This window comes from Carboxydocella sp. JDF658 (assembly GCF_002049395.1).
In the GTDB taxonomy this organism is placed as follows: domain Bacteria; phylum Bacillota.
In genome coordinates, this window is the sequence record NZ_BDLR01000005.1 from 1 (window position 1) to 98,184 (window position 98,184).

93 protein-coding genes, 1 pseudogene and 1 riboswitch are annotated in these 98,184 nt (G+C 52.8%); of the genes and pseudogenes, 80 read left to right on the top strand and 14 right to left on the bottom strand.

The genetic code is table 11. The annotated features are described in order from the left end of the window. On the top strand, window positions 1-526 hold a 526-nt coding region (locus JDF658_RS01365; protein ID WP_278307343.1), incomplete at its 5' end, for a S16 family serine protease. Here JDF658_RS01365 and JDF658_RS01370 read toward each other — a convergent pair. The 4 genes from JDF658_RS01370 to JDF658_RS01385 are packed head-to-tail and all read right to left on the bottom strand — an operon-like array spanning window position 518 to window position 5,744. Continuing rightward, a complete protein-coding gene (locus JDF658_RS01370; protein ID WP_079906238.1) occupies window positions 518-1,894 on the bottom strand; it encodes a PIG-L deacetylase family protein in 1,377 nt (458 codons plus the stop codon). The two genes, JDF658_RS01365 and JDF658_RS01370, sit on opposite strands and share 9 nt — an antisense overlap. A gap of 30 nt (window positions 1,895-1,924) precedes the next feature. After that, window positions 1,925-2,164, bottom strand: coding sequence for a hypothetical protein (locus JDF658_RS01375; protein ID WP_079906239.1), 240 nt, complete (start codon window positions 2,162-2,164; stop codon window positions 1,925-1,927). Continuing rightward, entirely contained in the window at window positions 2,161-4,335 is a 2,175-nt protein-coding gene (locus tag JDF658_RS01380) for a Ger(x)C family spore germination protein (protein WP_079906240.1), read from the bottom strand. The genes JDF658_RS01375 and JDF658_RS01380 overlap by 4 nt, the downstream gene beginning before the upstream one ends. Next, a complete protein-coding gene (locus JDF658_RS01385) occupies window positions 4,332-5,744 on the bottom strand; it encodes a spore germination protein (RefSeq protein WP_159446522.1) in 1,413 nt (470 codons plus the stop codon). Before JDF658_RS01385 ends, JDF658_RS01380 begins: the two co-directional genes overlap by 4 nt. Window positions 5,745-5,845: 101 nt before the next feature. On the opposite strand from JDF658_RS01385, the gene lon reads away from it, so the two are divergent. From lon to JDF658_RS01400, 3 genes are read left to right on the top strand one after another with little or no spacing between them, the layout of a single operon-like run. After that, a complete protein-coding gene (gene lon / locus JDF658_RS01390; protein ID WP_079906241.1) occupies window positions 5,846-8,218 on the top strand; it encodes an endopeptidase La in 2,373 nt (790 codons plus the stop codon). Beyond that, window positions 8,205-8,810: a ribosome biogenesis GTP-binding protein YihA/YsxC gene (gene yihA / locus JDF658_RS01395; protein ID WP_078664302.1), complete on the top strand. Its 606-nt coding sequence runs from the start codon at window positions 8,205-8,207 to the stop codon at window positions 8,808-8,810. The genes lon and yihA overlap by 14 nt, the downstream gene beginning before the upstream one ends. Before the next feature lie 3 nt (window positions 8,811-8,813). Continuing rightward, a complete protein-coding gene (locus tag JDF658_RS01400; RefSeq protein WP_079906242.1) occupies window positions 8,814-9,815 on the top strand; it encodes a sodium:calcium antiporter in 1,002 nt (333 codons plus the stop codon). A gap of 186 nt (window positions 9,816-10,001) precedes the next feature. Here JDF658_RS01400 and JDF658_RS01405 read toward each other — a convergent pair whose 3' ends face one another. Then, window positions 10,002-10,871 carry an NAD(P)/FAD-dependent oxidoreductase gene (locus tag JDF658_RS01405; RefSeq protein WP_079906243.1) on the bottom strand — a complete coding sequence of 290 codons (870 nt, stop codon included), beginning with the start codon at window positions 10,869-10,871 and terminating at the stop codon, window positions 10,002-10,004. Window positions 10,872-10,994: 123 nt separating this feature from the next. Here JDF658_RS01405 and JDF658_RS01410 point away from each other — a divergent pair, with 123 nt between their 5' ends. Beyond that, window positions 10,995-11,666 carry a Crp/Fnr family transcriptional regulator gene (locus JDF658_RS01410; protein ID WP_143311760.1) on the top strand — a complete coding sequence of 224 codons (672 nt, stop codon included), beginning with the start codon at window positions 10,995-10,997 and terminating at the stop codon, window positions 11,664-11,666. 3 nt (window positions 11,667-11,669) lie between these two features. Here JDF658_RS01410 and JDF658_RS01415 read toward each other — a convergent pair whose 3' ends face one another. Continuing rightward, on the bottom strand, window positions 11,670-12,689 hold the full coding sequence (locus JDF658_RS01415; protein WP_079906244.1) for an ABC transporter substrate-binding protein: 1,020 nt from the start codon (window positions 12,687-12,689) through the stop codon (window positions 11,670-11,672). Window positions 12,690-12,786: 97 nt separating this feature from the next. Here JDF658_RS01415 and JDF658_RS01420 point away from each other — a divergent pair, with 97 nt between their 5' ends. Next, window positions 12,787-14,064 carry an ArsB/NhaD family transporter gene (locus JDF658_RS01420; protein ID WP_079906245.1) on the top strand — a complete coding sequence of 426 codons (1,278 nt, stop codon included), beginning with the start codon at window positions 12,787-12,789 and terminating at the stop codon, window positions 14,062-14,064. Between the two features lie 44 nt (window positions 14,065-14,108). Here the strand turns inward: JDF658_RS01420 and JDF658_RS01425 are convergent, their stop codons facing one another. After that, on the bottom strand, window positions 14,109-14,747 hold the full coding sequence (locus JDF658_RS01425; protein WP_079906246.1) for a CBS domain-containing protein: 639 nt from the start codon (window positions 14,745-14,747) through the stop codon (window positions 14,109-14,111). A gap of 86 nt (window positions 14,748-14,833) precedes the next feature. On the opposite strand from JDF658_RS01425, the gene JDF658_RS01430 reads away from it, so the two are divergent. From JDF658_RS01430 to JDF658_RS01470, 9 genes are all read left to right on the top strand, one after another. Next, window positions 14,834-15,823 (top strand): glycosyltransferase family 4 protein, encoded by a 990-nt coding sequence (locus tag JDF658_RS01430; RefSeq protein WP_079906247.1) that lies wholly within the window; start codon window positions 14,834-14,836, stop codon window positions 15,821-15,823. Between the two features lies 1 nt (window position 15,824). Further along, entirely contained in the window at window positions 15,825-16,676 is an 852-nt protein-coding gene (locus JDF658_RS01435) for an LCP family protein (RefSeq protein ID WP_079906248.1), read from the top strand. A gap of 78 nt (window positions 16,677-16,754) precedes the next feature. Continuing rightward, window positions 16,755-17,600, top strand: a complete 846-nt coding sequence (locus JDF658_RS01440) for a TIM barrel protein (RefSeq protein ID WP_078664293.1) — start codon at window positions 16,755-16,757, stop codon at window positions 17,598-17,600. Between the two features lie 23 nt (window positions 17,601-17,623). Next, window positions 17,624-18,889, top strand: coding sequence for an HD-GYP domain-containing protein (locus tag JDF658_RS01445; RefSeq protein ID WP_159446523.1), 1,266 nt, complete (start codon window positions 17,624-17,626; stop codon window positions 18,887-18,889). A gap of 15 nt (window positions 18,890-18,904) precedes the next feature. Then, window positions 18,905-19,594, top strand: coding sequence for a Crp/Fnr family transcriptional regulator (locus JDF658_RS01450; RefSeq protein WP_242946580.1), 690 nt, complete (start codon window positions 18,905-18,907; stop codon window positions 19,592-19,594). A gap of 100 nt (window positions 19,595-19,694) precedes the next feature. Continuing rightward, window positions 19,695-21,644 (top strand): anaerobic carbon-monoxide dehydrogenase catalytic subunit, encoded by a 1,950-nt coding sequence (gene cooS, locus JDF658_RS01455; RefSeq protein WP_079906250.1) that lies wholly within the window; start codon window positions 19,695-19,697, stop codon window positions 21,642-21,644. Window positions 21,645-21,732: 88 nt separating this feature from the next. Next, the gene (locus JDF658_RS01460; RefSeq protein WP_079906251.1) at window positions 21,733-22,626 is read left to right on the top strand and encodes a MoxR family ATPase; all 894 of its coding nucleotides are present in this window, start codon (window positions 21,733-21,735) and stop codon (window positions 22,624-22,626) included. Continuing rightward, window positions 22,626-23,990, top strand: coding sequence for a VWA domain-containing protein (locus tag JDF658_RS01465; protein WP_079906252.1), 1,365 nt, complete (start codon window positions 22,626-22,628; stop codon window positions 23,988-23,990). Before JDF658_RS01460 ends, JDF658_RS01465 begins: the two co-directional genes overlap by 1 nt. Window positions 23,991-24,055: 65 nt before the next feature. After that, window positions 24,056-24,454 carry a transcriptional repressor gene (locus JDF658_RS01470; RefSeq protein WP_242946581.1) on the top strand — a complete coding sequence of 133 codons (399 nt, stop codon included), beginning with the start codon at window positions 24,056-24,058 and terminating at the stop codon, window positions 24,452-24,454. Between the two features lie 56 nt (window positions 24,455-24,510). Here JDF658_RS01470 and JDF658_RS01475 read toward each other — a convergent pair whose 3' ends face one another. After that, complete coding sequence (locus JDF658_RS01475; protein WP_078664289.1) at window positions 24,511-25,764, bottom strand: HD-GYP domain-containing protein; 1,254 nt, start codon at window positions 25,762-25,764, stop codon at window positions 24,511-24,513. Window positions 25,765-26,093: 329 nt separating this feature from the next. Here JDF658_RS01475 and sucC point away from each other — a divergent pair, with 329 nt between their 5' ends. From sucC to JDF658_RS01515, 8 genes and pseudogenes are all read left to right on the top strand, one after another. Beyond that, window positions 26,094-27,209 carry an ADP-forming succinate--CoA ligase subunit beta gene (sucC, locus tag JDF658_RS01480; RefSeq protein WP_078664288.1) on the top strand — a complete coding sequence of 372 codons (1,116 nt, stop codon included), beginning with the start codon at window positions 26,094-26,096 and terminating at the stop codon, window positions 27,207-27,209. A gap of 14 nt (window positions 27,210-27,223) precedes the next feature. Continuing rightward, window positions 27,224-28,093, top strand: coding sequence for a succinate--CoA ligase subunit alpha (gene sucD / locus JDF658_RS01485; RefSeq protein ID WP_078664287.1), 870 nt, complete (start codon window positions 27,224-27,226; stop codon window positions 28,091-28,093). A gap of 15 nt (window positions 28,094-28,108) precedes the next feature. Then, entirely contained in the window at window positions 28,109-29,761 is a 1,653-nt protein-coding gene (locus JDF658_RS01490) for a methylmalonyl-CoA mutase (protein ID WP_079906253.1), read from the top strand. Between the two features lie 28 nt (window positions 29,762-29,789). Further along, window positions 29,790-30,206: a cobalamin B12-binding domain-containing protein gene (locus tag JDF658_RS01495; protein WP_078664285.1), complete on the top strand. Its 417-nt coding sequence runs from the start codon at window positions 29,790-29,792 to the stop codon at window positions 30,204-30,206. Further along, window positions 30,190-30,600 carry a methylmalonyl-CoA epimerase gene (gene mce / locus JDF658_RS01500; RefSeq protein ID WP_078664284.1) on the top strand — a complete coding sequence of 137 codons (411 nt, stop codon included), beginning with the start codon at window positions 30,190-30,192 and terminating at the stop codon, window positions 30,598-30,600. The genes JDF658_RS01495 and mce overlap by 17 nt, the downstream gene beginning before the upstream one ends. Beyond that, window positions 30,600-32,147, top strand: coding sequence for an acyl-CoA carboxylase subunit beta (locus tag JDF658_RS01505; protein WP_079906254.1), 1,548 nt, complete (start codon window positions 30,600-30,602; stop codon window positions 32,145-32,147). The genes mce and JDF658_RS01505 overlap by 1 nt, the downstream gene beginning before the upstream one ends. A 13-nt stretch (window positions 32,148-32,160) precedes the next feature. Continuing rightward, a pseudogene (gene accC, locus JDF658_RS01510) lies at window positions 32,161-33,486 on the top strand (acetyl-CoA carboxylase biotin carboxylase subunit); the annotation flags it as partial. 321 nt (window positions 33,487-33,807) lie between these two features. Then, window positions 33,808-34,188, top strand: coding sequence for a biotin/lipoyl-containing protein (locus JDF658_RS01515; protein ID WP_079906256.1), 381 nt, complete (start codon window positions 33,808-33,810; stop codon window positions 34,186-34,188). 22 nt (window positions 34,189-34,210) lie between these two features. On the opposite strand, the gene JDF658_RS01520 is transcribed toward JDF658_RS01515, so the two are convergent. Both JDF658_RS01520 and JDF658_RS01525 read right to left on the bottom strand, forming a co-directional pair. After that, window positions 34,211-35,026, bottom strand: coding sequence for an S-layer homology domain-containing protein (locus JDF658_RS01520; protein ID WP_079906257.1), 816 nt, complete (start codon window positions 35,024-35,026; stop codon window positions 34,211-34,213). Window positions 35,027-35,148: 122 nt separating this feature from the next. Next, window positions 35,149-35,835, bottom strand: a complete 687-nt coding sequence (locus tag JDF658_RS01525; protein ID WP_079906258.1) for a metal-dependent hydrolase — start codon at window positions 35,833-35,835, stop codon at window positions 35,149-35,151. A gap of 102 nt (window positions 35,836-35,937) precedes the next feature. On the opposite strand from JDF658_RS01525, the gene JDF658_RS01530 reads away from it, so the two are divergent. The 15 genes from JDF658_RS01530 to JDF658_RS01600 all read left to right on the top strand — a co-directional run bounded on the left by JDF658_RS01530 (window position 35,938) and on the right by JDF658_RS01600 (window position 52,519). Next, a complete protein-coding gene (locus JDF658_RS01530; protein WP_079906259.1) occupies window positions 35,938-36,840 on the top strand; it encodes a DMT family transporter in 903 nt (300 codons plus the stop codon). A gap of 89 nt (window positions 36,841-36,929) precedes the next feature. Continuing rightward, window positions 36,930-38,237 (top strand): DRTGG domain-containing protein, encoded by a 1,308-nt coding sequence (locus JDF658_RS01535; protein ID WP_078664335.1) that lies wholly within the window; start codon window positions 36,930-36,932, stop codon window positions 38,235-38,237. Window positions 38,238-38,242: 5 nt separating this feature from the next. Further along, window positions 38,243-38,893 (top strand): phosphatase PAP2 family protein, encoded by a 651-nt coding sequence (locus tag JDF658_RS01540; RefSeq protein WP_079906260.1) that lies wholly within the window; start codon window positions 38,243-38,245, stop codon window positions 38,891-38,893. A gap of 15 nt (window positions 38,894-38,908) precedes the next feature. Continuing rightward, window positions 38,909-39,073, top strand: a riboswitch (M-box (ykoK) riboswitch). 124 nt (window positions 39,074-39,197) lie between these two features. Further along, complete coding sequence (locus JDF658_RS01545; RefSeq protein ID WP_079906261.1) at window positions 39,198-40,127, top strand: magnesium transporter CorA family protein; 930 nt, start codon at window positions 39,198-39,200, stop codon at window positions 40,125-40,127. Between the two features lie 14 nt (window positions 40,128-40,141). Continuing rightward, complete coding sequence (locus JDF658_RS01550; protein ID WP_079906262.1) at window positions 40,142-43,645, top strand: DNA polymerase III subunit alpha; 3,504 nt, start codon at window positions 40,142-40,144, stop codon at window positions 43,643-43,645. Beyond that, window positions 43,620-45,212, top strand: coding sequence for a phosphodiester glycosidase family protein (locus JDF658_RS01555; protein WP_159446524.1), 1,593 nt, complete (start codon window positions 43,620-43,622; stop codon window positions 45,210-45,212). The genes JDF658_RS01550 and JDF658_RS01555 overlap by 26 nt, the downstream gene beginning before the upstream one ends. 14 nt (window positions 45,213-45,226) lie before the next feature. Then, the gene (locus JDF658_RS01560; RefSeq protein WP_079906264.1) at window positions 45,227-45,790 is read left to right on the top strand and encodes a Uma2 family endonuclease; all 564 of its coding nucleotides are present in this window, start codon (window positions 45,227-45,229) and stop codon (window positions 45,788-45,790) included. Window positions 45,791-45,856: 66 nt separating this feature from the next. Then, window positions 45,857-46,330 carry a phosphatidylglycerophosphatase A gene (locus tag JDF658_RS01565; protein ID WP_079906265.1) on the top strand — a complete coding sequence of 158 codons (474 nt, stop codon included), beginning with the start codon at window positions 45,857-45,859 and terminating at the stop codon, window positions 46,328-46,330. 52 nt (window positions 46,331-46,382) lie between these two features. Beyond that, window positions 46,383-46,613 (top strand): trp RNA-binding attenuation protein MtrB, encoded by a 231-nt coding sequence (gene mtrB / locus JDF658_RS01570; protein ID WP_078664271.1) that lies wholly within the window; start codon window positions 46,383-46,385, stop codon window positions 46,611-46,613. A 45-nt stretch (window positions 46,614-46,658) separates the two neighbouring features. Then, window positions 46,659-46,868, top strand: a complete 210-nt coding sequence (locus JDF658_RS01575) for a hypothetical protein (protein WP_078664270.1) — start codon at window positions 46,659-46,661, stop codon at window positions 46,866-46,868. A gap of 25 nt (window positions 46,869-46,893) precedes the next feature. Beyond that, window positions 46,894-47,775, top strand: a complete 882-nt coding sequence (accD, locus tag JDF658_RS01580; protein WP_079906266.1) for an acetyl-CoA carboxylase, carboxyltransferase subunit beta — start codon at window positions 46,894-46,896, stop codon at window positions 47,773-47,775. Then, a complete protein-coding gene (locus JDF658_RS01585) occupies window positions 47,775-48,734 on the top strand; it encodes an acetyl-CoA carboxylase carboxyltransferase subunit alpha (protein WP_079906267.1) in 960 nt (319 codons plus the stop codon). The genes accD and JDF658_RS01585 overlap by 1 nt, the downstream gene beginning before the upstream one ends. Before the next feature lie 98 nt (window positions 48,735-48,832). Beyond that, the gene (gene pfkA, locus JDF658_RS01590; RefSeq protein ID WP_078664267.1) at window positions 48,833-49,795 is read left to right on the top strand and encodes a 6-phosphofructokinase; all 963 of its coding nucleotides are present in this window, start codon (window positions 48,833-48,835) and stop codon (window positions 49,793-49,795) included. 18 nt (window positions 49,796-49,813) lie between these two features. Further along, window positions 49,814-51,562, top strand: coding sequence for a pyruvate kinase (gene pyk / locus JDF658_RS01595; RefSeq protein ID WP_079906268.1), 1,749 nt, complete (start codon window positions 49,814-49,816; stop codon window positions 51,560-51,562). A 54-nt stretch (window positions 51,563-51,616) separates the two neighbouring features. After that, window positions 51,617-52,519 (top strand): DMT family transporter, encoded by a 903-nt coding sequence (locus JDF658_RS01600; protein ID WP_079906269.1) that lies wholly within the window; start codon window positions 51,617-51,619, stop codon window positions 52,517-52,519. Here JDF658_RS01600 and JDF658_RS01605 read toward each other — a convergent pair. Then, window positions 52,512-53,489, bottom strand: coding sequence for a hypothetical protein (locus JDF658_RS01605; RefSeq protein ID WP_143311925.1), 978 nt, complete (start codon window positions 53,487-53,489; stop codon window positions 52,512-52,514). The genes JDF658_RS01600 and JDF658_RS01605 overlap by 8 nt on opposite strands. A 224-nt stretch (window positions 53,490-53,713) precedes the next feature. Between JDF658_RS01605 and JDF658_RS01610 the strand changes: the two genes are divergently transcribed. From JDF658_RS01610 to JDF658_RS01675, 14 genes are all read left to right on the top strand, one after another. Then, complete coding sequence (locus JDF658_RS01610) at window positions 53,714-54,904, top strand: MFS transporter (RefSeq protein ID WP_200805625.1); 1,191 nt, start codon at window positions 53,714-53,716, stop codon at window positions 54,902-54,904. A 73-nt stretch (window positions 54,905-54,977) separates the two neighbouring features. Next, on the top strand, window positions 54,978-55,508 hold the full coding sequence (locus tag JDF658_RS01615; RefSeq protein WP_079906271.1) for an RNA polymerase sigma factor: 531 nt from the start codon (window positions 54,978-54,980) through the stop codon (window positions 55,506-55,508). Further along, window positions 55,505-56,650: a DUF4349 domain-containing protein gene (locus JDF658_RS01620; protein ID WP_079906305.1), complete on the top strand. Its 1,146-nt coding sequence runs from the start codon at window positions 55,505-55,507 to the stop codon at window positions 56,648-56,650. Before JDF658_RS01615 ends, JDF658_RS01620 begins: the two co-directional genes overlap by 4 nt. A 70-nt stretch (window positions 56,651-56,720) precedes the next feature. Beyond that, window positions 56,721-59,249, top strand: a complete 2,529-nt coding sequence (polA, locus tag JDF658_RS01625; protein ID WP_079906272.1) for a DNA polymerase I — start codon at window positions 56,721-56,723, stop codon at window positions 59,247-59,249. A 2-nt stretch (window positions 59,250-59,251) separates the two neighbouring features. Further along, window positions 59,252-60,079 (top strand): bifunctional DNA-formamidopyrimidine glycosylase/DNA-(apurinic or apyrimidinic site) lyase, encoded by an 828-nt coding sequence (mutM, locus tag JDF658_RS01630; protein WP_079906273.1) that lies wholly within the window; start codon window positions 59,252-59,254, stop codon window positions 60,077-60,079. Window positions 60,080-60,139: 60 nt separating this feature from the next. Next, the gene (ytaF, locus tag JDF658_RS01635) at window positions 60,140-60,772 is read left to right on the top strand and encodes a sporulation membrane protein YtaF (RefSeq protein ID WP_159446525.1); all 633 of its coding nucleotides are present in this window, start codon (window positions 60,140-60,142) and stop codon (window positions 60,770-60,772) included. Window positions 60,773-60,881: 109 nt separating this feature from the next. Beyond that, the gene (gene coaE / locus JDF658_RS01640; RefSeq protein ID WP_078664257.1) at window positions 60,882-61,475 is read left to right on the top strand and encodes a dephospho-CoA kinase; all 594 of its coding nucleotides are present in this window, start codon (window positions 60,882-60,884) and stop codon (window positions 61,473-61,475) included. Window positions 61,476-61,548: 73 nt separating this feature from the next. Beyond that, a complete protein-coding gene (locus tag JDF658_RS01645; protein WP_242946582.1) occupies window positions 61,549-62,070 on the top strand; it encodes a lytic transglycosylase domain-containing protein in 522 nt (173 codons plus the stop codon). Between the two features lie 121 nt (window positions 62,071-62,191). After that, window positions 62,192-62,647, top strand: coding sequence for an Lrp/AsnC family transcriptional regulator (locus tag JDF658_RS01650; protein ID WP_078664255.1), 456 nt, complete (start codon window positions 62,192-62,194; stop codon window positions 62,645-62,647). Between the two features lie 29 nt (window positions 62,648-62,676). After that, window positions 62,677-64,332, top strand: a complete 1,656-nt coding sequence (locus JDF658_RS01655) for a peptide ABC transporter substrate-binding protein (protein WP_079906275.1) — start codon at window positions 62,677-62,679, stop codon at window positions 64,330-64,332. A gap of 118 nt (window positions 64,333-64,450) precedes the next feature. Further along, on the top strand, window positions 64,451-65,380 hold the full coding sequence (locus tag JDF658_RS01660) for an ABC transporter permease (protein ID WP_079906276.1): 930 nt from the start codon (window positions 64,451-64,453) through the stop codon (window positions 65,378-65,380). A gap of 23 nt (window positions 65,381-65,403) precedes the next feature. Further along, window positions 65,404-66,300 (top strand): ABC transporter permease, encoded by an 897-nt coding sequence (locus tag JDF658_RS01665; protein ID WP_143311928.1) that lies wholly within the window; start codon window positions 65,404-65,406, stop codon window positions 66,298-66,300. A 12-nt stretch (window positions 66,301-66,312) separates the two neighbouring features. After that, window positions 66,313-67,332, top strand: coding sequence for an ABC transporter ATP-binding protein (locus JDF658_RS01670; RefSeq protein ID WP_078664252.1), 1,020 nt, complete (start codon window positions 66,313-66,315; stop codon window positions 67,330-67,332). Continuing rightward, window positions 67,333-68,304, top strand: coding sequence for an ABC transporter ATP-binding protein (locus tag JDF658_RS01675; RefSeq protein ID WP_079906277.1), 972 nt, complete (start codon window positions 67,333-67,335; stop codon window positions 68,302-68,304). Between the two features lie 52 nt (window positions 68,305-68,356). On the opposite strand, the gene JDF658_RS01680 is transcribed toward JDF658_RS01675, so the two are convergent. Next, window positions 68,357-68,923: a hemerythrin domain-containing protein gene (locus JDF658_RS01680; RefSeq protein ID WP_078664250.1), complete on the bottom strand. Its 567-nt coding sequence runs from the start codon at window positions 68,921-68,923 to the stop codon at window positions 68,357-68,359. Window positions 68,924-68,936: 13 nt separating this feature from the next. After that, window positions 68,937-69,599: a DUF134 domain-containing protein gene (locus JDF658_RS01685; protein ID WP_079906278.1), complete on the bottom strand. Its 663-nt coding sequence runs from the start codon at window positions 69,597-69,599 to the stop codon at window positions 68,937-68,939. A gap of 132 nt (window positions 69,600-69,731) precedes the next feature. Between JDF658_RS01685 and JDF658_RS01690 the strand changes: the two genes are divergently transcribed. The 17 genes from JDF658_RS01690 (at window position 69,732) to JDF658_RS01770 (ending at window position 84,347) form a co-directional block, all read left to right on the top strand. Then, window positions 69,732-69,923, top strand: coding sequence for a spore coat protein (locus JDF658_RS01690; protein ID WP_078664248.1), 192 nt, complete (start codon window positions 69,732-69,734; stop codon window positions 69,921-69,923). Between the two features lie 13 nt (window positions 69,924-69,936). Further along, a complete protein-coding gene (locus JDF658_RS01695; protein WP_078664247.1) occupies window positions 69,937-70,482 on the top strand; it encodes a spore coat protein in 546 nt (181 codons plus the stop codon). Between the two features lie 179 nt (window positions 70,483-70,661). After that, window positions 70,662-71,387 carry an epoxyqueuosine reductase gene (locus JDF658_RS01700; RefSeq protein ID WP_078664246.1) on the top strand — a complete coding sequence of 242 codons (726 nt, stop codon included), beginning with the start codon at window positions 70,662-70,664 and terminating at the stop codon, window positions 71,385-71,387. Between the two features lie 3 nt (window positions 71,388-71,390). Beyond that, window positions 71,391-72,086, top strand: coding sequence for a response regulator transcription factor (locus JDF658_RS01705; RefSeq protein ID WP_079906279.1), 696 nt, complete (start codon window positions 71,391-71,393; stop codon window positions 72,084-72,086). Then, a complete protein-coding gene (locus JDF658_RS01710) occupies window positions 72,083-73,564 on the top strand; it encodes a cell wall metabolism sensor histidine kinase WalK (RefSeq protein ID WP_079906280.1) in 1,482 nt (493 codons plus the stop codon). The genes JDF658_RS01705 and JDF658_RS01710 overlap by 4 nt, the downstream gene beginning before the upstream one ends. Before the next feature lie 67 nt (window positions 73,565-73,631). After that, complete coding sequence (locus tag JDF658_RS01715; RefSeq protein WP_159446526.1) at window positions 73,632-74,675, top strand: CotS family spore coat protein; 1,044 nt, start codon at window positions 73,632-73,634, stop codon at window positions 74,673-74,675. Then, a complete protein-coding gene (locus JDF658_RS01720) occupies window positions 74,675-75,766 on the top strand; it encodes a CotS family spore coat protein (protein ID WP_079906282.1) in 1,092 nt (363 codons plus the stop codon). Before JDF658_RS01715 ends, JDF658_RS01720 begins: the two co-directional genes overlap by 1 nt. Beyond that, the gene (locus JDF658_RS01725) at window positions 75,744-76,340 is read left to right on the top strand and encodes a metallophosphoesterase family protein (protein ID WP_159071812.1); all 597 of its coding nucleotides are present in this window, start codon (window positions 75,744-75,746) and stop codon (window positions 76,338-76,340) included. The genes JDF658_RS01720 and JDF658_RS01725 overlap by 23 nt, the downstream gene beginning before the upstream one ends. 75 nt (window positions 76,341-76,415) lie before the next feature. Beyond that, window positions 76,416-77,243 (top strand): polyamine aminopropyltransferase, encoded by an 828-nt coding sequence (gene speE, locus JDF658_RS01730; RefSeq protein ID WP_079906283.1) that lies wholly within the window; start codon window positions 76,416-76,418, stop codon window positions 77,241-77,243. 9 nt (window positions 77,244-77,252) lie between these two features. Next, window positions 77,253-78,116 (top strand): agmatinase, encoded by an 864-nt coding sequence (speB, locus tag JDF658_RS01735; RefSeq protein ID WP_079906284.1) that lies wholly within the window; start codon window positions 77,253-77,255, stop codon window positions 78,114-78,116. A 185-nt stretch (window positions 78,117-78,301) separates the two neighbouring features. Continuing rightward, on the top strand, window positions 78,302-78,484 hold the full coding sequence (locus tag JDF658_RS01740) for a hypothetical protein (protein ID WP_078664238.1): 183 nt from the start codon (window positions 78,302-78,304) through the stop codon (window positions 78,482-78,484). Window positions 78,485-78,486: 2 nt separating this feature from the next. After that, window positions 78,487-78,765 (top strand): hypothetical protein, encoded by a 279-nt coding sequence (locus tag JDF658_RS14740; protein ID WP_242946583.1) that lies wholly within the window; start codon window positions 78,487-78,489, stop codon window positions 78,763-78,765. Window positions 78,766-79,124: 359 nt separating this feature from the next. Continuing rightward, window positions 79,125-80,180: an ACR3 family arsenite efflux transporter gene (gene arsB / locus JDF658_RS01750; RefSeq protein ID WP_079906285.1), complete on the top strand. Its 1,056-nt coding sequence runs from the start codon at window positions 79,125-79,127 to the stop codon at window positions 80,178-80,180. Window positions 80,181-80,193: 13 nt separating this feature from the next. Beyond that, window positions 80,194-80,508 (top strand): metalloregulator ArsR/SmtB family transcription factor, encoded by a 315-nt coding sequence (locus JDF658_RS01755; protein WP_079906286.1) that lies wholly within the window; start codon window positions 80,194-80,196, stop codon window positions 80,506-80,508. Window positions 80,509-80,514: 6 nt separating this feature from the next. Then, complete coding sequence (locus JDF658_RS01760) at window positions 80,515-82,602, top strand: molybdopterin-dependent oxidoreductase (protein ID WP_079906287.1); 2,088 nt, start codon at window positions 80,515-80,517, stop codon at window positions 82,600-82,602. 200 nt (window positions 82,603-82,802) lie between these two features. Further along, a complete protein-coding gene (locus JDF658_RS01765) occupies window positions 82,803-83,780 on the top strand; it encodes a sodium:calcium antiporter (RefSeq protein ID WP_079906288.1) in 978 nt (325 codons plus the stop codon). Between the two features lie 21 nt (window positions 83,781-83,801). After that, entirely contained in the window at window positions 83,802-84,347 is a 546-nt protein-coding gene (locus tag JDF658_RS01770) for a carbonic anhydrase (RefSeq protein WP_078664233.1), read from the top strand. A 32-nt stretch (window positions 84,348-84,379) separates the two neighbouring features. On the opposite strand, the gene JDF658_RS01775 is transcribed toward JDF658_RS01770, so the two are convergent. Then, on the bottom strand, window positions 84,380-84,532 hold the full coding sequence (locus JDF658_RS01775; protein WP_078664232.1) for a DUF1540 domain-containing protein: 153 nt from the start codon (window positions 84,530-84,532) through the stop codon (window positions 84,380-84,382). 93 nt (window positions 84,533-84,625) lie between these two features. Here JDF658_RS01775 and JDF658_RS01780 point away from each other — a divergent pair, with 93 nt between their 5' ends. The 11 genes from JDF658_RS01780 to JDF658_RS14745 form a co-directional block, all read left to right on the top strand. Continuing rightward, a complete protein-coding gene (locus JDF658_RS01780) occupies window positions 84,626-85,993 on the top strand; it encodes an MFS transporter (RefSeq protein ID WP_078664231.1) in 1,368 nt (455 codons plus the stop codon). A 711-nt stretch (window positions 85,994-86,704) separates the two neighbouring features. Continuing rightward, window positions 86,705-87,604 carry a branched-chain-amino-acid transaminase gene (ilvE, locus tag JDF658_RS01785; RefSeq protein ID WP_078664230.1) on the top strand — a complete coding sequence of 300 codons (900 nt, stop codon included), beginning with the start codon at window positions 86,705-86,707 and terminating at the stop codon, window positions 87,602-87,604. 22 nt (window positions 87,605-87,626) lie between these two features. Continuing rightward, entirely contained in the window at window positions 87,627-89,288 is a 1,662-nt protein-coding gene (gene ilvD, locus JDF658_RS01790) for a dihydroxy-acid dehydratase (RefSeq protein WP_079906307.1), read from the top strand. A 7-nt stretch (window positions 89,289-89,295) separates the two neighbouring features. Further along, complete coding sequence (gene ilvB, locus JDF658_RS01795) at window positions 89,296-90,966, top strand: biosynthetic-type acetolactate synthase large subunit (protein ID WP_078664229.1); 1,671 nt, start codon at window positions 89,296-89,298, stop codon at window positions 90,964-90,966. 5 nt (window positions 90,967-90,971) lie between these two features. Then, on the top strand, window positions 90,972-91,484 hold the full coding sequence (gene ilvN / locus JDF658_RS01800) for an acetolactate synthase small subunit (protein ID WP_078664228.1): 513 nt from the start codon (window positions 90,972-90,974) through the stop codon (window positions 91,482-91,484). A gap of 2 nt (window positions 91,485-91,486) precedes the next feature. Beyond that, a complete protein-coding gene (gene ilvC, locus JDF658_RS01805; RefSeq protein WP_078664227.1) occupies window positions 91,487-92,479 on the top strand; it encodes a ketol-acid reductoisomerase in 993 nt (330 codons plus the stop codon). Between the two features lie 39 nt (window positions 92,480-92,518). Beyond that, on the top strand, window positions 92,519-94,219 hold the full coding sequence (ilvB, locus tag JDF658_RS01810) for a biosynthetic-type acetolactate synthase large subunit (RefSeq protein WP_079906289.1): 1,701 nt from the start codon (window positions 92,519-92,521) through the stop codon (window positions 94,217-94,219). Beyond that, window positions 94,216-95,772 (top strand): 2-isopropylmalate synthase, encoded by a 1,557-nt coding sequence (locus JDF658_RS01815; protein WP_242946584.1) that lies wholly within the window; start codon window positions 94,216-94,218, stop codon window positions 95,770-95,772. The genes ilvB (JDF658_RS01810) and JDF658_RS01815 overlap by 4 nt, the downstream gene beginning before the upstream one ends. 3 nt (window positions 95,773-95,775) lie before the next feature. Continuing rightward, window positions 95,776-97,038 carry a 3-isopropylmalate dehydratase large subunit gene (gene leuC, locus JDF658_RS01820; protein ID WP_079906290.1) on the top strand — a complete coding sequence of 421 codons (1,263 nt, stop codon included), beginning with the start codon at window positions 95,776-95,778 and terminating at the stop codon, window positions 97,036-97,038. A 1-nt stretch (window position 97,039) separates the two neighbouring features. After that, on the top strand, window positions 97,040-97,540 hold the full coding sequence (leuD, locus tag JDF658_RS01825) for a 3-isopropylmalate dehydratase small subunit (protein WP_079906291.1): 501 nt from the start codon (window positions 97,040-97,042) through the stop codon (window positions 97,538-97,540). A gap of 4 nt (window positions 97,541-97,544) precedes the next feature. Then, window positions 97,545-98,184, top strand: a 640-nt coding sequence (locus JDF658_RS14745; RefSeq protein WP_242946585.1) for an isocitrate/isopropylmalate family dehydrogenase, incomplete at its 3' end; no start/stop codon positions are given.

Below are 98,184 nucleotides of genomic sequence, written 5' to 3' on the forward strand. Positions count from 1 at the left end.
CACTCCGGGGACGGGGCGGGTGCTGATGACCGGTCTGGTGGAAGAAGAAGAACTGGGGGGCGGGGGCAAGACCCTGCGCCGCAAATCCATGGCCCGGGCTTCGGTGGATAATGTCCTTACTGTTCTTCGCCGTTACCTGGGGATTGAGGCCCTGGATTATGACATTCACCTCAATTTCCCCGGGGGCACTCCTATCGATGGACCTTCAGCCGGAATCAGTATCCTGACCGCCATTTATTCGGCAGTGCGCAATTTACCGGTAGACAACCGGGTAGCCATGACCGGAGAAGTCTCGTTAAGAGGCCTGGTGCGGCCAGTAGGTGGAATTGTGGCCAAAGTGGAAGCGGCCCGTCAGGCCGGGGCAGAAAAAGTGCTGATTCCCCAGGATAACTATCAACAGCTGCTGGCGGAAATCAAAGATATTGAAGTAATTCCCGTTAAACACATTTCCGAGGTCATCCGGCATGCTATCCTGGTGCGAGAAGAAAAAAGCCAGGGTCAAACCCTGGCGGCCATGTCATTGTAGTTTTACCCAGTACCAGCCGGTTTTGTCCGCAATTTGCTTGCCGTTGCTGCCAGTCATGCCGGCCAGCAACACCCGGTTGGCCTGGCCTAATAGTTCGGAAGGTATTTGCCATTCCAGTCCCTTTTCCTGCCAGTGAAAGGGGACTTTTTTTGTTGCCAGGTCGTACGCAGCAGTTGCCCAGAGGACCTTTGCAGTATCCCTTTCCAGCAGCAGATGGGCCAGAGGATGTTGATTTCGGTAAAGCCAGAGGTATAAACGATAGGAACTACTGCGTTCAGGGGTTCCATAGAGCTGTAAGTTAGCAGTCCAACCTGAGGCTGTGGGCTGGATGGCAAGGGCTTTGATATCCTGGCCCGGCTTTAACCGCATCCGGACATGATCCAGTTCACCATCGGGCATGCTAAAGGGCAACTGGTATTTGGACCAGGCCAAAAAGATTTCTGATGCCCGCAAGAATCCTTTTAAATATGGTCCCATCACCTGCAACTGGGAGCGGTGGGCGGACAGAGCCTGTTCCTTGGCGGTTTTGGCTTCATCATTTAACAGCAGCCTTTCCCAGTTGAATTCCGGTCCGACCAGGCGTGGAGGCGGTTCTGCCTCCCGGTTTGGTTCTGCTGCCCACAATGCCGGCCAGGCCACATGGTGGACCAGGTAGGTATGGCGCCTGACGGGCAGCTGTAATTCCTGCAGGGCTATTTCGGTAAAGGTGCCTACCGCCCAGTGGTCGGGATGCTCATCAGCCGGAGTCGGATAGAAGATATCCGTAGGTTGAAAAGCCCGAATTTCTGCCTGCAGGGACTGGAGCAGATTTTCTCCTGTATAACTCAGACCGGGCTGTCTGGCCTGGGGATAGGGGACTTTATCGGTACGCACTCCGCCGCTGAGCCGGGGTTTTTGCCAGGATTGTTCCCAGAGGAAACGCAGGCCTCCATCAGGAAAACCCAGGTAGACGGCTTGCTGGTCAGGTTTAAGACCCAGGCGGGTCAGTCCTTGCCTGCTTTCCTGCCACCTCTGCAGGCCGAGACGGAAAAAATCAGCTGCAGTCGGTTCTATTTTACCGCTGCTGTGTTCACAGGCCAGTTTAAAACTGTCGCCCATAGTTACCACGATTACTTTGACGGGCAGGCCCTGGGCGTGAGCCATCGCCAGCAAACCCCCGGTGGCCAGCACCTCATCATCAGGATGAGGGGCGATCACCAGCAGGCGCTGGTTTGGATTAAGCTGCAGAGGCGTATAACCGACCTGTTCTGATTTGAACACAGCAGCAGCGGTGAAAATAACCTGGGGTTGCCACCACCAGAGCAGGCTGCTGACAGCAGTAGCCAGTAGAAAAAGCAAGAGGGGATATTTCAAGCGGTAATTGACCATGGTTAGCCCTCCCTTACAAGGGCTATTATATCATATCAGGCCGATTTTGTGGGCAAGAGGCTGAAAGAGTCTGGTGACAAATTGATCCAGATTAGGTAAAGTTAGTGCCAGAGCTGCCAGCATTAATAAGCCAATTCCGCTTAACCAGAGCAGGCTGAGCAGGATTTTTGCGGTACGGGAACTTTCCTGTTGCCAGAAACGAAAAACTGCAGGTAAGCTGGCAGCCAGAATCGCCAAAAAACTGAACCAGAGCAGTCCACTGGGGGTCATCTCGTTTCCTCCCTTGTAAAGGATTGACTGGTAAGGCCGATATTTTCCAGATTGACATTGACCTGAATCAGGATCTGGCTGCTGGCAATCAGGTCAGGCCAGTTCTTTTCATATTGATGCCAGAGGTGATGCTGCTGGCGATGGAAGGTTTTGCCCAGGCCCAGCGGGTCAACCTGCCAGTGTTTGAATTTGTTAATGGTGCTGTTGAGGCGGATGGTCAAATCCCGGGCCAATAATTTTTCCACTTTTTTATAAGCTTCAGGGTCAGCTAAATTGATATGGGTTTGTTGTTCGGTTAAATTGGCTTTTAGTCTGATCTTAAGTTTAAAGGTTAAGGGCCGGGATTTGACCAGTTCCTTGCTGCATTCGGCCAGGCGAATCTGTACTGTTAATTTCTTATTGTTTCTCAGGTCAATGGTGATTGCCCCGTTTTTGATTTCATTGTTCAACCACATATAAGCCCGCATTTCATTGACCGATAAAAACCCTTTCAGTCGAGAATTGTCAAAAACAGCCAGTCCCCCGAAAACAGGATTCTGTCCTTTCAATTCCAGTAAACCCAGGACCGGAGTTATTTCCGGATCGATCCATTGATTAATGAACTGATATAGTCTGAGGCTATAGCCACCGGAAGTGGTAGCCAGAAACCCGATTTGCTGGGCCATGGAAGTTTCAAATTGCGGTCTGGCAGCCAGAAATCTGGCTGCTGAACCTTTAGTAACAAAAAGCCAGACATTTTCCCGGATTTCCGGGTAACGGGTGAAAAAATCCAGCAGTTTGCCCGGATTTTCTCTGGCCAGATCTTCGTTAATCAAAACCGCAATAACATGCCCCCAGTAGAGTTCCCGGGATACCGAGAGGGATAAATTGCGGGCCGCAGCAAAAATCGTTTCCCCACTGCTGGAAACCAGGATCCGGCGCTGGGTTGGGGCTACTTCCCCGGCACTTTGTTCAGGTTTTATTACTTCTGCCGTCAGGCGCAGGGTGTTACCGGGGCCGGGGTCGATGGCCAGGCCCAGTGCTACTGCGCGGCGGTTTAATTCTTTAATACTCCAGCAGCCGCTATTAAGAAGCAGCAGAAAAATCAGGAGGGGAAAGAGCAGTTTACGGCCTGCCAGCCATAACAGCAAACAAAAGGGAATGACAAAACCAAAGGTCAGCAGGGTATAGACTGGCCAGATGCCACCCAGAAAGGCAACCAGCTGGGAAATATTATCATAGAGAAAATAATTGGATGCGACCATTAGAGGTAATAGCAGCAAACCAATAGTTACTTCCCGGCTTTTGAGATTAAAAATATCCTTGATAGCAAAACAGGTCAACCAGTACCAGATTGCCAGTTTAACGAATACTGTAAGAATCCAGAAGGAAAGAAAAAGGGATTCCAGTCTTTCCAGAAAATTAAAAAGGGAAATTACCCTGGCTCCACTCAAAGTTGGGAAAACCAGTTTACGGACATATAAGGGGCCGAAAATGGAAACAATCCCGATAACATTTATGGTAAACAAAAATCCACAGATGGCTATGATTCCATAGCCAATTTTTCGCCCCCGTCTTTGGGTTTGTTGATTACCATGATAGATGAGAAAAGATAGACAGACTATTTCCGCAAACCAGCTGGCAGGAGTAACTGCACCTTTCAGCACCGGCAAAAAGCCCCGGTCCAGAAAGGGAAGCAGGTTATCAAACTGATAATTAGGTAAAGCCAGGAGAGCTAAAATTACGAAAAATATAAAAGAAACAGGCAGAAAAATTTCTGCAGTCCGGGCCAGGGTCTGAATTCCCAGGTTCAGGCAGTAGAGAATGGGAACCAGAATGGTCAGGAAAAAAATCATTTTAGGCGTTTCCGGCATAAAGACCGCCACCAGGATGGTAGTAAATTCCTGAAAGACTTCAATGGTAACATGGAAGAACCAGAAAGCATAGCCAAGACCAATAAGCCAGCCCAGTTTGCCCCATGTCTGGCGCAGGATGCTCAGTAAATGTTGACCGGGATAATAAGATTGGAGTCTGACCTGGATTTCGGCCAGCAAGAAGCTGGCCAGAGTAGCCAGTACAGCAGATAACCAGCTGTCATTCAGGGCATGATGGGTGGTAATAGCCGGTACGAATAGAATAGATGTGGAAAAGATAGCGGAAACGCCCAGCAGAATCGCTTGCCAGGGAGTCATGTTTTTTGCCTCCTGTTAAACCAGATGGGTACCCGCAGAATAAAATCCTTCAGACCTTGAATATTAAGGGGAGCGATCGGTGACATATAGGGCTGTCCGAAAGAATGCAGGCTGGTAACATGCAGCACTATCATTATTACCCCAAGCATAATGCCATAAAGGCCAAGGATAGCTGCTAAAGCTAACATGGGGAAGCGCAAAAGCCGCATAGCGATAGCCAGGGGGTAATTGCCGGCAGCAAAGGATGCAATACCGGTAACTGCCACCATGATTACCATGGCAGGAGCTACCAGGCCAGCCTTGACCGCTGCTTCACCGATAACCAGAGCCCCGACAATACTGACAGCCTGACCCACGGCCCGGGGTAAGCGCACCCCGGCTTCCCGCAGGGCTTCGAAAGAAACTTCCATGATCAATGCCTGGACAAAGATGGGAAAAGGGACGCCTTCCCGTTGTTGCATAAAATTCAGGAGTAAAACAGTAGGCAGCATTTCCGGATGAAAGCTGATTACCGCCACAAAAAGGGAAGGCAACAGCAAGGACAAAAGCAAGGAAGCCAGACGAATAGTACGAATCAGTGAAGCAATGGGATAGCGTTCATAATAATCCTCATTGGCCTGCCAGAACTGGTTAAAGGTAGTGGGGATAATCAGCACAAAAGGAGTGCCGTCACATAAGATGGCCACCCTGCCCTCCAGCAAATTGGCTACCACCCGGTCAGGCCGTTCAGTATGGGCGATTTGGGGAAAGACACTGTATTTGTTATCTTCAATAAACTCCTCCAGATAACCTGACTCCAGGACGGTAGGCAATTTGATGGCCTGCAGGCGTTTTTTTACTTCCAGGACCAGATCGGTGCGGGTGGTGCTGGTCAGATAGATAACAGCGACTTTGGTCGGTGCCAGGTCACCGATTTCCATTAATTCCACTTTCAGGTCGACAGTATTGAGCCGGCGCCGAATCAGGCTGATATTGGTCAACAGATTTTCCACAAAACCTTCCCGGGGACCACGGACTACTGTTTCCGATTCCGGTTCAGTTACCTGACGCTCAGGATAGCCTTTAACTTCCAGGCCATAACAGGAACGCTGGTTTTGCAATAAAAGCAAACAGCTACCATTGAGTAGGGCCGGAATGGCTTCCTGCCAGCTATCGTATTTTTCCAGAGCATGGATGGTCAGGAGGGATTCATAATTAATCATTTCCAGTTTGGGTAGATGCAGAAGAAGGGGAGCAAGAACCTGATCACTGACGGTCTTTTTAGTGACCAGGGACTCAAAAAACACCAGGGCCCCTTTACCATGGCGGGTATGAAAGGATCGGATTTGCAAATCGGAGCTGAGGCTGAAAAGATTTTCAAGGAATTTGATATTTTTTTCTAATAGAGTGGAAATTGTGGGATTTGCCATATCCTGCTCACCTCCCCCATTATTATGTACTGTTTGTTTGATGAAAAATCTTATGATAGAATATACTAACGATAGTGTCATAGGGGTTTGGAGGTGAAAATATGGCAGCTGCTGCCAGTAAAGAAAACAAGACACTACCATTGCTGCCTCTGCGCGGTATTCTGGTCTTTCCTCACATGGTCATTCATCTCGATGTGGGACGGGAAAAATCCATCAGAGCCATCGATGAGGCCATGACTCAGGAGCGCTTGATTTTCCTGACCACTCAAAAAGAAGCACAAAATGATAATCCCGGTCCGGAAGATGTTTATGCTATTGGAACCATTGCGGAAGTCAAGCAATTGCTCAAATTACCGGGAGGTACCATTCGGGTGCTGGTGGAAGGTCTGGCCCGGGCACGGATTCGAAAGTACATAGCGGAAGAACCATTCTTCCAGGTTGAAGTCGAAGAACATATGGATGAAGAAAGAAAAACCCCGGAAACTGAAGCCCTGATGCGTACTTTGCTCAACCAGTTTGAGCAATACGTTAAGATCAGTAAAAAAATTCCTCCGGAAACTCTGGCCGGACTGATCAATCTGGACGAACCTGGGCGTCTGGCGGATATCATTGCTTCCCACCTGAGTCTGAAGGTAGAAGAAAAGCAGGCTATCCTGGAAGCATTCTCCGTGGCAGAACGGCTGGAAAAACTCTGTGAAATCGTCGGCAAGGAACTGGAAATCGTGGAGCTGGAACGGCGCATCAATATCCGCGTCCGCAAACAGATGGAAAAGTCCCAGCGGGAGTACTATTTGCGGGAGCAAATCAAGGCCATCCAGAAGGAGCTGGGAGAAAAGGACGAACGGGTAGCAGAAAGTGAGGAATACCGGGAAAAGATCAAGGCCGCCAAAATGCCGAAAGAAGTAGAGGAAAAAGCCTTGAAAGAGGTAGAGCGGCTGGAAAAAATGCCTCCCATGGTGGCAGAGACCGCTGTGATTCGTACATATCTGGACTGGCTCCTGGCTATGCCCTGGGCCAAAGAAACCAGAGATCGCATTGACATCAAACGGGCAGAACAGATTCTGGATGAGGACCATTACGGCCTGGAAAAGGTCAAGGAGCGCATCCTTGAATATCTGGCTATTCGCAAACTGGCCAAGAAGATGAAAGGTCCTATTCTCTGTCTGGTAGGCCCGCCGGGGGTGGGCAAAACCTCCCTGGTCAAATCCATAGCCCGGGCGTTAGAGCGCAAATATATTCGCATGTCCCTGGGTGGGGTACGGGATGAAGCGGAAATCCGCGGCCATCGCCGCACCTATGTAGGCGCATTGCCTGGCCGCATCATTCAGGGTATCAAACAGGCAGGGTCCAAAAACCCAGTTTTCTGTCTGGACGAAATCGATAAAATGTCCATGGACTTTCGGGGAGACCCGTCGGCGGCTCTGCTGGAAGTGCTGGACCCGGAACAAAATGCTAATTTTGTCGATCACTACCTGGAAGTGCCCTTTGATTTATCCAAGGTGATGTTTATCACTACTGCCAACAATCTGTATAGCATTCCGCGGCCTTTGCTGGACCGGATGGAAGTAATTCATGTCAGCGGTTATACCGAGGAGGAAAAAGTACAAATCGCCCTGCGTTATCTTTTGCCCAAGCAGGTCAAGGAACATGGGCTGAAACCGGAACAATTGCAGGTTTCGGAAAATGTTATCCGCCGCATCATCCGGCAGTATACCAAGGAGAGCGGGGTTCGCAACCTGGAACGGCAAGTGGCTGCTCTCTGCCGGAAAGCGGCCCGTCAGATTGTACAGGAAGAGGCAGAAACCGTCAAGGTCACGGTGCAGAATCTGGAGCAATACCTTGGTATTCCCCGTTTCCGCTATGGTACAGCGGAAAAGGCCAATGAAGTGGGAGTAGCTACCGGTCTGGCCTGGACGGAAGTAGGGGGAGACACCCTGGCCATTGAGGTTTCCCTGATGAAAGGAAAGGGCAAGCTCACCCTGACAGGCAAGCTGGGGGATGTCATGAAAGAGTCGGCCCAGGCAGGCTTTACCTATGTGCGCTCCCGGGCCGAACAGCTGGGAATTGACCCTGAATTCCACGAAAACACTGATATCCATATCCACGTACCGGAGGGAGCTATTCCCAAGGATGGGCCTTCGGCGGGGATTACCATGGCCACGGCCCTGGCTTCAGCTCTGCTCAACAAACCGGTGCGCTGTGATGTAGCCATGACGGGGGAAATTACCCTGCGGGGACGGGTTCTGCCCATAGGCGGGGTCAAGGAAAAAGTGCTGGCTGCCCACCGGGCCGGAATTACCACGGTAATTTTACCCAGCGAAAACAAGAAAGACCTGGAGGAAATTCCAGCGAATGTGCGCAAAAAGCTCAAGTTCGTCCTGGTTGACCATATGGACCAGGTCTTGAAAGAAGCCATAGTCTGGAATGAAACCGAAGCTCCCAGGTGTGGTGAGGAACAGCATGAAAATCATTAAGGCAGAATATACTGTTAGTGCAGTCAAAGCAGAACAATATCCTCAGGACGGCCGGCCGGAAATTGCCTTCGCCGGCCGTTCCAATGTGGGCAAATCTTCTCTTATCAATACCCTGGTGCAGAGAAAAAACCTGGCCCGTACCAGTTCCCAGCCGGGCAAAACCCAGACCATCAATTTTTATAGTGTCAATGACCTGCTTTACCTCGTGGATTTGCCCGGCTATGGTTTTGCCCGGGTTTCCAGGGCGGAACGGGAGCGCTGGGGACGTTTTATTGAAGCCTATCTCAATCAACGCCGGGAACTGGTGGCAGTGGTGCTGCTGGTGGATATTCGCCATCCCCCTACCCGGGATGACGTGATGATGTATGACTGGCTCTGCTACTTCAACAAACCGACCCTGGTGGTAGCCACCAAGGCGGATAAAATCAGCCGGGGGCAATGGGCCAAACACCTGAAGATTATCAGGAATGAGCTGGGGTTAAAACCGGAACACCAGCTGCTGCCCTTTTCGGCAGAGACCAGGCAGGGTCGGGAAGAAGTATGGGACTGGCTGGCCCGGGCCGCAGGAATTACTGAGGAGAACGGAGGCTGAGGCATGCTGGAAATCGGTATTCTCCTGGTCAGTTTGGGAGTAATTTTGTTAGGAGCAGAGCTGTTCACCAACGGGGTGGAATGGCTGGGGAAACGATTAGGAATGAACGAAGGGGCGGTGGGCAGTATTCTGGCAGCGGTGGGGACGGCCCTGCCGGAAACCCTGGTACCCATTATAGCCATTCTCTTCAACGCTGGCCGGGAGGCTGGTACAGAAATCGGTATTGGAGCTATTCTGGGAGCTCCGTTTATGCTGGGAACCCTGGCTTTTTGTGTGTCCGGGCTGGCAGCTCTGGCTTTTGCCTATCGGCGCCCCAGCCGCACCTGGATGACAGTGGATAAGAGGGTAGTTGGCCGGGATTTGCGTTTCTTCTTGCTGGTCTATGCTCTGGCCATTGTGGCTTCATTCCTGACTATAAGGCAGTTGAAACTGGCAGTGGCAGTGGCCTTGCTGGGAGCCTATATTATTTATGCTTATAAAACCATTCAGGATGAGGAAGGGGTAGAATGTGAATGCCTTTCTCCTCTCACCTTTGCCAGAAATAATCCCAACCCCGCCCTGGGCATAATCCTGTTACAGGTTGTAACTGCTTTAGGGGCTATTGTACTGGGGGCTGAGTATTTCGTCAAATCTCTGGAAGTTCTTTCGGGACACTGGGGTATTTCGCCGCTGGTCCTGTCCCTGATTATCACGCCCATTGCCACTGAGTTACCGGAAAAGTTCAATTCAGTAATCTGGATTCGGCAGGGAAGGGACACTCTGGCGCTGGGCAATATTTCCGGGGCAATGGTTTTCCAGAGTTCAGTTATTCCTGCTCTGGGGATCTTCCTGACTCCCTGGCAATTTACCTGGCCTTCTTTACCGCTGATTAGCTCCTTTTTTGCTCTGGCCTCCGCAGGTTATGTTTATCTTTTGATGAACATTAAAGGCAGGATTAGTGCCTTTACCTTGCTGGCAGGCGGTATTTTTTACGGGTTATTTTTGTTAATCGCCTTTAGCCAGTGATATTGACAAGAAGCGGGGGAGAGGATATAATTAAGTTGCGGTAAACGATAATAACACTCATTAGCGAAAATGTAAAAAAGTTTACAAGTTTGGAGTTCATTTTTGAACTCCAATACCATAGACCCACACCCACTCATCCATCCTCTCCCCATGTTAAAGCCCCGGTCATGACCGGGGCCCTTGTTTTTATTGCTGTCGATCCAGATAGCGCACTGCTGCCAGAGCCGCTACCAGCCCTTCTCCTACAGCCTTGGCCAGCTGGTAGGGGGTACCGGTACAGTCCCCGGCGGCAAAAACACCTGGGAGATTGGTTTCTTGCTGGCGGTTGACTTTAATATGGTTATCCTCCAGCTCTAGCCCTGGAATCAGTTGACCGGGTGGTAAGGTCTCTTTTTCCAGAAAAACTCCATCCACTGTCAGCCGGGTACCGTCGGCCAGCTCCAGGGCCTCCACCTTATCCTGACCATGGATTGCCCTGGGCTTAATGAACACAACCTCCAGATTGGCAGCTTGAAAACCTATATTCTTTTCATAAAGGGGAAGATAGTAGACTTTGCCGCAGATCTGGGTCAAGAAAGGCAGTTCTTCTTCCCCTTTGGGATTTTCGGCTATGTAGGCTACTGTTTTACCCTGATAAAGGGGACCATCGCAAGTGGCACAATAGCCTACTCCTTTGCCCAGCAGTTCCTGTTCTCCAGGCAAAAAGCGGGCCATAGGTATGCCGGTGGCGATAATCACCGTTCTGGCCTGGTAGAATTCATTTTTGGCCAGCAGGCCAAAAACTTCTCCCTGAGGTGCGACCTGAGTAACCTGCTGGGGCAGGATATTGAGCCCCAGACTCTGGTAATGGGCGAGAAAACGCTGGCGCATTTCATCTCCGCTCATTTCCGGCAGGCCCAGGTAATTGTCCACCCGGGGGGCTTTATGTAATTTAGGGGAACAAAAATCTGTCCCGAAGTGGATGATGGACTTACGGCGAATCTGACCATTGATGGCGGCTGAAAGGCCAGCGGGGCCGCAGCCGATGATGGCGATATCATAGATTTTATCCTCCATGCCAATCCCCTTTCTGTTGCTTGTGTTTCTTTCATAGTATGACCGGTAGAGGAAAAAGTTAGACCTGGCAGGGATTGGGGATTTAGTGGAGAATATAAACAAGGGATTCTGGAGGTGAGGGTTGTGTTGCGGGAGGAATGCGCTTTTTGTCTGCGGGATATTCCCCTTTTTGCCGGGGTACAGGAAGATCTTTTCCAGCATATTTGCCAGAATACAGGGAAAAGGCACCTGGAAAAAGGGGAGGAACTGTTTCGGCAAGGGGAACCGGCGGAAACGGTATTTCTGCTCAAAGAGGGTTCTGTCAAACTGATCCAGTTTACAGAAGAAGGCAGGGAAGTGATTGTTGATATTGCTGGCAAAGGGGATGTACTGGGGGAAGAAAACCTGTTTTCAGTGCAAAACTGGCCGGTAACTGCGATCGCTCTGGAGAACACCCGCTGCTGTACCATCAGCAGACAGCAGCTGGAAAAGGCGGTGCTGGCTCAGCCCCGCCTGACCATGCAGTTAATTAGCTATCTGGGGAGCAAGTTTTATCAGGCTCTGGAAAGCAAGGGGGAGTTATTGACCGATACCGTGCCGGTACGCCTGAGCAAGTTACTGGTCCGGCTGGCCCGGGAGCATGGTCGTTCCACTCCCCAGGGGACGGTGATCCAGGTTCAGCTGACCCAGCAGGACCTGGCCGATATGCTGGGAGTTTCCCGGGTAATTGTGGTCCAGGCCTTAAAAGAACTGAAGGAAAGCGGCAGAATTGACAAACAGGGGAGATATTATTTGCTCAAGGACAAATGTTTTTAATTTTTAATGGGACAGGGCTGAGCGGGCCGGCTCTGGATTGACCAACTCCTTTTCTGGCAGAGGAGCAGCCAGCTGGCCGGTACTGACCATCATTTCCTGGAGATTATTAAAAGCAGTTGCGGCAGGGAGAGGACTTTCGGCCCAGACTCCGGCCTGATAATAGCGGGTAAGCATTTGCTCCAGTTCTGCCTGGCTGTATTCGGGGAAGAAGGGCTTGATGGCAGCGGCCGTATCGGTCGGGGTATGTTCTGCCACCCAGCGCTGGGCCCGGGCCAGGGCCCGCAGGAAGGCCAGGGTGGAGGTCTTTTTTAATTCCAGAGTGGAGGATAAGCTCAGATAAACCGCAAAAGGCAATTCTGGCCCAGCCTGGCCCAGCGAGGCCACCACCTTTCCCTGCCCCTGGTTTTCCAGTTTAGAAGCTAGCGGTTCGAAGGCCTGCAGATAATGGCCACTGCCGCTGACAAAAGCTCCTTCTACCCATTCGGAGGGGATATTTTGCACCAGCGTAACATCCCTATATGGTTTAATCCCCTGTTGCTGCAAGAGCCAGGCGAGGGACATTTCCGGCATGCTTCCCCGGCGGCTGGTGATAACCATTTTGCCTTTGAGATTGTTCCAGGTGAAATCAGGTTCAGGCTGGCGGCCAATTAAAAAGGAACCATCCCGGCGGGTTAACTGGGCGAAAACCACGGGCAATTCCCGCAGAGGAGGGTGCTGGCGGCGAGCCTGAAGGACCAGGTCAGGCCCGGCCAGGATAAAATCAGTTTCCTGCTTGAACAGGGAAGCTAGAGATTTATCTCCGCCCCAGGCAGTTTGAAGCTGAACTTCCAGGTGTTCGGCCTGAAAAAAGCCCTGGCTGAAGGCTACATACTGGGGAGCATAATAGACACTGCGCACAGCTTCGGTCAAACGGACCGGGGTTAATTTTTTTTCAGTGATAGGGGGTTTGGCTTCTTTGCTGAGGCTGCAACCTGCCAGGAGCAAGGAAATAAGCATAACCAGTACCCATCTGAAGATGTTCATTTTCCACCCACCTCTCCTTCATCAGTATGGAGTCACTATTTTCAATATATGAATTTTTAATTTATAATAGAAGGGTAAAAAAGAAAGGAGGCAGGAAATGATAGGGAAAATGGAACTGGCGACGGGAATTTTTCTTCTCACCTATGCGCTGATTGTGGCGGAAAAACTGCCACGCACAGCTGTAGCCCTGGCCGGTGGTCTGGCTATGATTTTGCTGGGTTTAGAGACCCAGGAGCAGGGGTTACATCATGTGGATTTTAATACCCTTGGCTTATTGATCGGGATGATGATCATTGTGGGGATTATTCGCAAAACCGGTGTTTTTGAGTATCTGGCCCTGACATCTGTGCGGCTGGCCAAGGGGCGGCCGTTAGCTTTGCTGGTTTACCTGAGTCTTTTAACTGCGGGCGCTTCCGCTTTTCTGGATAATGTCACCACGGTTTTGCTGGTTGCACCCGTTACCTTTACTCTCTGCCGGGAAATGGGGATTAGCCCTATACCCTTTCTCATCAGCGAGATCATCGCTTCCAACGTAGGTGGAACGGCGACTCTCATCGGGGACCCACCCAACATTATGATCGGTAGTGCCGTCAAGGAGCTGAGTTTCCTTGATTTCATGCTGCACCTTGGCCCGGTGGCGATTATTGTTATGGCAGTTACCTTGCCGATTCTGGTTTTGATTTACCGGCGCCAGCTGGTTATCGATGAGGAGACCCGGCAGCGGCTGTTACAGCTGGATCCGGCGCGAGAACTGAAAAAGGGACCATTGCTTTATCAATCTTTGGGAGTACTGGCCTTGACCATTCTGGGCTTTTTCCTGCACCAGGTTTTTCATATTGAATCAGCCACCATTGCCATGGGGGGAGCGGTACTCTTGCTGTTGCTCTCCCGGATTGATCTGGAGGAAGCTTTTCATACAGTGGAATGGGGAACCATTTTCTTTTTTGTAGGCCTGTTTGTCCTGGTAGGTGGCCTGGTGGAAACGGGAGTAATCAGCCGGCTGGCCCAGTGGACTCTGACTGTCACCAGCGGGGAAACGGAGCTGGCGGCAGGATTGATTCTCTGGGTGGCAGCTCTGGCTTCGGCATTTGTGGATAACATTCCCTTTGTAGCTACTATGATTCCTTTGATCAAGGAGGTAGGCCTGAGCGGCGGGATTGCCAATCTGGAACCCCTCTGGTGGTCGCTGGCTCTGGGAGCCTGCCTGGGCGGCAATGGCACCCTGGTAGGTGCTTCAGCCAACGTGATTGTAGCGGGAATGGCTGAGAGTCAGGGTAAACCCATTGGTTTCCTGCGCTTTATGCTGGTAGCCTTCCCCTTGATGCTGCTTTCGATTGTTATAAGCCATATCTATATAACCTGGCGCTACTTCTAAGTCAAACCCCCTGACCTTACCGGCAGGTAAGGCCAGGGGGTTTTTTAGGTCCAGGGACAGGCCAGCGGATCACTGGTAAGATGGAGGACCTGAAAACCGGCTTCGCTGAGGGCGCATTTTACCAGCTCTTCATCCTCCTGGGCCAGCTTGAGCACAATTTCATCGGGTAAAACCACCAGTTTCTCCACCCAGAGATTGTACTTATCAAGGGCAGCGATCAGGCTGGCTAAAAAACCCTTGCGAGGATGGAGGGCGATGGTTACCCTGGTACCGGGTTCGGCAAAACCGAAAGCGGTGGCAAAAATGCGAAAAACATCGGTTTCGGTGATAATACCCACCAGGCGTTGATTTTCCACTACAGGCAGGCAATCGAGATGGCAGCTGGCAAAGAGATGGGCTGCTGCTTCAACCGTGGCGGTTGGTTCAATAAAATGGGGATCGGTTTTCATGATTTGTCGGACCGGGGTCCGGCCCAGCAAGTTGGCTTCATACTTGCTCAACTCCTTGCGCGGAAAAAGGCGCAGGATATCGGTTTCACTGAGCAGGCCAACCAGTTTGCCCTCCCTGGTGATTACCGGCAAATGCCGGACACTGTGAGTGCGCATCAACTCCAGAGCCTGCCCAACCTGGGCATCAGCACTGATGCTGACCGGCTGGGGTGTCATGATTTCTGCAATCAGCATTTTATCCCCTCCTCCTCTATAGTTTTCGCTTCAAATGAAAAAAATCCTGTCAGCCGGGGCAAGTTATTACTGTGGAGGTGGTTATTATGCCTTTTTTCCTGGCACTGGCTTTGACCTGGGCGTCAATGCCCCTGGTGATGGAATTAGCCGAAAAAATGGGGGCGGTGGCCCAACCGGGAGGACGTCATATTCATGCCCGGCCTATACCCCGCCTGGGGGGACTGGGGATAGCTCTGGGCTTGTTTATTGGCTGGCCCCTGGCGGTAGGGCTGGATTCCCGGCTGGCAGGGCTGATTTTGAGCAGTTTGTGGCTGGTATTACTGGGCATAATCGATGACTGGCGGGGGATGAAAGCCTGGCATAAACTGCTGGGCCAGCTGGCTGCGGCCCTGATTCTGGTGGGCTATGGTTTTTACAGTCAGTGGGCTGTGAATCCTTTTGGTGGCCTGTTCTATATTGATGGCCTGGGAGCGGTATTTTCTATCCTCTGGATCGTCGGTCTGATCAATACTATTAACCTGACTGATGGTTTAGATGGACTGGCAGGCGGGATTACTCTTTTTGCCAGCCTTTTTCTGGCCTTGCTTTTTGCCGGGGCAGGAGAATGGCGGGCGGCCCGGCTGGCCCTGGTGCTGGCCGGGGCGGTACTGGGCTTTCTCTTTTACAATTTTCATCCAGCCCGCATTTTTCTCGGGGATACAGGCAGTATGTTGCTGGGATTTACTCTGGCGGCCATAACTCTGGAAGGAATGGCTGGTGCCCTCTCCCTGGTACGCATTCTGGTGCCGGTGCTTATCCTGGCCTTGCCCATCAGTGATGTCCTACTGGCGATTATCCGGCGGCGGGCCAACGGGCAGGGCGTTTTTGTCCCCGATCGGGGGCATTTGCATCACCGTCTGCTGGATTGGGGTTTAAGCCAGCGGCAGGCGGTACTGGTCCTCTATGGCGGAACTTGCAGTCTGGGTTTACTGGCTATCGGCCTGTCAGGCATCAATCTCTATTACTCTTTTACTGCCCTCCTGGCAGGAGGCTTCATCTTGCGCTGGCTCTATGGCCAGAGAAGGGAGGTAGCCTGAAATGCGGCGTACGCTGGGGATATTGCTGATTTTCATCCTTTTTGGGGCAGGAATCTGGTGGTACCGGGAAGGGAAAATTTCTCCTCCCATTAGCGGTCAGGCAGTACGTAAACCCCAGCTACCGGGTTTTACCGTACTTCTGGTAGGACTGGACAAGCGCCCTCACGATCCTACCCCTCGCAGTGATTCCATTATCGCCGTGCGGGTAGATCCCGAGAAGAAGCAGATTGGCGCTCTTTCCATTCCCCGCGATACCCGGGTATTGCAGCCTGATGGTGTGATGGGGAGAATTAACCGGGTCTATTTCAAATGGAAAATCGATGGGTTGTTGCTGGCAGTTAATCACCTGCTGGGTACTGCTATTGAACGCTATATTATCACTGATATAGCAGGATTGGCTCAGGTAGTAGATGCCCTGGGAGGGGTAACTATCTATGTGGAAAAAGATATGTACTGGCGGGATGACCTGGGGGAAATCAATCTCAAAAAAGGCTGGCACAGACTCAATGGTCAGCAGGCTGCGGGCTATGCCCGTTTTCGCCATGACCCCCAGGCAGACATCGGCCGCACCCGGCGGCAGCAAAAACTGCTCCAGGCGATCTGGCAGGAAGCCAGAAAGCCGCAAAACCTGGGGCGGCTGCCTCAGGTCTGGCTGAAAATCAATCAGGCGGTGACCAGCAATCTATCCTGGCAGGAAAAAAGCCAGCTGGCTGAGGCTTTTTTGACTATCGAGGGTTACCAGGTCAAAACGGCTACTCTGCCGGGCCGGCCGGCTTATATCGGTGGAGCCAGTTACTGGCTGGTGGAGAGAGCGGCAGTTGAAAAAAGTGTAAAAGAAATTTTAGGCAGATAAAAATAAAAGGATTTTATTCCTTTCTGTCGAAATACATTATCATTATTGATATTGCTGGAATTTAAGGAGCGATGTTAGTTGAAAATCCGATTTGGTGCGGCAGGCAACCCTGATTCCTTTTATGCTGCCGGTTACAGGTCTTCGCTGCAGATGCCTGCCTATCTGGCCAGTCTGGGTCTGAATGCCTATGAGTATCAGCTCAGCCGCGGGGTACGGATTTCGGAAAAGATGGCCAGGCAGCTGGGGGAAGAAGCGGTTAAGCATGATGTTCTCCTTAGTGTTCATGCTCCCTATTACATTAATTTTGCCTCACCGGATCCGCAAATTCAGGCCAGCTCCCGGGAACACCTGCTCAAGTCAGTAGAAGCAGCCCGCTGGCTGGGAGCACAACGGGTGGTATTTCATCCCGGCGGAGCGGCCCGGATGGAGCGGGAAACGGCGGTACAACTGGTCAAAGAGAGGCTACAGGAGGTTATCGCCATCCTGGAAGACCGGGGCTGGACGGATGTTTATCTTTGTCCGGAAACCATGGGCAAGAAAAACCAGGTGGGCACTCTGGCGGAAGTGATTGAATTTTGCCAGTTCAGCCCCATGCTATTGCCCTGTGTGGATTTTGGGCATCTCAATGCCCTCTTGCAGGGAGAGCTGGAGACGGAAGCGGGCATGAATCGGGTACTGGAGGACCTGGCAGCTGGTCTGGGCCCGGATGTGCTGAGCAAGTTGCATGTCCATTTCAGTCCGGTGGAGTACACAACCGGTGGAGAAAAACGGCATGCTACTGTAGCGGATGGAATTCCTCCGGATTTTCGCTGGCTGGTTCCGGGATTGAAGGCATGGAAAGCAACTCCGGTGATTATCTGCGAATCAGCGGGGACCCAGGCGGAAGATGCCTGTCATTATCGCGACCTCTATCTTGAGGGATAATGGAGCAGAGAGAGGGAAACCGGATGAAAAGAAAAATGTCTCTAGTTAAGCAATTCAGTATCTCCAGTTTTATTGTCATCAGTTTGCTGGGGGCGGTGCTGGCTATTACTTTTTCCGTTTTTTTCGAAAAAACGGTATTGAACGTTTCGGCTGAACGAACAGCAGATTTGGTCAATATTATTGTCTCCTATTCTCTGCGCCCGGAGGATTTCAGCCAGCCCATGATTGGACCCCGGCTGGATGCTTTCGATACTGTGATCAAAGAAAATATCACCAATGAAGAGGATATGAAACTGGTCAAAATCTGGAATGCCCAGGGGTTGATCATCTATTCTAATAAAACGGACTTGATAGGTCAACGCTTTCCTATGGAAAGCGACTTGAAAACAGCGCTGGCCGGGAAAACAGTAGCGGAAATTGCCAGTATGGAAAAGCCGGAAAACCAGATAGATGAGCTGGATCCATCCAGGCGCTATATAGAGGTTTATGTTCCCATCCGCGATAAAGCTTCTGGTCAGACGCTGGGCGTATTTGAGGTTTATCGGGAAGCGGATAATATCTACGAGTATATTGCCAATGGGCAAAAATTCGGTCGTTTCTTCATTGGCATCAGCTTTCTGGTCTTATATTTATCTCTGTACCAGATTGTTAAGCGGGCAGCTAAAACCATTGAGGAACAAAATGTGGCCATTCGGCGCCTGACCAGTCGTCTGGATGAGACCATGGCGGCCCAGGAGGCCATCCATGTAGGTACCATTAAAGCTCTGATGAGTGCTCTGGATGCCAAGGATCATTATACTGCCGGGCATTGCATGCGGGTGACTGACTATGCCCTTTTACTGGGGAGAGCTGTTAATTTGCCTCAGGAGCGTCTGGATTTGCTGGAAGAAGCCGCCCTTTTCCATGACATCGGCAAAATCGGTATTCCCGAGCAAATTCTGAACAAAAAGGATTCCCTGACTACGGAAGAATTTGAAGAAATGAAAAAACACCCGGTAATTGGTGCTGAAATCATTGCCTCTACCAGGGTATTTGCTGAACATGCCGAACTGGTCCGCCATCACCATGAGCGTTATGACGGGCGAGGTTATCCTGATGGGCTGAAAGGAGAGGAAATCCCCATTGAGGCCAGGATTATGGCCATAGCTGATACCTATGATGCCATGACCAGTGACCGGCCTTATCGCAGCCGGATGTCAAAGGAAAAGGCGATTAATATTTTGCTGGATTGCCGGGGTACCCAGTTTGACCCGCAACTGGTAGATGTTTTTGTGGAATTGATCCGTTAAAAAGGGGGGAGTTGAGTGGAGCTGACAGGTAAACATTTGCGCCGTCTGCCGCTTTTTGCCGGTTTGCCGGAAGAGGCCCTGAACGAACTGGCCAAACTGGTGAGGGTGAGAAATTATAAAAAAGACATGCTGATTTTTCTGGAAGGGGAGCCCGGAGAGGGTTTGCATTTTGTCCAGCAGGGGAAAGTAAAAATCTACAAAATGGCCAGTGATGGCAAGGAACAGATTTTGCATTTCCGTCAGCCCGGTGATATTTTCGCCGAAGTTACCCTTTTTGATGGCGGGCCTTATCCAGCTTCGGCGGAAACTATTGAGGAAAGCCAGATTGGCATTATCCGTAATGCTGATCTTTACCAGTGGCTGGAACATCATCCCTCCCTGACGGTGCAGTTGCTGAAGGACATGGCCAAAAAACTCAGGGAAGCCCAGCAACGGCTGGTGGAACTGGTTCAGAAAGACACCTACGGTCGGGTTGCTTCTACCTTACTAAGGCTCGCCGAAAGTTTCGGCAGTGAGTGTGCAGTTTGCAAGGAAAGCACAGTCATTAACCTCTACCTGGACCGTCAGGAACTGGCCAATTATGCTGGCACTTCTCGGGAGACGGCAACCCGGATTTTGCAGGACCTGGCCAAAAGTGGAATCATTAAACTGGAAGGCAAAAAAATCACTATTCTCAAACAAAAGGAACTGGAACGCTGGTTGTAGAGTGTGAGCAATCTCACACTCTTTTTTGTTTTTGCTTACAGTAACCTGCTGTCTGCCTCCGGTATAATTAGCCCTGAACAAAACTAAAGGAGGCCTGGTCATGGGTATTTTCGATTTTTTGCTGGGTGGCAATAAACAAAATCATAAGGAAAGTCATGGTTGTGCCAGCTGTGCTGCAGCGGATAGCTGTTATTCAGCCCACGAATCAGTGAACCAGCTGCAGGAAAGGATGAGCCAGCTGGGTTTACCCAGTGTATTTGATCGTTATCAGGCTCAACAGCCTCAGTGCGATTTCGGGAAAAAGGGAATCTGCTGCCAGCTGTGCAGTCATGGTCCCTGTCGGATTACTCCCAAAGCTCCTTACGGGATCTGCGGAGCTACTGCTGATACTATTGTTGCTCGAAATCTGGCCCGTTTAACAGTGCACGGAGTGTCAGCCTATACCCATCACCTGGAAGAATTGTGTAAAACTCTGAAAGCCACTGCGGAAGGGAAAACTACCTTCACCATTGGCGATCCTGATAAATTGAAAGCTCTGGCTCAGGTACTGGGGCTGGAGCCGGAACAGCCGGTGAATGAACTGGCCAAAGCGGTAGCGGATATTGTGCTGGTGGAATTGCGCAAAGGAGCCGATGAACCTCTGGCTCTGGTCAAGTTGTTTGCTCCTCCTACCAGAATTCAGGCCTGGGAGAAGCTGGGGATTGTTCCCGGCGGTCCTCTGTCCGAGGTGCGGGATGCTTTGACCAAAACCATGTCCAACATCACCAGTGACCCGGTAGATCTGTTACTCACTACTTTGCGGCTTGGCATTGCTGCCGGTTACATGGGTCTGGTAGCAACCATCACCCTGCAGGACATCCTGCTGGGCTCTCCGAAATTGGTGAAGAGTGCGGCAGACCTGGGCATTCTGGATCCTGATACGGTCAATATTGTAGCTCACGGACACGTGCCTTTAATGGCCACTGCCGTGATTGAGGCCGTCAATGACCCGGAACTGATTAAGCTGGCGGAAGCCGCTGGCGCCAAAGGCATCAAGGTCTATGGTTCCATGTGTACCGGTCAGGAGCTGATGCAGAGAAATGCCCACAATCGTTCCGGCTATGCCGGCCAGCTGGGTAACTGGATAACCCAGGAATTTATGATTGCTACCGGTGCGGTGGATCTGGTAATGATGGATATGAACTGCTCTATTCCGGCCTTGAAATATGTGGCTGACCGCTTCCACACTAAACTGATCTCCGTATCCCACATTCTGCGCATGGCCGGGGTGGAAACCAATATCGACTACAAGCCGGAAAAAGTGGCAGAACAGGCCCGGGAAATCGTGAAAATGGCCATTGCTGCTTACAAGAACCGGGGCAAGGATGTGGTGATTCCGGTCAACCAGAAGCCGGTGGTGGCAGGCTTTGGCCTGGAAAGCATAGCTTCTGCTCTGGGCGGTAGCCTGAATCCCCTGCTGGATGCTATTAAATCTGGTGCTATTAAAGGGGTAGTCGCGGTAGTAGGTTGCACCAACAACCGCAATGGTCATGATTCCATGGGCATCGCCCTCACTAAAGAGCTGATTAAGCGGGATATTCTGGTGATCAATTCCGGTTGTATGTCCAGCGCTACCGAAAATGCCGGTCTGATGGACCCTGCAGCTGCGGAACTGGCCGGTTCCGGTCTGAAGGCGGTTTGCCAGTCCCTGGGCATTCCTCCTGCTTTGAACTTCGGTTCCTGTGTGGATATCGGCCGTATCGGGGTAGTGGTAACTGAATTGGCCAATGCCCTGGGTGTAGATCCTTCCCAGCTGCCGGTAGCAGCTTCTGCGCCTGAGTATCTGGAACAAAAAGCAGTTGCCGATGGGGCTTTTGCCGTAGCCTTTGGTTTACTAACCCATTTGGCACCTGCGCCACCGGTACTGGGCTCTGAACTGGTAACCAGGATTCTTACCAAAGATGTGGAAGACCTGACCGGCGGTCGCTTCCTGGTGGAACTGGATCCCGTTAAAGCTGCCGATGCCATTGAAGCCCATATTCTGAAAAAGCGCCAGGCCCTGGGCATTTAACCGGGGAGGAAGGAAGGCGGCAGTCGCTGACTGCTGCCTTTCTGTGTTATAATAACTCTAAGAGAGAATGGGAAGGATGGGAGAAAAGATGTTTAACAGTGTTGCGGAACTGAAAGAAGCTTTTCGCCAGCAGGGTTATATCGGGGAAGAGGAGATCATAACCACTGTTTATCTGGCCTTGAAACTGGGCAAGCCCCTGTTGATTGAAGGAGCACCTGGAGTAGGGAAAACGGAAATTGCCAAGGTATTAGCCCGGATTTTTAACACCGAACTGGTGCGCCTGCAGTGCTATGAGGGTCTGGATGAAGCTAAAGCCCTGTACGAATGGAACTATCAAAAACAATTGATTGCTATCCAGATGGCCAAGGAGATGGGCTGTGTAGCTCCGGGGGCAGATAATCTCTTTTCCGGAGAATATCTGCTGGAAAGGCCTCTGCTCAAGGCCATTCGTGCTGAAAAACCGGTAGTATTGCTGATCGATGAAGTGGATAAGACGGAAACGGAGTTTGAGGCTTTCCTCTTCGAAGTACTGAGTGATTTTACTGTTTCCATTCCTGAGCTGGGGACCATGGTGGCCCGAACCCGGCCGATTGTGATTCTGACCTCCAATGCGGAACGGGAGCTGTCTGATGGTTTAAAGCGCCGTTGTGCCTATCTCTACATTGAATACCCCTCCTATGACAAGGAACTGGCAATTATCCGCACCAGAGTGCCGGAAGCTGAGGAACAGTTGGCCCGACAGGCTGCGGCGGTGGTTCAGACTTTGCGGCAAATGGACCTCAGCAAGAAGCCTTCCATTGCCGAGACGCTGGACTGGGTCCGGGGACTGCTGGCCCTGGGCGCAGCAGAAGTAAATGCCCGGAACCTGGAGCAGACAATGAATTTACTGCTGAAGCACCGGGAAGACCGGGAAATGGTCAAGGAAGCCGGTGGTTGTGCTGGTTTATGCCAGCGGGCAGGATGTGGAAGAAGGGATAAATAATGGATATGCTGGCCCGTTACTTGCGCTTTATTATCGCCCTGCGCAGCCTCAGTTTGCGTATCAGCACTGCTGAAGTGATGGATGGGCTGGAGGCCTTACTTGCTGTGGACTGGACCAGCCGCTCCCAGGTAGAGACTGCTCTCATCACTACCCTGGCTAAAGACGCCCGCAGCCGGCGGCTGGTGCGCCAGGCCTTTGCCAGTTATTTTCGGCCTCCGGAGCAGGTAGCGGAAATGCTAGCCCAGTATGCGGCTCAGCAGCAGGAACAGGCCCAGCAGCTGGCTGAAGCGGAGGCGGAGCTGGTTTTCACCGGTCCGGAGGAAGAGTGGACTCAGGAACTGCAATTATCCCAGGAAGATAAAGAAACCTATGCCCGCCTGCCGGAAGGGGAAAAGCAAAAACTGCGGGATTTTTTACAGCAGTACGCAGCTGGAAACCAGATTGTGGACCCGCGCGGCCTGATGGAAAGGGTGGTGCAAAGTCAGCTCAATTACTGGAAACGCAAACTGCTGGCTGAAGAGGAAGAACGAGAAAGCAGGCAGGTGCAGTTGAAACCCCTGGAGACAGGGGATGCGGAGCTGGATGCCATGCTGAGCCAGCTGGTAGTGAATGTGCCGGAAGAGGATAGCTTGCTCTATCAGGATATGAAGAACATCGAAGATGAGGACTTGCCCCGGGTAACCCGCCTGATTCAGCAGCTGACCCGGCGGCTGGCGGTGAAAATTTCCCGCCGTTACCGGCAAAGCCAGCGCCGTCGTTTACTGGATCTGCGCCGTACTATTCGCCACAATATCCAGTACGGGGGAGTAATGTTTCGGCTCAAATATCGACATCATCGCCTGGATAAACCCCGGGTAGTGCTGATCTGTGATGTTTCCGGTTCCATGGCCCGTTATGCCCGGTTTGTCCTGCAGTTCGTCTATGGTCTGGCCGGAGCGGTCCGGGATGTGGAAGCCTTCGTTTTCGCCGAGGACCTGGAACGCATTACACCGGTATTGAAACAAAGGCAGGGTTTTGCCGAAACCATGAGTGAGATCATGGCCCGCAGCAAGGTCTGGGGGCAGGGTACTAACCTGGCTCAGGCCCTGGCCCAGCTGGAACGGGATTATCAGCGGGTGCTGACTCCTTCCACGCTGGTGATTTTGCTCAGTGACGGCAAGACCACCGGGCTGGAACAGGCAGCAGCCCGGCTTAAGAAGGTGCGGGGACGGGTCAAGCATATCCTCTGGCTCAATACCCTGCCCCGCAAGGAGTGGCCTCTGACCCGGGCCCCCAGGTTACTGGGGCAACATGCCCGCTTACTGGAGTGCAACACTATCAGTCATCTGGAACAAATTTTGTCCCGCCATCTCTCATTTGCTTGACGATAGCTGGTAGAGGTTTTATAATGTAATTAGAAATGATTATCGTTATGAGAGGGGACGGGGCCATGAAACAGACCCGGATGACCAGACAAAAAAAGATAATCCTTGAGGTTCTGCGTTCCACCAGGTCTCATCCTACTGCTGACTGGATCTACATGGAGGCACGCAAGCAGATTCCTAACCTGTCCCTGGGGACTGTGTACCGCAACCTCAACCAGCTGGCGGAAATGGGCGAGATTCTGGAATTGAATTATGGCAGCAGTTTCAGCCGTTTTGATGGCAATCCGGTACCCCACTATCATCTGGTTTGTGAAAACTGTGGCCGGGTTTATGACCTGGAACTGCCGGTAATGCACCAGCTGGAAACTTCCGCAGCTGCGGTGAGTGGGGCGGAAATTCGGGGACATCGCCTGGAATTTTACGGGATTTGCAACCACTGTAAAAGGGAACAATATCAACAGTAGAGGTAAACTGTATAAAAACACCCCCCTGACAGTAGCTTGTGCCAGTCAGGGGGAATTTATTTTTTCTGGATGATAGCTATAAACAGTTCGGTCAGCTCCGGGTCAAACTGGGTGCCGCTGGCCGCTGCCAGCCGCAGCAGGGCTTCATCCCGGGACAGGCCCTTGCGGTAAGGGCGGTCAGTGGTGAGAGCATCATAGGTGTCAGCTATGGCCAGGATGCGGCTTTCCAGGGGGATGGCCTTTCCTGCCAGACCGACAGGATAACCGGATCCATCCCAGTGTTCGTGGTGGTGGAGAATGATGCGGGCCTGTTGACTGAAACCGTCCATCACACCAATAATCTGGCTGCTAATGCGGACATGAGTTTGCATGGCGGCATATTCCTCTTTAGTAAGGTCTGTCGGCTTACCCAGCAGGTGTTCGGGAATACCGATTTTGCCGATATCATGGAACAGGGCAGCTTCCTCCAGAATTCGTAGTCTCTCGGCGGGTAAACCGATTTTTTTACCCAGCAGGAGGGCATAATCTGCCACTCGCAGGCTGTGACCGGCGGTATAATGGTCCTTGGCATCCAGGGCGGCCAGCAGGGACTGGATGGTACCCCGGTAGATTTGTTGTTGTTCACTTAGAGAACGGATCAAGCGTTTTTCAATACGATCCAGTTCATTTTTCTGGTGGGAAATGGTGTTGGCCGCGCCAAAGACAATGCGATACTGGACAATAAAGAGGATGAAAAAACTGGCTCCAATCAGGCCCCAGACACTAAGGGCCACCTGTTTAAGTTTGGCAAAAAGTTCTTCAGTATTCCAGTAGGCTTCATATATGCCGGTAATCTTGCCATTGATTTCGATGGGCAGATAGACTTCAATTAATTCCTGATAGTTTTTGGTCAGGCCGGCTGCTTCGGCATGGGCGGTAGCAGAGTAGTCATCGGTAAATTCTGCTATGATCTGTCCGCTTAATGCGGTTTTGATATCCGGGTTATTGGGTTCCTGCTTTCCGATATATTTGTGATCAGTGGAATAGACGATCATTCCCTGCGAGTTCCAGAGCTTGATGAGCAAGACCTGGTTGCTGGCCAGATAGGCATTGAAGAAATTATCCAGCTCAGCCAATCGCCTGGGAGCAGGAATGGCAGCAAAGTCCGTCGAATTTATATGATCACGCATTAAGGGCAGTTGCTGAGCCTTGATTTGCTGCTTGAACAGCCAGATGGCCGTTTCTTTAATGGTATTATTCAAATCAAAACCCAGGATTGCACCTAAGATTATCATTGTTGCAATACTGTAGATGGCAAACTTTCTAACCACTGTCCGGTGCCTCCTCAGACACAGTTCAACACAAAATCGTTATAATTGTAGAATAAATTCGCTACAATTTCAATAGCCATTTTGCGCTATGAATTTATTTGCAGACTACTGAAAAAAATTGCAGATAGTTTCTGCAAATGATTGCGGAGTCGGGAGGTTGTCTGGCAAAATATTGCCATCTACTTATTTTTATCACTTGAATTTACTGAAAAATCTTAATTTTGGCCTGTTTTTTGCATAACTTATAGTCACGGCAAAGACAGGCTACAAATATGGGCATTTGTCTTTGAGTGATAGACAATAAAAGGGAGTAAAGGAGGAGATAGGGGATGAAGTTGTTCGAGTACATGGCCAAGGAAATCTTTCGCCAGGAAGGCATTGCTGTGCCGGCTGGACGAGTTGCGAACACCCCTGAGGAAGCAGCCCGGGCGGTGGCGGAACTCGGGCCGGCGGCTTTGAAATCCCAGGTGCTGGTAGGGGGCCGGGGCAAAGCGGGAGGCATCAAGTTTGCCAGCACCCCGGAAGAAGCTCTCCAGGTGGCAGAGCAATTGCTGAACATGGAAATCAAGGGCTATCGGGTGGAAACCTTGCTGGTGGAACAAAAGATAGGGATCGAAAAGGAGATCTATGTAGCGATTACAGTGGATGGCAGCGCCCGCAGACCCCTGTTAATCGCATCGGCCCAGGGGGGCATGGATATCGAGGAAGTGCCGGAAGAATACCTGGTCAAGCTGCATCTGGATATCAACCGGGGGATTATGCCCTATCTGGCCCGGGAAATCAGCCGGCGGCTGGGTTTGGCTGGAGATATATACAAGCAGATGACTGTGCTCCTGCAGAAATTGTGGCAGATCTTCCGCCGCTATGATTGTGAACTGGTGGAAATCAATCCTCTGGTGATAAGTGAGGGCAAATTGCTGGCTGCTGATGGCAAAATTAACATTGATGATGAAGCGGCTTTCCGCTATCCGGCAGGATTGCCCAGGGTGGAGGAACGGACAGAACGGGAGAGGCTGGCCCATGAACTGGGGATTTCTTACGTAGAGCTGGACGGGGATATCGCTGTTATGGCCAATGGAGCCGGGATTACCATGGCCACCCTGGATATTTTGCAATATTATGGCGGGCGAGCCCGCAATTTCATGGATGCTGGCGGCGGTGCCAGTGAAGAGGCCACTGCCAGGGCCCTGGAAATTCTTCTTTCCACTCAGCCCAAAGCCATACTGATCAACATCTTTGGCGGGATTACCCGTTGCGATGATGTGGCCCGGGCTTTCGTCAGGGTCAAGGAAAAACTGGGCATCACTGTGCCGGTTGTGATTCGCCTGGTGGGAACCAACCAGGAAGAAGGGGTGGCTATCCTGAAGGAAATCGGGGTAGAAGCCTATGAATCCATGGCAGAAGCAGCGGCCAAAGTGGTAGAACTGGCCAAACAAGCAGGTTAAGGGGGAGCAGGGAGATGGCGATTATTATTAACAAAGATACAAGGGTACTGGTGCAGGGGATTACCGGTAATCAGGGCAGTTTTCATACCCGCCAGATGCTGGCTTATGGTTCCAATATCGTAGCCGGGGTTTCCCCGGGCAAGGCCGGACAGGAAGTGCATGGGGTACCGGTATTTGATACGGTAGCTCAGGCGGTGGAAGCGGTTCAGCCCACAGCTTCCATTATCTTCATACCGGCGCCACTGGTAAAGGATGCAGCTTTTGAAGCCATAGATGCCGGTCTGAAAACGGTGGTTATCATTACCGAGCATGTACCCTTACATGATGAAATGGAAATCATGGCTTTTGCCCGGGAACGGGGGACAACTGTAGTCGGGCCTAACACCTTCGGGATCATTTCTCCGGGTCAGTGCAAAATGGGGATTATGCCCAACCAGATTTTCCTGCCCGGTAAAGTAGGGGTAGTAGCCCGCAGTGGCACCCTGTCCTATGAGATCGTCTACAACCTGACCCGACAGGGACTGGGGCAATCTACCGTAGTAGGCTTGGGCGGTGACCGGGTAGTGGGGCTGTCCTTTGTCGATGTGTTACAACAGCTGGAGGCTGACCCGGACACGGAAGCGGTGATCCTGGTCGGGGAAATCGGCGGTAATGCTGAAGAAGTGGCGGCGGAATATATCAAGACCATGACCAAACCGGTGGTGGCCTTCCTGGCCGGCAAGAGCGCGCCTCCTGGCAAGCGTATGGGCCATGCTGGCGCCATTGTGGAACGGGGCAAAGGCACTTTTGCCAGCAAGGTGGAGGCTCTGACGGCAGCAGGAGCCCGGGTAGCGGAATTGCCCTGGCAGGTACCGGAATTGCTTAAGCAGGCGCTCAAGAAATAAGGAGGGGGCGAGGTAATGAGGGAGAAACTGGCAGCCTGGGAAAAGAAAGTGGAAGAAAAGATATTGCCCAGGACACCGGAGCGACAGGCAAAGTTTGCTACCACTTCAGAGATTGAGATCAAAAGACTTTACACTCCGGAAGATACAAAAGACCTGGATTATCTGGAACAGCTGGGTTTCCCGGGAGAATATCCCTTTACCCGTGGGGTTCAGCCCACCATGTACCGGGGCCGATTCTGGACCATGCGCCAGTATGCCGGGTACGGCACAGCTGCGGAAACCAACCGCCGCTTCCATTACCTGCTGGAACAGGGTCAAACAGGGCTTTCGGTGGCTTTTGACCTGCCTACCCAGATTGGCTATGATTCAGATCATCCCATGGCCCGGGGGGAGGTAGGCAAAGTGGGGGTGGCTATCGATTCCCTGCAGGACATGGAAATTCTTTTGCAAGGCATACCCCTGGATAAAGTCTCCACCTCGATGACTATCAATGCCCCGGCAGCAGTGTTGCTGGCTATGTACATCGTGGTAGGGGAAAAACAGGGGGTCAGGCCAGAACAGCTCAATGGCACGATCCAGAATGATATTCTCAAGGAATATATCGCCAGAGGAACCTATATTTTCCCGCCAGAACCCTCCATGCGCCTGATTACCGATATTTTTGCCTTCTGTTCCCGGCATGTACCCAACTGGAATACCATCAGTATCAGTGGTTATCACATCAGGGAGGCGGGTTCGACGGCGGTTCAGGAAGTAGCTTTTACCCTGGCCAATGGCATCGCCTATGTGGAAGCAGCCATCAAAGCCGGGCTGAAGGTGGATGATTTTGCACCCCGTTTATCTTTCTTCTTTAATGCCCATTCCAATTTCTTTGAGGAAATCGCCAAGTTCCGGGCAGCGCGCCGGATCTGGGCCAAAATCATGCGGGAACGTTTTAAGGCGGAAAATCCCCGCTCCTGGATGTTGCGTTTCCATACCCAGACGGCAGGGTGTACCCTGACAGCCCAGCAACCTGATACCAATATAATGCGGGTGGCTTTCCAGGCTTTGAGTGCAGTTCTGGGGGGAACCCAATCCCTGCATACCAATTCCCGGGATGAGGCCCTGGCTTTGCCGACCGAGGAATCAGCCCTGATTGCCCTGCGGACCCAGCAGGTGATCGCCTATGAAACCGGGGTAACGGATACCATTGATCCCCTGGCTGGTTCTTACTTCATTGAGTCCTTGACTTCTGAGATTGAGAACAGGGTCTGGCAGTACCTGAACAAAATTGAGGAAATGGGCGGGGCAGTCCGGGCTATTGAGCTGGGATACCAGCAGAAGGAGATTCAGGAAGCAGCCTTTCGCTACCAGATGGAAATCGAATCCGGAGAGCGGATTGTCGTAGGAGTCAACAAGTTCGTGCTGCCGGAGGAAAAACAGCCGCAAATCCTGCGGGTGGATCCGGCGGTAGGAAGGGAACAGGCGGCCCGGTTACAGGCTTTGAAACAGGAGAGGGACAACCTGGCAGTTGCCAATGCCTTGCAAAACCTGAAGGAGACGGCCTGTAGCACGGATAACTTGCTGCCTGCCATCCTGCAGGCGGTCAGAGTATATGCTACTCTGGGCGAAATTTGTGATACTTTGCGGCAGGTGTTCGGAGAACATCAGCAGCATTTGACAATATAGAGTTATGGGAGAAAGAGGGGGGTAGCAGGTGGAGAAAAAAATCAGGGTTTTGGTGGCCAAACCCGGTCTGGACGGTCATGACCGGGGGGCAAAAATCGTAGCCCAGGCGCTCAGAAATGCCGGCATGGAAGTGGTCTATACCGGGCTCAGGCAAACCCCGGAACAGATTGTGGCCACGGCCATTCAGGAGGATGTGCAGGTAATCGGGCTCAGTTGTCTGTCCGGAGCCCATAATGAGCTTTTTCCCCGGGTAATGGAACTGCTGCGGGCCCAGGGGATTGAGGACATACTGGTGATTGGCGGGGGGATTATACCACAGGAAGATATCCCGGGCCTGAAAGCGGCCGGTCTGGCGGAAATATTCACTCCTGGTACGCCCACTTCCGCCATTGTGGAGTTTATTCAAGAGCGGCTGGGAGGTGATGGTCATGCTGAAGAAAATTGACCATCTGGGCATTGCCGTCCGCTCCTTAGAAGAGGGGCTGGCTCTCTACCGGGATATTCTGGGCCTGGAAGTGAAGGGAATTGAGGAGGTACCGGCCCAGAAAGTCCGGGTGGCCTTCCTGCCTGTCGGGGAAACCAAGGTGGAGTTGCTGGAATCAACTGACCCCGATGGCCCCATTGCCAAATTCATTGCCAGCAAAGGGCCGGGGTTGCAGCATGTGGCCTTCCGGGTGGAAAACCTGGAACAGACACTGGCGGAGCTGAAAGCGCAAGGGGTTCCGCTGATCGATGAGACCCCACGCCAGGGGGCAGGAGGAGCCAGAATTGCTTTTCTCCATCCCAAAGGCACCCAGGGCCTCTTGATTGAACTTTGTGAACGGCAGGAGGGGAAATAATGGCGACCATTGAAGAAAAACTGCAAGAACTGGCCGCCCGCCGGGAAAAGTTCAAGCTAGGGGGCGGAATCAAGCGCATCCAGCGCCAGCATATGGCCGGTAAAATGACAGCCCGGGAGCGGATTGAGCTGCTCCTGGACCCAGGCTCCTTTGTGGAAACCGATATGTTTGTCCAGGGGGAAGCGCCGGAATTTGGCAAGAGTGATGAACAGCTGGGTGAAGGGGTTGTCACCGGTTATGGTACCATCAATGGCCGGCTGGTTTACGTTTTTTCCCAGGATTTTACCGTCTATGGCGGGGCCCTGGGGGAAATGCATTCTCTCAAAATTTGCAAAATCATGGACCTGGCCATGAAATCGGGGGTCCCGGTGATCGGGCTCAATGATTCGGGGGGTGCCCGTATCCAGGAAGGAGTGATGGCCCTTTCCGCTTATGGCAATATCTTTTACCGCAACACCCTGGCCTCAGGGGTGATACCCCAGATATCGGCCATTATGGGGCCCTGTGCCGGTGGAGCCGTCTATTCCCCGGCTATCACCGATTTTATCTTTATGGTGCAGGAGACTTCCAAGATGTTTATCACCGGTCCGCAGGTGATTAAGGCTGTTACCGGGGAGGATGTTTCCACTGAACAACTGGGAGGTGCCATGACCCATAACCATGTCTCCGGGGTGGCCCAGTTCCTGGCTCATAATGAAGAGGACTGTTTGCGGCAGATACGCACCCTCCTTTCCTATATACCTCAGAACAATATGGAGGAACCGCCCCGGGTGGAGCCACGGGAGCCCTTCGGCCGGGCGGAAGACATCCTGAAAATCGTGCCCACAGAACCTAACAAACAGTATGATGTCCGGGATGTCATCCAGGCAGTAGTGGATGGGGGCGAATTCTTCGAAGTTCATCGCTACTGGGCGGAAAACTGTGTGGTGGGCTTCGCCCGTTTGGATGGCTACAGTGTGGGCATTGTGGCCAACCAGCCCAAAGTGCTGGCCGGTTGTCTGGATATCAACAGCGGGGACAAAATCGCCCGGTTTGTCCGTTTCTGTGATTGCTTCAATATCCCCATCATCACTTTTGTGGATGTACCTGGCTTTTTGCCAGGCACGGCCCAGGAATACGGGGGTATTATTCGTCACGGAGCTAAAATCCTTTATGCTTACTCAGAGGCGACAGTGCCGTTGATGACGGTGATTTTACGCAAGGCTTACGGAGGAGCTTATGTGGCCATGTGCAGCCGCTCGCTGGGGGCTGATGTGGCCCTGGCCTGGCCGACAGCGGAAATCGCCGTTATGGGTCCCGATGGTGCAGCCAATATCATCTTCAAGGATGAAATCAACAGTGCCGATAATCCAGAGGAAGTGCGGGCGCGCCGGACGGCGGAATACCGCGAAAGGTTTGCCAACCCCTATGTGGCCTGTGCCAAGGGGCTGGTGGATGACGTTATCGATCCCCGGCAGACCAGGGCACGCTTGATTCAGTCCCTGCACATGCTGCGCAATAAACGGGAAAGCCGGCCGCCGAAGAAACACGGCAATATTCCGTTCTAAAGGAGGGAGAGCCGTGTTTAAAAAAATCCTGATTGCCAATCGGGGAGAAATTGCGGTTCGGATTATCCGGGCCTGTCATGAACTGGATATCGCCACTGTGGCCGTTTATTCCGAAGCGGATGCCCATAGTTTGCATGTGCAGCTGGCCGATGAGGCCTATTGTCTCGGGGGCCCCCGCAGCTACCTGAAGGCGGAAAAAATCATCGAGGTGGCTGTCAAAGCTGGTGCCCAGGCGGTGCATCCCGGCTATGGCTTCCTGGCGGAAAACGCTGATTTCGCCCGGCGCTGTGCTGAAAACGGTCTGGTCTTTATCGGCCCCTCCCCGGAGGCCATCGAAGCCATGGGGGATAAAGCGGTGGCCCGGGAAACCATGATCAAGGCCGGAGTGCCGGTAGTACCAGGCAGTGAAGCTATTATTGAGTCGGAGGCAGAAGCGTTGAAACTGGCTACCAGAATGGGCTTTCCTGTGCTGTTAAAAGCAGCTGCCGGCGGGGGCGGCCGGGGGATGCGGATTGTCCGGCAGAAGTCGGAGTTTGCCGAGGCCTGGCGGGCAGCCCGTTCTGAAGCCCAAACCTGGTTTAATAATCCTGATGTCTATCTGGAAAAATATCTGGAGAACTGCCGTCACATCGAGTTTCAAATTCTGGCTGATAACCACGGCAACGTAGTTTATCTGGGAGAACGGGACTGTTCGGTACAGCGCCGGAATCAGAAATTGATTGAAGAAGCGCCGTCTCCTGCCCTCAGCAGCCGCTTGCGCGAAATCATGGGGGGAGTGGCGGTCCGGGCAGCTCAGGCCGTTAACTATTCCGGTGCTGGCACGGTGGAATTTCTCCTGACCCGGGATGGCGACTTTTATTTCATGGAAATGAACACCCGGATTCAGGTAGAGCATCCCGTGACTGAAATGATTACCGGAATCGATTTGATCAAGGAGCAAATTCGCATTGCGGCCGGAGAGCCTCTGGGTTATGAGCAAAAGGATATCCAGATCCGCGGCCATGCCATTGAATGCCGGATCAATGCCGAAGACCCCTTTAACAATTTCCTGCCCAATCCAGGTACTATCACCTTTTACCGTCCGCCGGGCGGTTTCGGGGTGCGACTGGACAGTGCAGCTTACCAGGGGTATACTATTACTCCCTTCTACGATTCCATGATCGGCAAACTGATTGTCTGGGGGCATGACCGGCAGGAAGCCATTCAGCGCATGCGCCGCTGTCTCAAGGAATTTCTCATTGAAGGAGTAACTACCACCATCCCCTTTCATCTACAGGTGCTGGATAATTTCTATTTTCAGAAAGGGGAGGTCTATACCAATTTCCTCACTACCCGCATGGGACCCCTGGCACCCAAGGAAAAAGCAGCGGTGCGCCCGCCGGTGGCTGAGGCTGTACCTCGACCTGGACCTGAAGCGGTAAAGGCGGTTACCGGCAGTGACAATCAGAGGGTGGCCGGGACCGGAGGGGAACTGACCCCGGAATTGCTGGCAGTGATTGCTGCAGCCGTGGATGCAGTCAGTGATGGCAAGCCGTTACAGATAAGAGAAATCAGGAGAGCAGACAGGGACGGCGGTTTGGCTGGCGGCAGTCCCTGGCGAGTGCTGGGATTGTATCAGCAGATGCAAAGCAGACTGCTGAGGTAGGAAGGGGAGAGATGCATGAAAAAGTTGCGAATAACCATTAATGGCATAGCTTATGAAGTTCTGGTGGAGGAACTGCCCACTGAAGCCGGGTCCCAGACGCCGGCCACCATTCAGCGTCCGGCGCAACCGGCGGCGACACCGCCGCCTCCTGCGATGGCTGCCCCGGCACCGGCTGCCGGTGGCAACGGCCAGGTTACTGCTCCCATGCCGGGGGTAATCAAAGGTGTAAAGGTCAAGCCGGGGGATAAGGTAGATGTCGGGCAGGTGCTGGTGATACTGGAAGCGATGAAAATGGAAAATGAAATTGCTGCCAAACAGGCTGGTACCGTTAAGGAAGTGCTGGTCAGTGAAGGCCAGAACGTGAGTATGAATGAAGTGCTGGTAGTAATAGAATAAAAAGAGGGCGAAGAGCCCTCTTTTACATTTTATGCCCGGTGGGATGGGGCTGGCCAGTTTGTCCCATCATACCGGATTCAGCCATCATCATTTTCATTTCTGCCATCATGGCTTTCATGTCTTTGATTAATTGCATCATTTTTTCTTTCTGTTCACCATTCATCGTAGACAGCATTTTTTCCATTTGCATAATTCTGGTCTGTTGTTCAGCCATCATTTTAGCCATTTTTTCCTTCATCATGCCCTGTTTCATATTCATGCTGGTTTGTTTTGCATCCATCATTTTATCAGCCAGTTCGGGACTGTTGTTTAAGGTTATTAAATTTTTCTGGGCCAGTTTGGCCAGCAGTGTTACTGCTTCGGCGCGGGTAATTTCCTGATGGGGGCGCAACTGGTTGTTTTCCTCTGCAGGCACCAGTACACCTTGCTGTACGAGATAAGCAACGGCCTTGCGGTCTGCATCCGGGATATCCTGCTGGTCATTGTATGCAGACAGGAGTGCGGTGGTTTCTTCAACGGTTAAAGCCTCAGCGGCGCTATTTAAACCGAACAGATCTACAATACCTTTAATTACTGCTACCCGGTGAGTCATGGTCAGGCTGGCTTCTTTGCCGGATACCCTGGTAAGTAAACGGTTGAGATGCTTCAGGTCCATTTTCATGTCGGGATGAAACTGGCCGTTTCCCGTACCCTTTACCATTCCTTTACTTTGCATGAACTGAATATAAGGGGCGGCGGGATGGTTGGTTATGTCGCTAAACTGAGTTTCAGCAGCGAAACTCAAAGATGGCACAGCCAGCACAGCTGCAGTTACAAAGGTTACAATTGTTTTTTTCATAATACAGTCCCCCTTCGCTATTAATTAGTTTATCTATTACATAGTGTAATATACATTTTTGGCTAAAATATGTCGAATTTATGAAGATTTTGTGAAGATGTTGTGAAGACGTTATTATATTTTTACTGTATTTCCCAGCTCTCACCCGGATTAAGGATAATTACTTCCGCTCCTGTTTCCGCTTCTACCCGCTGTTTGAAACTGGTGGCATCCTGGGCGATCAGGGGCCAGGTGTTGTAATGCATGGGGATCACATAACGGGGGGTAAGCATTTTCACCGCCTCCAGGGCATCATCAGGACCCATGGTGAAATTATCCCCGATGGGGATAAAGGCTACATCCAGCACATGCCGGCGGCCGATCAAGGCCATATCTCCAAAGAGTCCCGTATCGCCGGAATGATAGAGGGTCAAGCCATCCATTTCCACGATAAAGCCACAGGGGTTGCCCAGATAGATGGCAGGGTATTCGCCGCTGGAACTGCCATGCAGAGCCGGGGTTAGCTTGATTCTCACCGGGCCGAAATTGTAGCTGCCGCCGATATGCATGGGATGGACAGTGGCCCCCTGGGTGGCACAGTAGTTGGCGATTTCAAAAACGCTGACAATGGTGCCATTGCTCTGGCGGGCGATAGCCACACTATCTCCCAGGTGATCACCATGGCCGTGACTGACCAGGATATATTCGGCCTGGATTTCCCCGGGCTGATGTTTGGCGACGGGATTGCCGGTCAGAAACGGATCGATGGCAACTCGAGTCTGGTTTCCTGCCAGCCAGAAGCCGGCATGACCGAGAAATGTAATCTTCATATCTCTCAACCTCCTGAAATAATTTTCTGATTATATTTTAACTGCTGGTGCAAACTTTGCCAAATTCAGTTATAATAGGAGAAGATAAAGGAGGGGTAAAAATTGCTGAAAAATAAAGGTGAGCTGGCTTTACTGGTAGTGACCCTGATCTGGGGCACTACTTTTATTGTGACTAAGCTGGGGCTGGGGGAGATGCCGCCATTTAGCTATCTGGCCATCAGGTTTACCATTGCGGCTCTGGTGCTGGGGGTGATCTTCTGGCAGCAGATTAAAGCCCTGCCGGCGGGGGGCTGGTGGGCAGGGATCAAGCTGGGATTGGTTCTGGGCGCTGGCTTTGTTCTGCAGACCCTGGGCTTATTGAGCACTACTGCCTCCAAGTCAGCTTTCATAACCGGCCTGGCGGTGGTATTAACCCCGGTAGTAGCTTTTTTCCTTTACGGGCAAAAACCCTCCCGGGCAGTCTGGTTGGGGTCACTGCTGGCTTTCACCGGGCTGGCTTTGCTTTCCTGGTCTCCGGAACTGGTGCAGGGCGAGTTTAACCGGGGAGATGTACTGACCCTGCTGTGTGCCATTGCCTTTGCCCTCCATATTGTGCTGGTTTCCCGTTATGCCGGCCGCTACCCTACCGGCCCCTTTACCTGGCTGCAGTTACTGGTGATCGGTTTGGGTTGCTGGCTGTTCTCCTGGTGGACCGGGGAAAGCTGGCTGATGGCCGGAAAGGCAACCTGGCTGGGTTTACTGTACATGGGGGTAATAGCCACCGGTCTGGTATTATTTTTGCAAAACTGGGGCCAGCGCTTTACATCGGCCCAGCGGGCAGCTATAATCTTTACTCTGGAGCCAGTTTTTACAGCGGTGTTTGCATTTGTCTTTCTAAGAGAGACACCAACCCTGCAGCTGTGGCTGGGAGGGACATTGATTTTAGCAGGGATTCTTTATTCGGAAATCGGGGATCAGCGCATAAAATCCCGGGAACTGGAAATAATGGAGGCGAATGATGGGTAAGTCGATTGTACCAGCAGGGAAAACTATGATACAATAATGGTAGCACAATCGAGTTGTTATGCAACACAGGAGAGGAAGGAGTGCGGACCATGGCACCACAAACCAAACATGAGCAGATATTGCAGTATATTGAGGCATTACCGGTTGGAACCAAGGTTTCGGTGCGGCGAATTGCCCGGGAGCTGGAAGTAAGTGATGGTACAGCCTATCGGGCCATCAAGGAGGCGGAGGCCCAGGGGCTGGTCAGTTCCATTCCCAAAGTAGGTACAGTGCGGATCGAAACTCCGGAGGCACGGGAAATTGAGGATCTAACCCTGGCTGAAATCAAGCGCCTGGTTGAGGGTACAGTGCTTACAGGTGAAGAGTATTTGAGCCGAGGGATTAAAGCTTTTACAATTGGAGCGTCAACGGTGGATGTATTGCCCCATTATGTTGAAGAGGGCAGTGTCTTTATTGTGGGTAACCGTACTGATGCTCAGCGGGCGGCCCTGGAGCTGGGGGCCCATCTGCTGATTATCGGGGGCTTTACCCCGGAAGAAGAGATTATCCAGCTGGCCCGGCAAAAAAATCGGGCGGTCATTTCCACCCCCTATGACACTTTTGCTGTGACCAGTATTATTAACCGGGCCCTGCTGGCAGCCATGCCGGACAAGGAGATTGTGCTGGTAGAAGATGCTATGGTGCGGGAGTTTCGCTATTTAAAAGCAACTGACCGGATTGCAGACTGGCACGCCGCGGTGGAGAAATATCACCACAGCCGTTTCCCTGTTTTGAACGAGGCCGGGGAGGTTATTGGCCTGGTTACCCCCGTAGATGTGTTTGGTCGGGAAGAGGATGAACCGATTTCGGCGGTAATGCGGCCGGCAGTTACAGTTGAACAGGATGTCTCCATTGGTCATGCCGCCCGTCTGATGATCTGGGAGGGCCAGGAGCTGCTACCTGTAGTGGATGACAGGGGCAGGGCAGTGGGGGTGCTCAGCCGGCAGGATATTATCAATGCCTACCAGCATCTGCAGAAGCAGCCCCATATAACTGATACCCTGGATAATATTGTCCTTTCCGGTTTTCGCATGGAAGATACCGAGCTGGGGGTGAAGCTGCTGGGGGAAATTACAGAATTTATGACCAATGAATTTGGCTTTGCATCGGTAGGTGTGCTGGTTACATTGATTAATTCCACCGCTTATATAGCCCTTAAACGCCGCAAACGTCTGGACTTGTCCACCGAGAGCCTAACTCTGTTACATATAGAGCCGGTACCCTTTGACCAGCAGGTAGAAGTAGAGGCTGCCGTCCTTTCCACCTCCCGTCGGGTAGCCAAAATTGAAGTAACAGTACGGCAGGGAGAGCAACTGGTGGCTAAAGCCTTTATTACCGGCAAGAACCTGGAGAGGTGAGAAGGTTGAAGAAAAAAATGGTACTGATCTGGGCCTTGACCGGGCTGGGACTGTTCTGGTTTGCCAAACTGGCTGAGGATCTAATCTATCATGAGCTTTACCCTTTTGATTCCCTGGTGTCAGGCTGGATTCAGGGCTGGCGCCAGCCCTGGCTGACCGAACTAATGCGGGCTATTACCTTTATGGGCAGCGGTAAGGCGGTTATTCCTCTGAGTTTGCTGGCTTTATGGCTGCTGGGGCATTCTCAGGCCGGGAAGCGGGCAGCCCAGCTTTCCGGGGCTGTACTCATTGGCGGAGTGGCGCTGGAGGAGAGTTTGAAGCGCCTCTTTCATCGTCCCCGGCCACCCCGGCCCTGGTTAACTGAGGCCAGTGGTTTTAGTTTTCCCAGCGGCCATGCCATGATCGGGATTATTGCTTATGGATTGCTGGCTTACTGGGCCTGGAAGCTGCTACCCCGGCCATATAACAGAATGGCAGCGGCCCTGGCGGTATTGTTGTTTTTACTTATTGGTTTAAGCCGGGTCTATCTGGGGGTACATTATCCCAGTGATGTGCTGGCGGGCTTTGCGGCAGGAGTCTTCTGGCTGGGAACCTGGTGGCTGGCAGTAAAAAATTTTAACTGGCTGGTTGACGGGCAAAGAAAGAGGAGCGTATAATAATACTTGAAATAAATAATTCCTCGTTAGGTGAGGCTACTGTATAGACAGATGCCACTGCCCAGAAATGTCGAGAGACACCAATGGGTTAGCAGATATGGCCGGCTTAAGGCTTTATCTAATGTGGCTGGCGAACAGCCTAGCTATACAGAGCTAAAACTCAAACGAGTGGGGAGTGAAGATGAAACTTGGCTTCCCATTTTCGGGAAGTTTTTTTTTTGGAGGTGATGAAGAGTATGGATGGAAGTAAAGGTAAAGATAACAGCGACGAATTACGAAGTATATTGGCAAAGGAGTGTTATCCATGGTGGAAATCTTCATCACCGAAACTAATAATAATTCACTGCAAAAAAGCCAGATTACCAAAGGGGTTTGGATTGATGTAACAGCACCTGAGCCTTATGAGATCGACCTGCTGGTTGAGCATACAGGGGTAAAGAGGGAATTTCTTTTTCACCCTCTTGATCTGGATGAGCAAGCTCGCATTGATCAAGAAGGAGACCAGATCCTGATCATTGTGGATATTCCTTACAGCGAAAGTGATCAGGATTTTTATACGGTACCTTTAGGTATTATAATTGTTAGAGATGAATTTATAATTACCGTGTGCAGTGTACAGAGCCCTGTGATTGAAGACTTTAAACGGGAAAAAGTCAAAGGTTTTTTCACCTATAAGAAAACTAGGTTCGTTTTTCAACTGTTTCAACAAATCGCCAGCTATTATTTAAAGTATTTGCGCATGATTAACCGTAAACGGGAACAAATAGAATCCATTTTGCACCAATCAATGAAAAATGAAGAAATTTTTAATCTATTAGATTTAGAAAAGAGTTTGGTCTATTTCACTACTTCCTTGAAAGCTAATGAACTGCTGATGGAAAAAATGCTGCGCTTAAAAATTTTAAACATGTATGAAGAAGACAAAGATGTACTGGAAGATGCTATAATAGAAAATAAGCAGGCTATTGAAATGGCCCACATTTACAGTAATATTTTGAGTGGAATGATGGATGCTTTTGCTTCCATCATATCCAACAATCTTAACATTGTAATGAAATTTTTAACATCGGTTACTCTTGTCTTATCGATACCTACTATGGTTGCCAGTTTCTTTGGCATGAATGTCAGTATTCCGATGCAAAATTATCCCCATGCTTTCCTGATGACAATCATTTTATCTTTATTACTATCTGTCTTGCTAGCCATCTATTTCAGGAAAAAAGACCTGTTTTAAAGGTGGTGCCGCCATTGAGTTTTGTTCATCTTCATGTTCATACTGAATACAGTTTGCTGGATGGAGCGGCCCGAATAAAAAAGCTGGTACAGAAGGCAGTCGAACTGGGTATGCCTGCCCTGGCCATCACTGACCATGGCGCCATGTTCGGCGTGATCGATTTTTATAAAACCTGCCGTCAGGCGGGGATTAAGCCCATCATTGGCTGTGAAGTGTATGTGGCTCCCCGCAGCCGCTGGCAAAAAGAGGCCAAAATGGATGAATCCCCCTATCACCTGGTGTTGCTGGCGGAAAACGAGCGGGGATATCGCAACCTGGTGACTCTGGTTTCCCTGGCTTATACCGAAGGCTTTTATTATAAACCGCGGGTGGACAAGGAGCTTTTACGCCAGCACAGTGAAGGCCTGATCGCCCTCAGTGCCTGTTTGGGAGGGGAAGTAGCCTGGCACTTGAGCCAGGGCCAGGAGGAGTTGGCCCGGCGGGCTGCGCTGGAATACCGGGAGATTTTTGGGCCGGCAAACTTTTTTCTGGAGCTGCAAAACCACTACCTGGAGGAACAGCTGCGGGTTAATGCCGGTCTGGTGCGCCTCAGCCGGGAACTGGGTTTGCCGCTGGTGGCTACCAATGATGTGCATTGTGTGGAAAAAACTGATGCGGAAGTACAGGAGATTTTACTCTGCATCCAGACCGGTAAAACCCTGGAAGATGCGGACAGGATGCAATTTGAGAGCCGGGAATTTTACCTCAAGTCCCGGGCGGAAATGGAGCTGGTACTGGGCCAGTATCCCGAAGCCCTGGATAATACCCTGGCCATTGCCGAGCGTTGCCAGCTGGAACTGGAATTCGGCCGTTTACATTTGCCCGTATATCAGGTGCCAGAGGGGCATAATTTGGACAGCTATCTGGAAGAGCTTTGCCGGGAAGGACTCAGGCAGCGCTACCAGCCGGTTACGGCGGAAATGGAGGCCCGGCTGGAATATGAACTGGGTGTAATTCGGCGGATGGGCTATTCCGGCTATTTTCTCATCGTCTGGGACTTCGTTAACTATGCCCGCCGGCAGGGGATTTTTGTCGGGCCCGGCCGGGGCAGTGCTGCCGGCAGTCTGGTGGCCTATGTGCTGGGTATCACCAACATCGACCCTCTACGTTATAATTTGCTGTTTGAGCGGTTTCTCAATCCGGAACGGGTTAGCATGCCGGATATAGATATCGATTTTTGCTTTGAACGGCGGGAAGAAGTAATTCAGTATGTGATCGAAAAATATGGAGCGGACCGGGTTTGCCAGATCATCACCTTTGGTACGATGGCGGCAAGGGCGGCAGTGCGGGATGTGGGCCGGGTACTGGGACTACCCTACGGGGAAGTGGATAGGGTAGCCAAGCTCATCCCCGCTGAACTGGGGATGACTATTGAAAAGGCCCTGCAGGTTTCCGGTGAGCTCAAGGCCCTGTATCAGGAAAAACCAGCGGTAAAGAGATTACTGGACCTGGCGGCAGCGGTGGAAGGTATGCCCCGCCATGCTTCTACTCATGCGGCCGGGGTAGTGATCGGAAAAGAACCCCTGCAGGAGGTGATCCCCCTCTATCGTTCCGCTGATGGGATTATTACCACCCAGTTTGCCAAGGAGACGGTGGAAGAAGTCGGACTGTTGAAAATGGATTTGCTGGGGCTGCGCACCCTGACGGTAATGCGGGATACCCTGGCTTATATCCGGGAAAGGCGCGGTATCGAACTGGATCTGGATCAACTGCCGTTGGATGATAGAGCGACTTATGAACTTTTAAGCCGGGGAGAAGGAATCGGTGTCTTCCAGCTGGAATCCGCGGGGATGCGGCAGCTGCTCAGGGAACTGAAACCGGAGTGTATTGATGATATCATCGCTCTGGTGGCCCTCTATCGGCCTGGCCCCCTGGGTTCCGGCATGGTGGAGGATTTTATCAGGAACAAACATGGCCAGCAGCAGATTAAATATCTGCATCCCAAACTGGAACCAATTTTGCGCTCTACCTACGGGGTGATTCTCTACCAGGAACAGGTGATGCGGATAGCTTCTGACCTGGCAGGCTTTACGCTGGGAGAAGCGGACCTGTTGCGTCGGGCCATGGGCAAGAAAAAACCGGAGGTCATTGCTGGACTGCGCCAGCAATTTGTGGAGGGGGCGGTGGCCAATGGAGTAGAAGCGGAAGTGGCCGGACAGATCTTTGATCTGATGGAATATTTCGCCGGTTATGGCTTTAATGCCAGCCACTCGGCGGCCTATGGCCTGCTGGCCTACCAGACTGCTTACTTGAAAGCCAACTATCCCGAGGAATTCATGGCTGCCTTGCTAACCTCAGTGATGGGCAATGCCGATAAAGTAGCCATTTATATCGAAGAATGCCGCCGCATGGGGATTAAGGTTCTGCCTCCGGATGTTAACCAGAGCGGGCTGGGATTCACTGTAACCGAAGCAGGAATTAGAATGGGCCTGGCAGCCATCAAGAATGTGGGGCAGGGGCCGATCCAGGCCATTATTGCGGCCAGGAACGATGGGCCTTTTCTCTCTTTCCAGGACTTATGCGAGCGGGTGGATTTATCCCAGGTCAACAAAAGAGTGCTGGAGTCCTTGATCCGCGCCGGGGCGCTGGACAGCCTGGGCGGACACCGGGCCCAGTATATGGCAGCTCTGGATTTAATGGTAGAACACGGTCAACAGGTACAACGGGAACGCGCTGGCGGCCAGCTCAGCCTGTTTGATGTGCTGGGGGAAAAGGCGGCAGCGGAAATTCCCCTGCCGCAGGTTCCTGCCTGGACGGAGGCAGATATATTACAGAATGAAAAGGAATATCTCGGGCTCTATATTTCCGGCCACCCGCTGGACCAGTTTCGCACCTTACTTCATTCTCCTGGTTTTACCCCTCTGGCGCAACTGGGGGAAATGGCTGAAGGTAAGATGGTCTACTGTGGCGGCTTGCTGGTGGAAATCAAGCCCACTCTTAGCCGGCGGGGGGAAGAAATGGCCTTTGCCTGGCTGGAGGACCTGGCCGGGAAAGTGGAGCTGGTTATCTTCGGCAGTATTTTGAAAAAATATCGGAGTCTGTTACAACCGGAACGTACCCTGGCGATTAAGGGCAAGGTCAACCACAATGATGACGGAGTAAAGCTGCTGGTGGAAGAGGTGTTGCCTCTAGAAGATTTTGTGCTGCCAGCACTGGAACCCCGGACTCCGCAATTTCGGCCTTTAATACAGGTTTATCTGCGTTTACCAGGACCCCGGGCACAAGCGGTGGAAATCCGGGAAAAAGTGCTGACCTTGCTGTCCCGTTATCCCGGCCCTCATCCGGTGGTACTGGTCTATGTCAGTCCTGCGGGGAAGGAGGCGGAATACTTGCCGGTCAACTGGCGAGTAGAGCCAGGGGAAAGCATGGTGAAGGAATTGCAAAACCTGCTGGGCGAGGGGACGGTAGTGACCAGACCCTTCACAGCCAGAACCAATGGGAAGGAGCGAAAATATGAAGCGGCACAACCGATGGCTTAAAGGAATAGCGGTGTTCATTTTAATGACCTGGTTGCTGGGCGGGCTACAGGGGGAAGCGGCCACAGCTACGGTAACAGTCACTCAAAAAGGAGCAGCGGTGAGCGGTGGACCAGGGGTAAGTTACCGGCAGTATGATATAAAAATTGGCAGCAAGAAAACCCTGCTAAAAGCAGTAAGTGTGGATTTAAAGACTCCGGGCTTACGCCTGGCCGTGGCTCTGGGCGGAGGCCAGGTGGGAAAAACCGCATCCCTGGAGGCGCTGGCCCGCAGCAAGAATGGCATTGCGGCAGTAAATGGCACTTATTTTAACTCCTATTCCGATTTTCAGCCTCAGGGCAATCTGCTGGTTGAAGGTATACCGGTTCATACCGGCAATACCGGTACTACTGCCCTGTTCACCCGGACAGGGGAGCTGTTGATGGAAAGACTGCAAAGCGAAGTAACAGGGAGTATCAATGGTTCCTGGGATTATCGCAACAACTGGTATGCCTGGGGGCTAAATCACGTCTATGCTGAAGCTGATGCCAGTGCTGTCTTCACACCGGCCCGCGGCCTTAGGACCGGGACCCGTTCCGGAAAAGAAGTGATTGTTCGTCAGGGCCGGGTGTTGGCTATCAGTGGGCCCAACTCCCAGATTCCGGCGGATGGTTTTGTTATTCATTTTGGCCCGGGATCAAAGGCTCAGGCGCAGTTCAACAAATTCAGAGTGGGCGATCGCGTACAATGGCGGTTGAACTGGCATATTGGCAGCAAAACGGGTCCTATTCTGGACTGGCGGCAGGGAGCGGTTGGTCTGGGAGCAGGGCCGCTACTGGTTAAGAATGGCCGGGTGGTAGTTAACCCGCAGGCGGAAGGAATTACTCACTGGAAACAGACGCAGGCTGCCGGGCCCAAAAGCTTTGTGGCCATCCTGCCCGGCAAGGTTGTGTTAATGGGCAATATCAGTGACGCTACCGTATACCAGCTGGCAGCAGTTTTGCAGAAACTGGGCGTCAGGGATGCCATGGCTCTGGATGGGGGAGCTTCTACCGGTCTGTACTGGCAGGGAAAATATCTTACCCGCCCGGGGCGGCTGTTGAGCAATGCCCTGGTGGTAGTACGGGGAAGTGCCTGGCCAGCTGCCCAGGTCAAACCTGGCTGGGAAATTGCCGCCGATCTGGTTAAAGCGGGCAAATTTGAGGAAGCCTTACAGTATGACCCGCAAAATCCAGATGCCCATTATCAGCTGGGGTTGAAACTGAAAGCGGCTGGGCAACTGACTGAAGCTGCCCGGCATCTGGATGAAGCTTTTCGGTTAAATCCCCGCAATGAGGAGGCTATCAATACCCTGGGCTGGCTTTATTACAGTCAGCGCCAGTATGACCTGGCAATCCAGGCTTTCCAGGAGGAAATTCGCTGGTTTCCGCAGAAAGCCAATGGTTATTATGGACTGGGCCTGTGTTATGCCGCCTGGGATGTGAAGGACTACGCTGCAGCCAGGCTAAACCTGAACAAGGCCGTGGCTTTAGATCCCGGTGGCACTGTTGGGGCAAAGGCCAGAGCAGCCCTGGTCAGTTTGCCTCAGTAACAGGGGGTGAAAAGATGTTACCCAATGAAAAAAAAATCTATACCTATCGGGACTATTTAGCCTGGGAAGGGGAAGATAAACTGGAAATCATCGAAGGAGTACCCTATCTGCAGGCATCACCGGGGCGGGAACATCAGAGGGTCTCAATGAATCTTTCCCTGTTGCTGGGAAGCTATTTCCGCGATAGGGACTGTGAGGTCTACGCTGCCCCGTTTGATGTATTGCTGCTTGCTCCTGGCGAGAGTGAAGAGGACTGCACCAACGTGGTTCAGCCTGATTTACTGGTGGTATGTGATCAGACCAAACTTAATGAAAGAGGCTGTAAAGGCAGTCCTGATCTGGTAGTGGAGATTTTGTCCCCTTCTACCGCTTCCATTGACTATATCAAAAAAATGGCACTCTATGAAAAATACGGGGTGAAAGAATACTGGATTGTTTCCCCGAAAAGCAGGACAGTACAAATATTTGCCCTGGTGGATGCTCATTTTAATGAACCGGATACCTTTGCCCTGGGGGAAACGGTCAGCAGCCGGCTCTTTTCCGCCCTGGCTTTCCCGGTAAAAGAAATTTTTCGCTAGTGGCAGCATGGTTCGCCCTGCCCTCCTTCGTGCATATGATAGGATACCTGAAGGAGGGGAAGAAGTATGCGTCAGGAGATGCTGGCCCTGTTAAAAGAGCGGGGAGTAGATGTCCGGGATATAGCCAGAATCGTGTTGAGGTTGCAAAAGCCCTTTAGTCCGGAACTTACCCTGGAAGAGTGTCTGGAGGCAGTCCACAGCGTATTGCGCAAGCGGGAAGTACAATATGCTTTGCTCACGGGACTGGCTCTGGATAAACTGGCAGAGCAAGGGCTGTTGCCTGAACCGTTACAGACCATTGTGGCGGGAGATGAACCTCTGTATGGAATAGATGAAAATCTGGCCATGGCTATTGCCAGTATTTATGGGACAGTGGGAATTACCAGTTTTGGTTATCTGGACAAGAAAAAGATGGGAATTATCGGCAGACTGGATAAAAGCAAACTAAATCGCGTAAATACCTTTCTGGACGACCTGGTGGCAGGTATTGCCGCTGCAGCTTCTGCCCGGATTGCGCATCATTATTGCAAAACCCCCTGAGCTATGATAACATTTAAGCTGAAATGAGTATGAGCATAAAGAGGTGGCCGTTTTGTTAAACCTGGAAGATATTGCGGGTGACTATATTGTGGTCAAAGCCAAAGAAAATGGAGTGACTATTATCGGTTTGACCAGGGGCAAGGACACCAAGTTTCATCATTCGGAAAAGCTGGATCGGGGCGAAGTGATGATTGCCCAGTTTACTGAACATACTTCAGCTATTAAAATCAGAGGCAAGGCTTCTATCTATACCAAACATGGTGTGGTGGAAGCGGGAGAATAACCAGAGAAAACCTGGCCGGAGAAGGAAAAGGGAGGGCGGAAAAAGGTGCTAAAAGTAGTTTATATCGCTCCCAGCAAAACGGCAGCGGAAAAACTGCGGGATGTGCTGATGGCAGAAGGGTTTCTGGTTTCACTACGTCCGGTGGGCCTGGCCAGTTCCACCCAGGATGACCGCGCTTATGAAATACTGGTTCCGGCTTCCGAACTGGAAGACGCTCTGGAAGTTATTAACAATCATGCTGTCTATGGACGTTAAAGGGAAATGAGGTGAAAGCCCGTTCATGGCTTTAAAGGATTTATTTAAAAAGCCCAAATATGTGACGGTCCAGCCCGGACCGGCTAAACCGGCAGAACCGGCAGTTAAACGGGAAATACCGGAAGGACTCTGGCAAAAATGTGCTAAATGCGGTCAGATTGTGTTTATAAAAGAACTGGAACGCAATCTCAAAGTTTGCCCCCATTGCCAGTTCCATTTCCATCTCACTGCCCGGGAAAGGATTCAGCAGTTAGTGGATGGGGACAGCTTTGTCGAACTGGATGCCGGGCTTACTTCCGTAAATCCGCTGGGCTTTCCCGGCTATGAGGGCAAACTGGCTGAAGCCCAGAGCAAAACTGGCTTAAAGGAAGCTGTTGTGTGTGGTACTGCCACCATTGGGGGCCAGCCTGTAATGCTGGTGGTGATGGACAATCAGTTCATTATGGCCAGCATGGGCTCAGCGGTAGGGGAAAAAATCACCCGGGCTATTGAGGCTGCCATTGAACGGCGGTTACCGGTAGTGGTTTTTGCCACTTCCGGGGGAGCCCGCATGCAGGAAGGCATTCTCTCTCTGATGCAAATGGGCAAAACCAGCCTGGCGGTGCGCCGATTGAAAGAGGCAGGCCTGCTCTACATAACGGTTCTGACTGATCCCACCACCGGTGGGGTGACTGCCAGTTTTGCCTCCCAGGGGGACATCATTCTGGCTGAACCGGGTGCTCTCATCGGCTTTGCCGGGCCCCGGGTGATTGAACAGACCATCAGACAGAAGTTGCCGGAAGGGTTTCAGCGGGCGGAGTTTTTGCAGCAACATGGTCAGGTGGACAAGGTAGTACACCGCAAGGAACTGGCAACGGTACTGACTAAACTGCTGGCCTGGCACCAGCCTCAGGAGGTGAGGGCTTAATGGCTGTGACTTTACTGGAGTTTGAAAAGCCTCTCCTGGAGCTGGAAAACAAAATCGCGGAACTGAGGAAATTTTCCCAGGAGAAGGGGATTGACCTCTCGCGAGAAATCGCTACTCTGGAGGAAAAAGCCCGGCAGCTGAGTCAGGAGATCTATACCAGCCTGACACCCTGGCAGAAGGTGCAAATCGCCCGTCATCCCCAGCGGCCAACCACCCTGGACTATATTAATTTAATTTTTGATGATTTCATCGAATTGCACGGTGACCGCAATTTTGCCGATGATGCTGCTCTGGTAGGGGGGATTGCCCTCCTGGAAGGGCGGCCGGTAACGGTGCTAGGGCACCAGAAAGGGCGGGATACCAGGGAAAATATTGCCCGCAATTTCGGTATGCCCCATCCTGAAGGCTATCGCAAGGCCATTCGCTTGATGGAACAGGCGCAACGGTTTAAACGCCCCATCATCACCTTTATTGATACCCCGGGGGCTTTTTGCGGGATTGGGGCAGAGGAACGGGGCCAGGGAGAAGCCATTGCCCGAGCTCTTTACGCCATGGCTGGACTTTCTGTTCCCCTGCTGGCAGTAGTTATCGGTGAAGGGGGCAGTGGTGGAGCGCTGGCCCTGGGCCTTGGCAATAAGGTATATATGCTGGAATATTCTGTTTACTCCGTGATTTCCCCGGAAGGCTTTGCTGCTATTCTCTGGAAAGATGGCAGTCAGGCGCCCCGGGCGGCTGAAACCATGAAGCTGACCGCCCAGGATCTCCTGCAGCTGGGGGTAATAGATGGCATCATTCCTGAACCCCTGGCAGGGGCCCATCGGGATCATGAGTTTACAGCCAGCAAGGTCAAGGAGCAACTGCTCCAGGGACTGCAGGAGCTGGCCGGTCAGACGGGAGAACAGTTAATGGAACAGCGTTATCAGCGTTTTCGCCGTATAGGCAGTTTTCAGGAGGGATAAACTATTACCGATGAGGCATTGCCCCATCGGCTCCTTTATTACAAGGCTGGGACAGTTAAAGGCCCGCCAGGACAAAAAGTGGCAAGGGGGTAATTGGCATGAAAAGAATTGGCGTACTTACCAGTGGTGGCGATGCACCGGGCATGAATTCAGCAGTGCGGGCGGTAGTTCGGACTGCCATTTATCACGGTCTGGAAGTGGTGGGAATCGAACGGGGCTATGCCGGCCTGATCAATGGCGAAATGAGGCTGATGAATCTCAGTTCTGTTGGAGATATTGTGCACCGGGGCGGTACCGTTTTACGCACAGCTCGTTCCGAGGCCTTCCGCACTCCGCAGGGCAGGGCCCAGGCGGCTGATAATCTGCGCAAAATGGAAGTGGATGCCCTGGTTGTTATAGGCGGTGATGGGTCCTTCCGCGGTGCCACCTTGCTGGCCAATGAACATGGCATCAAGGTGATCGGCATTCCCGGCACCATTGATAATGATATTCCCTGCACGGATTACACAATTGGTTTTGACACCTGTGTCAACACGGTGCTGGATGCCATCAACAAAATCCGCGATACTGCTACTTCCCATGAACGCACCTTTATCATTGAAGTCATGGGGCGGCGGGCTGGTTACATAGCCCTGCAAGCCGGCCTGGCCGGGGGGGCGGAATCCATCCTCATCCCGGAAGTTCCCTTTAGCCTGGAGGATGTGGTGCAAAAACTTTTAAGAGGCCATGCCCGGGGTAAGTTGCATTCTATCATCCTGGTGGCAGAAGGGGCAGGCAGTGCCCTGGACATCGGTAAATATATTGAAGAAAAAACCGGTTTTGATACCAGGGTGACCATTCTGGGCCATATTCAGCGGGGTGGAGCGCCATCAGCCTTTGACCGGGTGCTGGCAGCCCGCATGGGTGCCAAAGCGGTGGAATTGCTGCTGGCAGGGGAGAGCAAAAAAATGGTAGGTATAGTTTCCGAGCAAATTAAGGACTTTGATATTGAATGGGCTTTGCAGCAGAAAAAGGAGATTGACCTGGAGGTCTATAAACTGGCCAATATTCTTTCGATATAGCAAGAGGAGGGAATTAAGGTGCGGCGTACCAAAATTATTTGCACCATTGGACCTGCCAGTGAGCAGGTGGAAACTCTGGTTCAATTGATTGAAGCTGGAATGAATGTGGCCCGGCTGAATTTTTCCCATGGTACCCACGAGGAACACGGGCGGAGGGTGGAGGCTATCCGCCAGGCATCTGCTAAGGCCAACCGACCGGTGGCCATCTTACTGGATACCAAGGGGCCGGAAATTCGCCTGGGAGTCCTGAAGGAAAAAATCACTGTTAACCCTGGGGACAAGCTGATTCTGACTACGGAAGAGATGGAAGGCGGGGGCAACCGCATACCTGTAACCTATAAAGGCTTGCCTGAAGATGTGCGGGAAGGCACTGCCATCCTCATCGATGATGGCTTGATCGGACTGAAAGTGGAGCGAATTGAAGGCACCGAAATTCACTGTGTAGTGGAAAATGGCGGGGAAATCAGCTCCCGGAAAGGGGTAAATGTTCCCGGTGCTGTCATCAACTTACCAGCTCTTACTGAGAAGGACATTGCCGATATTGAATTCGGGATCAAGATGGGCATGGATTTTATTGCAGCCTCTTTTGTGCGCAAAGCGGCGGACGTGCTGGCCATTCGTGAGATTCTGGAAAAACATGGCTCAGATATGCAGATTATCGCCAAAATCGAAAACCATGAAGGGGTTAACAATATTGATGAAATCCTGAAGGTAGCGGATGGTATCATGGTGGCCCGGGGTGACCTGGGAGTGGAGATTCCCATTGATGAAGTACCGCTGGTCCAGAAAATGATCATCGAAAAATGCAACCGGGCCGGTAAGCCGGTAATCACAGCGACCCAGATGCTGGATTCCATGATCCGCAATCCCCGTCCTACCCGGGCAGAAGCTACCGATGTGGCCAATGCTATCTTTGATGGCACTGATGCGATCATGCTCAGTGGGGAAACAGCAGCGGGCAAATATCCTGTGGAAGCGGTAAAAACCATGGCTCGCATTGCCGAACGGGCGGAAAGGGCTTTGCGCTATGAGGAGTTAACGGTAAGGCGAGGGATAGTGCCGGAACGGACCACCACCGATGCTATCAGCCATGCCACGGTGACTACCGCCCATGATCTGGGGGCTTCCGCTATTATCTGTGCCACCAAATCAGGCCATACAGCCAAAATGGTTTCCAAATACCGTCCTCAGGCATCGGTTGTAGCCATTACTCCCAAAATGGATGTGGTCCGCAAGCTCTTGCTGGTCTGGGGGGTATATCCCCTGCTCTGTAAGGAAACCAAATCCACAGATGAAATGCTGAAGGTATCAGTGGAAACCGCCCTGGCTGCCGGTCTGATAAAAGCCGGTGATCTGGTGGTAATCACTGCCGGTGTACCGGTTGGGGTGCCGGGAACAACCAATTTGATCAAGGTACACACTGTGGGAGAGATTCTGGCCAAAGGAACCGGAATAGGGGCCCGGGCGGTAACAGGTACAGTAAAAGTGGCCCGCACAGCGAAGGAAGCGGAGGCCAAAATCAAGCCTGGTGATATTCTGGTTACCATCGCTACAGATAAGGATTTTGTACCGGTAATGGAAAAATGTGCCGCAGTGATTACCGAAACCGGTGGATTGACCTCTCATGCTGCCATTGTCGGCCTCAATTTGGGTATCGGTGTCGTAGTAGGTGTGGATAATGCTACTCACATTCTGGAGGATGGCACCCTGGTCACCGTTGATGGCATGCGGGGGCTGATTTATCGCGGAACTGCCAATGTTCTCTAATGGTGGCATATCTCCCCTTTCTGTGCTATAATAGTCTCCGGGGAGGGGAAGAAAATGGACAAAAAATGGCAGGGACTGCTGGCAACTGTCATTTCGGCCATGGGCTTCGGCTCCATGGCCATTTTCGTTAAAATTGCCTATCAGCACGGGGCTGATCCCTACAGTTTGCTGGCTTTGCGCTTTCTGGCGGCCTGCGGGGTCCTCTGGCCTCTGCTGGTCTGGAAATATCCCGGCCAGTGGCGACTTGGACCGGTCCAAACCGTGCGTTTTGCTTTACAGGGCTGGCTGGGCTATGGGATTACGGCCATAGGATATTTCTCATCCTTGCAGTATATACCGGCGGGGCTCACCGCTTTGATCCTTTATCTCTACCCCGCTTTGATTGCGTTGCTGGCCTGGTTTTTTGGCCTGGAGCGGCCTTCTTTCTGGCAATGGAGCGGAATAGCTTTGTCCTTTCTGGGTTGTGCCCTGGTGCTTAATCCTTTTGCGGGCGGGTTCAGCGCTACAGAGTGGCGAGGGATAGGTCTGGCTTTGCTGGCTCCAGGGGCTTATGCCCTGTTCGGGATACTGGGGCAGAAAAATGTTGAGGCGAAACCGCCAGTGGTTGTGACTGCCTGGATTTGCCTTGCCTGTGCCCTTTTGTTTAACGCGCTGGCCCCGCCCTGGCGCTGGTGGTCGGCAATGGACCAGACCGGAATACTGGCTGGCCTGGCTATCGGTATCCTTTCAACAGCCCTGGCTATTCTGGGCTATCTCCTCGGAATCGAGAAGCTGGGAGCCAGCCGGGCAGCTTTAATCAGCAGTTTTGAGCCAGCATTTACTGTTTTGCTGGCAGCCCTGGTACTCGGCGAAAACCTGCAGCTCAAAGACTGGTTTGGCTTGCTGGCCATTTTAACCGGAGTGATCCTGGGCCAGGGGAAAAAAGAAGAAGCAGCCCAAACTGCTGCTTCTACTTAACCTGGATTTCACCGCTGAAGCGGTTAACCAGGGTGCCATCGCCTTTTTTCACGACTACCTCCCAGGTATAGACACCAGGGGTGGCCCAGTCAGTGCGGCCGGGTTCCAGGGTGACTTTTTTATCCCAGACCACGGTGTTGAGGCCATCAGGCAGGGGTTCAGTAGGCCGGTCATAAATGACCGCAACTACCTGCTGCTGACTGTTGTAGATTCGAATCGATACATAGCTGGGTTCAGCCAGGTAAAAACGAATAGCATAGCCGGGAATGGCGGAGTTTTTCACCTCATCCACCCTTGGTACAGCATATAACCGGGCCAGTTCGTCTGCTGGCAGATTGTTTACCGGATCCGACTGCGAGGACCCCGGTGGTGGAGTTATTACCGGTGGTGATGCCGGCGGAGAAGGTGGAACCGGATTGTTTGTCCCCGGTGGAGTAGAGCCTCCCGTGCTGATGCTACCGCCGTTACTGTTGCCACCAGCTCCACTGCTGGAGCTGACTCTCCCTGTACTGCTGCTGCCAGGGGTTTGCCGCCCGGGATTGCTGGGGCTAACGGCAGGAGGGCTACTGTTTGCCGGACGGTCACCTATCTTTACTGTCATTTTCCAGCGACTGCGGTTGCCGAACCGGTCCTGGGCGGTGAGCCAGAGGGTGTAGTTGCCTGCTGGCCAGTTTTTAAGGCTGATATTTACCCCGATAGGGCTTGTCTGGTACCAGCGACCCTGGATGGGACGAACTACTGCCTTGCCTTTACTGTTATAGACAGCCAGCCAGACCCGGGATTTTTCATTAAAGCGAAAACGCAGGGGCCAGTTACCTCCGCTGACCAGAGGTGGATTGGGCTTTTGCAGCCAGCTGAGGACAGGCGGCTTGCGGTCTGTTATTTTTCTGGTGGTTTTAGCCAGAGCTGGTCCTGGAAAGGCTAATAGCAACAAGAGGAACAAACTCAACCACCTGGTTATTAGCTTCATAGTATCACTCCTCTATTTGATGCATGTCGGCCGCACACTCGTGACTTCAGTCATGAGTAAGGCCGACAAACATTGTACCCCTTGTCCCAAGTATACAACAAATGTAATAATATAGGAAGTCTAATTTCCAGTTATTAAAGAACAATTTGGTACAAAAAATGAACGGTTAATATTACCGTTCAGGTTAAATCTCTAAATATATGATACGAGGAGGAAGAAGGCAATTGAAGAAAATCTGGGGATTGCCGCGGAATGTTTTCATACTGGGCTGGGTCAGTTTTTTCAATGACCTCTCCAGTGAGATTGTGATTCGTACCCTGCCCTTGTTTCTCAGCAATATCCTGGGGGTAAAGACTTCGGTTATTGGCTTGATTGAAGGGATAGCCGATACTACAGCTACCCTGCTGAAATTTCTGGCCGGCTATTTATCTGACCGGATTCGGCGCCGTAAACCATGGGTGGTAGCCGGTTATCTGATTCCGGCCCTTTCCCGGCCTTTTCTCTATTTTGCCAGTAGCTGGCTCTGGGTGCTGGGCATTCGCTTTCTGGACAGGGTGGGCAAAGGGATTCGCACCGCCCCCCGGGATGCGCTCATCGCTGATTCGGTGGCTCCGGAAGAGCGGGGGCAGGCTTTCGGTTTTCACCGGGCCATTGACCCCTTCGGAGCGGTGCTAGGAGCTACCCTGGCTGCCTTGCTGGTTTACTGGTCCCAGCAGGGGCAAGTACAACTAACGTTAACAGGCTATCGCTATCTGGTGCTGGCGGCGATCATTCCGGTATTTATAGGTACTATACTGCTGATTTTTTTTGTTAAGGAAGTGGAGCCGAAAGCGGAAAAATCAGCACTGAAACATAGATTGGACTGGTCTTTATCCGGGTTTGACTGGCGCTTTAAGGCATTTTTGCTGATTAATATTCTGTTTACCCTGGGTAATTCCAGTGACGCTTTCTTGCTGTTAAGAGCCCAGAATGTCGGTTTATCGGTGGTGCAGATATTCTTTCTACTGGCTCTCTTTAATTTACTCACGACAGCAGTAGCCTGGCCCGCCGGTAAACTCTCTGACCGCATTCCGCGGATTTATCTGATTGCTGGGGGCTGGCTGGTGTATGCTGTTGTCTATCTTGGTTTCGCCAGAGCTGATAGCAGCTGGCAGGTCTGGTTTTTCTATGCCCTTTATGGAGTCTATTATGGCGCCACCGAAGGGGTGGCCAAGGCCCTGGTGGCGGACCTGGTTCCGGCGGAAAAGCGGGGGACAGCCTATGGCCTCTATAATTTCAGTCTGGGTATCAGTCTGCTGCCTGCCAGTTTGCTGGCGGGCTGGTTATGGCAATGGGCAGGTCCGGCTGCTCCCTTTTATTTTGGGTCTGGACTGGCATTGCTGGCAACAGCTGGTTTGTGGTATGTTTTTCGTTAAAAAATTTTCGAGCCGGGAACTTCTGGCTCATTTTTTTCGTCTATTTAATTGAAAACGGAAAGGAGGCGAAGGGATGGAACTGGCAGAACTGCTGGCCCGCAGTCAAATAGGGGATAAAGAGGCATTTGCCCGTCTGGCAGAACATTACCAGCCCTATGTCTGGCGCGTAGCCTGGCGTTTTATGGGGAACAGAGAGGATGCGGAAGACCTGGCCCAGGAGATCTGGCTGAAAGTCTTTTTGCAATTACCGGGCTTCAAGGGGGAAGCGGCTTTTGTCACCTGGTTGTACCGCGTGGCCGCTAATACCTGCAAAGATGCCCTTCGCCGGCGTTCACGCCAGCAGGAAACAGCCTGGGAGGAAGAGATTGCTGTGGCGGTCAGGAAGGACATCGAGGGAGAGCTGGAGGTCCAGCAGCTGTTAAATCAGCTGCCGCCAGAACAGCGCCTGATTTTGATTTACCGGGATGTACAGGGTTTCAGTTATGAGGAAATTGCCGCTATCCTGGGGATTAATCTGGGGACAGTCAAATCCCGTCTGGCCCGGGCCCGGCAGAATTTGCGCCAGCTCTGGCTGGCTGCCAGGGAAAGGGGGAATGAACAATGACCTGTGAACGCGTGAAAAAACTGTTGTCTCCTTTCCTGGATGGGATGCTGACAGAAAAGGAAAGGATGGTAGTGGAGGAGCATCTGGCTACCTGTCCTGTCTGCCAGCGGGAAAAAGAGGAGCTGCAGCATTTGCAGCAGCTGCTGGCGGCTGAACCGGAGCAAACACCGGGTCCTGATTTCCAGCAGAGACTCAAAGCAAGGCTGGCCCGCCAGCCTTTAGGTGCCGGGCACGGGTGGCTGCGATTGAGCAAGGGCAAAATTGTTACTGGTGTAGCCAGTCTGGTGGCAGCTTTGCTGCTGGTGACTTTGGTCAGCTTTAGCCTCTGGCCTGGTGTTCGGGCCTTACTAAATCAAGAGAACGTTTATCATTCATATGCAGACCCAACTTTGACGGCTAAGAGTATGGCAGAGGCCCCAATGAAAGAATCGGGCAGTCCTCCTCCTTCCTCAAGTACAGCTGAGCGCAAATTGATTGTGACCGCTACTCTGGAAATCGCCGTAAAAGATGTGCAGGCCAGTTTTGAGCGCCTGCAAGCCAGAGCGGGACAATTTGGAGGCTATGTGGAAAATGCTTTTCTCCAGGGTAACCAGGAGAGGGAGGACCAGGTGCAGTCGGCTAGTGTTACGGTGCGTTTGCCAGTTGCCAAACTGGACAGCTTCCTGGCCGGTCTGGGTAAGGAAGGGCGCATCCTTACCAGCCAGCGCAGCAGCCAGGATGTTACCCTGCAGTATACGGACCTGGAAGCAAGGTTGAACAATCTTAAGGTCCAGGAAAAAAGGCTGCTGGAACTGTATCAGAAAGCCACCAAAGTGGAGGATATCCTGCGCCTGGAGGAGCAGGTGGGCCGGGTGCGGGGTGAGATTGACAGTCTGACGGCCCAGCTGAAAGTAATGAACAACCAGGTGGAATTTGCCACTATTACTGTTAATCTGCAAAAAGACCAGGCGGCCGGAATCGGTGTAGATGGGGAAGGATTCTGGGCCCAGCTGCAACTGGCCTTCTGGGAGGGGACCAATCAGCTGGTTCAGGATGCCTGGCAAGTGCTTCTGAGCCTGGTCTATAACTTCTGGCGCTTGCTCCTGGCCGGTGGAATTCTGGGGCTGGCCATCTTCTGGCTCAAGCGCAAACTGAAAAATTAGCAGGCATTTCCTACCCGGGGAAGTAGCCCCGGGCCTGTTTTTTTGTTAAAATACTTTTGAGGTGACAGGAATGAAAAAACTGCTGTTAATTGACGGCAATAGTCTGGTACATAGAGCTTACTGGGCCTTGCCTCCCCTGACTACCGGTTCGGGGGTACCCACCAATGCCGTCTTTGGTTTTCTTAACATGCTTTTAAAATTGCTGGAAGAGGAAAAACCTGACCTGGTGGCAGTAGCTTTTGATGCCGGGCGGCCTCAGTACCGGCTGGAGCTGTATCCGGAGTACAAGGGACACCGGCCCAAAACTCCTGATGACCTGCGGCCCCAGTTTCCCCTGGTCAAGGAAGTGCTGGAGGCTCTGCGCATAGCCCGCTGTGAGCTGGAGGGCTATGAAGGAGATGATATCATCGGCACCCTGGTGGAAAGGGCCAGGACAGAAGGGGGAATCAGGAGTCTAATTGTCACCGGGGATAAGGATAGTTTACAGCTGATCGACGAACAGACGGAAGTTTTGCTGTGCCGGAAAGGCATCAGTGACCTGGAGCGGTATAATTTTGAGAATTTAACGGAAAAGACGGGACTGCAACCGGCTCAGATGCTGGATTTGAAGGGGCTGATGGGGGACAGTTCTGACAATATTCCCGGTGTACCGGGGGTAGGGGAAAAAACCGCCCTCAAACTGTTACAGCAATATGGCAGCCTGGAGAACCTTTATCAGAACATAGGGGAGATTACCGGGAAACTGAGGGAAAAGCTGCTCCAGGGTCGGGAATTGGCTTTTATGAGCCGCGACCTGGCCCGGATACGCCGGGATGTACCTCTGGCTTTCAGCTGGGAGGAACTCAGGCGCCGGCAGCCTGATTATCCCCGTTTGCAGGAAATGCTGACCAAACTGGAGTTTAAAACCCTGCTCAAACGGTTCGGAGATACAACCAGTGCTGAAATTGAGGTGAGGGCAGAGGAACCAGCGGTAGTTCCTGGCAGTGAAGCAGACTGGCAGCGTTTGCTGGCCGGAGCCCGGGAGGCAGGATACCTGGTTGTGGGATATAACCCTTATGGCAGTGGCGATGCCAGATTTAAAATCGAAGAGTTCTGGCTGGCAGCGGAACAGGGAGAGCTGGCTTTTCCTCTGACCCGGGAGCGGGTTCAAACGCTGGTCGGGCTGGGTTTGCCCGTAATTACTTATGATGTAAAAACCCTGAACTGGGGTCTAAGCAATGCTCTGGGGCAGGTGGTCTGGTTGAATCCAGCAGGAGATTTACTGCTGGCCCGATATTTACTGGATCCGGGCAAGAAACAGGAACCACCGGCCGGTTCACTGCTAAAAGCCTGGGAACAGGCCCGGGAACAGTTAGAAGCCAGGGATTTAACCCATTTATTGACTGAGGTAGAACAGCCCCTGGCTGAGCTGCTGTTCCGCATGGAACGGACTGGAATAAGGGTTGATGCCGGGGAGCTGGAACAGATGGGCCAGGAGCTGCAGGCAGCGATCCAGCGCTTGACCGGGGAAATTTACCAGCTGGCGGGGGAGGAGTTTAACCTTAATTCTCCCAAACAGCTGGGGGAAATTCTCTTTAATAAACTGGGTTTACCGGTGCTAAAGAAAACCAAGACCGGTTTTTCCACCAGTGCCGAAGTGCTGGAAGAACTGGCTCTGCATCATCCTATCGTGGAAAAAATCCTGGAGTACCGGCAACTGGCCAAACTGCAGTCTACCTATATAGCCGGCTTACAACAGCTACTGGGGGCTGATGGGTTGATCCATACTACTTTTAATCAAGCCGTTACTGCGACCGGACGGTTAAGCAGCACCGAACCCAATTTGCAGAATATTCCGGTGCGGCTGGAACTGGGCCGCCGCATCCGCAAGGCTTTTCGGCCCCTGGAACCGGGACACAAATTGCTTTCTGCCGACTATTCCCAGATCGAGCTGCGCATTCTGGCTCATTTCAGTGGGGATCCGGAGCTGGTGGCAGCTTTCCGGCAGGGGGAAGACATTCATACCAAAACCGCCAGCCAGGTCTTTGGCGTACCGCGGGAAGCGGTAACCAGGGAAATGCGGCGGGCGGCCAAAGCGGTCAATTTTGGGATTGTCTACGGGCTCAGTGACTTTGGTTTGGCCCGGGATCTGAAAATCAGCCGGACGGAAGCCAGGGCCTATATCGAAAGCTATTTTCGCCAGTATCCCGGGGTTAAGGACTATATTAACCAGACCATAGCCCGGGCCAAAGAGCAAGGCTATGTCACTACTCTGCTGGGACGCCGCCGCTATTTGCCAGATCTGTTCAGCAGTAACCGGAATGTCCGGGCTTTTGGCGAGAGGACAGCAGTGAATACCCCGATTCAGGGGACAGCGGCGGATATTATGAAAGTGGCGATGCTGAAAGCCGATGCGGCCCTGAAAAGAACCGGGCTCAAGGCCAGAATGCTGCTGCAGGTCCACGATGAACTGATTTTTGATGTACCGGCGGAAGAAGTCCGGGAAGTAGCCCGGGTTCTCAGGGAAGCAATGGACACAGCAGTACAGCTGACAGTGCCCCTGGAAGTGGAAGTTAAGGCCGGAGATAACTGGTATGATATGAGTCAGCTGGAGGTGTAATTATGCCGGAATTGCCGGAAGTGGAGACAGTGCGACGCAGCCTTTCCCCTCTTGTGTGTGGCCAGGAAATCAGAGCAGTAGAGGTATTGCATCCGGGGGTAATCAAAGGGGTGCTGAATGCCCGGGCCTTCGTTACAAACCTGATGGGACGGCGTTTTGTGGAAATCCGGCGGCGGGGCAAATATCTGCTTTTTCTGCTGGATGATGGGCAGGTACTGCTGATCCATTTGCGCATGACCGGCCGACTGGTGCTGGCAGAGGCGGAGGCGCCTTTGTTGCCCCATACCCATCTGATCTGGCACCTGTCCAGCGGTCAACAGCTGCGTTTCAGTGATGTGCGCCGTTTTGGTGAGGTGCGGCTTTGCCGCCAGGAGCAACTGGAGATAGAGCCAGGGTTGGCCCGGCTGGGACCAGAGCCTCTGGAGCAGGAATGGACAGTGGCAACACTGGCGGCAGCTGTACGGGGGAAAAAAGCTCCCATCAAGAATATTTTGCTGAACCAGGAAATAGTGGCCGGGCTGGGCAATATTTATGCCGATGAGGCTCTCTACCGGGCAGGTATCAAGCCGGATCGGCCTGGTCAATCTTTGAGCCAGGGGGAGACCGAGCGCCTCTGGCTGGCAGTACGTCAGGTTCTGGCCGAAGGGATAGAAAACCGGGGCACTTCTTTCAGTGATTATGTGGATGGGCTGGGCCAGAAAGGCCAGATGCAGACAAGGCTGAAGGTCTATGGTCGCAGCGGTTCACCCTGCCACAGCTGTGGCACTATCCTGGAGAAAATGCGCCTGGCAGGCAGGAGCACCGTTTACTGTCCTGTCTGCCAGCAGTAACCTTTCCCTTGCCCTTGCCATATAGTGAGATAGACTTATCTGGCAAGGGAGGGAAAGAGGTTGAATTTACTGGTCGGTATTTTATTCGCGGTTGCGTTGAGTCTGGATGGACTGGCTGCGGGGATGGCTTATGGTTTACGGCAGATCAGGGTGCCCTGGTATTCTCTCCTGATCATCAGCCTGGCGTCTTCCGCTACTCTGGCCCTGTCCCTGCTGGGCGGAAAGGGATTGTACCGCTTTTTGCCTGCGGTCTGGGCGGAAAAGATAGGCGGCCTGATTCTGATCGGGGTGGGGATCTGGATTTTTGCCCAGAGGCTGGGCTCCGCTGAAGAAAGGGGAGAAAAAGAGGAGGCTACCCTGGTCAAATTTCGCATTCCCGGTCTGGGTTTAATTATCCAGATTTTGCGGGAGCCCCAGCAGGCGGACCTGGATCGCTCGGGAGTCATTTCACCATTAGAAGCCCTCTGGCTGGGGGTGGCCCTGGCGCTGGATGCCTTTGCCGCTGGAATTGGCCTGGGCCTAACCGATGCCAGTATGTGGGAAATACCCCTGCTGGTGGGGGTAACCACATTTATTATGGTGGGAGGAGGCTTGAAACTGGGACAGGTTTGCAGTCGGCTGGCTTCTTCCCGCTGGGCAGCAATTTTACCGGGAATGATTTTAGTGGTATTGGGGATAAATAAATTGAGATGAACAACAAGGGGACCGGCAGCGGTCTTCTTTTTCTGTAATCCAGGGCAGGAATTGCCGCCTCAGGCTCGAATATATACTGTATATAATGTGCCTGAAAGGAGCGGTAACCGTGCGGGTAATCGGTCTGACCGGCGGTTTGGCCAGTGGCAAGTCCACGGTTTCGTCTTATTTAAAAGAAAAAGGGGCAGAAATCCTGGATGCGGATTTGATTGCCCGGGAACTGATGGCTCCAGGCCAGCCGGCCTGGCTGGAAGTAGTGCGCTATTTCGGCCGGGATGTACTCAATGAAGATGGGTCTATTAACCGGCAGGTGCTGGCGGAGAGAGTCTTTACCCGTTCGGAAGACCTGGCTCTGTTAAATGCCATCACTCATCCCCTGGTCAGACAGGAGATAGTGCGCCGCCTGAATGAGCTGAACAACCGTCCTACCCCACCTCCGGTAGCGGTGGTGGATGCACCTCTGTTAATTGAAGCGGGTTTGACCGACCTGGTGGAAGAGGTCTGGCTGGTGGCGGTAGAGCCGAAAATTCAGATTGAGCGGGCGGTGGCCCGGGGTATGGCAGCTGAGGAAGCGCAAAGAAGGCTGGCTGCCCAGTGGCCTCTGGACAAAAAAATGGTATATGCTACCAGGGTTATTGATAATAATGGAAGCAGAGAAGAGATGAAAAAGCAAGTGGATGAATTATGGCTCCAGCTGCTTTAAATGGAGTGGTTGTGGTTTGAAAAAGTATGGAAAAGGAAGAAAAAGAGCACTCTATTGGACAGGGGTAGCTGTTTTGTTTTTGCTGATACTCATTATCGGGCAGAGCCGGGCCCTGTGGAAATGGCTCTACCCCTTTCCCTATCAGGAGGTGATCTACCGGGAGGCGGAACGCTATCATCTGGATCCCTTACTGGTGGCAGCGGTAATTCATACGGAAAGCAAATTTAATCCCCGGGCCCGTTCGGAAAAAGGGGCCATTGGCCTAATGCAGCTGATGCCGGAAACTGCCCGCTGGGCAGCTTCACAACTGCAACTGGGGTCGGTAAAAGAGGAGGATTTGTTAAGGCCGGAGCTTAATATCAAGCTGGGATGCTGGTACATAAATCAGCTGGCCCGGGAGTTTAATGGTGACATGATAATCGTCCTGGCTGCCTATAATGGTGGCAGTGGCAACGTGCGGAAATGGCTGGAAAAAGAGAAATGGAGCGGACAGCATTCCACCATCGATGACATTCCTTTTCCGGAAACCAGAGCATATGTTAAAAAAACCCTGCGAGCTTATGAAATTTATCAAATTTTATATGCACAAAAATAAATTTTTGCAAAATTCTCAAGATATTCAGCAGGATTCTTACGAAAAACGTAGAAATATATAAAACACGCTACGAAAAAAGATTGTAAACTAGAACATCTCATGCTATTATTAGGAGGGGAAAATGAAAGGCCAGGGAGAAATTGACGCACTTGACCGTGAGATTATCAAACTGCTCCAGGAAGATGGGCGCAAGCCCTACACAGAAATGGCGCAACGCCTGGGAGTGAGCGAAGGGACGGTGAGAAGCCGGGTCAACCGCATGGTGGAGGAAGGGATTATAGAAATTGTTGTCCATGCCAATCCTGGCCGGGTAGGGTTACATACCCAGGCTATTATCGGCCTTACTACCCAGTTAGGGATGACCGAAGAGGTAGCCCAGCAGCTGATACCTTTCAAGGAGGTTCGCTTTATCGCTGTCTCCTCGGGGGCCTATGACCTGATTATCCAGGTTTACGTGGAGAACAATGAAAGGCTCCTTGAATTTGTCCACCAGAAGCTGGCCAGGATTCCCGGAATTGTCAGGGCGGATGTGTCGATTGAACTCAAAGTCTACAAAGACACCTTTGATTTTGTGTAGGGTAAACTGATCTAAAGGAGGATTAGCGCATGAAATTTGGGAAAAAAGCACTGGCCGCTCTTCTTTCTCTCAGCCTGGTGCTGGGAGCCGGTCTGGCTGGTTGTGCCGGCAAGACTGAAACCAAAGAAGGGGGCAAACAGGCTGAAGTACAAATGGCCAAAGAACAGGTGATCAAGTACAACCTGGGAGCTGACCCGGAAACTCTGGATCCCGCCAAAGCTACCGGCGCTCCCGAAATGACAGTTCTAAATGCCCTGTTTGAAGGTTTGACCCGCTATGACAAGGATGGCAAAATTGCCCCTGGTATGGCGGAAAAGTGGGAGATTTCCGCAGATGGTACCAAATACACCTTCCATCTGCGGGATGCCAAGTGGTCCAATGGCGACCCTGTAACTGCTAAAGATTTTGAATACGCCTGGCTGCGGGCCCTGGATCCCAAGACTGCTTCTGACTACGCTTATCAGCTCTACTACCTGAAAAACGGGGAAGAGTACAACAGCGGCAAAATCACCGACCCTGCTCAGGTAGGGGTCAAAGCCATCGATGATAAAACCCTGGAAGTAACCCTTAAGGCTCCTGCTCCCCAGTTCCTGGGTCTGACTGCTTTCTCCACCCTCTATCCGGTGAACAAGAAAGCCGTTGAGGCCAATCCCGAAGCCTGGTTCAAAAAGCCGGAAACCATGATTACCAACGGACCCTTCAAGATGAAAGAATGGACACCTAAGCAGCAGATTGTGGTTGAAAAGAACCCCGGCTACTGGGATGCTAATACTGTGAAGCTGAATCAGGTTGTCTTCACTATGGTTGAATCTGCTGATACTGAACTTACCATGTTCAAGACCGGTCAGATCGATATTGGGAACAATCCGCCCACTCAGGAAATCGAAAACCTGAAGAAAGACGGTTCTTTGAAAATCGGACCCCAGTTGACCACCTATTTCTATCGTTTCAATGTAACCCGGAAACCTCTGGATAATCCCAAGGTGCGGAAAGCTCTGGCCCTGGCCATTGACCGGGAAGCTATTGTCAAGAATGTAACCAAGGCTGGACAGACTCCGGCTGATGCCTTTGTTCCCGTTGGTTTCCCCGATGCAACCCCGGATAAGGATTTCCGCAAAGTAGGCGGTTCCCTGATCAAGACCTTCGACGCAGAAGAAGCCAGGAAGCTGCTGGCTGAAGCTGGTTATCCCGATGGCAAGGGTTTCCCGGAGATCACCATTCTCTATAACACCAATGAAAACCATCAGAAGATAGCACTGGCCATTCAGGAAATGTGGAAAAAGAACCTGGGTATCAATGTGAAACTGGTGAACCAGGAGTGGAAAGTCTACCTCAAGTCCCAGTCTAATCTGGATTATGACATTTCCCGTGCCGGTTGGGGTGCTGACTATCTGGATCCCATGACCTTCATGGATATGTTTGTCACCAATGGCGGTAACAACAATACTGGCTGGAGCAACGCCAGGTATGATGAGCTGATCAAAAAGGCTAACCTGGAGTCTGACAATGCCAAGCGCATGGAATACATGCATGAGGCGGAAAAGATCCTCATGGATGAAATGCCCATTGCTCCTATCTACTTCTATACTCATCCCTATCTGATGAAAGATAACCTGAAAGATGTAGTAGTACCCAGCTTTGGTCCCTATTTCGAATTTAAGTGGGCCTGGGTAGCAGAGAAATAAGCTACTTTTAGAGGACGGCAGGGAGGTATATGCGGCTCCGCAAAGGGAGTCCGCATATACCTTCTTACCTTGTTAGGGAACTAGTAAAATAATGGTACAGCCAGGAGGTGTTTTCGGGGTGCTGAGATTTTTAGTGAGGCGTGCGATTTCGGTGGTGACCGCCCTCTTTTTTGTGGTGACCCTCACCTTTTTTATGATGAAAGCCATTCCCGGCGGGCCTTTCGATGCGGAAAAGAAACTGCCGCCGGCTATTCAGAAGAACCTGGAGGAAAAATATCACCTTAATGATCCCCTGTACAAGCAGTACCTGGATTACTTGAAAGGGGTAGTAACCTGGAACCTGGGCCCGTCTTTCAAGGAAGAAGGGGTTACAGTCAATGATATCATCAAAACCTATTTCCCTGTCTCCGCTACCCTGGGGGCAGTAGCTGTTGCCTTTTCGTTGCTAGTAGGTATTATTTCCGGAATCATAGCTGCATTACGACATAACAAGTGGCAGGATTATCTGGCCATGATTTTGTCCACTATCGGATTTGCTGTGCCCAGTTTTATTCTGGCGACCTTGCTGATGTACGTGTTTGCCCTCAAACTGCAATGGTTTCCGGCAGCGATGTGGGGGAGCTGGGAGAATGTGGTACTTCCCGCTCTGGCGCTATCCGGGATGCCGACTGCGGTTATTGCTAGATTTATGCGCTCCAGCATGTTAGAGGTCTTACAACAGGATTATATCAAGACAGCTAAAGCCAAAGGGTTGTCTGAACGGGTAATTATCTACCGGCACGCTTTGCGCAATGCCTTAATGCCCATTATTACCTATCTGGGCCCTCTGGTGGCCGGTATCTTCACCGGTTCCTTTGTGGTGGAGCATATTTTTGCTATTCCTGGTCTGGGCCGCTATTTTGTCACCAGCATCAGCAACCGGGATTATACCGTGATCATGGGTCTGACTATCTTCTACAGTATTTTCCTGGTTTTGATGAACCTGCTGGTAGACCTGGCCTATGCGGCTGTTGATCCGCGCATAAAACTTGTGGAGAAGAAAGGGTGATCACGGTGGAGCTGTCCAAAGAGATGTTTCAACGGGTGGAAGTAGAAAAGGGGGCGGCAGAAGCCATCACCCGACCCAGTACCACCTTCTGGCAGGATGCCTGGCGGCGTCTGAAGAAAAACAAGCTGGCAGTAACCGGTCTGTGGATTATCGGGATTATGATCATTCTGGCTATTTTTGGCCCCTATATCAGCGGGTATACTTATTCAGATCAGAACCTGAACGCAACCAACCTGCCCCCTTCAACTGCGCACTGGTTCGGCACCGATGACCTGGGCCGGGATCTCTTCACCCGGGTGATGTACGGTGCCCGCATCTCCTTGTTCATTGGGATTGCCACCAGTTTGATTACCTTTATCATCGGTGTTATCTATGGTGGCATTTCCGGCTACCTGGGCGGGAAAGTGGATGAAATCATGATGCGGATTGTGGAAATCTTCTGGTCTGTACCTTTCCTGCTCTACGTGATTTTGTTGATGGTGATCATGACTCCCGGCCTGAAAACCATCTTGATTGCCCTGGGAGCGGTTTACTGGATGGGGATGGCCCGGATTGTACGGGGACAGGTGCTGGCCTTGAAAGAACAGGAATATGTGCTGGCAGCCCGCACTCTGGGGGCCAGTTCCTGGCGTATCCTGTTCCGCCATCTGATTCCCAACGCCATGGGTCCGATTATCATTCAAATGACTCTGGCTATTCCGGAAGCAATTTTCACCGAAGCCTGGCTCAGCTTCCTGGGTCTGGGGGTTTCTGCACCTATGGCATCCTGGGGTGTGCTGGCCAGTGACGGCATCAAGGGGATTTACTCCTATCCCTGGCAGATCTTCTTCCCCGCGATGTTTATCACCATTACCATCTTAGCCTTTAACTTCCTGGGTGACGGGCTGCGCGATGCCCTCGATCCCCGTATGCGCAAATAGGAGGTGCTGGGATTGCAACAGGAAAAACTCTTAGAGGTCAAAGACCTGCGGGTGTCTTTCTTCACCTATGCTGGTGAAGTACAGGCTGTCCGCGGTGTCAGTTTTCATGTTAATAAAGGAGAAGCAGTGGGGATCGTAGGGGAGTCCGGTTGTGGTAAGTCAGTAACCTCTCAGTCCATTATGCGGCTGATTCCCTGGCCCCCCGGGAAAATTGTAGGTGGTCAGATTCTTTTCCAGGGCAAGGACCTGGTTAATGCCACCGAACAGGAAATGGAAAAAATCCGGGGCAATGAGATCGGTATGATCTTCCAGGACCCCATGACCTCCTTGAACCCCACCATGACCATCGGTCGGCAAATTGCCGAAGGTTTGATCAAACACCAGGGTTTGAGCAAGGAGCAGGCCCGGGCTAAAGCAATTGAGATGCTGGGGAAGGTGGGCATTCCCAGCCCGGAAAAACGGGTGGACCAATATCCGCATGAATTTTCCGGAGGTATGCGGCAACGGGTTATGATTGCCATCGCCCTGGCCTGCAATCCCAAACTGCTGATTGCTGACGAGCCTACTACTGCCCTGGATGTGACCATCCAGGCCCAGATTATCGATTTAATGCGGGATTTGCAGAAGGATATGGATACTTCCATTATCCTGATCACTCATGATCTTGGGGTAGTGGCAGATCTCTGCGAAAGGGTCATCGTTATGTATGCCGGTAAGGTAGTGGAAGTGGGTACTGCCCGTGATATTTTCCACAAACCTCAGCATCCTTATACCTGGGGGTTGCTGCGTTCTGTACCGCGGCTGGATGCCCGCAAAAAAGAGCCTCTCAGCCCCATTTACGGTACACCACCGGATTTGCTCAATCCACCTAAAGGCTGCGGTTTTGCTGCCCGTTGCGAATATTGCATGAAAGTCTGTTTGGAGCAGGAACCACCGGTAACAGACCTGGGGAACGGCCATCAGGTAGCATGCTGGTTGCAACATCCTCAGGCGCCTAAACCGGAACGCCTGCAGGTAAAGGAGGTGGGCTAAGTGGCCAAACAACCACTGGTAGAAGTTAAAGGATTGAAAAAGTTTTTCGAGGTAGGCCACGGCCAGGTCCTGAAAGCGGTCAATAACCTCAATCTGACCATTCATAAGGGAGAAACTGTCGGTCTGGTAGGGGAGTCAGGTTGCGGTAAGTCCACTGCCGGTAGGACCATCATTCGGCTCTATGAGCCCACAGCCGGTCAGGTTCTATTCAATGGCCGCAATATCTATGATCTGAAGGGGAAAGAGTTGCTGCAATTGCGGCGGGGCATGCAGATGATCTTCCAGGACCCCTATGCTTCCCTGAACCCCCGTATGACGGTAGGGGATATCATCGGGGAGGCGCTGGATATCCACGGTCTGGCCAAGGGCAAGGCCCGCCAGGAACGGATTATCGAGCTATTGCGTCTGGTTGGCCTCAATGCCGAGCATGCTAACCGCTTCCCCCATGAATTTTCCGGGGGTCAGCGGCAGCGGGTGGGTATCGCTCGAGCCCTGGCAGTAGAGCCCCAGTTCATTATCTGCGATGAGCCCATCTCCGCCCTGGATGTGTCCATTCAGGCGCAGGTGGTTAACCTGCTCAAGGATTTGCAGGAAAAAATGGGCCTGACCTATCTCTTTATAGCCCATGACCTGGCTATGGTTAAATACATCAGTGACCGGGTAGCGGTGATGTATCTGGGCAAGATGGTGGAGCTGGCTGAGTCCTTTGAACTGTATGACCGGCCGCTGCATCCCTATACCCAGGCCTTGCTGTCAGCTATTCCCATTCCCGATCCGGAAGTGGAGGCTTCCCGGCAGCGCATAATCCTGCAGGGGGATGTGCCCAGTCCCATCAATCCCCCCAGTGGGTGCCATTTCCGCACCCGCTGCCGTTATGCCAAGCCTATCTGTGCTGAACAGGAGCCGGAGTTAAGAGATATGGGCGGCGGTCACATGGTAGCCTGCCACTTCGCCGGTGAAGTGGGTAGATAAATGAAAAAAGCCCCTCTGGAAGAATTTTCTATTCCGGAGGGGTTTACGTTTGTTAAATTGATTCAATACCCAGCCTATCCGCCAGTTCCCGGGCAAAATTAACATACTTATCCCGGATCGCAGCATTTTCAGGATCAGCCTCAATTTCGGCAAACAGCCGATTGAGGCTTTCTTTTGTTTCCGGGGCCAGCTGACGCCAGGCCAGAGGATAGATGACATTGTCTTCCTTATGGATGTGTTCCTGCAACAACTGCTCATAGCCGATGGCATTGGCAATCACATCCAGTTTGGCACTCTTATCGCCCTGATCCCAGCGGTTGAGAGCTTCCGCCAGTTTGCTGATAAACCGCCGCCCCAGATCATGTTCCACCAGCATGCCCAGCACGGGACCATCCTTCAACCGCTGGTCCATTTCTCCTTCCATACGGTTAAACAGCTGGTCTTCTTCTTTCATGTGATGATATTTATCGGCATAGTTGCGGACAAATTCAATAATCTGCCGGAAGAGGGCGGTATCCACCTCCGCCCCTTCCACTATCTGAGAACAAAGCTGGCGAATAGCCTTTAATACCAGCAGGATAGGTTTATGTTCGGCAATCAGGATCTCTTTTGCATCCATTGAATTTCACCTCTTAATCTGAATGACGATGGTGGCCATGACTGTGACCGCCTCCGCAGCCGCAGGAAGGGGTACCACTGGTCAGTTTGCCTGCAAGGAAGGCTGCAACTGCTTCTTCAACAGTGCCACTGGCTCCACAATAGACATTAATACCGGCAGATTGCAAGTGAGACATAGCTCCCTGACCGATACCCCTGGCCAAGGCCACGCTGACCCCTTCTGATTGCAGCAGTTCAGCCAGGCGGCCGTGCTGATGCTGGTAGCTGGCTGTATCGACCAGAGCTTTATTGACAATCTGGTTGTCTTCCACTGTTACTATGGTAAACTGCCGGGAACGACCGAAATGGGGATTAACCTGACCGTTTTCAGTGGGTATAGCGATTTTCATCGTATATCTGCCTCCTCCGTGAATGAGTATGCCATGGCCCATGAGCAGGGCATGGGCGATTTTTTGCCGGGCCTGTTTGAGCAGGCGGTGAAAAGTAGGGCGACTCACCCCCATGGTCTGGGCACATTCCTCCTGTTCCAGATCCAGATAATCTTTAAGGCGAATAGCTTCCAATTCTTCAAAGGTGAGTTCAATATCATGCAAATGGCTAGAAGGAACACCTGCCGGTTTATAATAGCGTGCCCAGGGCAAAGCTCTAATATGTCGACACCGGGTAGGTCGGACCATTCCATCACCTCCTTATTTTCAACATAACACGATTATGAACATATGTCAATAATAATTGGCATGAAATACCATGAATTTTTTTCGTTAGAAATATAACACTATAAAAGGAAAATTACTGGGGAGGTGAAGTATATGCCTGGCCAACTGTCTCAAAAAGAGCTGACACTGTTGCAGGACCAGATCAATAATGAGCGCTTGCTGGTTGCCAAGTTCAACAGCTATGCAGCTCAAACTACTGATCCCCAAATTCGGGCTATGTGTCAGCAAATAGCCCAGCGCCATCAACAGCACTACAATACCCTGATTCAATTCCTGGGACAATAAGGAGGTGAAAGCCATGTTCGGCCAAATGACAGATAAAGATCTTCTGCAGGACTTGCTGGTAACGGAAAAGTACATTACCTCTGCCTATGACAATTTTGCCAATGAATCTGCCAATCCCAGCCTGCGTCAGTCGGTACTTAACATACTCAATGATGAACACAATATTCAGTCCGATCTCTGGAATACCATGAATCAGCGGGGCTGGTATCAGGTTCAACCGGCTCAGCCCCAGCAAATTCAGAGTGCCATCAGTCAGGTTATGGGCGGTGGTGTCACCATCAGTCGAATTGGTCAGCAATTTGGCCAACAGCCCATGGGTCAACAGCAAATGGGCCAATTTGGCCAGCAAGCCATTGGTCAGCAACAGTTTGGCCAGCAGCAGATGGGTGGCTTTGGCGGGGGTGTAACCCTGACCCCATCTCTGGCTCAGGCCCAGAATGTGCTGCAATCCAATCTGAGCAATATGCGGCAACAGGTGATGAACGACTGGACCCAGACCAACCCCGATTACCAGATGCAAGCCGGTGGTTATGGCCAGCAGCAATTCGGCAGATACTAAGACCAATGGGAGGAGCGATTTTTCGCTCCTCTTTTTATGTTATAATAGTAGAAAATGAATAAAGCGACACAGGGGGGATTAAACTGGAACAGATCAGGCAGGCAGCGCTGGCTGCTGGTTTTCTGGATGCTGGTTTTACTTCATGGCAGGGCCAGACCGCCCTGGTAGTAGCAAGGGCCATGCCTGAGCAGGGATGGCAACGTCGACAGGAGGGAAGGTGCCAGGGCTATGTGGCTCGGGTGGCCTGGGGTCAGGATTATCACCGGGTTATGCGGGAAATGCTGGAACGAGTTTTACAGCGAATGGGGTTAACAGGACAAATCCAGGTAGACAGCGGGCCCTGGCCGGAAAAGGAACTGGCAGTAAAAGCCGGCCTGGGCTGGATTGGCCGCAATACCCTGTTTTACCACTGGCAAGCCGGCTCTTTTGTTAACCTGGGGGTAGCTTTATTGCCCTTCCCAGCAGATGGAGGGAAGAACGAAATAGAAAAAAAACCCGGCAGCCGTTGTGGACAGTGTCGGCGCTGTTTGGAAGCATGCCCTGGTGGCGCCTTGACTGAACAGGGGCTGGTGGTGAGCCGCTGCCTTTCAGCGGTCAGTCAGCGGCGAGGGGACATAACTGAAGCAGAGGCAAGGTTGCTGCCGCCCCGACTGTACGGTTGTGATGATTGCCAGAAAGTCTGTCCCTATAACCGGGAGCAGGTAAAGAAAATGGGGGACTGGGGCTGGATAGATGTGGATGAGGTCTTGAGTTTAAGTAACCGGCAATTCAAGGAGAGCTGGGGCAAAACAGCGGCGGGCTGGCGCGGGGCCGGGGTAATCCGGCGCAATGCCAGGCTGATTACAATTTCACAGAATGGACAAAAAAATATGGTATACTGGAATAAAAAAGATAATGGGGGATAAGTGATGGCGAGAGTACTGGTGGTAGATGATGAAGAGCGGATCAGAAGGATGTTGAGGTTGTTTTTGGAAAAAGAAGGACTGGAAGTTCTGGAGGGGGAAAACGGCCAGCAGGCAGTGGAGCTGGTGCGAAAGGAACGGGTGGACCTGGTGGTACTGGATCTGATGATGCCGGTCATGGACGGCTGGGAGGCCTGTCAGCAGATTCGCAGCCAATCCCAGGTTCCGATTATCATGTTGACGGCCCGGGGGGAAGAAGAGGAAAGGATTCATGGTTTTGAACTGGGAGCTGATGATTACGTAGTCAAACCCTTCAGCCCCAAGGAACTAGTGCTGCGCATAAAAGCCCTTTTGCGGCGCAGCCTGGGCTCAAGTCCAGTGGAGGGCGAAGAAAAAGGGCTGAGTTTTCCTGGCCTTACCATTTTGCCGGAGAGCCGGAAAATCCTGGTGGAACAGCAGGAAGTTGCCCTGACTCCCCTGGAGTATGATTTGCTCCATTTCCTGGCCCGGCATCAGGGGCGGGTATTTACCCGGGAGCAGCTGCTGGAAAAAGTCTGGGGCTATGATTATTTTGGCGATTTGCGTACCGTGGATACCCATGTCAAACGGGTACGGGAGAAACTGGGGAAAATCAGTACTGAAGTAGCCGGTTATGTGGTCACCGTTTGGGGTGTGGGCTATAAGTTTGAGGTGAAGAAATGACCTGGCTCAAGCAACTGAGAGAAAGTATCGTTGTCAAGCTCTGGCTTTCCATGGTATTGTTGTTTGTCGGAGTAATGATTATCCTGGGCCTGGTTTTGAGTTCCATGTTTGAACAGTTCTATTTTAACTGGCAGGCCCGTGACCTGATCAATCGCAGCCTGCAGGTGGGCAAGGTACTGGCTGAGGAAGGGGACTGGGCCAAAGCCTATACCTATGCGGAAATTCTCAGTGAAGAGGATGGGGCTACCATTGGGATTGCCAATTACCACGGGGTGGTAATGGGGTGTTCCAATCCGGCACATTTCGCCCGGGGAGCGCGTATCAGCCAGGAAGAGCTGGAAGCCCTATCTGCTGGGCGGATACTGGTTAAACAGGGCAACATACCCGGCCAGCGGCAGACCCTCCTGATGGTACTGGTACCGGTGGATTTACCGGAGAGGGTCATGCCCGGCATGGGGCCCTGGCGGGGCGGCCGAAATGCCAGTTTACAGCGGATTGGGGTATTTGCCTATGTGCCCGTAGCTCCCATCACTGAAACTATTTTGCAGGTACGATTATTGTTAAGTGCCACAGCCATGGGAGCAGTGGCCCTGATCACCGTTCTGGGGTTGCTGATGAGCCGCAAAATTACCACGCCTTTGCTGGCTATTACTGAGGCAGCCAGTGCCATGATTAGAGGGGATTTCAGCCGGAGGGTAGAGGTAAATTCCGGGGATGAAATCGGACGGCTGGGTCAGACTCTGAACAAGCTGGGGGAAGAACTGGAACGTTCCCGGCAGGCCCAGGAGGGGCTGGAAAAAATGCGCCGGGATTTTATTGCCAATGTGTCCCATGAACTGCGCACCCCGCTGTTTTTGATTCAGGGTTACACTGAGGCCTTGCAGGAAGGGCTAGCAGCAGATGAGGCAGCCCGGGAGGAATTACTGGCAGTGATTATGGACGAAACCAGACGGATGCAAGGTCTGGTCAATGAACTGCTGGATCTGGCCCGCTATCAGGCGGGACAGGCTCCTTTACGAATGGAGCCTATACAGGTAGAAGAATTGCTGGCCGGGGTGGCCCAGAAGTTTCGCCCCTGGGCCCAGGAACAGGGGATTAGTCTGGAAGTGGAGGCGCAGCCAGGGCCTTCGCTGACCGGAGATTATGATGCGCTGACCAGGGTGCTGATCAACCTGACGGATAATGCTCTGCGTCATACGCCGGCCGGGGGACAGGTGACCCTGCTGGCTGAGCCGGAAGCAGATGGCTGGAAAATCAAGGTCAGGGATAGTGGTTATGGCATTCCTGCAGCGGATATCCCCTATATTTTTGAGCGGTTCTACAAAGTGGACAAGGCCCGCACCCGGGGGCGGGGCGGAACAGGCCTGGGACTGGCTATTGCCCGTTCCATTGTGGAGGCCCATGGAGGTAGTATCAAGGTGGAGAGCGAAGAGGGCAAAGGTACCGAATTTCAGATCTTTTTACCCGCTAAGGTGTAGGCAAGGGCCTACACCTTTTTTCCTTTTCCGGCATATGATGCTGTATGACCGGGAGGGAGGCAGTATTATGGCTGTGGAAACGGGACGAGCGCTGCGGCTGGCCTGCCAGGCCTATGGGGTGGAACCGGTGCTGGTGACCAGGTTGCAGGAGGATGTGTACCGGGTGGATTATGCCAGCGGTGCCCTGGCTCTGAAAATTACCGACATGAAACCGGAGCGCATCCAGTTCCTCTGGTCCTTGCAGGACTGGCTGTTTCGCCAGGGGTTTGAGCGGCTGGCTCCGCCTCTCTACACCCTGGCCGGGCAGCCTTATGTTCAAATCGGCTCATTGACCTTTATCGCTACTGGCTGGGTGGAAGGCAAAAAATGCCGGTTCAGCAAGGAGAGCCATCTGACGGCAGCGGCCCGGGTGCTGGGTGAGTTTCACCAGAAAGCCAGCCAGCTCAAGCCCAGCGGAGATGGGGGCGGAAAAGCCATGTGGCAGCGCTGGCCCCGGGTTTGGGAGAAACGCTGGCAGGAACTGCAGGAATTTCGCGACCTGGTACGAAAACGCGATTTACTTACCCCCTTTGACCGCCTTTTCCTGAATTCTGTCAATGATTACCTGCGGCAGGGGGAGCAGGCCATTACCATGCTGCAGGGCAGTGCCTATCGCAGCCTGGCCAGCTGGTCGGCCCGGGAAAGGACTTTTATTCACCGGGATGTGGCCGCTCGCAACTTCCTGATCGATGCAGAGGGGAGAGGCTGGTTGATTGATTTTGATTATGCCCGTTATGACCTGCATATTGCCGATGTGGCCCGTTTGCTGGATCGAAGCATGCGACGGTATCACTGGAAATTTAACCAGGCCCGTCTGATTCTGGCCGCCTACAACCAGGCCCGCAGCCTGAACCGGGAGGAAATCGAGGTATTGCAGGCATTTCTGCTTTTTCCCCAGCGTTACTGGCGGCTGGTCAACCGTTACTACCGGGAAAAACGGGATTGGAGCCAGAATGATTTTCTGCTCCGAATGGAAGATCTCTTGCGCCAGCGGGGGGAAAAGCATTATTTCCTGGCAGAGTTTGGCCGTTACTTTGGTTTGCGCAGTTATCGCGGGGGAGGAGTGGCCTGATGCAGCTGGAAAAACTATTGAAAGAGGAGTGGGGTTTGACGGTCAAAAAACTGACTCCGGTACGGTCAGCCTGGCGGGTGGAGGCAGAGGAAGGGATTTTTGCCTGCAAGTTTAGTCGTAGCAATCCGGAACGATTGAAACTGCTGGTAGAGGCCCAGGAATATTTGCTGGCAGCTGGATTTAACCGTTTTGCCCGGCTGGTGCCTACTCGGACGGGGCAATGGCTGGTACAACCGCAAGAGAAGGCCTGTCTGCTGACTACCTGGGTCAATGGAGAGGAACCCAGCTATTACCGGCAACGAGATCTGCTGGCGGTGAGTCGCGTTTTGGGCCAGTTCCACCGGGTGGCCTGCCAGTTCCCTGCTGCCCGGGTAGGCCAGGGCAAGGATAAGCTGGGGCAGTGGCCCAGGAAACTGGAGAAAAAAAAGGAGGAACTGGTGCAATCCCTGGAACTGGCCCGGCAGGAGGGAAACCGGGATCTGTTTAGCATCATTCTGTTATCCCGGCAAAAATGGTTACTGGAAATGGCCCGGGAGGCGGTTGAGGCTGTACGGCACTCCCCTTACCAGCAGCTGGTGGAAAGTTATCAGCGGGAAGGTCTGGCCCCTCTCTGCCATGGGGATACAGCGATGCGCAATTTTCTCCTGCGCTTGAATGGAGGTCAAACTGAGGGCTGGTTGATTGATTTTGATTCCCTGGCGGTTGATTTGCCGGTGGTTGATCTCTGGCGTCTACTGCGCCGCAGTCTGCGCCGCAACTACTGGTCCCAGCCTCTGGCCTTTGCCATGTTGAGAAGTTATCACCGGGAAAGAAAAATGACCCGGGAGGAAGTGGAAGTGTTGACGGCCTTGTTGACTTTCCCGGAAAAGGAATGGCGGCTGGCCAAAGCCTACTATCGTCAGCTGGACCAGCTAAGTGCCAGGGATAAATGTCGGTGGGCCGGGAAATTGCTGGACCTGGTAGCGGGACATGAGGACAAGGAGGCTCTGCTCCAGCAGCTGCCCCAGGTCCCCCTGACGGAAGAATATATTCCCTGGCTAAATGGATTGGGTAAGGAGGGAGCAGACAGTGAAAATCGCCGTCCTGGCTGATACCCATGTGGGCGACCGGCGGGAAAAACTGAATGAACGTATACTGACTGCCATTCAGGGGGTGGATATGATTTTTCATGCCGGTGACATAGTACAACCGGAGACCCTGGAGGAACTGGCCCGCATCGCCCCGGTGGAAGCAGTAGCTGGCAACCATGATTGCCAGCGCTTTGGCCTGGACCTGCCACGGCGAAAAATCGTGGAAGTGGCGGGTTACCGTTTTGGGCTAATTCATGGGGATGAATTCTGGGGGGTACACATGAACAAGAGCCAGCAGCTGGAATATCTATACCAGCTGGCAGTGGAACCTTTTCTGGAAGAAGAACCTCTGGACATGATCGTTTTCGGCCATAGTCACCGGCCCATTCTGGATTCCTGCAAGGTGGTATTCCGTCCCTCCAGTCCCATGGGAAGAAAGGAAAAGCGGACAGTACTGCTCTTTTCTCCGGGCATGGGCCATCGCAACCGCTATTTGTCCACTATTGGCTTTCTTCATCTACAACCGGCAGAGTTGCGGGCCGAAATAATGGTCTTCGGGGTACCGAAAGAAAAAAAAGGTCCGGTAATTGAATAATTTTGCTTTATTTTTTAGCCTCCTTTGGTATAATATTCATGTCTTATATTTAACCAAGGAGGCGTCAGAGCAAAAATGGAATTATGGTACACCGAAAAACAGACGGAAAATGTTGGTATTACCTGTAAAATCACTCAGACCTTGCATACAGAAAAGACTGAGTTTCAGGATCTGGCGGTGATCGATACCCTGCAATTTGGCCGCATGCTGGTTTTGGATGGCATGGTCCAGACTACCATCAAGGATGAATTCGTTTACCATGAAATGATCTCCCATGTAGCCCTCAATACCCATCCAAACCCCGCTAATGTCATGGTCATCGGTGGCGGTGATGGTGGCGCTATCCGGGAAATCATCAAACACCCCAAAGTACAGAAAGCTACCCTGGTAGAAATCGATGGCAAGGTGATTGAGGCCTCCAAAAAATATCTGCCGGAAATCGCCTGTGCCCTGGATGACCCGAAAGTGGATGTGCGGGTGGAAGATGGTATCAAGCATATCGCTGAACATGAGAACCACTATGACATTATCCTGGTGGACTCTACTGAACCGGTAGGACCGGCTGTGGGTTTGTTTGCCGCTGATTTCTACCGTTCCATTTACCGGGCCCTGAAGGAAGATGGTATCATGGTGGCCCAGACTGAATCTCCTTTTTTTAATGCTGATCTGATCAGCCGGGTTTTCAAGGACATATCCGCTATTTTCCCTATCACCCGGCTTTATCTGGCTTCTATTCCCACTTACCCCAGTGGTCTCTGGTCCTTTACTATGGGCAGCAAAAAATATGATCCTCTCGCGGTTAAAGAAGAGGATATCGCTCAATATCCTACCAAATACTACAATGCGGCTGTGCACAAGGGAGCTTTTGCTCTGCCCAATTTTGTCGCCGAGCTGCTGAAGTAGGTGGCCAGGATGTTAAAACAGGTTGAACGCATCAGTGATTTCATGGGTTCCACCCGGGACTGGGCCGAGGCCAAATCGGTAATTATCGGCATTCCCATGGACTTTACCACTTCTTTTCGTCCTGGTACCCGGCTGGGGGCGGCAGCGGTAAGAGGGGTATCCTGGGGAATCGAGGAATACAGCCCTTACCAGGATCGGGACCTGGCTGACCTCAGCTATTATGATGCCGGGGATATGGCCCTGCCTTTTGGACAGGTGGAGGAAAGTCTTAAGATCATTGAACAGGTCACTGCTGAAGTGCTAACTGCTGGCAAGTTTCCTCTCTTCATCGGAGGCGAACATCTGGTCAGCTATCCCATTATCAAGGAATATGCCCGCCGTTATCCGGACCTGGCGGTTATCCATTTTGATGCCCATGCCGATTTGCGGGAAGATTATCTGGGCAATCCCCATTCCCACGCCACGGTGATGCGCAAAGTTGCAGAACTGATTGGGCCACAGAATGTCTACCAGTTCGGGATTCGCAGTGGTACCCGGGAGGAATTTGCCTATGGTCGGGCCAAAACCAATTTTTATCCTTTCCAGGTGTTAGAACCACTGCAGAAGGTGATACCGCAGCTGCAAAACCGGTCTATCTATGTGACCCTGGATATCGATGTGGTTGATCCTGCTTTTGCGCCGGGAACCGGCACGGCTGAACCGGGGGGCATATCGGCAGCGGAAATGCTGGCTGCCATTATCGCCCTCAAGGAATTGCAGGTAGTAGGATTTGACCTGGTGGAAATCGCGCCCCAGTATGACCAGAGTGAACGCACCGCCCTGCTGGGGGCCAAAATCGTCAGGGAAGCGCTGCTGGCTTTTACGGAAAAATAGTTGCCATTAATTACAATTTATGATAATATATATGTGTGATTTATCACATGACTTTTCACCCCACCTTTTATACGCCCGCATTATGCGGGTGTTTTTTTGTGTAAGTTTGTAAATTTTTTTGACTTCTATAAGGATAAAGCATATAATAATAGCAAAGGATGTGTTCAGTATAGAAGGTGGATGTTATGGCAACTGTATCTTTTGATAAGAATATTATTATCAGAGAACCAGAAGCAATTGAAAAACTGATTGATGTACTTTTGTCTGAAGATGTGAAACCTGTCAATAAGAAGCTGGCTTCTGCTGAGGAGATAGCAAGGGGTGAAGAAATATTAAGACGTTGCTTATCCCTCTCGAAAAATTCTTAGGGATGGCTTCCGAAAAGAAAGTATCGGAAGTCATCTCTATTTTTAAATGCGCAAAAGATCGTGATATTGAAAATTTTATTAAAGAGAAAGCAATTATTTATGAGAAAAAAGCAAAAAGCCGAACATACCTTGTTTTTGATGAGGAGGCATTATTAGAAGGAGAATTTAAGCTCCTGGGATATTTTGCCCTGGCATTACAGTCGCTCAAAATACCTGAAGGCACCAGCGTATCCCAGATTCGCAGACTCGATGGGCTTTATTCAAGAAAGGAGACGGATTAATTACTGAAATACCAATTGGTCAACTGGGAAAAAATGATCTATATAAAGATGATATAAACGGAGATAAGTTAATGAAATATGCCCTCGCGGTTATCTCAAGAGCACAGGAAATAGTAGGTGGGCGGATTGTTTTTTTAGAATGCCAGGACAAGCCCAAGCTAATTGATTTTTATTCACGAAATGGATTCAAGATTTTTCGGAAGGATCCACTGGATAATTTAGTTCAAATGATTCGTTTAATTAACTAAGCAACAAGAGGACCGCTGATAGGTCCTCTTGTTTTTTTCCCACCCCTGACATATAATATAATTAACATATCAACATATATAAATATATAAATAAAGGAGGCCTTATTAAACATGAGTGCCAAATCGGGTTTATCGCTCCTCGATCGTTTCCTCACTCTCTGGATTTTCCTGGCCATGGCGCTGGGAGTAGGGCTGGGCTGGACCTTTCCCGGACTGGCGCAGTGGTTGGATAGTCTCTCGGTCGGTACCACTTCCATCCCTATCGCTATCGGTTTGATTGTGATGATGTATCCGCCCCTGGCTAAAGTAAATTACCGGGAGCTGGGTAAAGTGTTCCGGGATGGTAAGGCCTTATCCCTTTCCTTGCTGCAGAACTGGGTGATTGGCCCGGTGCTTATGTTCATCCTGGCAGTAGCCTTTTTGCGGGATTATCCTTCATTTATGGTAGGCTTGATTCTCATCGGCCTGGCTCGCTGTATCGCCATGGTGATTGTCTGGAACAGCCTGGCCAAAGGGGATACGGAATATGCGGCAGCTCTGGTGGCCTTTAATTCCATCTTCCAGGTCCTGTTCTATTCTGTTTATGCCTATATTTTTATTACCGTCTTGCCCACCTGGATTGGGCTTAAAGGCTATGAAGTGCATATTTCCATGGCTGAGGTAGCCAAATCGGTAGCCATTTATCTGGGGATTCCCTTTGCGGCCGGGTTTTTAACCAGAACCCTGCTGGAACCGGCTAAAGGTAGCGAATGGTATATGAAAAAGTTTGTGCCTAAAATCAGTCCCCTGGCGTTAATTGCTTTGCTCTTTACAATTGTGGTAATGTTTACTTACAAGGGGAAATATATAATTGAACTGCCTCTGGATGTGTTACGCATTGCAGTTCCCCTCTTGATTTACTTTGTGGTTATGTTTGCGGTTTCCTTCTTCCTCAGCCGCCAGGCGGGAGTTGATTATGGCAAGACAGTGAGTCTGTCCTTTACCGCAGCCAGCAACAACTTCGAGCTGGCGATCGCGGTGGCGGTAGCTGTCTTCGGGATTGAGTCCAAAGAGGCCTTTACAGCGGTTATCGGTCCCCTGATTGAGGTGCCGGTGATGATCGCTCTAGTTAATGTAGCTCTGGCCTGGGGTAGAAAGTATTATGGCTTAAAGGATAGCAGCATCTGACAGGAGGCTAACCATGAAAGAACTGGCGGAAAAACTGCGGGCCCTGGCGGATGAGAATCGGCTGCAGATTATCCGGCTGCTGGCCCGGGGAGAGCTGTGTGTCTGTGAAATCATGGAATATCTGGAGATGAGTCAGCCAACAGCCTCCCATCATCTGAAAATCCTGAAACAGGCCGGACTGGTGACGGATCGCAAAGAGGGGCGCTGGAGTTATTACCGTTTGCAGTCTGAGGCTGTGCAGGCACTGACGGCAGAAATCCAGGGCCTGCTTGTCACCGGGGAACCACTACCTCCCCGGCCTGCCAGCCGGTGTCAGCCAAAGGAGTAAAAGAACATGAAAGCGGTCAAAGATGATGAACTAATCTGGATCCCTACCTGTTGCAATGGCTGTGGCGGCCAGACCGGTATTCTGGCCGGCATCAGGGATGGGGAGGTAGTCAAAATCAAGCCCAATTCCGAAAACCCAATCGGAGTGGCCCTGACCTGGGAGGAGTTTCAGGAGCAAAAACAGCGCGGTGGGCGGGTCTGCTTGAAAGGAGTGCATGCTCCCCGGCAGTGGGCGGATCCGGAACGCCTTACCCGGCCCCTTCTGCGCAAAGGGCCACGGGGCAGCGGGCAGTGGCAGACCATCAGCTGGGAAGAGGCCCTCGCACTACTGGCGGAACGGCTGGAGCAGTTGCGGCGGGAACATGGGCCGGAAAGTCTGCTCTGGTTTTGTGAAGATCATTCCTTTATTCACATTCAGGAGGAGTTTTGCCGGGCCTATGGCACTCCCAATTTCCTCAACCACACCAATATCTGCGATGCCGGTCGGCGGGCCGGATTTCTGCGGGTTCTGGGCATAGAGCGTCCGCTGGCCCATTTGTCTCAGGCCCGGGTCATTCTGCTGCTGGGCTGGAACCCCCTGGAGGCAGTAAAATGGATGTACTTGCCGGCAGCTCTGGAGCAGGCTCTGGACCAGGGGGCCCGGCTGTTTGTGGCTGACCCGGTCAGGAGCAAAACCGCCTGCCGCGGTCACTGGCTGCCAGTGCGACCGGGAACCGATGGGGCCCTGGTGCTGGCTCTTTGCCATATCCTCTGGCGGGATGGCAAATATCAGCGGGATTTTGTCCAGCAATACACCAGTGGCTGGGATGAATTCGCCGTCTATCTGCAGGACAAAACCCCGGCCTGGGCTGCCGAACTGACTGGCCTGGAGGAAAGGAAAATTGAGGAACTGGCTGCTCTGCTGGCCGAATATGCACCCAGGGTAGTGGTGGATGCCTGGTGTGGTGTCAGCCATTACAGTAACGGTATGGAAACTACCCGGGCGGTGGCCTGTCTCAATGCCCTGCTGGGAACCATTGATCGCCCCGGTGGATTGCTCTGGCCGGAAAGGTTTAAACTGACGGGGCGTCCTCCGCAACCGAACTGGCCGCAGATTGCCAGTCCTGCTGTCGATGGGCGAGGAGCAGCCTATCCCTTTGCCCACAAGTCCGGCAGTTATGTGGCAGCCCGGGAAGCCATTCTCAGCGGACAGCCCTATCAGCCGCGGGCGGCAGTGGTGGTTTTTCAGAATCTGATGCTATCCCTGCCCAATGTGGAGAAAAGCGAAGCAGCCCTGCGTCGCCTGGATTTTCTGGCTGTTTGCGATGTCTATCTGTCTGAAACGGCCCTGCTGGCTGATCTGGTCCTGCCAGGTACTCATTTTTATGAACGTTATGACCTGACAGTAAACTGGACGGCTTTTCCTTCCCTCAGTTTGCGCCAGCCGGTGGTGGAGCCGCGGTCCGGCATCTGGCCGGAATATGAATGGATTCTGGAACTGGCCCGGAAATTGAGCTTATCCGGATTTGACCTTTCTTACCAGCAGTACCTGGACTGGCAGGTGAAACAGGCCTGTGGACTTTCCTTGTCGGAACTGGCCAGCCTGCCGGGAGCGGTATTCAACCGGGGACCGACCCGTTATGAGAAATGGCGGGAACGGCCCTTTCCTACTGAAAGCGGCCGCATCCAGCTGGGCTGTGACTGGCAGCCGCCAGGGACTTTGCCCAATCAGGATTATCCCTTTTATATGGTTAACTGGAAAGTGTATCAGCATACCCATACCCGCAGCCAGAACAATCCGGTTCTGTTACAAGCCTATGGGGAAAACCCCCTCTGGATTCATCCCGAGACAGCGGCAGCTCTGGGTATTGGCCCGGAGGACCGGGTACGGGTAGAATCAGAGTATGGCTGGATTGAGAGCGGGGTTTTCCTTACAGAAGGTATCCATCCCCGGGTGGTAGGCCTGGCCCATGGTTTTGGCCACTGGGCCCTGGGCAGTCGGGCTAAAGGGCGGGGGGCAGCCGTAAATCGTTTGTTGGCCGGTACGGCAGAAGCAGGCAGCGGTCAGGCTATTCTCAAGGAATGCCGGGTTAGGCTAAGAAAGGTTGACAAATGAACCTTCCCTTGCTAAACTATACTTAGCATATACACAGGGGGAGTAGCTGTCGGGCAAATTGCCCGGTGAACAGAGTCGTCATTCCGGCCGTTTAGGCCCGGCTCTGTTGGCTGATGGAGCCAAGCAAGACCCTGTCTTTCCTGAGAAGGAAAGGCAGGGTCTATTTTTGTTAATAATAAAGTTGATAGGAGGGGATAGTTATGTTGTGGCAGTTATTGGGAGGACTGATTATTATCTTAATTGGGGCTGAACTTTTCACCAATGGGATTGAGTGGCTGGGCAAAAAGCTTAATCTGTCCCAGAGTGCAGTGGGAAGTGTGCTGGCGGCTGTCGGCACAGCCTTACCGGAAAGCATGATTCCGGTGGTAGCCATTTTATTTGGTGTGGGAGAAGCCGGGCATCATATTGGGGTAGGGGCGATTCTGGGTGCCCCCTTTATGCTGGTCACCCTGGGGCTGGCCCTGGTGGGAACCGGGGCTCTGGTTTACCGGAAGCGACGGGAAACAGGCACTGAGGTGGCAGTCAACAAAGGACAGCTCAACCGGGATCTGGGCTTCTTCCTGGTCTTCTACGGTCTGGCGGTAGTTGCAGCTTTCCTGCCCGGTTGGGCCAAATATGGTATCGCTCTGGTGCTGGCCGGGGGCTATTTCTGGTATGTCTGGCGTACCCTGCAGGCTGACTGTGAAGCCATCGGCCACTGTCCCCCTCTCTATCTGGCTCGCAAAAACCCGGAACCGGGCAAGCCGCTGGTGATTTTGCAGGTAGTGCTGGCATTAGGGGTGATTATCCTGGGGGCCAAACTGTTCGTAAGTGGAGTAGAGGAAATAGCGGTCTGGCTGGGCCTCAGTCCTATGCTGGTCGCCCTGATTCTCGCCCCGGTGGCCACCGAGTTGCCGGAAAAACTGAACAGCATTATCTGGATGCGGCAGAATAAGGATGTAATGGCCACTGGCAACATGACAGGAGCGATGGTCTTTCAGAGCAGCCTGTTGCCGGCCTTTGGTATGGTTTTCACCGACTGGCAGCTGGGGCAACAGGGGCTGACCAGTATCGGCCTGGCCCTGGTGGCTGCTCTAGTCCTCTGGCTGGTGAACCGGCGGCGCCAGGGCCGCATTCCAGGCCAGCTGCTCCTTTTGTTTGCGATTTTTTATTTGCTTTTTGTACTGACCATTATATAATGACAGCAGGGGGTGGTGTTCATGTTGTTAAGGGAAATCCTGGAAGCTAACCGGGAATTTGTCCAGCGCTGGGAACAGGAGCGGGAAGCCCGGCAGGCGGGCAAGTTGCCGGCCAAAAAACTGGCCATTTTCTCCTGTATGGATACCCGGCTAGTGGAAATGCTGGAGCCGGCCCTGGGTTTAAAACGGGGGGAAGCCAAGGTTATCAAAAATGCCGGTACTATTTTAACCGAAGATGTGGTACGCAGCCTGGCCGTGGCTATCTATTTGCTGGGGGTAGAAGAGGTGGTGGTAATCGCCCACCTCGATTGCGGAATGGCCAAACCGGATGCGGACAGGATGCGGCAGGCCATGCTGGCCCGGGGTGTGAAGCCGGAAGACCTGGAGGGTGTGGACCTGGCTGCCTGGCTTCAGGGCTTCGGGGAAGATTACCACGGCCATGTGCGAGAAGTGGTGGCAGGATTGCGCAATCACCCGCTTTTGCCTAAAGATATTCCTTATCATGGCCTTTTATTCTGTCCCGATACCGGGCATCTGGAACTGGTAGTGGATGGGTATAAAGAGTAAAAGCAGAGACCGTCTGGCCTCTGCTTTTGCCTTTACCGGTTGGCAGGCTTGAAGGTATTGCACATGGTGCCATCAGAAGAAGAGACCCGCTTATCACCGGTGGACATTACTTCGATGGTATTGGCAGTGCACATAGCATTATCATAATAGGTGCATTCTTCTACTTTGCATTTAATAGTGGCCATTTTTCTACACCTCCCCTTATAGATTTACAGGCATATTGTTTCATTTGTTTTCTGCTTTTATTCAGGATATAATTGTGTGGGGAGGGGATAATTGTGAGCAAAAAATGGTTAGTGCTGGCCAATGTAGCTCTTGGTACTTTTATGGCCACTCTCGACGGCAGCATTGTCAATGTTGCTTTACCCACCATAGCCCGGGATTTAGGTGTAACCATCGGGGAAATTCAGTGGGCAGTTACATCCTATTTATTAACTATTTCCGGTCTTTTGCTGGTATTTGGCCGGGCAGCGGATCTGTGGGGACGGCGGCGCGTCTATGCCAGCGGCTTTCTGGTTTTCTCCCTGGGTTCTTTTTTTTGTGGCCAGGCCAGTTCCCTGCTGGTCCTGATCCTGGCCCGCATCCTGCAGGCAGTGGGAGCAGCTATGTTAATGGCCAATAGCATGGGGCTGGTGACAGCAGCTTTCCCGCCCCAGGAACGGGGGCGGGCCCTGGGTCTAATCGGTACCGTGGTTTCGGCAGGCAGCATGACCGGGCCTTCCCTGGGCGGAGTAATGGTGGCTCAGTGGGGCTGGCCCAGTATCTTTTATATCAATATACCCATTGGACTTTTAGCTTTCATCTGGTCGATCTTCAACTTACCCCGGGAAGAAGAACTGAGCCGGGGGGAAACCTTTGACCGCCTGGGAGCAGTGCTGCTGGTTACCGGTTTAACTGCCTTTCTCTGGGCTCTGTCGGAAGGTTACAAACTGGGTTGGACTGATCCTCGCTTGCTGGCTGTTGGTAGCGCGGGGCTGGCACTCCTGATCTTTTTGTTTTACCGCATGCGCCGCATGGACAGTCCTTTAATCGACTTAACCCTGTTCCAGCGCCGCCCCTTTTTCTATGGCGGTATCACCGGTTTAATTTCTTTCATCTCCCTGTTCTCCACCAATTTGATTATGACCTTTTATGTCCAGCAGGTACTGGGTTATTCCCCGGCTCAGGCCGGAATCGCTCTTTCCGCTTTTCCGGTGGTAATGGCAGTTGTGGCCCCGGTGGCAGGCAGTTTGTCCGACAAATTCGGCTATCAGTGGTTGACCAATACCGGTCTGGCGGTCAATACCATCGGATTGCTGGCTTTGACTACTCTGAATAAAAACTCCTCTCTGCTGGCGGTTTTCCTGCACCTGGCCGTACTGGGCCTGGGTATGGGCCTGTTCCAGAGCCCCAATAACAGCAGTATGATGGAAGTTGTTCCCAAACCAAAACTGGGGATTGCCGGCAGCATCAATGCCCTGATGCGCAATGTGGGGATGGCTACCGGGATCGCCTATTCCATGTCTGTCTTTGGTACCGTCTACAAGCTCAGCCACGATTTTTTGCAGGCTATGGACTGGGTGTTTTATACAGGGGCCCTGATCAGTATACTGGGTCTGGTCATCAATATGCAGGGCCGAAAAGCGGTACAGGAGGGGGCCAGATAAGTTTTAGCTGTTCACCCTGGTAAAGCGACCGTTCAGAGGCCGGACAAGCCCGTTGGGGTGGTGAGTTAACATTAATTTAACATTAAAATTTTCGCTAAAAGTATTGACACATTCAGACATCATTAGTACAATAACTAACAAATATAGCTGTTATACATTATACAAGCGACGACGGGGAAGGCTGTCGGGAGAACGGACGCAAGAGAGCCGGGAGGGTGGAAACCGGTGTCACGGGCCCGGACGGGGATCACCCCTGAGCTGTCGGTCGAACCCTTGCTCAGGCAGTAGGCCGTACCGGGTTAGCCGCCGTTATCCGGCTACAGAGGGGTTCCGGTTTGCTTGACCGGAACAACCAGGGTGGTACCGCGGAAGGCATCTTCAGCCTCTCGTCCCTGTCGGGACAGAGAGGCTTTTTTACAAGTAAATAGGCATTACCGAGGGAAGTGTACCTAGGGTTCCGCCGCAAGTTCTTTGCGGGACTGTGACCAAGCGGTACAGGCGGCTTTGGCCGTTACACCGTGGGGATAAAAGACCCAAGCGGATAGGTTCCACTCGATCTTGGATCAAGATTGAACTGGTGGGGTCTGTCCGCTTGGGTTTTATTTATACACAAATTCAAAATTTGTCTCCCCTGGATAGACATGGGGGTGATGGGAGCGGTGGGGAGACAGGAGGTTTGAGCTGTAGAATTTTTGAGGGGAGGAATTTGTTGTGGGTCTGATCATTTATCTGGATGGCAAGTTCGTACCGGAGGAAGAAGCTAAAGTTTCCGTTTTCGACCATGGTTATCTCTATGGAGACGGGGTTTTTGAAGGCATTCGCGCCTATCACGGCCGGGTATTCAAGTTGAAGGAGCACATCGACCGGCTCTATGAATCGGCCAAAACCATCATGCTGGACATTCCGCTCAGCAAAGAGGAAATGACGGAAGTGGTGGTGGAAACCTGCCGCCGCAACAATATCCGCGATGGCTATATCCGCCTGGTGGTTTCCCGGGGCAAGGGGGACCTGGGTCTGGATCCGCGCAAGTGCCCGCGGCCGACAGTGATGTGTATTGCTGCTACTATTACTCTTTATCCCCAGGAATTTTATGAAAAGGGGCTGGAGGTTAAAACCGTTCCCACTCCCCGCAATCTGTCTGAAGCCTGTAATCCGCGGGTGAAGTCCCTGAACTACCTGAACAATATCTATGCCAAAATCGAGGCTAACCTGGCCGGGGTGCTGGAAGCCCTGATGCTGAATGCCCAGGGTTATGTCTGTGAGGCCACCGGGGATAATGTGTTCATTGTCAAGGATGGGGAACTGATTACTCCTCCCATTTATCTGGGGATTCTGAAGGGGATAACCCGGGATGTCGTTATGCAGCTGGCCCGCCAGCGGGGTATTACCGTCAAGGAAGAAGTTTTTACCCGGCATGATGTTTTCAATGCCGATGAGGTATTCCTTACCGGTACCGCTGCAGAGCTGATTCCGGTAATCAAAGTGGATGGCCGGGTAATCGGCGATGGCAAGCCCGGGCCCATGTTCCAGCAGCTGCTGCAGGACTTCCGGGCCCTGACAGAAGTGGATGGACCGGAAATCTTCGTACCTGCTACGGAAAAAGTCGGCTAAGTGAGGAGGAAACAGGGTGCAACTGCGCAGTTCTGCGGTCAAATCGGGATTGGAAAGGGCGCCCCATCGTTCGCTCTGGAATGCGATGGGCTATACCGGGGAAGAATTGCAGCGCCCTATTATCGGGGTAGTGAACTCCCACAATGAAATTGTACCCGGACACATGCATCTCAATACCATTGCCGAGGCGGTCAAGGCCGGGATCAGGATGGCCGGGGGACTGCCGGTGGAATTTCCGGCCATTGCCGTCTGTGACGGGCTGGCCATGGGCCATAAGGGCATGCACTACAGCCTGGCCAGCCGGGAGCTGATTGCCGATTCGGTGGAAATCATGGCAGAAGCTCATGCCCTGGACGGACTGGTGCTGATTCCCTCCTGTGATAAGGTAGTGCCAGGAATGCTGATGGCGGCGGCTCGCCTCAATATTCCCGCCATTTTTATCAGCGGGGGGCCGATGCTGGCTGGACGCTGGCAAGGTCAGGCCGTTTCCCTCTCCACGGTGTTCGAGGGCGTAGGGGCAGTGGCTAATGGTCGCATGACCGAAGCCGAATTAGAGGAACTGGAAGAAGGAGCCTGTCCGGGTTGTGGTTCCTGTGCCGGCATGTTTACTGCCAATTCCATGAATTGCATGACGGAAGTGCTGGGGATGGCCCTGCCGGGCAATGGCACCATCCCGGCGGTGATGGCAGCCCGTTTGCGGCTGGCCAAGGCAACAGGAAAGCAGATCATGGAACTGGTGCGGCGGAATCTCAGGCCGCGGGATATTATGACTGCGGCGGCTTTCCGCAATGGCCTGAAAGTGGATATGGCCCTGGGTTGTTCCACCAATACCCTTTTGCATTTGCCGGCTATTGCCCACGAGGCGGGAGTGCCCTTTGAGCTGGATGATGTCAATCGTTTTAATGAAGAGATTCCCCAGCTTTGCAAGCTGAGCCCTGCTGGCCCTTACCATATGGAGGACCTGCACCGGGCTGGCGGTATCCCGGCGGTGATGAGCCGGCTGGCTGCCCAGGGCAAGCTGGAAACAGAGGTATTGACGGTAACAGGCAGGACCATGGCGGCCAACCTGGAGGGGGTCAGGGTGCTGGATGAAGAAGTCATCCGGCCCTGGGATCGTCCTTACCAGGCCACCGGGGGACTGGCGGTGCTGAAAGGCAGTCTGGCTCCCCAGGGAGCTGTGGTCAAGAAAGGGGCCGTGGCTCCGGAGATGCTGAAACATACCGGTCCGGCCCGGGTGTTTGACGGAGAGGAAGCGGCGGTTAAGGCCATTCTCGGCGGGCAAATTCGGCCGGGAGATGTGGTGGTGATCCGCTATGAAGGCCCCAAAGGCGGCCCCGGTATGCGGGAAATGCTGACTCCCACCGCTGCCGTAGCTGGTGCTGGACTGGATAAAGTAGTAGCCCTGATTACCGATGGTCGTTTTTCCGGAGCCACCCGGGGGGCTTCTATCGGTCACGTTAGTCCGGAAGGAGCGGAAGGGGGACCCATTGCTCTGGTCCAGGAAGGGGACTTAATTGCCATTGATATAGAAGCAGGCCGGTTGGATTTACTGGTAGATGAAACAGAACTGGCCCGGCGCCGGGCAAAATGGCAGCCACCGGAGCCGAAGGTCAAAACCGGCTACCTGGCCCGCTATGCCAAACTGGTAGGCTCAGCGGCGGGCGGGGCGGTTGTGAAGGGGTGAAAAGCGAATGGAAATGACAGGAGCCCAGATGCTGGTCAAATGTCTTGAGGCCGAGGGTGTAGAGCATATTTTCGGTTATCCCGGCGGGGCAGTGCTGAATATCTATGATGCCCTTTTTGATTCTAATATTTGCCATATCCTGGTTCGCCATGAGCAAGGGGCAGCCCATGCTGCTGACGGATACGCCCGGGCCACCGGCAAAGTGGGGGTCTGTCTGGCCACTTCCGGGCCGGGAGCGACCAACCTGGTTACCGGTCTGGCTACCGCCTATATGGATTCCATACCGATTGTGGCTTTCACCGGCCAGGTAGCCACGGGGCTAATCGGTAAGGATTCCTTTCAGGAAGCAGACATTTTCGGCATCACCCTGCCCATAACCAAGCACTCCTTTCTGGTTAAAAACCTGGAGGATCTGCCCTTTACCATCAAGGCAGCCTTCAAAATCGCCCGGGAAGGGCGGCCGGGCCCGGTGCTGATCGACTTGCCCCGGGATATTATGGCAGCTAAAGGCCATTTCCGCTATCCGGAAAAAATCTGCCTGCCGGGCTTCAAACCAGTTTATGATGGGCATCCGGAACAGATTGCCCAGGCTGTACGGCTGATCCAGGAAAGCAGCAAGCCGGTGATCTATGCCGGGGGTGGTGTGATCGCTTCCGGAGCTGCCAGACATCTGCTGGAACTGGCGGAATTGATTCAGGCGCCGGTGACTACCACCCTGATGGGGCTGGGGGCTTTTCCCGGAGACCATCCTCTCTTCCTGGGGATGCTGGGCATGCATGGTACCGTGGCAGCCAATTTTGCCGTCAGCCATTGTGACCTGCTGATTGCCATAGGTTGCCGCTTTGATGACCGGGTGACCGGAAAAATCGAGGAATTCGCCCCCGGGGCCAGGATCATCCATATCGATATCGACCCGGCGGAAATCGGCAAAAATGTGCGGGTGGATGTGCCCATTGTTGGTGATGTCGGCCGGGTTTTGTCTGAACTGAACAGCAAACTGGTAGCCCGGGCTCCCGGGGATTGGCTGGCCACCGTGGAAGCCTGGAAGGAAAACCATCCTTTGCGCTACAGCAAAGAAGGAGAGGGGATCAAGCCCCAGTATGTGGTAGAGGAGTTGCGGCGCCAGACCAGGGGCATGAAGGTGAAAATCACTACTGAGGTGGGACAGAATCAGATGTGGGCCGCCCAGTATTTCACCTTTACCGAGCCCCGCAGCCTGATTACCTCCGGTGGGCTGGGCACCATGGGCTTTGGTTTGCCCGCTGCCATTGGGGCGGCGGTGGCCTGCCCCGACCATGTGGTCATCGATATTGCTGGTGATGGCTCTATCCAGATGAACAGCCAGGAGCTGGCCACCGCTGTCCAGTACAACCTGCCGGTCAAGGTGGTTATCCTCAATAACGGCTATCTGGGTATGGTGCGGCAGTGGCAGGAACTCTTCTACAACCGGCGTTACTCTCAGGTGGATATGAGCTGGGCCCCGGATTTTATCAAACTGGCCGAAGCTTATGGAGCCAAAGGCCTGCGGGCCACCCGGCCGGAAGAAGTGCCGGAGGTACTGGCTACCGCCCTGGCGACTCCGGGTCCGGTAGTGGTGGATATCGTTGTTGACCGGGAAGAAAATGTCCTGCCCATGGTACCGCCGGGCGGGGCACTGCACAAAATGATTGGAGGGTGAGGGATATGCGCCATATCTTAGCGGTGCTGGTGGAAAACAATCCCGGGGTGCTGACCCGGGTAGCGGGCCTGTTCAGCCGCCGGGGCTACAATATTGACTCCCTCACCGTGGGCAGAACGGAAAACCCCCGCATTTCCCGCATGACCATTGTGGTGGAGGGAGATGACCTGGTTTTAGAACAGGTGACCAAGCAATTGCACAAGCTGGTGGATGTGCTGAAAATCAAGGATATTTCTTCCGAGGATTATGTGGACCGGGAGCTGATGCTGATCAAGGTCAATGCCGCCGACCAGCAGGTGCGGGGAGAAATCATGCAAATCGTCGATATCTTTCGGGCCCGCATTGTGGATATCGGGCGCAAGACCCTGACCATCGAAGCTACCGGGGATGAGGGCAAAATCAATGCTCTGGAAAACGCCCTGCGGCCTTTTGGGATCAGGGAACTGGTGCGTACCGGCAAAATCGCCATGCTGCGGGGCCAGAAAACTACAACAGCAGACATAAAGGAGGAAGATTGAGAATGGTAAAGTGCTATTATGATCAGGATGCCAATCTGGAGTTATTGAAAAACAAGACCGTGGCTGTGATCGGTTATGGCAGCCAGGGCCATGCCCAGGCTCTGAACCTGCATGAATCCGGAGTACGGGTAGTAGTCGGCTTGCGGCCGGGCAGTGCCCGCTGGGCAGAAGCAGAGGCGGCTGGACTGAAGGTGGCCACTCCGGCGGAAGCGGCGGCTCAGGCGGATATTATCCAGATTCTCACTCCCGATGAAACCCAGGCCAAACTGTACCGGGAGGAAATCGCCCCCCATCTGACCGCCGGCAAGGCCTTGATGTTCTCCCATGGGTTCAACATCCACTATGGTCAGATTGTGCCTCCTGCTGATGTGGATGTCTTCCTGGTAGCGCCCAAGAGCCCTGGCCACATGGTGCGTCGCATGTACCAGGAAGGCCGGGGGGTACCGGGCCTGATCGCCATCCATCAGGATGCTACCGGACAGGCCAAAGACCTGGCTCTGGCTTATGCTAAAGGGATTGGCTGCACCCGGGCCGGGGTATTTGAAACCACCTTCAAGGAAGAAACGGAAACCGACCTTTTCGGGGAACAGGCGGTCCTTTGCGGCGGGGTTTCCGAGCTGATCAAGGCCGGTTTCGATACTCTGGTGGAAGCGGGTTATGCTCCGGAAATGGCCTATTTTGAGTGCCTGCATGAACTGAAACTGATTGTGGACCTGATCTATGAAGGCGGCCTGAGCTGGATGCGCTATTCCATCAGTGATACGGCTGAATTCGGTGACTACATGACCGGCAAGCGCATTATTACCGAAGAAACCCGGCAGGAAATGAAGCGGGTACTGGCCGAAATCCAGAATGGCGAATTCGCCAAAAAGTGGATTCTGGAAAACCAGGCCAACCGCCCTGTCTACAATGCCATCAAGAACAAGGAACAAAACCATCTGATCGAACAGGTCGGCCGGGAATTGCGGGCCATGATGCCCTGGTTGAAAAAGTAAGCAGTAAGAGGGGTTTTCGCAGATACAGGAGGGGTTTTGATGAAAATGAAGGCAGCTCAGGCCCTGATTAAATGCCTGGAGTTGGAAGAGGTAGAAATCATCTTCGGCTATCCCGGCGGGGCTGTGCTGCCCATCTATGACGCCCTGTACGGGAAGGGGATCAAACACGTACTGGTGCGTCAGGAGCAGGGGGCGGTCCATGCCGCTAATGGTTATGCCCGGGTCACCGGAAAAACGGGAGTGGTACTGGCCACTTCCGGTCCCGGAGCCACCAACCTGGTGACAGGTATAGCCAATGCCTATATGGATTCCATCCCGGTGGTGCTGATCACCGGGCAGGTATCTACCGGCATGGTAGGTACTGATGCTTTTCAGGAAGTGGATATTACGGGAATAACCATTCCCATTACCAAACACAATTACCTGGTCAAAAACGCCCAGGACCTGCCCCGCATTGTCAAGCAGGCCTTTTACCTGGCCCGCAGCGGCCGGCCGGGCCCGGTGCTGATCGACATTCCCCGGGATGTGCAGGAACAGGAAATAGAGTTCGCTATTCCTGAAGATTTTCGCCCCCAGGGCTATAAACCCACCTACCGGGGGAATGCCCGCCAGGTCAAGCTGGCCGCTGAACTCTTAAACCAGGCCCAGCGGCCGGTGCTCTATGTGGGAGGAGGGGCCATCCATGCCGGCGCCCAGCCGGAACTGGTAGCCCTGGCGGAAAAGCTGCAGGCACCGGTGACCACCACCCTGATGGGGTTAGGGGCCTTTCCCGGCGGGCATCCCCTGGCTCTGGGCATGCTGGGCCTGCATGGCTGGAAAAGCGCTAACCTGGCGGTGCAAAATTGTGATGTCCTGGTTTCCCTGGGCGCCCGTTTCGACGACCGGGTGACCGGAGCGGTGGAGAAATTCGCTCCTCAGGCCCGGATTATCCATATCGATATCGACCCGGCGGAAATCGGCAAGAATGTACGGGTGGATGTACCCATCGTCGGCGATGTGCGCCTGGTCCTGCAGGATCTGCTTCCCCGTCTGGAGCCGGTGGCGTCCCGGGAGGAGTGGCTGGCGCAAATCCGCCAGTGGCAGCGGCAGTATCCCCTGCCTACCCCCCGGGAAAAAGGCTGTCCTCAGGCCCAGATCCAGGGCTGGGAAGTAATCCAGGCCCTCTATCGCCTGACGGGAGGAGAAGCTATTATCGTCACCGATGTGGGCCAGCACCAGATGTGGGCGGCCCAGCATTTCCCCGTCAACCGGCCCCGCTCCTTCCTCTCCTCCGGTGGCCTGGGCACCATGGGCTATGGCATGCCGGCAGCGGTGGGAGCACAAATGGGGCGGCCGGGGGAAAAGGTGATTCTCATCACCGGGGATGGCAGTTTCCAGATGTCCATGAATGAATTCGGGACAGCGGTGGAACAGGGCCTGCCGGTAAAGGTGATTGTGCTCAATAACCGGCAGCTGGCCATGGTACGGCAGCTGCAGGAATTTTACTGTGGCGGCCGCTATCTGGGCGTGGATTATACTGGCCAGCCGGACTTTGCCATGTTTGCCCGCTGTTATGGCGCCCGGGGGTACAGCATCAACCGCAGGGAAGAGCTGGAAGCGCTACTTAAAGAAGCATTGACGGAAAAAGGGCCGGTAATTGTTGATATATCCGTCTGCGGCCGGGAAAATGTCTACCCCATGGTGCTGGGCGGCTGTGGTCTGGAAGAAGCCATAACCAGTAAGGAGGAATGGAACGGGTGAGCAGTAATCGCATCTATTTTTTTGATACTACCTTGCGCGACGGGGAACAATCCCCGGGTGTCAGTTTGAATATAAAGGAAAAACTGGAGATCGCCCGCCAGCTGACCCGGCTGGGGGTGGATGTGATTGAAGCAGGCTTTCCCATCGCTTCCCCTGGCGATTTCGCTGCTGTCCAGGCCATCGCCCGGGAAATCAGGGGAGCGACTATCGCTGCCCTGGCCCGGGCCAACCAGCTGGATATCGACCGGGCCTGGGAAGCCATCAGGGAGGCGGAAGAGCCGCGCATCCACACCTTTATCGCCACCTCGGATATTCATCTCCAGTACAAATTGCAGAAAAGCCGGGAGGAAGTGCTGGCCCAGGCGGTGGAGGCGGTCAAATATGCCTGCCGTTATACCCCCAACGTGGAGTTTTCGGCAGAAGATGCCTTCCGCAGTGACATCGACTACCTGGCTCAGGTGGTAACTGCCGTGATCGATGCGGGGGCGAAGGTGGTCAATATCCCCGATACGGTGGGCTATGCTACACCGGAAGAATTCGGAGCCTTTATCCGGGAACTGCGGGAAAAAGTACCCAACCGGGACCAGGCAATTTTTTCCGTCCACTGTCACAATGACCTGGGCCTGGCGGTAGCCAATTCCCTGGCTGCCATTCTGGCCGGAGCCCAGCAGGTGGAATGCACCATCAATGGTATTGGAGAAAGAGCGGGCAATGCCGCTCTGGAAGAGATCGTCATGGCCCTCTACACCCGGCGCTCCATTTTCCAGAAGGAGTTCCGGATTGTCACCGAGGAGATCTATCGTACCAGCCGCCTGGTTTCCGCTCTCACCGGAATGAAAGTCCAGCCCAACAAGGCGGTGGTGGGCAAAAACGCCTTTGCCCATGAGTCGGGAATTCACCAGGACGGGGTGCTGAAAAACCGGGCCACTTATGAGATTATGAACCCGGAATTGATCGGGCTGCACAAAAACACCATCGTCCTGGGCAAACATTCCGGACGCCATGCTTTCCGGGATCGTTTGCAACAACTGGGCTACCAGCTGGAAGGAGAACAGCTGGAACAGGCCTTCCAGCGCTTTAAGGAGCTAGCTGACCGCAAGGGGGAAATCTCGGACGAAGACCTGCTGGTCATAGTCGAAGGGGAAATATTGCGGGTACCGGAAACCTATACTCTGGAATACTTCCATATTTCCAGCGGCAGTGCAGTGGTACCTACTGCAACAGTTGTATTGACGCGGGCCGGAGAACGGCTGGAAGAAGCGGCCTGTGGCGATGGGCCGGTAGATGCCATCTACAAGGCCATTGATAAACTGACCGGCAATACCGGCTGTCTGGTCCACTATGCCCTCAATGCTGTTACCGGCGGCAAGGATGCCCTGGGGGAAGTAACTGTCCGCCTCAAGGATGAAAAGGGCAAAATCTTCGTCGGCCGTGGCCTGTCCACCGACGTGCTGGAGGCATCGGCCCGGGCTTATGTGGATGCTCTCAACAAACTGGAATACGAGCGGGCCCTGGGACTGGTCAATGGAGAACAGGTAAGGGAGAGTGTTTAAGACATGGCAATGACGATTACCGAGAAAATACTGGCTGCCCATGCCGGCCGGGAGCAGGTACAGGCCGGGGAATTGATCAATGTCAGGGTGGACCTGGTATTAGGCAATGATATCACCGCTCCCGTAGCCATCAAGGAATTCAGGAAAATCGGGGTGGAACGGGTTTTTGACCCGGAGCGGATCGCTCTGGTACCCGACCATTTCACTCCCAACAAGGATATCAAGTCAGCGGAACAGGCCAAACTGGTGCGGGAATTCGCCCGGGAGCAGGGCCTGACCAATTACTTTGAAGTAGGACGGATGGGGATTGAGCATTGTCTTCTGCCGGAACAGGGGCTGGTAGGGCCCGGAGATGTGGTGATCGGGGCCGATTCCCATACCTGTACCTATGGCGCCCTGGGGGCCTTTTCCACCGGGGTCGGTTCTACCGACCTGGCAGCGGCCATGGCCCTGGGGGAAATCTGGTTCCGGGTGCCGGAAACCATCAAGTTCGTTTACCACGGTCAACTGCGGCCCTGGGTCAGCGGCAAGGACCTGATTCTGCATACTATCGGCCTGATCGGGGTGGATGGTGCCCGCTATATGGCCATGGAATTCACCGGTGAGGCTATTGAGAACCTCTCCATGGATGGCCGTTTTACCATGTGCAATATGGCCATTGAAGCCGGGGCCAAAAACGGCATTATCGCTCCCGACCAGAAAACCCTGGAATATGTGGAAGGTCGAGCTAAACGGCCCTGGCGGGTCTACCAGAGTGACCCCGATGCCAAGTACTATAAGGTCATCGAAATCGATGCCTCGGCCATAGAGCCTACTGTTGCCTTCCCCCACCTGCCGGAAAATACCCGCCCCATCAGCCAGGTGGGCACGGTGGAAATCGACCAGGTGGTAATCGGCTCCTGTACCAATGGCCGCATTGAGGACCTGCGCATTGCCGCCCGCATTTTAGAAGGCAAGAAAGTCCATCCCCGGGTGCGCTGTATCGTTATCCCCGGCACCCAGGCCATTTACCAGCAGGCTATGGCGGAAGGGCTGATCAAGACCTTTATTGAAGCGGAATGCGCTGTCAGCACCCCCACCTGTGGTCCCTGTCTGGGCGGCCATATGGGTATTCTGGCCAAAGGGGAACGGGCTCTGGCCACCACCAACCGCAACTTCGTAGGCCGTATGGGCCACCCCGAAAGTGAAGTCTATCTGGCCAGTCCGGCTGTGGCTGCCGCTTCCGCCATCGCCGGGCAAATTGTGGCACCTGAGGAGGCATTGTAGGATGAAACTGCGTGGACGCACCTGGAAATTCGGTCATGACATCGACACTGATGCCATTATTCCTGCCCGCTATCTCAATACTTCCGAACCGGCGGAGCTGGCCAAACACGTGATGGAGGATGCTGACCCCACCTTCCCGGGCAAGGTGCAGGCCGGGGATATCATCGTGGCCGGGAAAAACTTCGGCTGCGGTTCTTCCCGGGAACATGCCCCCATTGCCATCAAGGCAGCGGGAGTCAGCTGTGTGATCGCCCAGTCCTATGCCCGCATTTTCTACCGCAATGCTTTCAATATCGGCCTGCCTATACTGGAAAGCCCGGAAGGGGCTGCGGCCATTGAGGAAGGCCAGGAGGTAGAAGTGGATTTGAATACCGGGGTGATCACCAATCTCACCACCGGGACTACCTACCAGGCTACCCCCTATCCGCCTTTCATGCAGGAACTGATCCTGGCTGGAGGCCTCATCAACTATACCCGCCGGCGGCTGGGGAAGGAGGCGTAGGGTGATGACAAAACTGATCGCCCTTTTGCCCGGGGATGGCATCGGCCAGGAAATCGTGCCTCAGGGCCGGAAAGTGCTGGAGGTAGTGGCCAGCCGCCTGAGGCTGGAACTGGAGTTTGAGGAAGGTTTGATCGGAGGAGCGGCCATTGATGCCACCGGCACCCCGCTGCCGGAAGCCACTCTGGATCTCTGCCGCCGCAGCACCGCTATCCTGCTGGGGGCAGTTGGGGGGCCAAAATGGGATAACCTGCCGGTCCATCTCCGTCCGGAAGCAGGGGCACTGCTGCCCCTGCGCAAGCAGCTGGGACTGTATGCCAACCTGCGCCCTGCTTTTCTCTTTGCTCCGCTGGCCAAGGCTTCCCCGCTGAAGCCGGAGCTGATTGAGGGGTTGGACCTGCTGGCAGTGCGGGAATTGACCGGCGGCCTCTATTTCGGGGAGAAAAAAACCTTCCGCCGGGAAGACGGCCAGGAAACGGCCATCGATACTCTGGTCTATACGGAAGGGGAAATCGAGCGGATTGTGCGCCTGGCCTTTGAGCTGGCCCGCAAGCGCCGCCGCAAGGTCACCTCTGTAGACAAGGCCAATGTGCTGGAAAGCTCCCGCCTCTGGCGGCGGGTGGCGGAACGGGTGGCTCAGGATTATC

Excerpts from the sequence above, each read along its gene's own strand:
- JDF658_RS01600 (WP_079906269.1), top strand. The coding sequence starts at position 51,617 with ATGGACAAAAAATGGCAGGGACTGCTGGCAACTGTCATTTCGGCCATG.
- leuD (WP_079906291.1), top strand. The coding sequence starts at position 97,040 with ATGAAACTGCGTGGACGCACCTGGAAATTCGGTCATGACATCGACACT.
- JDF658_RS01700 (WP_078664246.1), top strand. The coding sequence starts at position 70,662 with ATGCCTGAGCAGGGATGGCAACGTCGACAGGAGGGAAGGTGCCAGGGC.
- JDF658_RS01620 (WP_079906305.1), top strand. The coding sequence starts at position 55,505 with ATGACCTGTGAACGCGTGAAAAAACTGTTGTCTCCTTTCCTGGATGGG.
- JDF658_RS01615 (WP_079906271.1), top strand. The coding sequence starts at position 54,978 with ATGGAACTGGCAGAACTGCTGGCCCGCAGTCAAATAGGGGATAAAGAG.
- JDF658_RS01370 (WP_079906238.1), bottom strand. The coding sequence starts at position 1,894 with ATGGTCAATTACCGCTTGAAATATCCCCTCTTGCTTTTTCTACTGGCT.
- JDF658_RS01435 (WP_079906248.1), top strand. The coding sequence starts at position 15,825 with ATGCGGCGTACGCTGGGGATATTGCTGATTTTCATCCTTTTTGGGGCA.
- JDF658_RS01460 (WP_079906251.1), top strand. The coding sequence starts at position 21,733 with ATGTTTAACAGTGTTGCGGAACTGAAAGAAGCTTTTCGCCAGCAGGGT.
- JDF658_RS01755 (WP_079906286.1), top strand. The coding sequence starts at position 80,194 with ATGAAAGAACTGGCGGAAAAACTGCGGGCCCTGGCGGATGAGAATCGG.
- JDF658_RS01385 (WP_159446522.1), bottom strand. The coding sequence starts at position 5,744 with ATGGCAAATCCCACAATTTCCACTCTATTAGAAAAAAATATCAAATTC.
- sucC (WP_078664288.1), top strand. The coding sequence starts at position 26,094 with ATGAAGTTGTTCGAGTACATGGCCAAGGAAATCTTTCGCCAGGAAGGC.
- JDF658_RS01515 (WP_079906256.1), top strand. The coding sequence starts at position 33,808 with ATGAAAAAGTTGCGAATAACCATTAATGGCATAGCTTATGAAGTTCTG.
- JDF658_RS01765 (WP_079906288.1), top strand. The coding sequence starts at position 82,803 with ATGTTGTGGCAGTTATTGGGAGGACTGATTATTATCTTAATTGGGGCT.
- cooS (WP_079906250.1), top strand. The coding sequence starts at position 19,695 with ATGGGTATTTTCGATTTTTTGCTGGGTGGCAATAAACAAAATCATAAG.
- ilvC (WP_078664227.1), top strand. The coding sequence starts at position 91,487 with ATGGTAAAGTGCTATTATGATCAGGATGCCAATCTGGAGTTATTGAAA.
- JDF658_RS01740 (WP_078664238.1), top strand. The coding sequence starts at position 78,302 with ATGGCAACTGTATCTTTTGATAAGAATATTATTATCAGAGAACCAGAA.
- JDF658_RS01430 (WP_079906247.1), top strand. The coding sequence starts at position 14,834 with ATGCCTTTTTTCCTGGCACTGGCTTTGACCTGGGCGTCAATGCCCCTG.
- JDF658_RS01465 (WP_079906252.1), top strand. The coding sequence starts at position 22,626 with ATGGATATGCTGGCCCGTTACTTGCGCTTTATTATCGCCCTGCGCAGC.
- JDF658_RS01505 (WP_079906254.1), top strand. The coding sequence starts at position 30,600 with ATGGCGACCATTGAAGAAAAACTGCAAGAACTGGCCGCCCGCCGGGAA.
- JDF658_RS01690 (WP_078664248.1), top strand. The coding sequence starts at position 69,732 with ATGCCTGGCCAACTGTCTCAAAAAGAGCTGACACTGTTGCAGGACCAG.
- speE (WP_079906283.1), top strand. The coding sequence starts at position 76,416 with ATGGAATTATGGTACACCGAAAAACAGACGGAAAATGTTGGTATTACC.
- JDF658_RS01420 (WP_079906245.1), top strand. The coding sequence starts at position 12,787 with ATGATAGGGAAAATGGAACTGGCGACGGGAATTTTTCTTCTCACCTAT.
- mutM (WP_079906273.1), top strand. The coding sequence starts at position 59,252 with ATGCCGGAATTGCCGGAAGTGGAGACAGTGCGACGCAGCCTTTCCCCT.
- JDF658_RS01650 (WP_078664255.1), top strand. The coding sequence starts at position 62,192 with ATGAAAGGCCAGGGAGAAATTGACGCACTTGACCGTGAGATTATCAAA.
- JDF658_RS01545 (WP_079906261.1), top strand. The coding sequence starts at position 39,198 with ATGGTGGAAATCTTCATCACCGAAACTAATAATAATTCACTGCAAAAA.
- pfkA (WP_078664267.1), top strand. The coding sequence starts at position 48,833 with ATGAAAAGAATTGGCGTACTTACCAGTGGTGGCGATGCACCGGGCATG.
- JDF658_RS01405 (WP_079906243.1), bottom strand. The coding sequence starts at position 10,871 with ATGGAGGATAAAATCTATGATATCGCCATCATCGGCTGCGGCCCCGCT.
- JDF658_RS01375 (WP_079906239.1), bottom strand. The coding sequence starts at position 2,164 with ATGACCCCCAGTGGACTGCTCTGGTTCAGTTTTTTGGCGATTCTGGCT.
- arsB (WP_079906285.1), top strand. The coding sequence starts at position 79,125 with ATGAGTGCCAAATCGGGTTTATCGCTCCTCGATCGTTTCCTCACTCTC.
- ilvB (WP_079906289.1), top strand. The coding sequence starts at position 92,519 with ATGAAAATGAAGGCAGCTCAGGCCCTGATTAAATGCCTGGAGTTGGAA.
- JDF658_RS01490 (WP_079906253.1), top strand. The coding sequence starts at position 28,109 with ATGAGGGAGAAACTGGCAGCCTGGGAAAAGAAAGTGGAAGAAAAGATA.
- JDF658_RS01555 (WP_159446524.1), top strand. The coding sequence starts at position 43,620 with ATGAAGCGGCACAACCGATGGCTTAAAGGAATAGCGGTGTTCATTTTA.
- JDF658_RS01380 (WP_079906240.1), bottom strand. The coding sequence starts at position 4,335 with ATGACTCCCTGGCAAGCGATTCTGCTGGGCGTTTCCGCTATCTTTTCC.
- JDF658_RS01710 (WP_079906280.1), top strand. The coding sequence starts at position 72,083 with ATGACCTGGCTCAAGCAACTGAGAGAAAGTATCGTTGTCAAGCTCTGG.
- JDF658_RS01775 (WP_078664232.1), bottom strand. The coding sequence starts at position 84,532 with ATGGCCACTATTAAATGCAAAGTAGAAGAATGCACCTATTATGATAAT.
- JDF658_RS01760 (WP_079906287.1), top strand. The coding sequence starts at position 80,515 with ATGAAAGCGGTCAAAGATGATGAACTAATCTGGATCCCTACCTGTTGC.
- JDF658_RS01770 (WP_078664233.1), top strand. The coding sequence starts at position 83,802 with ATGTTGTTAAGGGAAATCCTGGAAGCTAACCGGGAATTTGTCCAGCGC.
- JDF658_RS01425 (WP_079906246.1), bottom strand. The coding sequence starts at position 14,747 with ATGCTGATTGCAGAAATCATGACACCCCAGCCGGTCAGCATCAGTGCT.
- JDF658_RS01585 (WP_079906267.1), top strand. The coding sequence starts at position 47,775 with ATGGCTGTGACTTTACTGGAGTTTGAAAAGCCTCTCCTGGAGCTGGAA.
- JDF658_RS01720 (WP_079906282.1), top strand. The coding sequence starts at position 74,675 with ATGCAGCTGGAAAAACTATTGAAAGAGGAGTGGGGTTTGACGGTCAAA.
- JDF658_RS01655 (WP_079906275.1), top strand. The coding sequence starts at position 62,677 with ATGAAATTTGGGAAAAAAGCACTGGCCGCTCTTCTTTCTCTCAGCCTG.
- speB (WP_079906284.1), top strand. The coding sequence starts at position 77,253 with ATGTTAAAACAGGTTGAACGCATCAGTGATTTCATGGGTTCCACCCGG.
- mce (WP_078664284.1), top strand. The coding sequence starts at position 30,190 with ATGCTGAAGAAAATTGACCATCTGGGCATTGCCGTCCGCTCCTTAGAA.
- JDF658_RS01525 (WP_079906258.1), bottom strand. The coding sequence starts at position 35,835 with ATGAAGATTACATTTCTCGGTCATGCCGGCTTCTGGCTGGCAGGAAAC.
- JDF658_RS01715 (WP_159446526.1), top strand. The coding sequence starts at position 73,632 with ATGGCTGTGGAAACGGGACGAGCGCTGCGGCTGGCCTGCCAGGCCTAT.
- accD (WP_079906266.1), top strand. The coding sequence starts at position 46,894 with ATGGCTTTAAAGGATTTATTTAAAAAGCCCAAATATGTGACGGTCCAG.
- JDF658_RS01665 (WP_143311928.1), top strand. The coding sequence starts at position 65,404 with ATGTTTCAACGGGTGGAAGTAGAAAAGGGGGCGGCAGAAGCCATCACC.
- JDF658_RS01415 (WP_079906244.1), bottom strand. The coding sequence starts at position 12,689 with ATGAACATCTTCAGATGGGTACTGGTTATGCTTATTTCCTTGCTCCTG.
- lon (WP_079906241.1), top strand. The coding sequence starts at position 5,846 with ATGGCAGCTGCTGCCAGTAAAGAAAACAAGACACTACCATTGCTGCCT.
- JDF658_RS01535 (WP_078664335.1), top strand. The coding sequence starts at position 36,930 with ATGGCACCACAAACCAAACATGAGCAGATATTGCAGTATATTGAGGCA.
- JDF658_RS01685 (WP_079906278.1), bottom strand. The coding sequence starts at position 69,599 with ATGGTCCGACCTACCCGGTGTCGACATATTAGAGCTTTGCCCTGGGCA.
- JDF658_RS01400 (WP_079906242.1), top strand. The coding sequence starts at position 8,814 with ATGCTGGAAATCGGTATTCTCCTGGTCAGTTTGGGAGTAATTTTGTTA.
- JDF658_RS01470 (WP_242946581.1), top strand. The coding sequence starts at position 24,056 with ATGAAACAGACCCGGATGACCAGACAAAAAAAGATAATCCTTGAGGTT.
- JDF658_RS01565 (WP_079906265.1), top strand. The coding sequence starts at position 45,857 with ATGCGTCAGGAGATGCTGGCCCTGTTAAAAGAGCGGGGAGTAGATGTC.
- yihA (WP_078664302.1), top strand. The coding sequence starts at position 8,205 with ATGAAAATCATTAAGGCAGAATATACTGTTAGTGCAGTCAAAGCAGAA.
- JDF658_RS01445 (WP_159446523.1), top strand. The coding sequence starts at position 17,624 with ATGAAAAGAAAAATGTCTCTAGTTAAGCAATTCAGTATCTCCAGTTTT.
- JDF658_RS01605 (WP_143311925.1), bottom strand. The coding sequence starts at position 53,489 with ATGAAGCTAATAACCAGGTGGTTGAGTTTGTTCCTCTTGTTGCTATTA.
- JDF658_RS14740 (WP_242946583.1), top strand. The coding sequence starts at position 78,487 with ATGGCTTCCGAAAAGAAAGTATCGGAAGTCATCTCTATTTTTAAATGC.
- ilvB (WP_078664229.1), top strand. The coding sequence starts at position 89,296 with ATGGAAATGACAGGAGCCCAGATGCTGGTCAAATGTCTTGAGGCCGAG.
- JDF658_RS01560 (WP_079906264.1), top strand. The coding sequence starts at position 45,227 with ATGTTACCCAATGAAAAAAAAATCTATACCTATCGGGACTATTTAGCC.
- leuC (WP_079906290.1), top strand. The coding sequence starts at position 95,776 with ATGGCAATGACGATTACCGAGAAAATACTGGCTGCCCATGCCGGCCGG.
- polA (WP_079906272.1), top strand. The coding sequence starts at position 56,721 with ATGAAAAAACTGCTGTTAATTGACGGCAATAGTCTGGTACATAGAGCT.
- sucD (WP_078664287.1), top strand. The coding sequence starts at position 27,224 with ATGGCGATTATTATTAACAAAGATACAAGGGTACTGGTGCAGGGGATT.
- JDF658_RS01680 (WP_078664250.1), bottom strand. The coding sequence starts at position 68,923 with ATGGATGCAAAAGAGATCCTGATTGCCGAACATAAACCTATCCTGCTG.
- JDF658_RS01705 (WP_079906279.1), top strand. The coding sequence starts at position 71,391 with ATGGCGAGAGTACTGGTGGTAGATGATGAAGAGCGGATCAGAAGGATG.
- JDF658_RS01695 (WP_078664247.1), top strand. The coding sequence starts at position 69,937 with ATGTTCGGCCAAATGACAGATAAAGATCTTCTGCAGGACTTGCTGGTA.
- ilvN (WP_078664228.1), top strand. The coding sequence starts at position 90,972 with ATGCGCCATATCTTAGCGGTGCTGGTGGAAAACAATCCCGGGGTGCTG.
- JDF658_RS01520 (WP_079906257.1), bottom strand. The coding sequence starts at position 35,026 with ATGAAAAAAACAATTGTAACCTTTGTAACTGCAGCTGTGCTGGCTGTG.